The 115,343-nt window shown below is 37.4% G+C and carries 100 protein-coding genes and 6 tRNA genes (1 of these 106 running past the window's edge); 31 read left to right on the forward strand and 75 right to left on the reverse strand.

The window, feature by feature from the left end; all coding sequences use genetic code 11:
• The 5 genes from PWU04_RS09745 to PWU04_RS09765 all read left to right on the forward strand — a co-directional run.
• On the forward strand, positions 1 to 4,239 hold a 4,239-nt coding region (locus PWU04_RS09745), incomplete at its 5' end, for an HYR domain-containing protein (RefSeq protein WP_274475913.1).
• Between the two features lie 12 nt (positions 4,240 to 4,251).
• Positions 4,252 to 5,010, forward strand: coding sequence for a T9SS type A sorting domain-containing protein (locus PWU04_RS09750; RefSeq protein ID WP_274475914.1), 759 nt, complete (start codon positions 4,252 to 4,254; stop codon positions 5,008 to 5,010).
• A 140-nt stretch (positions 5,011 to 5,150) separates the two neighbouring features.
• Entirely contained in the window at positions 5,151 to 10,787 is a 5,637-nt protein-coding gene (locus PWU04_RS09755) for an HYR domain-containing protein (RefSeq protein ID WP_274475915.1), read from the forward strand.
• A 10-nt stretch (positions 10,788 to 10,797) separates the two neighbouring features.
• Complete coding sequence (locus PWU04_RS09760; protein ID WP_274475916.1) at positions 10,798 to 11,553, forward strand: T9SS type A sorting domain-containing protein; 756 nt, start codon at positions 10,798 to 10,800, stop codon at positions 11,551 to 11,553.
• Between the two features lie 273 nt (positions 11,554 to 11,826).
• Positions 11,827 to 15,660, forward strand: coding sequence for a malectin domain-containing carbohydrate-binding protein (locus PWU04_RS09765; RefSeq protein ID WP_274475917.1), 3,834 nt, complete (start codon positions 11,827 to 11,829; stop codon positions 15,658 to 15,660).
• On the opposite strand, the gene PWU04_RS09770 is transcribed toward PWU04_RS09765, so the two are convergent.
• From PWU04_RS09770 to PWU04_RS09785, 4 genes are read right to left on the reverse strand one after another with little or no spacing between them, the layout of a single operon-like run.
• The gene (locus PWU04_RS09770) at positions 15,644 to 16,348 is read right to left on the reverse strand and encodes a peptidoglycan DD-metalloendopeptidase family protein (RefSeq protein ID WP_274475918.1); all 705 of its coding nucleotides are present in this window, start codon (positions 16,346 to 16,348) and stop codon (positions 15,644 to 15,646) included. The genes PWU04_RS09765 and PWU04_RS09770 overlap by 17 nt on opposite strands.
• Positions 16,349 to 16,365: 17 nt before the next feature.
• Positions 16,366 to 17,862, reverse strand: coding sequence for a YggN family protein (locus PWU04_RS09775; protein WP_274475919.1), 1,497 nt, complete (start codon positions 17,860 to 17,862; stop codon positions 16,366 to 16,368).
• 25 nt (positions 17,863 to 17,887) lie between these two features.
• Positions 17,888 to 18,460, reverse strand: a complete 573-nt coding sequence (locus PWU04_RS09780; protein ID WP_274475920.1) for a hypothetical protein — start codon at positions 18,458 to 18,460, stop codon at positions 17,888 to 17,890.
• Entirely contained in the window at positions 18,444 to 18,998 is a 555-nt protein-coding gene (locus PWU04_RS09785; protein ID WP_274475921.1) for an RNA polymerase sigma factor, read from the reverse strand. The genes PWU04_RS09780 and PWU04_RS09785 overlap by 17 nt, the downstream gene beginning before the upstream one ends.
• A 171-nt stretch (positions 18,999 to 19,169) precedes the next feature.
• Between PWU04_RS09785 and PWU04_RS09790 the strand changes: the two genes are divergently transcribed.
• The gene (locus PWU04_RS09790; protein WP_274475922.1) at positions 19,170 to 19,724 is read left to right on the forward strand and encodes a DUF2911 domain-containing protein; all 555 of its coding nucleotides are present in this window, start codon (positions 19,170 to 19,172) and stop codon (positions 19,722 to 19,724) included.
• 2 nt (positions 19,725 to 19,726) lie between these two features.
• Complete coding sequence (meaB, locus tag PWU04_RS09795) at positions 19,727 to 20,815, forward strand: methylmalonyl Co-A mutase-associated GTPase MeaB (protein ID WP_274475923.1); 1,089 nt, start codon at positions 19,727 to 19,729, stop codon at positions 20,813 to 20,815.
• On the opposite strand, the gene PWU04_RS09800 is transcribed toward meaB, so the two are convergent.
• On the reverse strand, positions 20,810 to 21,751 hold the full coding sequence (locus PWU04_RS09800) for an NAD-dependent epimerase/dehydratase family protein (RefSeq protein WP_274475924.1): 942 nt from the start codon (positions 21,749 to 21,751) through the stop codon (positions 20,810 to 20,812). The two genes, meaB and PWU04_RS09800, sit on opposite strands and share 6 nt — an antisense overlap.
• Positions 21,752 to 21,841: 90 nt before the next feature.
• On the opposite strand from PWU04_RS09800, the gene PWU04_RS09805 reads away from it, so the two are divergent.
• From PWU04_RS09805 to PWU04_RS09815, 3 genes are read left to right on the forward strand one after another with little or no spacing between them, the layout of a single operon-like run.
• Entirely contained in the window at positions 21,842 to 22,558 is a 717-nt protein-coding gene (locus PWU04_RS09805; RefSeq protein ID WP_274475925.1) for a glycosyltransferase family 2 protein, read from the forward strand.
• Positions 22,555 to 23,178: a lipid-A-disaccharide synthase N-terminal domain-containing protein gene (locus tag PWU04_RS09810; protein WP_274475926.1), complete on the forward strand. Its 624-nt coding sequence runs from the start codon at positions 22,555 to 22,557 to the stop codon at positions 23,176 to 23,178. Before PWU04_RS09805 ends, PWU04_RS09810 begins: the two co-directional genes overlap by 4 nt.
• Positions 23,171 to 24,796, forward strand: coding sequence for an ArnT family glycosyltransferase (locus PWU04_RS09815; RefSeq protein WP_274475927.1), 1,626 nt, complete (start codon positions 23,171 to 23,173; stop codon positions 24,794 to 24,796). The genes PWU04_RS09810 and PWU04_RS09815 overlap by 8 nt, the downstream gene beginning before the upstream one ends.
• On the opposite strand, the gene PWU04_RS09820 is transcribed toward PWU04_RS09815, so the two are convergent.
• The 27 genes from PWU04_RS09820 to recR form a co-directional block, all read right to left on the reverse strand.
• Positions 24,786 to 25,358 carry a phosphatase PAP2 family protein gene (locus PWU04_RS09820; protein WP_274475928.1) on the reverse strand — a complete coding sequence of 191 codons (573 nt, stop codon included), beginning with the start codon at positions 25,356 to 25,358 and terminating at the stop codon, positions 24,786 to 24,788. The two genes, PWU04_RS09815 and PWU04_RS09820, sit on opposite strands and share 11 nt — an antisense overlap.
• Before the next feature lie 12 nt (positions 25,359 to 25,370).
• The gene (locus PWU04_RS09825) at positions 25,371 to 25,598 is read right to left on the reverse strand and encodes a hypothetical protein (RefSeq protein WP_274475929.1); all 228 of its coding nucleotides are present in this window, start codon (positions 25,596 to 25,598) and stop codon (positions 25,371 to 25,373) included.
• A gap of 2 nt (positions 25,599 to 25,600) precedes the next feature.
• On the reverse strand, positions 25,601 to 26,980 hold the full coding sequence (locus PWU04_RS09830; protein WP_274475930.1) for an MATE family efflux transporter: 1,380 nt from the start codon (positions 26,978 to 26,980) through the stop codon (positions 25,601 to 25,603).
• A 91-nt stretch (positions 26,981 to 27,071) separates the two neighbouring features.
• On the reverse strand, positions 27,072 to 28,016 hold the full coding sequence (locus PWU04_RS09835; protein WP_274475931.1) for an NAD(P)H-dependent flavin oxidoreductase: 945 nt from the start codon (positions 28,014 to 28,016) through the stop codon (positions 27,072 to 27,074).
• Position 28,017: 1 nt separating this feature from the next.
• Entirely contained in the window at positions 28,018 to 29,631 is a 1,614-nt protein-coding gene (locus PWU04_RS09840) for a S8 family serine peptidase (protein ID WP_274475932.1), read from the reverse strand.
• Positions 29,632 to 29,656: 25 nt separating this feature from the next.
• Positions 29,657 to 30,844, reverse strand: coding sequence for a tRNA 2-thiouridine(34) synthase MnmA (gene mnmA, locus PWU04_RS09845; protein ID WP_274475933.1), 1,188 nt, complete (start codon positions 30,842 to 30,844; stop codon positions 29,657 to 29,659).
• A gap of 72 nt (positions 30,845 to 30,916) precedes the next feature.
• Positions 30,917 to 31,618: a toxin-antitoxin system YwqK family antitoxin gene (locus PWU04_RS09850; protein ID WP_274475934.1), complete on the reverse strand. Its 702-nt coding sequence runs from the start codon at positions 31,616 to 31,618 to the stop codon at positions 30,917 to 30,919.
• An 89-nt stretch (positions 31,619 to 31,707) separates the two neighbouring features.
• Entirely contained in the window at positions 31,708 to 33,612 is a 1,905-nt protein-coding gene (gene yidC, locus PWU04_RS09855; protein ID WP_274475935.1) for a membrane protein insertase YidC, read from the reverse strand.
• Between the two features lie 95 nt (positions 33,613 to 33,707).
• Entirely contained in the window at positions 33,708 to 35,345 is a 1,638-nt protein-coding gene (locus PWU04_RS09860) for a CTP synthase (protein ID WP_274475936.1), read from the reverse strand.
• A gap of 193 nt (positions 35,346 to 35,538) precedes the next feature.
• Complete coding sequence (locus PWU04_RS09865) at positions 35,539 to 37,149, reverse strand: peptide-N-glycosidase F-related protein (RefSeq protein ID WP_274475937.1); 1,611 nt, start codon at positions 37,147 to 37,149, stop codon at positions 35,539 to 35,541.
• 101 nt (positions 37,150 to 37,250) lie between these two features.
• Positions 37,251 to 37,490, reverse strand: a complete 240-nt coding sequence (locus tag PWU04_RS09870) for a DUF3820 family protein (RefSeq protein ID WP_274475938.1) — start codon at positions 37,488 to 37,490, stop codon at positions 37,251 to 37,253.
• Positions 37,491 to 37,514: 24 nt separating this feature from the next.
• On the reverse strand, positions 37,515 to 39,416 hold the full coding sequence (locus PWU04_RS09875) for a PBP1 and LysM peptidoglycan-binding domain-containing protein (RefSeq protein WP_274475939.1): 1,902 nt from the start codon (positions 39,414 to 39,416) through the stop codon (positions 37,515 to 37,517).
• Positions 39,417 to 39,429: 13 nt separating this feature from the next.
• The gene (gene guaA, locus PWU04_RS09880) at positions 39,430 to 40,965 is read right to left on the reverse strand and encodes a glutamine-hydrolyzing GMP synthase (RefSeq protein ID WP_274475940.1); all 1,536 of its coding nucleotides are present in this window, start codon (positions 40,963 to 40,965) and stop codon (positions 39,430 to 39,432) included.
• A 48-nt stretch (positions 40,966 to 41,013) separates the two neighbouring features.
• On the reverse strand, positions 41,014 to 42,387 hold the full coding sequence (locus PWU04_RS09885; RefSeq protein WP_274475941.1) for a pyridoxal phosphate-dependent decarboxylase family protein: 1,374 nt from the start codon (positions 42,385 to 42,387) through the stop codon (positions 41,014 to 41,016).
• 11 nt (positions 42,388 to 42,398) lie between these two features.
• Positions 42,399 to 44,003 carry a bacillithiol biosynthesis cysteine-adding enzyme BshC gene (bshC, locus tag PWU04_RS09890; RefSeq protein ID WP_274475942.1) on the reverse strand — a complete coding sequence of 535 codons (1,605 nt, stop codon included), beginning with the start codon at positions 44,001 to 44,003 and terminating at the stop codon, positions 42,399 to 42,401.
• Positions 44,004 to 44,053: 50 nt separating this feature from the next.
• Positions 44,054 to 45,361 carry a 30S ribosomal protein S12 methylthiotransferase RimO gene (gene rimO, locus PWU04_RS09895; RefSeq protein WP_274475943.1) on the reverse strand — a complete coding sequence of 436 codons (1,308 nt, stop codon included), beginning with the start codon at positions 45,359 to 45,361 and terminating at the stop codon, positions 44,054 to 44,056.
• Positions 45,362 to 45,407: 46 nt separating this feature from the next.
• Positions 45,408 to 46,361 (reverse strand): signal recognition particle-docking protein FtsY, encoded by a 954-nt coding sequence (ftsY, locus tag PWU04_RS09900; RefSeq protein WP_274475944.1) that lies wholly within the window; start codon positions 46,359 to 46,361, stop codon positions 45,408 to 45,410.
• Between the two features lie 150 nt (positions 46,362 to 46,511).
• Positions 46,512 to 46,664, reverse strand: a complete 153-nt coding sequence (locus tag PWU04_RS09905) for a DUF4295 domain-containing protein (RefSeq protein ID WP_274475945.1) — start codon at positions 46,662 to 46,664, stop codon at positions 46,512 to 46,514.
• Positions 46,665 to 46,671: 7 nt separating this feature from the next.
• Positions 46,672 to 46,854: a 50S ribosomal protein L33 gene (gene rpmG / locus PWU04_RS09910; RefSeq protein WP_274475946.1), complete on the reverse strand. Its 183-nt coding sequence runs from the start codon at positions 46,852 to 46,854 to the stop codon at positions 46,672 to 46,674.
• Between the two features lie 25 nt (positions 46,855 to 46,879).
• Positions 46,880 to 47,116, reverse strand: a complete 237-nt coding sequence (gene rpmB, locus PWU04_RS09915) for a 50S ribosomal protein L28 (RefSeq protein ID WP_274475947.1) — start codon at positions 47,114 to 47,116, stop codon at positions 46,880 to 46,882.
• A gap of 81 nt (positions 47,117 to 47,197) precedes the next feature.
• Positions 47,198 to 48,448, reverse strand: a complete 1,251-nt coding sequence (locus tag PWU04_RS09920) for a competence/damage-inducible protein A (protein WP_274475948.1) — start codon at positions 48,446 to 48,448, stop codon at positions 47,198 to 47,200.
• Between the two features lie 3 nt (positions 48,449 to 48,451).
• The gene (locus tag PWU04_RS09925; RefSeq protein ID WP_274475949.1) at positions 48,452 to 48,793 is read right to left on the reverse strand and encodes an Hpt domain-containing protein; all 342 of its coding nucleotides are present in this window, start codon (positions 48,791 to 48,793) and stop codon (positions 48,452 to 48,454) included.
• A gap of 2 nt (positions 48,794 to 48,795) precedes the next feature.
• A complete protein-coding gene (locus PWU04_RS09930; protein WP_274475950.1) occupies positions 48,796 to 49,407 on the reverse strand; it encodes a fumarylacetoacetate hydrolase family protein in 612 nt (203 codons plus the stop codon).
• Between the two features lie 18 nt (positions 49,408 to 49,425).
• Positions 49,426 to 50,202, reverse strand: coding sequence for a 3'-5' exonuclease (locus PWU04_RS09935; protein WP_274475951.1), 777 nt, complete (start codon positions 50,200 to 50,202; stop codon positions 49,426 to 49,428).
• A 101-nt stretch (positions 50,203 to 50,303) separates the two neighbouring features.
• Positions 50,304 to 51,620, reverse strand: a complete 1,317-nt coding sequence (locus PWU04_RS09940) for a dihydrolipoamide acetyltransferase family protein (RefSeq protein ID WP_274475952.1) — start codon at positions 51,618 to 51,620, stop codon at positions 50,304 to 50,306.
• 116 nt (positions 51,621 to 51,736) lie between these two features.
• Complete coding sequence (locus PWU04_RS09945; protein WP_274475953.1) at positions 51,737 to 52,834, reverse strand: glycosyltransferase family 2 protein; 1,098 nt, start codon at positions 52,832 to 52,834, stop codon at positions 51,737 to 51,739.
• A 7-nt stretch (positions 52,835 to 52,841) separates the two neighbouring features.
• Positions 52,842 to 53,459, reverse strand: coding sequence for a recombination mediator RecR (recR, locus tag PWU04_RS09950; protein WP_274476121.1), 618 nt, complete (start codon positions 53,457 to 53,459; stop codon positions 52,842 to 52,844).
• An 82-nt stretch (positions 53,460 to 53,541) separates the two neighbouring features.
• Here recR and PWU04_RS09955 point away from each other — a divergent pair, with 82 nt between their 5' ends.
• On the forward strand, positions 53,542 to 54,984 hold the full coding sequence (locus PWU04_RS09955; protein ID WP_274475954.1) for a sodium:solute symporter: 1,443 nt from the start codon (positions 53,542 to 53,544) through the stop codon (positions 54,982 to 54,984).
• On the opposite strand, the gene PWU04_RS09960 is transcribed toward PWU04_RS09955, so the two are convergent.
• Positions 54,955 to 55,317, reverse strand: coding sequence for a CoA-binding protein (locus PWU04_RS09960; RefSeq protein WP_274475955.1), 363 nt, complete (start codon positions 55,315 to 55,317; stop codon positions 54,955 to 54,957). The genes PWU04_RS09955 and PWU04_RS09960 overlap by 30 nt on opposite strands.
• Positions 55,318 to 55,422: 105 nt before the next feature.
• Here PWU04_RS09960 and PWU04_RS09965 point away from each other — a divergent pair, with 105 nt between their 5' ends.
• On the forward strand, positions 55,423 to 57,921 hold the full coding sequence (locus PWU04_RS09965) for a TonB-dependent receptor domain-containing protein (protein ID WP_274475956.1): 2,499 nt from the start codon (positions 55,423 to 55,425) through the stop codon (positions 57,919 to 57,921).
• A gap of 481 nt (positions 57,922 to 58,402) precedes the next feature.
• Here the strand turns inward: PWU04_RS09965 and PWU04_RS09970 are convergent, their stop codons facing one another.
• On the reverse strand, positions 58,403 to 59,413 hold the full coding sequence (locus tag PWU04_RS09970; RefSeq protein WP_274475957.1) for a 3-oxoacyl-ACP synthase III family protein: 1,011 nt from the start codon (positions 59,411 to 59,413) through the stop codon (positions 58,403 to 58,405).
• 249 nt (positions 59,414 to 59,662) lie between these two features.
• On the opposite strand from PWU04_RS09970, the gene htpG reads away from it, so the two are divergent.
• Complete coding sequence (gene htpG / locus PWU04_RS09975; protein ID WP_274475958.1) at positions 59,663 to 61,549, forward strand: molecular chaperone HtpG; 1,887 nt, start codon at positions 59,663 to 59,665, stop codon at positions 61,547 to 61,549.
• Between the two features lie 78 nt (positions 61,550 to 61,627).
• Here htpG and PWU04_RS09980 read toward each other — a convergent pair whose 3' ends face one another.
• Positions 61,628 to 62,218 carry a hypothetical protein gene (locus PWU04_RS09980; protein ID WP_274475959.1) on the reverse strand — a complete coding sequence of 197 codons (591 nt, stop codon included), beginning with the start codon at positions 62,216 to 62,218 and terminating at the stop codon, positions 61,628 to 61,630.
• A gap of 186 nt (positions 62,219 to 62,404) precedes the next feature.
• On the opposite strand from PWU04_RS09980, the gene PWU04_RS09985 reads away from it, so the two are divergent.
• Positions 62,405 to 63,742, forward strand: a complete 1,338-nt coding sequence (locus PWU04_RS09985; protein ID WP_274475960.1) for a hypothetical protein — start codon at positions 62,405 to 62,407, stop codon at positions 63,740 to 63,742.
• A 15-nt stretch (positions 63,743 to 63,757) separates the two neighbouring features.
• Here the strand turns inward: PWU04_RS09985 and PWU04_RS09990 are convergent, their stop codons facing one another.
• Positions 63,758 to 64,153: a hypothetical protein gene (locus tag PWU04_RS09990; RefSeq protein WP_274475961.1), complete on the reverse strand. Its 396-nt coding sequence runs from the start codon at positions 64,151 to 64,153 to the stop codon at positions 63,758 to 63,760.
• Positions 64,143 to 64,718: an RNA polymerase sigma factor gene (locus PWU04_RS09995; protein ID WP_274475962.1), complete on the reverse strand. Its 576-nt coding sequence runs from the start codon at positions 64,716 to 64,718 to the stop codon at positions 64,143 to 64,145. The genes PWU04_RS09990 and PWU04_RS09995 overlap by 11 nt, the downstream gene beginning before the upstream one ends.
• Before the next feature lie 131 nt (positions 64,719 to 64,849).
• Here PWU04_RS09995 and PWU04_RS10000 point away from each other — a divergent pair, with 131 nt between their 5' ends.
• The 3 genes from PWU04_RS10000 to PWU04_RS10010 all read left to right on the forward strand — a co-directional run bounded on the left by PWU04_RS10000 (position 64,850) and on the right by PWU04_RS10010 (position 66,868).
• Positions 64,850 to 65,200, forward strand: coding sequence for a DUF6249 domain-containing protein (locus tag PWU04_RS10000; protein ID WP_274475963.1), 351 nt, complete (start codon positions 64,850 to 64,852; stop codon positions 65,198 to 65,200).
• 341 nt (positions 65,201 to 65,541) lie between these two features.
• Positions 65,542 to 66,522, forward strand: a complete 981-nt coding sequence (locus PWU04_RS10005; protein WP_274475964.1) for a peptidase associated/transthyretin-like domain-containing protein — start codon at positions 65,542 to 65,544, stop codon at positions 66,520 to 66,522.
• Complete coding sequence (locus tag PWU04_RS10010) at positions 66,515 to 66,868, forward strand: DoxX family protein (protein ID WP_274475965.1); 354 nt, start codon at positions 66,515 to 66,517, stop codon at positions 66,866 to 66,868. Before PWU04_RS10005 ends, PWU04_RS10010 begins: the two co-directional genes overlap by 8 nt.
• A 1-nt stretch (position 66,869) precedes the next feature.
• On the opposite strand, the gene PWU04_RS10015 is transcribed toward PWU04_RS10010, so the two are convergent.
• Complete coding sequence (locus tag PWU04_RS10015; RefSeq protein ID WP_274475966.1) at positions 66,870 to 67,535, reverse strand: M15 family metallopeptidase; 666 nt, start codon at positions 67,533 to 67,535, stop codon at positions 66,870 to 66,872.
• A gap of 222 nt (positions 67,536 to 67,757) precedes the next feature.
• Here PWU04_RS10015 and PWU04_RS10020 point away from each other — a divergent pair, with 222 nt between their 5' ends.
• From PWU04_RS10020 to PWU04_RS10070, 11 genes are all read left to right on the forward strand, one after another.
• Positions 67,758 to 68,819 carry a hypothetical protein gene (locus PWU04_RS10020; protein ID WP_274475967.1) on the forward strand — a complete coding sequence of 354 codons (1,062 nt, stop codon included), beginning with the start codon at positions 67,758 to 67,760 and terminating at the stop codon, positions 68,817 to 68,819.
• A gap of 9 nt (positions 68,820 to 68,828) precedes the next feature.
• Positions 68,829 to 72,278 carry a pyruvate carboxylase gene (locus PWU04_RS10025; RefSeq protein WP_274475968.1) on the forward strand — a complete coding sequence of 1,150 codons (3,450 nt, stop codon included), beginning with the start codon at positions 68,829 to 68,831 and terminating at the stop codon, positions 72,276 to 72,278.
• A 59-nt stretch (positions 72,279 to 72,337) separates the two neighbouring features.
• The gene (locus PWU04_RS10030) at positions 72,338 to 72,931 is read left to right on the forward strand and encodes an alpha-ketoglutarate-dependent dioxygenase AlkB family protein (RefSeq protein WP_274475969.1); all 594 of its coding nucleotides are present in this window, start codon (positions 72,338 to 72,340) and stop codon (positions 72,929 to 72,931) included.
• Between the two features lie 366 nt (positions 72,932 to 73,297).
• The gene (locus tag PWU04_RS10035) at positions 73,298 to 74,224 is read left to right on the forward strand and encodes an alpha/beta hydrolase (RefSeq protein WP_274475970.1); all 927 of its coding nucleotides are present in this window, start codon (positions 73,298 to 73,300) and stop codon (positions 74,222 to 74,224) included.
• 142 nt (positions 74,225 to 74,366) lie between these two features.
• Complete coding sequence (locus tag PWU04_RS10040) at positions 74,367 to 75,095, forward strand: porin family protein (RefSeq protein WP_274475971.1); 729 nt, start codon at positions 74,367 to 74,369, stop codon at positions 75,093 to 75,095.
• A gap of 210 nt (positions 75,096 to 75,305) precedes the next feature.
• Positions 75,306 to 76,166 carry an SPFH domain-containing protein gene (locus PWU04_RS10045; protein WP_274475972.1) on the forward strand — a complete coding sequence of 287 codons (861 nt, stop codon included), beginning with the start codon at positions 75,306 to 75,308 and terminating at the stop codon, positions 76,164 to 76,166.
• An 11-nt stretch (positions 76,167 to 76,177) separates the two neighbouring features.
• Entirely contained in the window at positions 76,178 to 76,351 is a 174-nt protein-coding gene (locus PWU04_RS10050) for a DUF4177 domain-containing protein (RefSeq protein ID WP_274475973.1), read from the forward strand.
• A 2-nt stretch (positions 76,352 to 76,353) separates the two neighbouring features.
• Positions 76,354 to 76,860, forward strand: a complete 507-nt coding sequence (locus PWU04_RS10055; RefSeq protein WP_274475974.1) for a DUF1648 domain-containing protein — start codon at positions 76,354 to 76,356, stop codon at positions 76,858 to 76,860.
• A 67-nt stretch (positions 76,861 to 76,927) separates the two neighbouring features.
• Positions 76,928 to 77,104: an Arc family DNA binding domain-containing protein gene (locus PWU04_RS10060; RefSeq protein ID WP_274475975.1), complete on the forward strand. Its 177-nt coding sequence runs from the start codon at positions 76,928 to 76,930 to the stop codon at positions 77,102 to 77,104.
• Between the two features lie 60 nt (positions 77,105 to 77,164).
• Positions 77,165 to 78,430: a DUF819 family protein gene (locus tag PWU04_RS10065; protein ID WP_274475976.1), complete on the forward strand. Its 1,266-nt coding sequence runs from the start codon at positions 77,165 to 77,167 to the stop codon at positions 78,428 to 78,430.
• Positions 78,431 to 78,481: 51 nt separating this feature from the next.
• A complete protein-coding gene (locus PWU04_RS10070) occupies positions 78,482 to 79,183 on the forward strand; it encodes a DUF4369 domain-containing protein (RefSeq protein ID WP_274475977.1) in 702 nt (233 codons plus the stop codon).
• 311 nt (positions 79,184 to 79,494) lie between these two features.
• Here PWU04_RS10070 and PWU04_RS10075 read toward each other — a convergent pair.
• A tRNA-Thr gene (locus PWU04_RS10075) sits at positions 79,495 to 79,568 on the reverse strand.
• A 57-nt stretch (positions 79,569 to 79,625) separates the two neighbouring features.
• A complete protein-coding gene (locus PWU04_RS10080; protein ID WP_274475978.1) occupies positions 79,626 to 79,895 on the reverse strand; it encodes a hypothetical protein in 270 nt (89 codons plus the stop codon).
• A gap of 464 nt (positions 79,896 to 80,359) precedes the next feature.
• On the opposite strand from PWU04_RS10080, the gene PWU04_RS10085 reads away from it, so the two are divergent.
• Complete coding sequence (locus tag PWU04_RS10085; RefSeq protein WP_274475979.1) at positions 80,360 to 80,743, forward strand: hypothetical protein; 384 nt, start codon at positions 80,360 to 80,362, stop codon at positions 80,741 to 80,743.
• 33 nt (positions 80,744 to 80,776) lie between these two features.
• On the opposite strand, the gene PWU04_RS10090 is transcribed toward PWU04_RS10085, so the two are convergent.
• Genes PWU04_RS10090 through idi form a run of 3 tightly spaced genes read right to left on the reverse strand, consistent with a single transcriptional unit; the run spans position 80,777 to position 82,690 of the window.
• Positions 80,777 to 81,754, reverse strand: coding sequence for a type I phosphomannose isomerase catalytic subunit (locus PWU04_RS10090; RefSeq protein WP_274475980.1), 978 nt, complete (start codon positions 81,752 to 81,754; stop codon positions 80,777 to 80,779).
• A 1-nt stretch (position 81,755) separates the two neighbouring features.
• Positions 81,756 to 82,166, reverse strand: coding sequence for a 6-pyruvoyl trahydropterin synthase family protein (locus tag PWU04_RS10095; RefSeq protein ID WP_274475981.1), 411 nt, complete (start codon positions 82,164 to 82,166; stop codon positions 81,756 to 81,758).
• Positions 82,163 to 82,690: an isopentenyl-diphosphate Delta-isomerase gene (gene idi / locus PWU04_RS10100; RefSeq protein WP_274475982.1), complete on the reverse strand. Its 528-nt coding sequence runs from the start codon at positions 82,688 to 82,690 to the stop codon at positions 82,163 to 82,165. The genes PWU04_RS10095 and idi overlap by 4 nt, the downstream gene beginning before the upstream one ends.
• A gap of 366 nt (positions 82,691 to 83,056) precedes the next feature.
• Here idi and PWU04_RS10105 point away from each other — a divergent pair, with 366 nt between their 5' ends.
• A complete protein-coding gene (locus PWU04_RS10105) occupies positions 83,057 to 84,643 on the forward strand; it encodes a peptide chain release factor 3 (RefSeq protein ID WP_274475983.1) in 1,587 nt (528 codons plus the stop codon).
• A 140-nt stretch (positions 84,644 to 84,783) separates the two neighbouring features.
• Here the strand turns inward: PWU04_RS10105 and PWU04_RS10110 are convergent, their stop codons facing one another.
• The 28 genes from PWU04_RS10110 to PWU04_RS10245 form a co-directional block, all read right to left on the reverse strand.
• Positions 84,784 to 85,101 carry a DUF3467 domain-containing protein gene (locus PWU04_RS10110; protein WP_274475984.1) on the reverse strand — a complete coding sequence of 106 codons (318 nt, stop codon included), beginning with the start codon at positions 85,099 to 85,101 and terminating at the stop codon, positions 84,784 to 84,786.
• Between the two features lie 2 nt (positions 85,102 to 85,103).
• Positions 85,104 to 89,405: a DNA-directed RNA polymerase subunit beta' gene (rpoC, locus tag PWU04_RS10115; RefSeq protein WP_274475985.1), complete on the reverse strand. Its 4,302-nt coding sequence runs from the start codon at positions 89,403 to 89,405 to the stop codon at positions 85,104 to 85,106.
• A gap of 74 nt (positions 89,406 to 89,479) precedes the next feature.
• Positions 89,480 to 93,292, reverse strand: a complete 3,813-nt coding sequence (gene rpoB / locus PWU04_RS10120; RefSeq protein ID WP_274475986.1) for a DNA-directed RNA polymerase subunit beta — start codon at positions 93,290 to 93,292, stop codon at positions 89,480 to 89,482.
• 126 nt (positions 93,293 to 93,418) lie between these two features.
• A complete protein-coding gene (gene rplL / locus PWU04_RS10125; protein ID WP_274475987.1) occupies positions 93,419 to 93,793 on the reverse strand; it encodes a 50S ribosomal protein L7/L12 in 375 nt (124 codons plus the stop codon).
• A gap of 63 nt (positions 93,794 to 93,856) precedes the next feature.
• Complete coding sequence (gene rplJ, locus PWU04_RS10130; RefSeq protein ID WP_274475988.1) at positions 93,857 to 94,378, reverse strand: 50S ribosomal protein L10; 522 nt, start codon at positions 94,376 to 94,378, stop codon at positions 93,857 to 93,859.
• Between the two features lie 19 nt (positions 94,379 to 94,397).
• On the reverse strand, positions 94,398 to 95,087 hold the full coding sequence (gene rplA, locus PWU04_RS10135) for a 50S ribosomal protein L1 (protein WP_274475989.1): 690 nt from the start codon (positions 95,085 to 95,087) through the stop codon (positions 94,398 to 94,400).
• Positions 95,088 to 95,107: 20 nt separating this feature from the next.
• On the reverse strand, positions 95,108 to 95,545 hold the full coding sequence (gene rplK, locus PWU04_RS10140) for a 50S ribosomal protein L11 (RefSeq protein ID WP_274475990.1): 438 nt from the start codon (positions 95,543 to 95,545) through the stop codon (positions 95,108 to 95,110).
• A 71-nt stretch (positions 95,546 to 95,616) separates the two neighbouring features.
• Entirely contained in the window at positions 95,617 to 96,171 is a 555-nt protein-coding gene (gene nusG, locus PWU04_RS10145) for a transcription termination/antitermination protein NusG (protein WP_274475991.1), read from the reverse strand.
• Between the two features lie 20 nt (positions 96,172 to 96,191).
• A complete protein-coding gene (gene secE, locus PWU04_RS10150; RefSeq protein ID WP_274475992.1) occupies positions 96,192 to 96,386 on the reverse strand; it encodes a preprotein translocase subunit SecE in 195 nt (64 codons plus the stop codon).
• 54 nt (positions 96,387 to 96,440) lie between these two features.
• Positions 96,441 to 96,513: transfer RNA gene (locus tag PWU04_RS10155), tRNA-Trp, on the reverse strand.
• A gap of 54 nt (positions 96,514 to 96,567) precedes the next feature.
• A complete protein-coding gene (gene tuf, locus PWU04_RS10160) occupies positions 96,568 to 97,755 on the reverse strand; it encodes an elongation factor Tu (protein ID WP_274475993.1) in 1,188 nt (395 codons plus the stop codon).
• A gap of 71 nt (positions 97,756 to 97,826) precedes the next feature.
• Positions 97,827 to 97,898: transfer RNA gene (locus PWU04_RS10165), tRNA-Thr, on the reverse strand.
• A 9-nt stretch (positions 97,899 to 97,907) separates the two neighbouring features.
• Positions 97,908 to 97,980, reverse strand: a tRNA-Gly gene (locus PWU04_RS10170).
• A 32-nt stretch (positions 97,981 to 98,012) separates the two neighbouring features.
• A tRNA-Tyr gene (locus tag PWU04_RS10175) sits at positions 98,013 to 98,094 on the reverse strand.
• Positions 98,095 to 98,138: 44 nt separating this feature from the next.
• A tRNA-Thr gene (locus tag PWU04_RS10180) sits at positions 98,139 to 98,212 on the reverse strand.
• Positions 98,213 to 98,315: 103 nt separating this feature from the next.
• Complete coding sequence (hpf, locus tag PWU04_RS10185) at positions 98,316 to 98,618, reverse strand: ribosome hibernation-promoting factor, HPF/YfiA family (RefSeq protein WP_274475994.1); 303 nt, start codon at positions 98,616 to 98,618, stop codon at positions 98,316 to 98,318.
• A 26-nt stretch (positions 98,619 to 98,644) separates the two neighbouring features.
• Positions 98,645 to 99,547 (reverse strand): tyrosine-type recombinase/integrase, encoded by a 903-nt coding sequence (locus tag PWU04_RS10190; protein WP_274475995.1) that lies wholly within the window; start codon positions 99,545 to 99,547, stop codon positions 98,645 to 98,647.
• A gap of 127 nt (positions 99,548 to 99,674) precedes the next feature.
• Positions 99,675 to 99,869 (reverse strand): 30S ribosomal protein S21, encoded by a 195-nt coding sequence (gene rpsU, locus PWU04_RS10195; RefSeq protein ID WP_274475996.1) that lies wholly within the window; start codon positions 99,867 to 99,869, stop codon positions 99,675 to 99,677.
• A gap of 121 nt (positions 99,870 to 99,990) precedes the next feature.
• The gene (locus tag PWU04_RS10200) at positions 99,991 to 101,160 is read right to left on the reverse strand and encodes an acyl-CoA dehydrogenase family protein (protein WP_274475997.1); all 1,170 of its coding nucleotides are present in this window, start codon (positions 101,158 to 101,160) and stop codon (positions 99,991 to 99,993) included.
• A 13-nt stretch (positions 101,161 to 101,173) separates the two neighbouring features.
• Positions 101,174 to 102,040: a helix-hairpin-helix domain-containing protein gene (locus PWU04_RS10205; protein ID WP_274475998.1), complete on the reverse strand. Its 867-nt coding sequence runs from the start codon at positions 102,038 to 102,040 to the stop codon at positions 101,174 to 101,176.
• A gap of 18 nt (positions 102,041 to 102,058) precedes the next feature.
• Positions 102,059 to 103,681 (reverse strand): alanine/glycine:cation symporter family protein, encoded by a 1,623-nt coding sequence (locus tag PWU04_RS10210; protein ID WP_274475999.1) that lies wholly within the window; start codon positions 103,679 to 103,681, stop codon positions 102,059 to 102,061.
• Between the two features lie 115 nt (positions 103,682 to 103,796).
• The gene (locus PWU04_RS10215; protein ID WP_274476000.1) at positions 103,797 to 104,813 is read right to left on the reverse strand and encodes a potassium channel family protein; all 1,017 of its coding nucleotides are present in this window, start codon (positions 104,811 to 104,813) and stop codon (positions 103,797 to 103,799) included.
• A 3-nt stretch (positions 104,814 to 104,816) separates the two neighbouring features.
• Positions 104,817 to 105,044 (reverse strand): PspC domain-containing protein, encoded by a 228-nt coding sequence (locus PWU04_RS10220; RefSeq protein WP_274476001.1) that lies wholly within the window; start codon positions 105,042 to 105,044, stop codon positions 104,817 to 104,819.
• A gap of 8 nt (positions 105,045 to 105,052) precedes the next feature.
• Complete coding sequence (locus PWU04_RS10225; RefSeq protein WP_274476002.1) at positions 105,053 to 106,330, reverse strand: DUF2851 family protein; 1,278 nt, start codon at positions 106,328 to 106,330, stop codon at positions 105,053 to 105,055.
• Complete coding sequence (locus tag PWU04_RS10230) at positions 106,330 to 107,712, reverse strand: FAD-binding oxidoreductase (RefSeq protein ID WP_274476003.1); 1,383 nt, start codon at positions 107,710 to 107,712, stop codon at positions 106,330 to 106,332. Before PWU04_RS10230 ends, PWU04_RS10225 begins: the two co-directional genes overlap by 1 nt.
• Before the next feature lie 246 nt (positions 107,713 to 107,958).
• Entirely contained in the window at positions 107,959 to 108,273 is a 315-nt protein-coding gene (locus tag PWU04_RS10235) for a panthothenate synthetase (RefSeq protein WP_274476004.1), read from the reverse strand.
• A 165-nt stretch (positions 108,274 to 108,438) separates the two neighbouring features.
• Positions 108,439 to 109,419 (reverse strand): PLP-dependent cysteine synthase family protein, encoded by a 981-nt coding sequence (locus PWU04_RS10240; RefSeq protein ID WP_274476005.1) that lies wholly within the window; start codon positions 109,417 to 109,419, stop codon positions 108,439 to 108,441.
• Positions 109,420 to 109,560: 141 nt separating this feature from the next.
• Positions 109,561 to 110,796, reverse strand: coding sequence for an ABC transporter permease (locus PWU04_RS10245; RefSeq protein WP_274476006.1), 1,236 nt, complete (start codon positions 110,794 to 110,796; stop codon positions 109,561 to 109,563).
• A gap of 9 nt (positions 110,797 to 110,805) precedes the next feature.
• On the opposite strand from PWU04_RS10245, the gene PWU04_RS10250 reads away from it, so the two are divergent.
• Positions 110,806 to 112,044, forward strand: coding sequence for an exo-beta-N-acetylmuramidase NamZ family protein (locus PWU04_RS10250; protein WP_274476007.1), 1,239 nt, complete (start codon positions 110,806 to 110,808; stop codon positions 112,042 to 112,044).
• Positions 112,045 to 112,135: 91 nt separating this feature from the next.
• On the opposite strand, the gene PWU04_RS10255 is transcribed toward PWU04_RS10250, so the two are convergent.
• The 4 genes from PWU04_RS10255 to PWU04_RS10270 all read right to left on the reverse strand — a co-directional run.
• Positions 112,136 to 113,080 carry an L-histidine N(alpha)-methyltransferase gene (locus PWU04_RS10255; RefSeq protein WP_274476008.1) on the reverse strand — a complete coding sequence of 315 codons (945 nt, stop codon included), beginning with the start codon at positions 113,078 to 113,080 and terminating at the stop codon, positions 112,136 to 112,138.
• A gap of 1 nt (position 113,081) precedes the next feature.
• Positions 113,082 to 114,239, reverse strand: coding sequence for an ergothioneine biosynthesis protein EgtB (egtB, locus tag PWU04_RS10260; RefSeq protein ID WP_274476009.1), 1,158 nt, complete (start codon positions 114,237 to 114,239; stop codon positions 113,082 to 113,084).
• Between the two features lie 159 nt (positions 114,240 to 114,398).
• Positions 114,399 to 115,232 carry a glycerophosphodiester phosphodiesterase family protein gene (locus PWU04_RS10265; protein ID WP_274476010.1) on the reverse strand — a complete coding sequence of 278 codons (834 nt, stop codon included), beginning with the start codon at positions 115,230 to 115,232 and terminating at the stop codon, positions 114,399 to 114,401.
• A gap of 53 nt (positions 115,233 to 115,285) precedes the next feature.
• Positions 115,286 to 115,343 carry the 3' end of a sterol desaturase family protein gene (locus PWU04_RS10270; protein WP_274476011.1) on the reverse strand. Its footprint extends 773 nt past the window's final position, so 58 of the gene's 831 nt are visible here — the last part of the coding sequence; its start codon lies off the right edge, out of view — the gene reads right to left on this strand; the stop codon is at positions 115,286 to 115,288.

Consider the following 115,343-nt stretch of genomic DNA (forward strand, 5'->3'; position numbering starts at 1 on the left):
ATCTTTAGTGTTGATGTTGAAGGGCAGACCATACTCAGCGACTTCGACATAGCGGCAACCTTCGGGCACCGTATAGCCGGACTGGTTCAATACAACGCCACTGTAAGCGACGGTATACTGGACATTGCCTTCACAAGTAATGTAGAGAACCCATTGATCAACGCCATTGAAATAATGACGAACCAATCGACAAATTCTTCTGAAACACTAGCCGTTACCCCCGATCCTCTTGACTTTGGCTTGGTTTCTACCAATAGCCCTGCCACAACGAGTTTGATAACCCTCAGCAACGAGGGAGCACCAACGGATCCCCCTATCACCATAAACGATATCACCTTCTCTGGCAATGACCCTTCATTTTTCTCGCATTCCGCAGTTTTACCGATTATCGTTAACCCTGGGGAATCTGTAGAAATGCCTATAAACTTTACACCTACAAGTGATGTAGGACCTAAATCTGCTGACCTGACCGTGGTACATTCTGGAATCAACTCCCCATCCCCCATCCAGGTCTCCGCTGAAATATATGAAGAAGGGATATTATCCGTGTCCCCCGACCCTCTTGACTTTGGCTTTGTTTCCAACAACAGCCCGACCATTACTAATTTTGTAAACCTTAGTAACGAGGGAGTATCTTCAGACCCTCCCATTACCATAAATGCCATTTCCTTCTCCGGCAATGATCCTTCATTTTTCTCACATTCTGCAGTTTTACCGATTATCATTAACCCTGGAGAATCCATAGAAATCCCAATTAACTTTATACCTACCAGCGATATAGGACCTAAATCTGCTGACCTGACCGTGGCACACTCTGGAGCCAATTCTCCAACCTCCATTCAGGTCTCTGGGGAAATAACAAGCCTTATAAATCCTATCATCAGGATTAATGCCGGTGGACCTGAAGTGACAGCTACGGACGGTGGTCCAAACTGGGAGGGCAACACCGCCTCTGGAGCAGTTTCCGGTACTGACTACAGTGTCACTTCGGGGGGCTCCTTTACCATTAACGGAACAGATTTGGTCTATGCCGAACGCGACCCTTCAATCCCGGACTATATTGACGAAACGACATATACCACAGTAATGAACTCGGAAAGAAGTGTCGGGATATCCTCACCGCCAATGGTTTTCTCCATTCCAATACCCAATGGTGACTATCTGGTAAACCTCTACTTCAACAACCTTTACCATGGTACTTCGGAACCTGGACAGCGCATCTTCAGTGTTGATGTTGAAGGGCAGACCATACTCAGCGACTTCGACATAGCGGCAACCTTCGGGCACCGTATAGCCGGACTGGTTCAATACAACGCCACTGTAAGCGACGGTATACTGGACATTGCCTTCACAAGTAATGTAGAGAATCCTATGATCAATGCTATTGAAATATTGACGAGTCAATCAACACCTATCAATGTTGACCCGATAGCTGACCAAACAAATTGTATCGGAGGAGTGGCTGATTTTACTGTTAGCGCAACTGGCGGTAATTCTGGTGAATTGTTTTCATATATGATTAGTGGACAGCCTGATGGAATAAACATAGAACCGAATAATGGTTTAATTTACGGTATTATTTCAGAAAATGCATCAACTGGAGGCATTAACAATGACGGTATCCATCTTGTGGAGGTCACTGTATCAAAACCGAGTAGTACTCCACAAACAGTTCAATTCAATTGGACCGTTCAAGAAGATAACGAAGCACCTACAATAACAGAATGTGCTACAGATATAACTCAAGAGACCGATACTGGTTTGTGTACTGCATTAATCTCCATTACTCCACCAATAGCAACAGATAATTGTAGTACGACATTAACATATTCAGGAACAAGATCAGACGCCTTACTATTAACAGATCCTTTCAGTGTAGGAGTCACAACAATCACTTGGATTGTTACAGATGGAGCTGAAAACTCATCTAATCCATGTATACAGACCATATTTGTGACTGGTGGTAGCGAAACTTTCCAAATTATATGTCCAGAAATCATCAACCAAACTTCAGATACTGGTACTTGTGAAGCTTCTGTAATCATAACTGAACCAGCTTCTTCTGGAGGATGTGGCTTCTCATACACTTTTGAGGGAATTCGCTCTGATGGAATGGAACTAACTGATCCATATCCTATAGGGTCAACGACCATTTCATGGACTGCTTTTGACGAAAGTAATAATCCCATAGACAGCTGTGAACAAACTATAGATGTTACCGATGAAGAAAACCCTGTGATTATATGTCCAGCAGACATTAACCAACCTGCAGAACAAGGACTATGTGAAGCTACTATTACGATAGTTGAACCAACAGCTAACGACAACTGTAGTACATCATTTATTTATGAAGGCATCCGATCTGATGGTTTATTGTTAACAGCACCATACTCTGTAGGTACAACAACAATTTCGTGGACCGCCACAGACGAAGCTAATAACATATCTGAACCTTGTGTACAAACCATAACTGTTAGTGATAGTGACATCCCTGTGATTAGCTGTCCTTCAGATATAAATCAAACAACAGACCCAGGTCTTTGTGAAGCTACTATTTCCATAGTAGAACCAACCGCTACCGATGGTTGTAGCAATATCTTCACATTTGAAGGGGTACGATCTGATGGACTACTGCTAACCGATCCTTTTCCTCTTGGGGAAACAACGATTTCATGGACAGCTAATGATGAAGCCGAGAACACTTCTAATCCTTGCTTACAAACCGTTACGGTAACTGGTGGTGATGGTGACGCCATGATTAGCTGTCCTATTGACATTAACGAATCAGCGAATATTGGACTCTGCGAAGTCAATATCACCATTACACCCCCTACCGTTAATGGTGGCTGTAGTAACACTTATACTTTTGAGAGTTTACGTTCCGATGGATTGGAACTAACCTCGCCTTTCCCAATTGGCGATACGACCATTTCATGGACAGCTTTAGATGAAAGCAATAATCCAATAGATTCATGTGAACAGACAGTAACAGTTACAGACGGTGAAATTCCTGTGATTAGCTGCCCTGCTGACATTAATCAACCTGCAACTTCTGGACTTTGTCAAGCTACTATTTCCATAGTAGAACCAACCGCCAATGACAATTGCAGCACGCTATTTTCAATTGTAGGTACACGATCTGATGGCTTGTTAATTACAGCTCCTTTCCCTGTAGGAGTGACAACAATTTCATGGACAGCCACAGACGAGGCTGAAAACACATCTGAGCCATGTATTCAAACTATTACAGTGACTGATGGCAGCAACCCTGTGATTAGCTGCCCTTCAAACATTAATCAATCTACAGACCCTGGACTTTGTGAGGCTACCATTACAATTGATAATCCTACGGCTTCCGATGACTGCAGTAATACCTTCTCTTTTGATGGTACCCGCTCTGATGGGCTACTGCTTACAGATCCATTCCCTATTGGAGAGACAACCATTTCGTGGACCGCTAACGATGAAGCCGGTAATACCTCAGATGCTTGCCTACAGACCATTACGGTAATTGATAACGAAGTACCTGAAATCAACTGTCCCGATGACATAGTTGAATTTGTTGATCCTGGAATAACCGAAATTGCTATTAGCATAATTAACCCAACAGGATCTGACAATTGCTCTCAAAATCTAATTTTTTCTCCAAGCAGATCAGATAATCAAGCCATTACTTCACCTTTTCCATTAGGAAATACAATTATTACATGGGTCGCGATCGATGAAGCAGGTAATTCGTCATCAACCTGTACTCAAACTATTACTGTTACTCAATTATCGGCCTATAATATAACTCTAAATGTATCCCTGCAGGGTCGTAGTGATTATAGTGGCAACTATTTTATTTCAATTTATTCAACGGATAACTTAACAACACCGGCTTATACTTTTGAAGAAACCGCCAATTCTTCAGGACTAATAGCATTAAGTTCTTTAATAAGCCAAGGTGACTACGTCATCCTAGTTAAACATCCGCTGTATTTGCAACGAGCAGTCGATGCTAGTATTTTGTCAAATTCCAATATTATAATCCCAATATTATTAGCTGGTGATGCCGATGACAATAACACCGTAAGCGGGTACGATAAACACCTTCTAAGAAAAGCTATGAATACATCGCCTGGTGACAATAGTTACAACCCAAACACTGATTTTAACGGCGACGAATATATAGATATGGCCGATTTTAGTTTGCTATCTGGCAACTTTGGACTATCCGGTGAAACACAATACGATTAAAACAATAATGTTATGAAAGCCTTTAAATATTTCACACTAAGCATTTTTACCCTCTTTTTTATTAATACTAATAGAGCTCAATCTGTGGACTTAGTATCTTACATTAATGAGTCAGCCCCCTTTATTAAAGGAGAGTATATTAATTATACTATTGAGGCTGTTGCTAATGATACTCTATACAACAGTTTACAAATCAAACTCCATTACAATCCTAACGCTCTAGAATTAGTAGAATTAAATACTGAATATAATTTTGATGCAATAATTATTAACGACACTTCTACATCAGGAGAAGTAAAATTTGCTGCTGGGGATTTAGGCTCAGAAATTTATGGAAGAAATCGTGTCTTCACCATTACATTCAGAATCATTAATCCTTATGAGCCTATTTTAATAAAACATGATTTAATCAATCAAGATAGATCAATTGTTTGCAATAAAAACGGAAAATACATCTTAGGGAAAACCAACGATATTATAATAGAGCGTTCTGCAGAGGGTAACGACAGTTCCTTTTTAAGTCAGCTTCAACTTTATCCCAATCCTGCATCTAAGAAATTTTTTATAAAGAGTAATCATTTTATTGAATCTATTAATACAATTGAACTTTTTGACCTTAACGGAAAGTTCATTAAAACCCTAAACAACTTTGAGTCAAACGACAACACTATTATTATAAATACTGAAACCCTAGATGATGCTTTATATTTTTTAACCGTAAACACATATTACGGAACAAAAAGAACTTTTAGGGTGATTGTTAAAAATTAAGCTTATCAACAAAAAAACATGTGCTTATGCATATAAAACTAAAAATGGTGCTTATGCCCTCTTTTTCAGGTTCTATTAAGTTCTCCAATCATGTTGTTTTTGTTGACAGCCAACACCAATAACCTAAAAACATTATTGTTATGTCGATTAATTTCCCGCAAAAAGTAGTCTTAGCATTATCCTCACTTGTGCTAATCTATTTATCTCCATGTTGCAAAATTTATGGACAATCCATAAGCTTTGGGTCGTCCGGTTTGGTTGGGGAATCTGTATTGTACCCCACCTCATTGGACTTTGGTCCCGACGACAGACTCTATGTATCCCAACAGAATGGAATGATATGGGCTTTTACCATAGAACGTGATGGGGCACCAATGGGCGACGGCACCTATACCGTAAACACAACCTCCAATCCTCCTGAGGAAATAACAGTTATACAAACCGATGTTCCCAACCACAATGACCAAGGGATTCTAAACCCCGCACAACAGCGTCTGATCACAGGAATCATGACAGCCGGAACGGCTGAAAACCCCATAATTTATGTCACATCGTCCGATTACCTTTTTGGCGGTGGCGGTGCCGGTGACGACACCAATCTGGACACCAACTCGGGCGTGCTGTCGAAGCTCGAGTGGAACGGAGCTTCTTGGAACAAAGTGGACCTGATAAGGGGATTGCCTCGCTGTGAGGAACAGCATGCCACCAATGGTATGGACATATTTGTAAGCCCCAACGATGGCAACACTTACCTTCTGATATCCCAGGGAGGGAACAGCAACAAGGGAGCTCCAAGCAATAATTTTGCTGGAACACCAGAGTATTTCTTATCGGGGGCCATTCTCATCGTAAACCTCACTCAACTTGAGGGCATGACCGTTTATACGGACCCCAGAACCAATACAGACTATGTGTACGACCTTCCTACATTGAACGATCCCACCCGTGCCGATATTGCTTTTGGGGACCCCGACTTCCCATACCCTGCCGGCCACCCCTATGCCAACAACACCATAGACGTTGGCGATCCCTTTGGGGGAAACAACAGCCTAAACCAGGCCTTTCCAGAAGCAGGAGGGCCCATACAGATATTCTCATCAGGCTACAGAAACCCCTACGACGTGGTCATCACTCAAAACGGAAGGATCTATACCTCCGATAATGGTCCCAACAGCGGCTGGGGCGGTCTACCGAAGATTTACAGCAAAGCCGACGACACCTTTCTGGGGGACGAGAGCACGATAGCCTATGATCCTATCAACCATTACATCACCAACGAGCTCAATGAAAATGGAAGCTACATTATTGGTGATCCCCTGCACTTTGTGGGAACTATTTCCGATGCCAATTTCTCATATTACGGGGGCCATCCCAATCCCATATTGGCATTTCCCGACCGGGCCATGGTAATTAGCTATGAGCACGACGAAGTAACAGACGATTGGGTCGCTACCAACACCCATGACCTACAGGATTTATTGCCCGGAACCTCGGGATACTTCAACGATTCCTTTACTATAGGAGATTTCCCCGAAAGGTCTGACTTAGGGGAGTACCTTCTGGATGAGCCCGTTGGCAGTACACAGGTTAACATCCTTGACGTGATCAACTTTTCAACCAACGGTATCGCCGAATATACGGCCTCTAATTTTGGGGGCGCCATGCAGGGCGATATCCTGACCGCCTCCTTTAACGGCGATATAAACCGCTACAAGCTCAATGCGGCTGGAAATGTGGTAGAAGAGTACGAGGCCATCTTCAGTGGCTTTGGGAACATCCCCCTTGACGTTATCGCCATGGGCGATGACCATGTTTTCCCCGGGACCGTTTGGGCCGCCACCTATGGCTCCAATAGCATAACCATTTTCGAGCCCACAGCAGTGGACTGCAGCCAGCCGGGGGACCTCGATTACGTTTCAACGGAGGACAATGATGGGGACGGCTATTCCAACCAGGACGAAATAGACAATGGTACAAACCACTGCTCGCAGGGCAGTAAGCCCAGGGACAATGACGGGGACTTTATTTCCGACCTCAACGACAACGACGACGACAACGACGGTATAGACGACATCAATGATGCCTTTGCACTGGACCCTGACAACGGGCTCACCAACAGCCTGCCCATAGTATACCCCTTTTGGAACAACGATCCCGGCACCGGGTTTTACGGTCTGGGGTTCACCGGGCTCATGATCAACAATGCAACCGACTACCTCGACCAGTTCAACGAAGAGGACCTCTCCTTTGGCGGGGCAGCGGGAAAGGCCACTGTGGACCTTGTATCGGGGGGTGATGCCCATTTGGCAAACAACAATCAGGAAAACGCCTTCCAGTTTGGCATCAATGTCGACACTAGTTCCAACCCCTTTACCATTCACAGCCAGATTGAGTCGCCCTATTTCAGCATCAACGGCTCACAGACCGACCCTATTGACTTTCAGTCCTACGGTATTTTTATCGGGACCGGGGACCAGGACAACTATCTCAAGTTCGTCCTGACCAACGGCACCCTGAACAGTGACAATGTCAACGGCCTTCAGGTAGCCCTGGAAGACCAAGGGGGACTGACCACCAATAATTACGACGTCCCGAATATCCTCAGCTCCAGTGCCGTGGATTTTTACCTGAGCGTAGACCCTGCGGCCAATACGGTACAGCCCTACTATTCCCTGGACGGAGGACAGACACTAAACGTGCTTGGCTCTCCCATTGGACTGCCATCCAGCTTTTTGGACCCTTCGGACAGCAAGGGGCTTGCCGTTGGGATTATATCCACTTCAAGGGGAAATTCAGGTCCAACACCATTTACCGCAACCTGGGACCTGATAGAGGTTTACGAAAACCAAAATGGAGTACTATCCATTGCTCCTGACCCGCTAGAGTTTGGCCTGACCCCTACCAGCAACTCCCTTAGAACAAAATATATCGACCTAAACAATGAGGGAGGTCCTACGGACTCCCCCATTACAGTTACCGAAATCGCCTTCTCAGGGGGTGACGCTTCCTATTTCTCTCATTCGGCCGAGCTGCCGATAGTGGTCAACCCCGGGACATCGGTCAAGGTGCCCATCAACTTTATCTCCACAGAGGATATCGGACTTAAATCAGCATCTCTAAGCGTCACCCACAACGGAAGCAACTCCCCAAATTTGATTACGGTTGCGGGAGAATTGACCAGTCTTTTCAGTCCAATTGTGCGGATCAATGCCGGAGGGCCGGAAGTCATTGCCTCCGATGGCGGCCCTATCTGGGAAGACAATGCCGCTTTGGGAGGGACAGTGGGGCCTAGCTACAACGTAAGCTCGGGAGGTTCCTATAGTGTCAATGCCTCGGATATGGTCTTCGCCAACCGTGATGCCTCGATTCCTGACTATATAGATGAGACCACCTATACCTCTGTGATGAACTACGATCGCGGGGTAGACATTACCTCTATACCTATGATATTTTCAATAATGCTTCCCAATGGAGAATATATCGTCAACATGTATTTTGCCAATCTCTACCATGGCACACAGGATCCCGGACAGCGCATCTTCAGTGTCAACATAGAAAATGAGTTAGCCGTGGACCATTTGGATCCCTCTGCCATCTATGGTCATAGGATTGCTGGAATGGTACAGCACAACGCAACTGTGACCGACGGCGTACTCGAAATTCAGTTTATAAGTCATATAGATGAGCCTTTAATCAATGCCATAGAAATTATGGCTGTACAGTCCATACCAATAGATGTTGACCCTATTTCAGATCAAATCAATTGCGTAGGTACCCAAGCCGATTTCACTGTAACTGCTTTTGGCGGAGACCCTGAAGAACCTTTTTCATTTAGCATTAACGGACAACCAGGAGGTATTGACATTGAACCCAATAACGGTTTAATTTATGGTACTGTAGCAGTGGATGCTGCATCTGGAGGGCCAAATGGTGATGGATTTTACAATGTGGAGGTCACAGTCTCTAAATCTGGTAGCTCACCAGTAATTACTATTTTTAACTGGACAGTAAATGAAGATACAGAAGCTCCAATCATTACAAACTGCCCAACAGATTTAATATTTTCCTCAGGAGGAAATCTGTGCAACGCTGTGGCCCCTATTGTCCCCCCTTCGGCAACAGACAATTGCAGTACTAACTTGAATATTCTTGGCATACGATCCGATACTTTACCTTTAACAGACCCCTTCCCTCTAGGTGTAACGATAATTACTTGGACAGCTACAGATGATTCCGGAAATACTTCTTTAGAGTGTGTTCAAAACATTGAAGTTATTGATAACGAGTCACCTGAAATAAATTGTCCTCCTGAAATTATCCAATCCTCAGATATCGGTCTATGCGAGGCTAATTTGACCATTATCAACCCAACAGCTTTAGACAACTGCAGCACAGTCTTTACCTTTGAAGGCAGCCGATCTGATGAACTGAACCTTAATGATCCCTATCCTGTGGGAACGACTACAATAACTTGGACTGTAATGGACGAAGCCGGAAACATTTCTGATGCATGCGTGCAAACAGTGACTATAACTGATGGAAATGCCCCCATTATTAGCTGTTCGGGTGATATTAACCAAGCTGCCGATTTGGGACTTTGTGAAGCTAGCGTAACAATTGACGATCCTACAGCAACGGATGACTGCAGCACAGCCTTTACATTTGAAGCTACCCGATCTGATGGATTGGACCTGAGCGCCCCTTACCCAGTGGGGACGACAACAATTAATTGGACTTCAATTGATGAAGCCGGTAATACCTCAGATACTTGCGAACAAACAGTAACCATAACTGATGGAGATGCCCCCATTATTAGCTGTTCAGGTGATATCAACCAAGCTGCCGATTTTGGTCTTTGCGAAGCTAGCATAACAATTGACGATCCTACAGCAATCGATGATTGTAGTTCTACTTTTATATTTGAAGCTACTCGATCTGATGGACTAGACTTAAACGCCCCTTACCCCGAAGGGACGACAACGATCAGTTGGATTGCTATTGACGAAACTGGAAACACCTCTGATCCCTGCATTCAAACGATAACAATATTTGATGACGAATCTCCTGAAATAGTTTGCTCAACAGATATAACCGTAACAGTAGATTTAGGAGAAGTAGAGGCTTCTGTAATTATTTCAGACCCTATAGGCACTGACAATTGCTCTGAAGAACTTATATTTACTCCTGTTCGATCTGACGCATTATCACTTAATGATCCTTACCCTTTGGGGGATACCACTATTTCATGGACTGCTATGGATCAATCTGGACAAACGTCATTATCGTGTGATCAAATAGTTAGCGTTGTTGAAACTGCCGAATTTAATATCACTTTGAATGTTTCGCTTCAGGGTCGGTTAGACTATAGTGGGCCCTACGAAATAACCTTCTACTCTACCAATGACCTAATTACGCCTGCCTATGTATTTAATGAGGTTGCAGATTCTGCAGGCAACTTATCTTTAAGTTCCGCAATTAGCTTGGATAATTACATCATTGTATTAAAATATTTTTTGTATTTACAAAGAGCTGAAAGTATATCTATTTCTTCTAATGGAACATTTAATATAGAAATGCTTTTAGCAGGAGATGCAAATAATAATAACACAATAAATATTTCAGACTATGGAATCTTAGAAGGTTCTTTTGGTCTTAGTGAAGGAAATACAGGCTACAGCCCTAATGCTGACTTTAATGGAGACCAAACTGTAAACATTATTGACTTTAGCTTACTCTCAGGGAACTATGGAGGGATAGGGGAAACTCAAAACGATTAAACTTAGCATCATGAAAGCATTTACTATTTTAAAAATATCATTATTAACACTATTCTACGGTAGCATTTCAGCCCAATCTGTTGATTTAGTAGCTAATTTAGACGCGGAACCACCATTCGTAAACGATCAGTACATAACCTATACCTTAGAGGCAATAGCTGGAACCACAGAATATAATGGTATACAGGTAAAATTGAATTACAACTCAGCAGCGCTTCAGTTAGAAGGACTATCAAACGAATTCGATTTTGATGTAATAATTTTAAACGATACTGCAATTCCTGGATTGGTAAGATTTGCCGCAGGCAATCTAGGCACATCGATTACTGGAACAAACACTGTAATTAACATAACTTTCAAGGTAATAAACAGTAACAATCCCATTTCTATAAGCCATGACCTAACATATCCAAATGGGAGTATTATTTCCAATGAGGACGGAATTAATGTTCTTAACTCTTCTAATGATATTTTATTTGAGCCCTTAAACAGTAACTCGGATGATTTATCACTAGGGGAATTAATTCTGTTCCCTATTCCCGCATCCAAAGAATTATATCTACAAGGCAGCAGTTCTATTAATTTTATTAACCAAATAAAAATTCATGATATAAATGGGAAATTGATAAATGCTATATACAACCCAGAAATTATTGAAAACAAAATAATAGTAGATATATCAATGCTACAGGAATCACTTTATTTCCTCACAGCAACTACAAAATTTGGCACAAAAAAAACCTTCAGAATAGTTGTTAATCATTAAAGACCCCGGAATTTTTTTTGCACTTTCAGAAATAAACTTTTACCCGAAATACCTAATTCAAAATTCAGTTATCGCCTAAAAGTTCAAATCATACATCTAATATTTAGAAGTATTTTCAACATTGAAACACTAAGGAGCTAATATTTAACCATTTTAACGAAAATTAAAACCAAGGGAAATCTTTTTCAATAATATTTATTAAATTGAAATGCTACAAAAGGTATTTTTTCGATTAATAGCAGCCTTTTTAACTGTCGGAAAAATATTTTGTAAATGATTTCAATATCCCTAGAAAGAATAACCTTAGGTTTAGGCATTTGTATTCTTGCCACTTTTTCACTTAGCGCACAAACTGTGAGCTTTGGCTCTTCTGGCTTGGTTGGAGAAACTGTTTTAAATCCTACTTCTTTAGATTTTGGCCCTGATGACCGATTATACGTATCGCAACAAAATGGTAAAATCCTTGCCTATACAATAACCCGTGATGAAGCACCTGCTGGTAGCGGAACTTACACTGTAAACAGTATTGAAGAAATAACAATCGTTCAAGAGGAATGCGTTAACCATAACGACCAAGGTGTTGCAACCCTTAACCAACAGCGATTGGTTACCGGTTTACTTACTACTGGTACTGCTCAAAATCCCATAGTTTATGTAACCTCCTCTGATTTTACTTCTGGAGCTGGTGGTCTAGACTCTAATCTAGACACAAATTCTGGAGTACTTTCAAAGCTTGAATGGAACGGAACTACATGGATTAAAATAGATTTAGTTCGTGGATTACCTCACAGTGAAGAAGTACACGCCACTAATGGTATGGACATATTTGAAAACAATGGTAACACCTACCTTCTTATAGCCCAAGGAGGCAATACTAATAAGGGAGCTCCAAGCAATAATTTTGCGGGGCTTACAGAGTACTATTTGTCAGGTTCTATCTTAATTGTCAATTTAACTCAATTAGATGGTATGACTATTTATACCGATGCGAAAAACGGCTATGATTTTATATATGACCTACCTACTTTAAACGATCCAACACGAGCAGATATTGATAATTCACATCCTGATTTCCCTTACCCTTCCGGTCATCCACTATACAACACAACAATTGATTGGGGAGACCCCTTTGGTGGCAACAATGCATTAAACCAAGCTTTTCCCGAGAATGGAGGACCTGTTCAAATATTAGCCCCTGGCTTCAGAAACATCTATGATGTTCTCGTTACCGAAAGCGGAAGAATTTACACCTCTGATAATGGGCCTAACGCTTTATGGGGAGGATTTCCTAAAATTTACGACAATGATAGTGAAGCATATTTAGGTGATGAAAGCAGTATAATTTACGATACAGACAACAATTATATTACCAATGAAATGAATGAAAATGGGAGTTCTTCGCATGGCGATCCCCTTCATTTTGTTGGAAACATTAGTGATAGTAATGGCACTTATTATGGGGGCCACCCTATTCCCATACAAGCATTCCCTAGCAAATCCAGGGTTATAGACTATCAAAAAAACACCACTAATGGCATATGGGAAATTGCTAATGATTATTCCTTTTCAGAATTACTGTTGGGTACTTCAGGCTATTTTAATACTAGCTTTAATATAGGAGATTTTTCTGAACAACCACAATTAGGTGAATATCTAGCCGATGAACCTGTTGGAAATAGTATGGTAAATATTCTAGATATCGTTGAGGCCTCAACTAATGGTATAACCGAGTATACTGCCAGCACATTTAATGGTGCCATGCAAGGAAATCTACTAACTGCTTCCTATAACGGTCAAATAAACCGCTATATACTCAATTCCTCAGGTAATGAAGTAATACAGCACGAAGCTATTTTCAATGGATTTGGAAACATTCCATTAGATGTCATAGCTCAAGGCGATAATGACATCTTTCCAGGTACTGTATGGGCTACCACTTATGGATCTAATGGTATTACAATTTTTGAACCTTCAGATATTAATTGTTTGCAACCTGGTGATTCAGATTATAACCCCCTTGCCGACTATGATAATGATGGCTATTCAAATGGAGATGAAATAGACAACCAGACCAATATCTGCTCTCAAGGTAGTAAGCCAAATGATTTTGATGGTGATTTTATTTCCGATTTAAATGATACCGACGATGATAATGATGGGGTTTTAGACAGTTTAGATGTTTTCCCTATTGACCCCAATAATGGCCTAAGCACAAATTTACCTGTAAACTATCCGTTTTGGAACAACGATCCAAATACAGGGTTGTTTGGTCTGGGCTTCACGGGTTTGATGCTGGACACCTCCGGAAATTCTGATTATCTGAATTTATTCAATGCTGCTAATTTATCATTTGGAGGAGCTGCCGGAAAAGCTACAATAGACTCTGTACCTGAAGGAGATTCATTTCAAGCAAACAACAATCAGGAAAATGGATTTCAATTTGGTGTTAACGTTGACACCAATTCAGCTCCTTTTACTGTACATTCTCGACTTAACTCCCCTTTTTTTGGAATTAATGGAAATCAAACCGAGCCAGTTAACTTTCAGTCATATGGAATTAGCATTGGTACGGGAGACCAACAAAACTACCTTAAATTCGTACTGATGACTGGTACTCAAGATGGTGATAATAGTCATGGTCTACAGGTATACATGGAAAGTAATGATGCAACGGTAATTAACAATGTATATGACATTCCTAATATTTTGAACAGTAATTCTATCGATCTATACTTTTCGATTGACCCATCACAAAATACTGCTCAGCCCTATTATTCTCTAGACGAAGGGCAGACCTTAATTTTACTGGGTTCGTCTATTATTTTACCTAACAGTTATTTAAGCACTACAGATTCCAAAGGACTTGCTATTGGCTTAATTTCTACTTCTCGAGGCAGTTCTGCGCCACCTTTTACGGCCACTTGGGACTTTATTGAGGTATACGAAAACCAAAATGGCGTCCTATCTAGTATCCCAAGTCCTTTGGATTTTGGCTTAACCCCTGTAAACAACAGCCAACGATTTAAACATTTAACTTTAAAAAACTTGGGGGGACCTACAGACGACCCAATAACAATTAACTCTATAAGTTTTTCCGGGGTTAACTCTAGTTTATTTTATAGCACTGCTAATTTCCCAATTATTTTACAGCCCAGTACTAGTGTGAAGATTCCAATCTATTTTGTATCAAATAATTCAATAGGAACAAAACAGGCCACAATTTCCATTTTCAATGATGGTAGTAACTCACCAATCAACTTTAACATAACAGGAACATTAACAAACACTTATACACCTTTATTGAGAATAAATGCTGGCGGGCCAACTATCATTACTTCAGATGATATTCCAGACTGGGAAAGTAACGACGAGGCAGGAATAGATATAGGTGATTCTTACACTGTATCTTCAGGTGGTCCTTATGCCATTGATAGTTCTAATCTAAATTTTGAAGATCGTGACGTAACCATACCGAACAGTATGGATGCAACAACCTATACATCGCTTCTTAGTTCTGAAAGAAGTGTTGGTATCACCTCTCCTCCTATGGTATATAGCATAAACCTTCCAAATGACGACTATATTGTAAACCTATTTTTCGCCAACATATATGACGGTACATCACAAGCTGGACAACGTATCTATAGTATTAACATTGAAGGCTCTCCTGCAATTGAGGATTTTGACCCTTCAGGTCTTTTTGGCCATAGAATTGGTGGAATGATACAACACAATGTATCTGTAAATGATGGGATGCTTGAAATCGAATTTATTAGAAACATTGAAAACCCTTTAATAAATGCAATAGAAATTCTAGCAAACCAGAATTCACTAAGTGATTCATTCAATGAGTTTGCAGATAATATCATTATGTTTCCAAATCCAGTAAGCAACCAACTATTTATAAATGCAAAAAACCCCAAACAAATTGAATCGATGCGTGTAACAAGTATTGAAGGAAAATCTGTAATGAATATAGCAGATATTGAATCATCAAACGGGATGATTACAATTGATACATCCCAACTAAGTGAAGCTTTGTATTTTTTAACACTACAATCAGTTGATGGTAGTAAAGCCCAATTTAAGTTTATTGTAAAAAGGTAGTTGGCATTTTAAGTAAAAGGTCTGGGTTTGGACAGTTTTCTCTATAAAAGTCAATATTGGTTAAACTTGAAACACCAGGATAATCCCCCTTATTACCTTGTAAGTCATTAATAATCTGAAAATGTAAATGTGGAGGATATTCACCATTAATATTAGGCTTGCCCAATTCTGCTATTTTATCACCCACATCATATTTTTTCCCCACCGCAACCTTTTCAAGTGACTCTAAGCTTAAATGTCCATAAAGTGTATAAAAGGGAATATTTCCTAAGGTATGTTTTAAGATAATTGTAGGACCATAATCACCAAAATTATTGTTGTTTTTAAAACTATGCACTACACTATTCAATGGAGCCAACACGGCAGTTCCTTCTGCAGCCCAAAAATCAACCCCTAAATGAATGTTCCTTTGTTCCGTTTTATTTTGCCCAAAATATGAACTTCTTTCATAAATCCTTCGCTCTTCCATATAACCACCATAAGCCACCTTTGCATTTCGGTCACTCAAATAGCCTTCTATATAATCAGAAAATAGCTCAACTGATTCAAAGTGGGATTTTGTAAGCGTTATATTGTCCTTTGACAAGTTAATTGGGGCATATAAATTAAAGGGAATAGAGGAATCTAAAATATGTATAGGGGATTTGCTATGATTTACTAAAAGTGAAGACAAGGCATATTTTTCCATGCTCTAAAAATACAAAACTATTGCATTTCAATATCGCTAAACTTAGCATTAACTACAATAACTTGATTACTGCTTAAATCGCCATTACTGTATGAAGACACCATAGATTTAGCTTTGTTTTTTGGGTGTTTTAATAAGGTTTTGCTGCCTTTAAATTGAAGATTATAAGTTGTTTTGGGCAACATAATAATGGCTTCACTGTTTTCTAGAACTACATTGATATTAGAAAATCCTTTATTGATTTCCTTTATTTCCAAAACGTCAAAACTACCGTCAATCAAAGCCTGGTTGACTAGCTCCCCTATTTGGATGTTTGATGAGTTGGAATTGAGTAAAATTCGGTTTACCTGATTCAGTCGGGCATCTTTAACATAATTTAGTCGCAATTCTCCCAATCCCCAATTTTCTACTATTACGGGGGAATAGGAAGCATTAATGGACGTGTTTTGTCCATTAATGCTATTAGCAACCAATTTTGCATAATTAAGATTAGCGTTTAGATTGTTTATTACAGAAGCCAATTTTAATTCACCATGTCTTACATTTAGTTTCACCTTGGCATTCTTGGGTATTTTAATTTTAATGGTCTTTTTCACTTTTGAGTCAGACCTTTGATGCATTAATTTTTCAATTTTAACCCGACGTTCGTCCGCCAATTTGGCTCGCTCTCTTTCTCGTTCTTCTCGTTCCTTCTCATGCATCTCTCTTCGTGCTTCCATTTGAGCCTGACGTCCCTCTAACCGTTTTGCATGATCTTCCATTTGTCTTTCATAGCGTTGCTCAATGATTTCCATACGCTTCTCATATTCCTTACCATATTTCTCTTCGAACTTTTTGCTCCATTCTTCCATCTGCTTGCCATACTTTTCATCCCACTCTTTACCAAATTTTTCACCCCAAGCCTCCATTTCCTTTTGGTACTCCTCACCAAATTGATCTTCAAAAGCTTTACTCCATTCCTTTAAATAAACCTCGCCATCTCTTTTATAAGCCTCATAATCAAATTGAATTCGATTAATTCCTTCTGGCAAAGGTGGTAGTGGTGGCATTTCGGGTAATATAGGCATCGCTGGCAACTCTGGAAGTTCAGGCACTTCTACTTGAATTTCTGGAATTTCGGAGAGTTCAAACTTAAGCTCCTGTATTGCGGCAATAACAGCTTCTTGATCATCACCAGCTATACGATACGCCCATGCATTTTTACCTGAACCCATAGTATTTATGGTCACTAAAGTTTGGGAAGCATCAATATCCAAATTCCAGTCCTTAGCGACTTTATTTAGTTCTTCCTGACTCAATGTCTCACTTTCAACAAAGGCTTCAATTTCAACAATATCTTTATTCCAGGTATCAAACTCAATATTACAATAATTAGTATTCAAATCAATAGTAACTTCATCTTCAACATGTATGGACTGTGATACTTTGGTTGCCTTGGTCTGCGCCAAAATAGGCATAGTTAAAAAGCAGGCCAAAAGACACAATACATTGGGTATTTTTATAATTGTTTTCATGTTTAAACTTTTTAAAATTCGGTGATTAAGTGATGTTTTTTGTTTCCTCTTGTTGTGATGAATCTTTTAAGTTCTGTAATTGATCACGTAAACGATAGAGCAAATTCAAACGAAACTTTAAATTATCAATCAGAGCGTTTACCGTTAGCTCATTAGGACCATTTTTGGTAAGCTCTTCCGAGAGTTTTTTATACTCATTGTTAAGCTCTTCCAAGCGTTCCAAATAACCATCAAGAAGTTCTTTGTTCTCAGGAGAAAACTTAACCTTGGACAATTCAAGATTTATACTTGCCAAATAATAATCTTCAACCATTTTAAGCTCTGGAGAAACATCACCCAAAGTTTTAGTTTGTGTTGCAATAGTTCCATTGGTTGATTCTACAACGTTACTACTTGATTGATAACGGAAAACCCAAGCTCCCAAACCAATAAAAATTACTATGGTCGCAGCAATGGCCCACCATGAATTTCTACGTTTACTCTCTAGTGGCAATGAAGCTTCCAGTTTATTTAAAAATCGTTCCTCATGACCTTGAGGCATTCCTCCTTTTTGGAGTTTTGCGTCTTCCTTTAGCATTTGTCTAAGATCTCGTGCCATGTTTTTTCTGTATTAAAAGTTCCTTTAATTTTCGTCTTCCTCGAGAAAGCTGTGTTCGTGATGCTACTTGAGAAATGTTCAGGATTTCCGAAATTTCTTCATGATCGTACCCTTCTACCAAGTAAAGCATTACCACAAACCTGTACTTATCAGGGAGACGCTCTATAGCTGCCTTAACTTCGTCCAAGTTAATAGCATCGTCTACCAACCAATCGTCATCTCTATCTTCAACTACCTTTAGGTGCACCTCATCCAAAGACAATAAATATTGCTTTTTGGACTTTAAAAGATCGATGCTTTTATTGACCACGATTCGTTTTAACCAAGCACCAAAAGTGACTTCTGCTTTATATTGATGCAGTTTTGTGAACGCTTTGATAAATGCTTCCTGAACAACGTCCTCGGCTTCCGCCGAATCCTTAACAAATCGTTGGGCGACAATGTACATGCCATCACAATACTGATTATACAGTTTTAATTGTGCCTTCCGATCGTTTTGTTTACACTGTTCTATAATGTCAATAGCAAGTGAATTCACTTATGGTTTTGGTTGTGTTTTACTTAAAGACGACGCAAAATTGTTGGTGTTGCAAAAAGTTAGTTAAAATTTTCCTGCTTGCCTTTACTTCTAAAAAATAATTGTAGGTTAGTGCTTGAGTACTACCTACTTTTTGAAGTATCTTTACACACTGAAAACCGCTGAAGGATTATGAACAGATTTTTAAAATGGACCATGGCCATCTTGTTCTTGGTCGCTATGGGTGTTTTTTCTTATTCTTATTTTGAGGACCATTTAGTTGCACCTAGGCTGAGTCCGAAAGACACCGTAAAATTTGAATTTAACGATTTGGAAATTGAAGTGTTTTACAACAGGCCATCTAAGCGTGATCGTGACATTTTTGGAGCTTTGGTTCCTTATGGCGACGTATGGCGTACAGGTGCTAATGAAGCGACTACTTTTGAAACCAACCAAGGCTTAAAAATTGGACAGGATTCCCTTTCTGCTGGAAAATATACTTTATGGTCTATTCCTAATGAGGAATCATGGAAAGTAATCTTCAACTCAAAAATGTACCCTTGGGGGGTTGATGAGACCATGCAACCAATGCGTGACCCACAATTTGATGTAATCAATATTGATATTCCTGTTGAACATCTAAACAATCCCGTAGAGCAATTCACTATTGGTTTTGATAATTCTACAAGCTTGATACATTTAACGATGGCTTGGGATAAGACAAAGATAGCTGTACCTCTTGAATAGTTGTGGACGATAAAAAAAGGAAACATAGTGCCCTATCGGAACATGAAGGGATTTCACCACCTGAAATCACTAGCAATGTTTCTATTTCTAACCTGAAAAAGAAACGTCGCCGACAACCAACTACTGAAGATTTAGTAGATGGAATTTTAAGGGGTGATATCACATCTTTAAGTCGTGCCATCACTCTTATTGAAAGTACAAGTGCTAAGCATTTAGAGAAAGCCAATGCTATTATAAAATCCTGTCTGGATCATCCCCATAAATCAGTTAGAATAGGAATTACAGGCGTTCCCGGGGTTGGTAAAAGTACCTTTATTGAAGCTTTTGGGAAGCACCTAACCTCACTTGGAAAGAAAGTTGCTGTACTAGCCGTTGACCCTAGTAGCTCTTTAACTAAGGGCAGCATTTTAGGTGACAAAACCAGGATGGAAGATTTGGTAAAAGATCCTAATGCTTTTATCCGTCCTTCTCCTTCAGGTGACTCTTTAGGGGGAGTAGCTAGAAAAACACGTGAAACGATTATTCTCTGCGAAGCTGCTGGCTACGATACAATCATAATTGAAACTGTTGGTGTAGGCCAAAGTGAAACAGCTGTTCACAGTATGGTTGATTTTTTCCTTTTACTGAAATTGGCTGGTGCAGGTGACGAACTTCAGGGAATAAAGCGAGGCATTATTGAAATGGCTGATGCTATTGCCATTAACAAAGCTGATGGTGATAATATTAAAAGAGCTAAACTTGCAAAAGTGGAATTTAATAGAGCGTTACACCTTTATCCCGAAAAACCATCAGAATGGCATCCTAAGGTAATGCTTTGTAGCGGCTTACAAAATGAAGGGATTAAAGACCTGTGGCAAATTGTCTTGGATTATGTAGACCATACTTCAAAAAACGGATACTTTACACATAACCGTAAGTCCCAAAACAAATTTTGGTTAACACAGACTATAGAAGATCACCTAAAACATGATTTCTTCAATCATCCTAAAATTAGAATAGAATTGGAAAAGCAACTGCAGTTATTGGACGCGAATAAAACATCTCCTTTTGCAGCTGCCGATTATCTTCTTAGCTTAAAAAAGGATTTATAAAAAGCTCTTTTTGTACCACTCCACCTGCTTTTCAACACCTTCAAAAAGCGTTGTCTGCGGATTGTAGTCAAGCAACTTTTTGGCTTTATCAATATTGGCTTTTGTTCTAAACTGATCCCCAGGGCGTTTTGGTACTACATTTATTTTTATCTGTTGCCCCATAACCTTTGCAACAGCATCTATACCTTCTTGAGTGGTATGCTCCTCTTCTGTACCTAGATTTATTACTTCTCCGTTAACTGCATTTTCTTTACCAATAACACTTACAACACCATCAACAATATCGCCTACATAAGTAAAACTTCTCCAGTGCTTATCGCTACCATCAAATAATGGAAAAGCTTCATCGTTAAAACCACAAGCTATAAGTTTAGTGTACATTTTTTCAGGTCTTTCCCTTGGGCCGAACACCGAATACAAACGAAGAGAGCAAGCCTTAAGCTGCTTTTCCCTGCTTTTTTGAAGCACAAGCTGTTCAGCTGCTAATTTGGTCACTCCGTAATGTGATGCTGGTTGAGGCGCCACAGATTCTGGCCAAGTAGCTTCAAGCCCATAAATTGAAGATGTTCCGATATTTACAAACAACTTTAGATTTTTCAGCTTAAGAGCATAGTCTAACAATAACTTTGTAGCTATAATGTTGTTGCTAAAATAATCTTCAAAAGAGCATGTGGCAGAAATACCAGGTTGAGCCGCAAAATGGAAAATATAGTCAAAATCAGTTGGCAGGCTCTCATAAGTTTTAAGCTCTCTTAAATCGGCTTTAATCACAGGAATTCCTTTGCTCTCCAAAGCTGAAGCATTGAGATTCTTTAACTCCTGATTATAGTAGGGAGAGAAATTATCAATTCCTATCACGTCATAACCTATTTCCTTAAGACGCTCTGCAGTATGTGACCCTATAAAACCAGCAGCTCCGGTGACTAATATTTTCATGTTAAAAATGTTTAATACAAAGAAACATTATTTTAATAAACTATTCAATTCTATAAAAAAGAATACTTTTGTATCGCCAATTTTTTACTTATGAATTACAACTTCACCATTATAGTTCCTGTTTATAATGAAGAAGATAATCTTTTGAGGGTAGAACAAGAATTATTGCACTACACGACAATTGCAAAAAGAAACACTAAGATTCTATTTGTCAATGACGGATCGAAAGACAATAGTCAACAAATTATCGAAGATATCTGCAATCGTCATCCACAATTCACTTTTATCAGTTTCAAGGAAAACAGAGGGTTGAGCGCTGCCATAAAAGCAGGTTTTGATTATGCAGATACAGAACTTGTAGGTTACATTGACTCCGACCTTCAAACAGCTCCAGAAGATTTCAATATTCTGTTGGATCATATCGGAGAATTTGATTTAGTTACAGGTGTTAGAGCAGATAGAAAGGATTCGTTTGTAAAAAACATGTCTTCTAAAATAGCTAATGGTATTCGACGTAGTTTTACCCATGATGGCATGGACGATACTGGCTGTCCTTTAAAGATTATAAAAGCAGACTATGCTAAACGTATTCCAATGTTTAAGGGTTTGCACCGATTCCTACCTGCTATGATTTTACTACAGGAAGGAAAAATTAAACAAGTTCCCGTACGGCACTTTCCTAGAATGGCAGGCGAAGCCAAATTTGGACTGTGGAATCGCTTACTTGGTCCTTTAATGGATTGTTTTGCTTACCTATGGATGAAGAAAAAATACATTAACTATTCCGTTGCAAAACAAAGTGAATGAGTAGTTGGGTGATTTACAGCATAGGCTTTATTGCCCAAATTTTATTCTCTTCGCGCTTAATTGTGCAATGGATTACCAGTGAAAAACAAAAAAAGGTTGTTACACCTACCCTATTTTGGTCTTTGAGTCTTTTTGCCTCATTTCTTTTGTTTTTTTACGGTTATTTGAGAGACGATTTTGCTATTATGTTGGGACAATCGTTGACTTATTTTATCTACATCAGGAATTTACAACTTCAAAATCAATGGCATAGATTCCCTAAAGCTGTACGTTGGGGGCTTTTAGTTTTCCCTATCATCCTTGTGATTTATTATTACAATAATAATAGGATAGATATGGAAGCCTTGTTAAAAAATGACGCAATCCCATTTTGGTTATTGGCTTTAGGAATCGTTTCCCAAATTATTTTCACATTGAGGTTTATTTATCAATGGGTTTACTCCGAAAGAAAAAAGGACTCTTCATTACCATTCGGATTTTGGCTTTTAAGTCTAATAGGGTCTGTATTGATTTTGACCTATGCAATATTCAGAAAAGACCCCGTATTATTTGCCGGCCATATTTTAGGCTCAATAGTTTACATAAGAAACTTAATACTTCTAAGAAAACAGCATGCTTAAACGTCTTGAATCATATCCAATTTTAACTATTTGTATTGTTACAGCTCTGATGATGCTTCCTGGATTAAATTCTATCCCGGTGAGTATTATGGAAGCCCGAAACTTTGTAACGGCCAGAGAAATGATTAACGATGGGCATTGGATTTTGACAACCATGAACGGTCTTGCGCGTTATGAAAAACCACCATTACCTACATGGCTAACGGCTTTTTCTTCCATGATTTTTGGAGTAAAAAGTGTTTTTGCCATGCGTTTACCCACTGTGCTTTTTATGATGATAACAGGGGTTTTCATTTTCAAAATCTCTGACTTACTAACTGAAAATCGTTTGCAAAGCCTATTAAACGGGTTTGTTGCCATTACTTCTTTTTATGTTCTGGGAATTACAGTAGAAGCTCCTTGGGATATTTTCACCCATGGTTTTATGTTAGTAGCCATTTATTATACTTTCAATTGGTTACAGACGCATAATAACAACTTAAAAAATGTTTTACTGGCAATTCTGTTTATAGGGTTCTCTTTTTTAAGCAAAGGTCCCGTTTCTCTTTTTGCTTTACTTCTCCCATTTATATTATCGTATGGCATTGTTTATAAATACACTAAACGTTCAATACTTTCCGTAATCGGGATACTTTTATTAGGGATTGCCCTTGGCGCTAGTTGGTTTATTTATGTTAGACTTAAAGACCCTGCTACTTTTACAGCCATAGCACAAAAGGAAACAGGTAACTGGTCAAGCTACAATGTAAGGCCGTTTTATTACTATTGGAGTTTCTTTACCCAAAGCGGCATTTGGACCATTCCGGCTTTTATGAGTTTACTTTACCCCTACTTAAAAAATAGGGTTACCAATAAAAAAGGGTATTTGTTTTCATTTTTATGGACCATCATAGCCGTGATTCTTCTATCCCTTATTCCGGAAAAAAAGTCAAGATATTTAATGCCTGTTTTGTTGCCACTGTCAATCAACATTGGGTTCTATTTAAATTATTTGATTCGTGAATTTAAAGCGTTAAAGGATAAAAGGGAAACTTTGCCTGTATACTTTAATTTTGGCTTAATTGGTACAATAGCTATCGTCGCTCCTTTTCTTATTTATTTTATGCTTAGTGACAAATTGAGTAACCATTGGTTACAATTTGCTTTACTTACAATTGTGAGTTTAATTTGTGGAGTACTATTTTTTTTAAAACTAAAAAAAAAGGAGCTTCTACATGTAATAGTTTTGACCGTTTCTTTTTTTGTTGGATTGGTAGCTACAGGACTACCTCTAGCTGGAATTTTTAAAACGGAAAATTACCGCAGTTTTGATGAAATAAAAACAGATTACAAAAGTCTTGAAATATATGGTTTAGAAGAACCTTCTCCTGAAATCATTTGGTCTTTTGGCGAAAAAATTCAGGCTATCAAAAATGAGGATTCAACAATTAGTCACCCTCATCTTGAAACATTCGGATTACTTAGCTCTGAATACGATTTAAAGAAAAATATAGATTTACTTCAATCAAAGTATCAAATAAAAGAAGTAGGCAGTTTTGATCTTAACACAGCTGCAAGTAACAGCAGAAGCTATAAAACCAGGTTACATAAAAATCTCTATATCTTGACTAGGCGCTAGTAAATTTCACAAAAAGGTATTGAGATAATTTATAAAACATAAGTCCTGATAAACCTCCAAAAATCATCCCACAAAAGATGTCCAATGGGTAATGAACTCCAATATACACCCTGCTGTAAGCCATTAATCCAGCCCAGAACAACATAATAAAAATAAGATAACGGTATTTATCCTGAAGCATTAGCCCTGTGAACACAGCAACTGCCATGGAATTGGATGCATGCCCTGAAAAGAAACCATATCGCCCACCACAGCGAGATTTTACCAAACGCATAATACCGTCGAACTCCTGATTATGGCAAGGACGAAAACGTTTAATTCCGTACTTGAAAGCATTAGTTATTTGATCTGTAAACAAAATCATTAAAGCGACTAAAGCCACAGTTATGAGAAAAGATTTTCTATCCAGCTTTTTATACATCAATAACAACAGAAAAGCGTAAAAAGGAATCCAATTAAACTTTGTTGTATAAAACATCCAAAACCCATCCCAAGTCTCTGTTCCTAGGCCGTTTAAAAATAAAAATAATTCCTTATCGTATTCTACAAAGGTTTCGAGCATTCCTATAATTTATTATTCTTCGTATCGTTCTACCTCCCTATCGTAAAAATCGGTAGCTTGCTGAATTAAATTACCAACTTCAAACTCCAGCTCTTTTTCATCCTGTGCGTCAAAATCTTCAAACCATTCAATCTCATCATCTTCTAGATTGATAATAAACCTTGGGAATTCTGTATGAATAACAAAAATGGCGTTGGGGTGATCTGTATTATCACCTAATATAAATTTAGGTAGCTCCATGCTTATTCTGATTTTTGTAAAATTAATCGTTTTGTTAAATAATTAAACCTGATGAAGAGTAAAATTGCGGCAAAAGTCAATCCTGCCAATAACCCTAACCAAATACCAAAGCTTTTCAACATCTTTTCTTTCCCAAGGAAAAAACTAATTGGAAATCCTACAATCCAATAAGAAATAAAGGTAATGACCGTTGGCATTTTAACATCTTGGAGGCCTCGTAACGCTCCCAATGCGATTACCTGTAAACTATCGCTTATCTGGAAAATTGCAGCTGCAAATAATAAGACTGCAGCGGTTTTTACCACTTCTAAATTATCTGATAGGTTGGCTTTATCACTTAAGTCTACATACAGTTTAGGCAATTGATCGTTTAACAACAAAAACATCAATGCAAATCCTACAGCCAAAATGATTCCTAGTAGGAAAATAGAAACTGCTATTCGCCTCAACTCAGTGTAATTTTGCAGTCCTTTTTGATTCCCTACTCTAATCATGGCTGCTACGCTCAATCCTGTTGCAACCATAAATGTCATGGACGATAGATTCAAGGCTATCTGATTAGCTGCCTGTGGATTTTTCCCTAGTAAACCACTTAACCATACTGCTGCAGTAAAAATACCAACCTCAAAGAACATTTGCATGGCACTGGGTGTACCTAAATTGACCATTTTTCTCAGCATTAGTTTATCAAGCACAAATAACTTAATAGCCATTACATACTTTTTAGTTTTATGGTGACGTTTTAGCAAATACCATAAAAAGATTACCATAACAATTCTGGAAGCCAATGTTCCATAGGCTGCACCAACTATACCTAACTTTGGGAATCCGAGTTTCCCGAAAATAAGTATATAGTTTAAGCCAACATTTATAATATTTCCTAACAATGTAGCATACATAGGATATTTTGTAATGGACATACCATCGCTAAACTGCTTAAATGCCTGGAAAATCACTAAAGGAATAAGTGAAAATGCCACTAAATCCAAATATGGAATTGCCAATTCTACAACCTCCCCAGGCTGCTTCATTAAATACATTAAAGGTTTGGCAAAATAAACAACTAAAAATAGAGCAGCACCTAACACGGTACACAAGAAAAGTCCGTGCTTAAATGCCGACTTACCAGCAATAAAATCTTCTGCAGAATCAGCTTCGGCAACTATTGGAGTAATCGCTGTAGAAAACCCTATCCCTAAAGACATAGCTATAAACATAAAACTATTCCCCAAGGAAACTGCAGCAAGCTCGGCAGTCCCCAATTGTCCTACCATGATATTATCTACAAAGCTAACAAAGGTATGCCCCAACATCCCCAACATAACTGGTGCTGCCAATTGCCAATTGTATTTAAACTCCTTAGTATAGTCTCGAACTTTCATGCAGCAAAAATACTTCTTTGTTTTTGGATTCAGCTTACATAAAAGATACTTTTCCCCCCTTATTAACTATTGCTTTTTCTAAGAAATTACCCTAGAGGGAAGTCACTGTTTCTTTAGCTTCGTTGAATTCTATTATTAAATCCTCAACGATTTGGGCTACAGGTTTTATATCGTGAATAAGTCCGGCTATCTGACCAATTTCTAGCTCACCTTCTTCCATATCACCTTCAAACATACCTCGCTTGGCGCGAGCACGACCTAAAAGCTCTTTCAGTTCATCGACCGTTGGTCCTTTTTTATACAGCTCCTGCACTTCTTGGAAAAACTTGTTTTTCATCATTCGTACAGGCGCTAACTCTTTTAAGGTTAGCTGTGTATCGCCTTCCTTGGCATCGACCACCGCCTTTTTAAACATTTGATGAGCTGAAGACTCCTCACTGGCCACAAAACGACTACCTACCTGAACACCATCTGCTCCCAAAATCATTGCCGCTAACATAGCTTTTCCTGTCGCTATACCTCCTGCAGCAATTAACGGAATCTGTAATTGCTCTCTAACCATTGGAATAAGAGTAAGCGTGGTAGTTTCCTCTCTTCCATTATGCCCGCCTGCTTCAAACCCTTCGGCAACTACTGCATCTACTCCTGCTTCTTGGGCTTTTAATGCAAACTTCACACTACTAACAACATGCACCACGGTAATTCCTTTTTCCTTTAACCACGCTGTCCAAGTTTTAGGATTACCGGCAGATGTAAACACGATCTTTACCTCCTCCTCAACAATAATATCCATGATTTTCTCAATATCGGGATACAACATTGGTACATTCACACCAAATGGTTTATCTGTTGCCTTTTTGCATTTTTGGATATGTTCACGCAACACTTCTGGATACATCGAGCCAGCTCCAATAAGCCCCAATACACCTGAGTTGCTGGCTGCAGATGCCAAACGCCACCCACTATTCCAGATCATTCCGGCTTGAACTATTGGGTATTTTATATTGAAAAGTTGGGTAATTCTATTATTTGTCATTTTACTCTTTTATGAGTTTAAAGGTTTGTGATTGATTAGCTGTTTTAATTTTCGCCAAATATAACCCTTTGGTAAGAAACGACACATCCACTTGCGAATATTGACCGTTCTGAATTGTTTTGTGGACACGCTTTCCCATTACATCAAAAACTTCCAACGAGTATTCCTCCTCACTTTTTGGAAACTGTATATGCACGATATTTTTTAAAGGATTAGGATATAATTTAATATTTCCTTGTTGATTAAAATTGTCTACACCCAATGCAGAATTGAGAGCTATTTGCAAATTTGGAATTCCATAACCCAACATATTATCAGGCATACTATACTGTGTTGCCGATTCCCTAACCAATTGCATAATTTCAACATTATCGAGGTTTGGCAACGCCTGCCACAAACAAACCACTCCCCCCGCTAAAATTGGAGAACTGAAAGAGGTTCCGTTTAAGGTCGTAATATTATCATCGGGACCTATTACATAACTTGATTGTCCTTGAGCAACTACATCTGGTTTTTGGGTTGGCTGATCACTACTTCCCAAAGAACTGAACGATGCGTAATTACCACTGGCATCTACAGCACCAACTGACAATACTCCTTCAGCATCAGCTGGAGCTCCCACTATACTCCAAGTGTTATTCCCTGAATTACCTGCAGAATTAACCAATAACATGCCCTTTTCAAATGCAATGTTTGCGCCTTTGGTTATAAAGGCTGTATTGCCATTCATATCAGCAGGGGTGTAACTGTAATCAGAATTATCATAAACAGTATAACCCAAAGACGTATTAATTACATCCACACCTAAACTATCGGCACGTTCGGCTGCTTCTACCCAATAACTTTCCTCAACAGGATTTTCGGAAGTAGCATCTTCAGTTCTAAATAAGTAATAGGTTGCATCTGGCGCAGTGCCAACATATTGATTCTCCACATAACCAGACATCGTACTTAATACCCAAGTGCCGTGATTACTTGTGGTGTTGGCATAAATATTAGAAGTAGCATCAACAAAATCATAACCTCCCATTAGATTCCCATCATTTCTTAGCCGCTCAAAACCATCCATAGTGTCTACATTAGGGAAACCTGCATCCATTACAGCAACAATCATACCTGAGCCTGTATAGTCTAAAAGATGTAATTGATCTCCGTTGAACATTTGAATTTGATTAAGGGCATTCCCATAATTGAAATCGGTTAAGGTGTTTTCTAAATCCCATTTATTCTGAATCTGCTCAGTCCGTGAAGTTGTATTCAAACTGTGATTGGCATAAACTATGCTGTCTACAAAAACTAGAGATTCCAAAGCTAAAATATCAGCCTGATTTCCCCTAACGTGAACAGCATTAAACCACTTGGATTTAGCCATTACTAAAATTCCCGTTTGGGCTTTTAATTGGGAAATATAGGATTCGTTAACCGGAACATCGCGAACATCGATAAGTACCCCATGAGCATTTTTTCTATCGATTGCCTGTTGGGTCAATATGATTATCGGATTTGCTAATGCCTGAGATACATTTTCTTTATCCGTTAAATATACCCAAGCATCTTCCTGTGAGAATCCAGCACTGGAAGACATTAAAATAAAAAGTAAAAACAGTTTTTTCATAGCCTTGGTATAATTCCGTGAAAAGTTACGAAATTACACCTGAACCTACTAATTCATCATTAAGGTACCAAGCTACAAACTGCCCTTCTGTAATTGCCGATTGAGGATTATCAAATTCAACAAAAAGTCCATTCTCCACTTTATGAAGCATTGCACTTTCTAGAGTTTGTCTATAGCGAATTCGCGCTTTTACAGGCATCGACTCTCCTTCGTTAAGCGCCAAGTCTTCACGAACCCAATGTAATTCATCATTTGTTACAAATAGTGCTCGTCTTAACAATCCTGGATGGGTTTTACCTTGGCCCGTATAAATTACATTCTCCTGAACATCTGTATCAATTACAAATAATGGTTCTGGAGTCCCTCCTACAGCTAGTCCTTTACGCTGACCTTTAGTAAAATAATGAGCTCCTTGATGTTTCCCTACTATTTTTCCTTGCTCTTTTTGGTAAGAATATTTTTTGGCAAGATAATTAAGTTCGTCTACTTTATTTTCGAATTGCGGTACCTCTCCATTGTATACAGAATCGGTCTGGTCTATTTCTACGATTACACCTTCCTTTGGTTTTAATTGCTGTTGAAGAAACTCTGGTAATCTCACCTTTCCAATGAAACACAAGCCTTGGGAATCTTTTTTATCAGCAGTAACCAAATCAAGTTTCGATGCAATTTCACGTACTTCTGGTTTTGTCAACTCCCCTATTGGAAACAACGCTTTAGATAATTGATCCTGCGACAACTGACAAAGAAAATACGATTGATCTTTATTATTATCCACTCCAGCCAAAAGCTGATGGATTTCTTTACCATCTTTTTCGATGGTTGCTTTACGACAATAGTGACCCGTAGCAACGAAATCCGCACCAAGCCCCATTGCTATTTTCATAAACACGTCGAACTTAATCTCACGATTACAAAGCACATCTGGGTTTGGTGTTCTTCCTTTCTCATATTCATTGAACATATAATCTACAATACGTTCTTTGTACTGCTCGCTCAAATCCACGGTTTGAAATGGAATACCCAACTTTTCAGCTACCAGCATCGCATCGTTACTATCGTCCAACCAAGGGCATTCGTTGGAAATGGTTACAGAGTCATCGTGCCAGTTCTTCATAAACAGACCAATGACCTCGTATCCTTGCTCTTTAAGCAAATAAGCTGCTACACTGGAGTCTACACCTCCAGAAAGTCCTACTATTACGCGTTTCATGCTGCAAAATTAAAAAATAAAAAGGCAACTCTTTCAAGTTGCCATAGTAAATCCTTATATATCAATAAGCTGTTATTTCTTTTTCTTAGATGACTTTGGCTTGTATGAAAAATCTTTTTCCTCCTTCAGTTTTCCGTCTTCGTAATACTTCCAGATGCCGTGCTTCTTATTGTTCTTGTACTGCCCTTCTATCATTAGCTTTCCTGCTTTGTCATAATATTTTGCAGATCCATGCAATCCTCCATCAACATAATTGTACTCTTTAAAAAGAGTTCCATCTTCAGCATGCCAAGTACATATACCGTTTAGGACACCTTCTTTGTAATGTTCAACTTGAGCCAATTGTCCGTTTTCATAAAAAACTTCTCTTTTACCCTCCAATTGTCCCGCATAGTTATAGTGTTCCTTTATCATTAATACATCTGAATTTTTATGGAAAAACACCCATTCACCGATATATGCCTTACCGCTCATTTCCCCTTTACTGATAACCTTTCCATTAGAAGCTAAAAAGGTCACCTTTGATGTATTATTTTTATCATTGAACACTTTAGTGGCCGTTAAAACAGCCTTGCCATCTATGTTCTTATAAAATTTAAATGTTCCCACTTCCTTACCGTGGACAAACTGACCTTCATAACGTAGAACCTTAGTTTTATCGAAATTTTTACGCCAAACCCCGTGACGATTACCATTAGAATCAAATTGATTAATGTCTTGCCCAATGGCAAAAATTGAATAGAAAGAAAGAAAAAAAGCTACTAAATATTTCATAAATAATTTTTTAAAACCTCTTCTTAATAACGTAAAAGGCTATGGGCAATTGTTCTAACAAAAAAGCCGCCTTTTCAGGCAGCTTTAGTTTATTGTTTTTTACGTTGTTGTGCTTTTTGCTGAGCCTCTGCCTGCTCCATCATCTCCTGCATTTTCTTCTGGAAACGACTTTGCTTTTTAGGCTGGGCTTTTTTCACTTGAATTTGAGCGTGAATCTTATCTTCATCAAGAATATAATTCTTGATTACCAACATAATACCAATACTAATCAAGTTAGAAATGAAGTAATACAAACTCAAACCAGAAGCATAGTTGTTAAAGAAGAACAACATCATTAATGGTGAGAAATAGATCATATACTTCATCATCTTGGTCATATCAGGCACCCCTTCCTGAGTAGGTTGTGTTGCCATTTGCTGTCCTGTTGTCATTCTCATATAAAAGAAAATTGCAATAGAAGCTAATATTGGGAACAAGCTAACGTGGTCACCATAAAATGGGATATGGAATGGAAGTTTTGCTACAATATCATAGGACGATAAATCATCTGCCCAAAGGAAACTTTTTTGTCTTAAGTCAAAAGCAGATGGAAAGAACTGGAAAAGTGCATAAAACACAGGCAATTGAATCAAAGCCGGCAAACAACCACTCAATGGGCTAGCGCCTGCTCTAGATTGCAAGGCCATTGTTTCCTGTTGAGCCTTCATTTTGTTGTCCTTATACTTCTCTCTAATTTCATCAAGCTCAGGCTTTAAAACCTTAAGTTTTGCCTGCGACAAGAATTGCTTGTACTGTACGAACGACAATAATAATTTGATTAAAACCGTCATCACAATAATGGCAAAACCATAAGGCAACATAGAGCTTAAGAAAGCAAATAAAGGCACGAAAACATAACGGTTAATCCAACCGAAAATACCCCAACCAAATGGAATACTGTCCTCAAGACCAATATCATATTTTTTAAGTACAGTGTGATCTGTTGGCCCAAAATAAAGACCTAAATCCTGGTTAAGCTCTCCTCCACTAGTTTGCAATGCAAATTTTGTATTGTATTGTTTTGTGAAGACAGTATCTACTTCTTCGTTTTCAACTAGATTTTTAGATGTAAAATCTACTGATTTAATAGGATTTTTTGATGTAAGGATACTGCTAAAGAAGTGCTGTCTGTAAGAAATCCAATTTACATCTTCCTCTAACTCATCATCATCACCTGTAGGGCTCAATTTATCAATCTTATCACCTTCATGTTGATAAGTTAATCGTGTGTAACGGTTTTCGTAGGTTACACTCTTGTCATAACTATACGTTTTCTTGTTCCAATCTAAGTTTATCGCTTGAGAACTATTAATCACATTGGCCAAACCTTGCGATTTAATAGTAAAGTCTATCATATAATCATTAGACTTGAACTCATAACGATACTCCAAGAACTTGTTTTCAGACACTTTAAGTTTCATGGAAACCACAGTATTCTCACCATTTTTGGTTACTGTTGGCTCGAAGAATAAATCTTGAGTGTTTAAAACACGATTATCTGAAGTTGAGAAGTTGATGTTAAAACTAGTATTACCATCTTTAACCAAATAAATGGAATTATCTCTAAAATCCGTAAACTCCTTAAGTTTAACTTCAGAAAGATACCCTCCCTTATTACTAAACTTTAAGATGAACTTTTCAGTCTCTATTTCTGTTTCATTATTTGTCGCAGAAGGTAGTGTTGAAGCATAAGCAAAAGCTCCTAGTTTGTTCTGTAATTCAACAAGTTTTAGTGAATCTGTTCCTGAAGCATTTGAAAAGTCCTTAGCAGAAGTTGTGATTGTCTGTTCCTGGGCTTTAGCTTTAGCTTTTTCTTGCTCAATCTGTTCTTGCTTTGCTTTTTCAGCTTCCAACTCTTCTGGAGTAGGCTGTTGTTGCCAAAGCATAAACAATAGAATTCCAAAAATAAGGACAAACCCTATTATTGATCTTAAATCTAATTTTTTTTCTTCCATTTAAAAATGTGTCCGTTACAATCTACACTAAAACCAAACAACAAAAGCCGTTTGGTTATTAAGTGCTATTTTTTATTTCAAAAAGGTGTCCAATCTTAGTTTTGTGACATACTGGCACCTTGAGTTTTATTTTTATGCTGAAGTGCTGCATTTACAAAGGCAACAAACAAAGGATGTGGATTGGCTACAGTACTCTTATATTCTGGGTGGTACTGAACCCCAACAAACCAAGGATGATTTTTTACTTCTACGATTTCAACCAAACCAGTTTCTGGGTTAAAACCTGTAGCAGCCATACCCGCAGCTTCCATTTGTTCTTTAAACTCACTGTTAAACTCGTAACGGTGTCTGTGACGCTCCATGATATGGTTAGTTTTGTAGACACCTTCTACAATACTTCCTTCTTTCAGATCGCAGGCCCAAGCACCAAGTCTCATTGTTCCTCCTTTATCCTCAATGTGTTTTTGATCTTCCATAAGACTAATCACCGGATATTGAGATTCTGGATCCATTTCTGTAGAATTAGCATTTTCAAGTTTAAGTACGTTACGAGCAAACTCGATCACTGCCATTTGCATACCCAAACAAATTCCCAAAAACGGAATATTATTTTCACGTACATATTGAACTGCTTTGATTTTTCCTTCAATACCTCTCTCACCAAAACCTGGAGCTACAAGCACCCCATCTAAATGATCGAATTTTTCTGAAATATTATTGTTATCAAGGAACTCCGAATGAATAGACTCTATATTTACCTTAACTTCATTCTCTGCACCTGCATGTATGAATGCTTCAAGAATAGACTTGTAAGAGTCTTGAAGTTCAACATATTTTCCAATAAGACCAATAGTTACAGTAGTCTTTGGATTTTTATGACGTTGTAAAAACTGATTCCAACGCGTAAGATCTGGCGTTGAACTGTCCAACCCAAGACGCTTTAATACAACCTTATCCAAACCTTGCTCCAACATTAAGTTTGGAACATCGTAGATTGTAGACGCATCAATAGACTGGATTACTGCCTCTTCACGAACATTACAGAAAAGCGCTAATTTTCTGCGAATATCAGCAGGTAAATCATGCTCTGTTCTACAAACCAAAACATCTGCCTGTACTCCACTTTCCATTAAAGTTTTTACTGAGTGTTGCGTTGGTTTTGTTTTTAATTCACCCGCAGCAGATAAGAATGGAATCAAAGTTAAATGAATAACCAAACCGTTATCCTCTCCTAAATCCCACTTAAGCTGTCTTACTGCCTCTATATATGGTAGTGATTCAATATCACCAACTGTACCACCAATCTCAGTAATTACAATATCGTAATCACCTGACTTTCCTAAAATCTGAATACGTTCTTTAATTTCATCAGTAATATGAGGAATTACCTGAACGGTTTTCCCTAAAAATTCACCACGGCGCTCTTTGTTGATCACGCTTTGGTAAATTCTACCTGTAGTAACATTGTTTGCTTGACTTGTAGGTGTATTTAAAAATCGCTCGTAATGACCAAGATCCAAATCAGTTTCTGCTCCATCTTCAGTAACATAACACTCTCCATGTTCATATGGATTTAATGTTCCTGGATCAACATTAATATATGGATCCAGTTTTTGAATAGTTGTTCTATAACCTTGTGCTTGAAGTAGTTTTGCCAAAGATGCGGCAATAATTCCTTTACCTAAAGAAGAGGTTACACCTCCTGTAACAAAAATGTATTTCGTATTTGTCATGTTGCGCTTTTAAACGCAGGCAAATTTACAAAGAACTATTAATATATATTGAAAGAATGGCTGTTAATTTTCCCCTAATCTAAACCATAATAAACGGCTTACACATAGCAAAGAAAACCTTCACAAATTGGTATAAAAACAAAAAAGACCCTAATAATATTAGGGTCTTTTTTATGTATTTGTTAAATAAGTACTATTGGATATCTCCTTGAATATAGACAGAAACAGGAATATGCCCTTCTCCTCCTACAAACTCAGCATCTGGCACTTCAATTTTAAAGTTATGGGTTCCAGCCGTCATAGTTCCTAGGTTATACACACGAATAGGGATTTTATCTCCAGGACACCAGTTATTCCAAGCAGCCCACCAAGAGGCTGATTTAGGACTACTTCCATATATTCCATTACCTTGTGTATTGTATTGTCTGTAAGGTTCGCAAGACTCACCTCCTGGCATATACATATCAACCTGTGTTCCATCCATATAGACATAGTGCTCTCTTCTTACATATTCTTCACCTCCAGAATTTGCACCGTGATTGGATGTAATTAAATAGATTTTAGCATTATCTATAGTTTCGTCCAATGTAAACTGGAAAGTCTTCACAGTTTCCCCCAATACATCAGTATTATTGGAATTATAGTTTTTTAATTGGAAGAAAAAGGATATCGGTTCAATATATTGTGGTACATGTGTATAAGTTTCAACAGTAGAAATGAACCTTAAAGAACCTTTAAAAGTTTCAAGACTACCTGCACAACCTGCTACTTGTTGTTGACCTGCACCTGTAGTGCCAAAAACGTTAAATTCAATCCAAAAATCGTAAGCCGCTCTAATACTGGTATCGTTAAAAAGTACGGCTAAATTATCTACATTAAAGATGTACGGTACTTCATCTGGCGAATAGTTCTTATTCATAAATGGTGTAATAAAACGCCCTATTTCCATTTTCTTAACAACACTAGATGAATTGTAAGCAACATCCTTAGGCATAAAATGTAGATTTACTTTTCCAATTCTATCGTAGTTATCGCAAGCCGCTTTAATAACTACTTCCATATCCATATGGTTACTGAAGTTATCAATTTGACTATCTGTTAACTTAGCTACATAAGATGTATTTGATAACCTAATAACTCCATCAGGAACGGGATCTGAAACAGTAGCCGAATACCCTCCAAAGAAAGTAATCTCATCGTAAACAGTAGCAACTGTTGATTGAGGTAAAACTTCTACTTGAACCTCATTACTTTGCAAATCTGTTCCCTCGTAATTGTAAACTGCTTTTACGATATATGTACCTAGTTGGTCTGTTGTAAATACATTACCGGTAATAGTCTCGTCGTTTACGTAATAAGTAGCTTCTGATGTAACATCAGAACCATTGTCTCCCATAACATTAAATGTAAAAGTACCCTCAACCTCAGCACTCATAATATCTGATGTAAGAGTAATAGCTGTTACAGGAATTTCACTTACTGTTAAACTTAATTCGTTACTTTCAACCTCTTTCCCATTAACCTGAAGCTTGGCATAGACATTTAACATACCTGGTTGTTCTGGGGTATAAACATTTCCTTGAATGGCGTTTCCATCGATGTAAAAAACAGAGTTGTCAGTTACATTTTCTTCTGTATCGGCCATAACGGTAAATGTAAAGCTTCCACCTACTTGAATAATTTCCGCATCAGATGAGATAGTAATTGCCTGAATACCCTTTTGAGCGTCATCATCACTACAACCAGTATACAACAATGTTGAGCATACCGCAAATAGTGTTAATAGAAAAAATTTCTTAATCATGTTGATTTTTATGTTAGTTTACGTTATTGGCCGCCTAAAGTATAAAAACAACATTGATTAAAAAAAAAAAAAAAAAACTTAACAGTTCTTAACCTCAGTCTTTACCGATTATTTATTGGTTTTTTTTGTCGAAGTGAACGTAATAGAGACTCTAGCCCATTGGTTTTCACTTCGTAAACAATTGCCATTTGCTCACCTAACTTACCTTTAGGAAAGCCTTTTTGTTTATACCAAACCAAATAATATTCTGGAATATCAACTAAATAATAACCCTTATACTTACCAAAAGGCATCTTGGCATTAGCCAATTCTATTAATTGATTTTGATTTGAGGATAACAATGAAAATTGATTATGGTTATGAAACTATTTTACTTCAACTATGTTCAAGTTATCATATTTCACCAAATAAACGGCTTCGTTAAAGTACCCTCCAAAGAATTTCTTTTTGAATGCAAACTTATTCTCAACGTATTCTGTCATTGGGGCATCTTTGACGGATTGGTATAGGTTATCTGAGGAGACCAATCTAAGGACTACATCCATTGTAACATCAAAACCACGCACGGCCTTTTTATTTGGGGTAACCCCATATTTATCCAAATACTGCTTCACGAAAACATTATCATCTAAATAGGCTTTAGATATGGTAGCAAAATGAAATTGTAATTTTGATAAATGGTAATTTGAAATTTCATCACCCTCAAATGCGTCATTCATGTTTGTAGTTACAAGAATTATTTCTGTTTCTTTATTTATCAAAGAGTTCAATATACTGGTCACATTTGAAGCAAATCCTTGATTTTCGGTTTCTAAGAACACAATATTTCTTCCTGGCGTCAATACCTTTGCTATATCTTCTACCAAGATATAGTTGGCTTCTCTACCTTCCTTATCCTTTCTTGATTTCACAGTAGTAGCCGCAGGGAAAATTTGCTTGAGGTTATTGCTAGAATCAGTATGATTTGAGTCAGAAATTACAACTATATGTTTGTTCAAAGTATCAGATTTAACAAAGTTTATCACTTTGTTACGCATTAACTCACTATCAGGGATGGTTTGGAACACATTATTTCCTAATTCCACATTTTTGGACAGCGGTGACACGACTGGCACATTAAACGATTGCAACTCAGTCGAAATTTTATCTACATTCTTCGACATTAAAGGCCCCACAACAGCATCAACATTCTCAAAGTCAATAGTCGAAAGTATTCTATTTAGGTGGCTCATTTGGTTATTAGTATCAACCACATCAACCTTTAATGAAACGCCTAGCTTTTGTAAAGAATCCAAAGCAATATCTACACCTGAATAAAAGTCTAGTGAAGTACTTAAGTATGGGTCTTTCTTTATGTGGATTTTGGTATCTGCAATAGAATCGAACGGTACTTTATCTAGCTTAAAGGGTAACATGACCACTATGTGCTTAGTATCAAAATCCTTTATGCTTTTAGTAAGATCTACAACTTGGAAACCATTTTCGTCTTGACTTCCTTGAATTGTATTTGGAACTTTAAGAATCATTCCTTGCTTTAAACCTGATTCTTTTAGCTGAGGGTTTAATGCTTCTAATTGTTCTTGATCGAGACCTAATTTTACTTTTAATCGGTAATAACCTTCTTTAGGTAAAACCTCGTAATAGCCATAGCGTTCATCTATCTCTTTAGGCTTTCTATCACTTCCGTTGGGCACTTGAACAACTTGTCCCTCTTGAAGAACCTCTCCCATACCAGGGTTAAGCGCCTCTAGTTCCGGTATAGTTATTCCAAACTTATAGGCTACACGCCACTTCCCTTCCTTTGGTTGGACGGTATATGGTTGGGTAGCACTTAAAGATTCCACTACTTCGGTAGTTTCGTATAATGGAATCTTTATTTTTTGTCCTTTTTTAAGATTTTCAGAATATAAAAACGGATTGTGCTTTTTTAAATCTTCTTGATCAACATTGTATTCTTTAGACAAGCTGTATAATGTCTCCTTACGCTTAACCTTATGCTCTTTAAACCCTTTAAGTTCTTTTACAACCTTTGTCTGTTGCTTACTTGCAATTTTTGACTTAGGTATTATAAGTACCATATTGGCTGAAAGCCCTTTTTTGGCATCTGGGTTTAAGGCATAGATTTCGTAAGGGGTAACCAAATACTTCTTGGCTATCCCTTCTATAGTTTCTCCCTGTCTCACTTTATGCGTACTGTAATTCTGCGCATGAAGTTGAGATGATAACATGACAAAAACTATAGAAAGGATAAATACAAGTTGTTTCATAGTAGATTTTTAATTATTCCCACTCAATAGTGGCTGGTGGCTTGGAGCTAATATCGTATACTACTCTATTAACGCCTTTTACTTTATTTATTATCTCGTTAGAGGTTTTTTGTAAAAATTCATAAGGTAAATTCACCCAATCTGCCGTCATACCATCAGTACTTTCTACGGCTCTTAAAGCAACACATTGCTCGTAAGTTCTTTCATCTCCCATTACGCCTACGCTATTTACAGGTAGTAAAATAGCACCTGCTTGCCAAACATCGTCATAAAGTCCCCAGGATTTTAAACCATTAATAAAAACTGCATCAACTTCTTGTAAAATACGAACTTTTTCAGCAGTGATATCACCTAAAATTCTAATTCCTAATCCTGGTCCAGGGAAAGGATGGCGTCCCAATAAGGCTTTTTCCATTCCCATAGAAGCACCTACGCGTCGTACTTCATCTTTAAACAAAGCTTTCAATGGCTCTACTACTTTCAACTTCATGAAATCTGGCAAACCTCCAACGTTATGGTGACTTTTAATTGTTGCACTAGGTCCTCCAGTTGCCGATACGCTCTCAATAACATCTGGATAAATGGTTCCTTGAGCCAACCACTTCACATCTTGAAGCTGATGCGCTTCATCATCAAATACTTCTATAAACACACGACCAATGGTCTTACGTTTTTCTTCTGGATCGCTCTTCCCTGCCAATGCTTCCAAAAAGCGTGCCGAGGCATCTACTCCTTTTACGTTAAGCCCCATATGCTTGTATTGGTCTAGTACATCCTCAAACTCGTTCTTGCGAAGTAAGCCATTATTTACGAATATACAATATAAATTGTCTCCAATTGCTTTGTTCAACAACATCGCAGCCACCGAAGAATCTACCCCTCCAGACAGTCCAAGAACAACTTTATCGTTACCTAACTGCTCTTTAAGTGCATCAACTGTTTCTTCTACAAACGATTGCGGTGTCCAATCCTGGTTTACTCCAGCTATATCTACTAAAAAGTTCTCCAACAATTTTTTTCCATCTGTAGAGTGGTATACCTCTGGGTGGAATTGAATAGCGAAAGTGGTTTCACCTTCAATTTTATAAGCTGCATTTTCTACATCATGAGTACTAGCCAATAGCACTCCATTTGTTGGTAAGTGTTTTATGGTGTCACTGTGGCTCATCCAAACTTGGCTACCAGTAGAAATTCCTTTAAAGAAAGCTTCTCCATCCTTTACAAACGATAAGTTGGCACGACCATACTCACGAGTATTTGATGGTGCAACCTCTCCTCCTGAGAAATGAGCCAAATACTGCGCACCGTAGCAAACTGCCAATAATGGTTTTTTACCACGAATTTCAGAAAGGTCTGGATGCGGTGCATCTTCTGCACGAACAGAGTAAGGACTTCCCGAAAGAATTACGGCCTGAAAGCGCTCTAAATCGTATGGTAATTTGTTAAATGGATGAATCTCGCAGTAAATATTGAGTTCTCTTACTCTACGCGCAATAAGTTGCGTGTACTGCGAACCGAAGTCTAAAATGAGTACGTTATTATGTTGCATGTGCAAAAGTAATATTTATAAAAAAAATACCGCCCTTTTCTTGAAAAATTAGGCCATGGTATCTAAAATCATCTGAATGTCTTTTTCTGTTGTATCTGGATTAATAAAGCAAAATCGTGAAACGGTCTCGAATGTATCTCCATTTTTCCATTTGGTAGGCGTTACTAAAGCAAAACCTTTTTCATGATTATCGTACGTCCAATTGGTATAATCTTCAGGCTTCCACCCCTTACGTCTAAACAACACACACGATAAACTAGGGTCCCTAACCAACTCTACATTTTGATTTTCTTCAATTAACCTTCCTGCAATCTGAGCCAATTCAATACCTCGTTCTACAGCTTCTTTATATTTATCTGTTCCGTGCATTGCTAACGAGAACCAAAGCGGTAATCCCCTAACACGACGTGTTAACTGAATTTGATATTCAGCCGGATTAAATCCGTGGGCACCTTCATCCTTGAAAATGTCCAAATATGACCCCTGTTGTGAGTGTGCTTCTTTAGCCAATTCAGGATTTTTGTAGATTACTGCCCCACAATCGTAAGGAGAGAACATCCACTTATGGGGATCGATGGTTATACTATCTGCTTTTTCAATACCAACAAACTGATCTCGAACAGAATCCGCTATAAGAGCACCTCCTCCATAAGCAGCATCTACATGGAACCACAAGTTTTCTTCCATACATACATTAGCTACTCCTGCTAAGTCGTCAATAATACCAGCATTGGTAGTACCTCCCGTTGCTACAATTGCAAATAACCTGTTGCGCTCCTGCTCTGAAAGTTCTGCTATGGCTTCCTTTAAATCTTCTCCAGTTAAACGCTCTTCTGAGTCTACCAAATGAATATCTACATCTGCAACTTTAGCCATAGCCTTAATAGATGAGTGGGCACCAATAGAAGTAAGAATTAATCCTCTTTGTCCCTTGTGCGATTCATCTTTTTTACGCCAATTTTCACGAGCTGTGACAATGGCCGAAAGGTTAGCAGCTGTTCCTCCACTAGTGAATACTCCAAAGGCTCCTTCTGGTAATCCTGTTAGAGAAACAATCCAGCGCATAGCTTCATTTTCGCAGTAAATCCCTCCTGCACCTTCCATCCAATAAGCGCCGTGAATACTTGATGCTGAAGTTACTAAATCGAACATAACAGCTGCCCGTGTAGGTGAAGCTGGTACAAATGCCAAGTTACGTGGATGGTCTACTGGTACGTTGGCGTGCATTAAGTGCTGTTTCCACAAGTTGAATGCATATTCCCCTCCAACGCCTTTAGGGGTAATAGTTTCACCTATCAATGCTTTTAAATCTTCTTCCTTCCTAGGCTTACCAATCTTACGCTCCACCGCTGAAATTCTATCAATGGCGTATTTCATGACATCCAATGTCATCTCAATCAGGTCTATATCAATCTTGTGCATGTTTTAACTAATTACAGTTTCAGTATAATAAACTCCCCTTTTAATGGTTGCAAATTTAACATTAACTGTTGAATTAATCGATCTCCATATTCAATATAAAGTTCCGAAAAATTAAGTTTACGCTCTTGAAGTGTCTGTCCCGGGAACAGCTCTTCTTGAAGATCTGTCATTCGCGTTATCTCGTCTTTTAAAACACGCTTTTGAGCCTTTAGTAAGCGCTTTTCCAAATGTTCCAAACCTTTGATTTGTTTTTGCTCTTGAGCTTTTACCGCTCCGAGAAAAGATTTGTCTGTTTGTTCTGCAAGTTCATAAAGTCCTTCAAACTGCTGTTTTAGATGTTCTTTTTGTGGACTGAAATCAATATCGATATTGGAAATCTCCCTTACTTTTTTATTGATAAGCTCGTTTCTCTTGAGGAAAATATCTTTATTTGAAACTCCTAAATTTTGAAGCTTTTCGGCCTGCTTCTCACTTTCAACCAACACAGAATTTCTTAACAATAGCATAGGAAATGGCACTGATACTTGTTTAAAATACGCTTTTAACTGTAACCAATAGGCTAATTCACCTCCCCCACCGATGTAACAAAGATTAGGAAGTATAACCTCTTGATACAAAGGACGCATGATTACATTTGGGGAAAATCTCTCAGGATGATTTTTCAGTTCATCTTCAAGCTCATTCTCTGAAAAGGAAATCTCTGTTTCCAAAACTTTGAATTGTTCACCTTCCTGAACAATTCGTTCACGCAACCCATTCTTTAAATAAAAAAGATTAATTTCTCTGGGGTTAACCTGAATATTATAGTTACTATCAGGAATTGCATTTAAACGATTATTAGTTTCACTAACCGCCTTATAAGACGTTTGATCACCAAATTCCATTTCCTTATATGGAACAAACAGACGTTTCAAATCTGTATTGTTTGCATCGATTATTACCAATCCGTATTCTCCAAACAATTCATTAGCAAGAAAACGAGTGGCGTTAGCTAGATTATTATGTTTTAAATATGCTTTTTTAAACAGGTTTCTAATCTCATCTGCATTTTTTCCTACTCCAAGTTCTCCTGAAAACCTTTCGAATACCGTTTCTAAACTTGCAGTAGGCAATTCTCCAACAGCTCCAGTGGCATCTCTATTCCATAGAATTTTCTTCCCTTTAAAATTGAAGAAATTTATTTCATCAAAATCATGATCTTCAGTAGCCATCCAGTATACTGGAACAAAATTATATTTTGGATACTCTTTTTTTAGTTCTTTGGTGAGATTTATTGTTGAAACTATCTTATAAAGAAAGTACAACGGCCCTGTAAATAAGTTTAACTGATGACCAGTTGTAATAGTAAAACTATTATCATTCGCTAAGGCCTCTATATTTTGAAAGGTTAACTGAGACGCAGTGACACCTAAATACTGTTCCTTTAAAACCTTCACTAAAACCTCACGATTCTTCTTAGGGAACCATGTTTTTTTCTCCTCAATTTGGGCTTGAAAGTTTTCATGTTTAGGAAACCTATTATAGAATGGTTTTAAGGTTTCCTTTTCATCGAGGTAATCGCAAATAAGTTCAGAAAAATAGTTAGTTTCTCTAAAGGGGATACAGTCTGTTGGCATAGTTTACCTTTACAATTTGAGTTGTAAAGATACAATATACAGTCTTAAAATTAACTTAAAACCACTTCAGCATAAAGGTCGAAGTCTGCAGCATCTGTAATTTTAACGGTTGCATATTCTCCCGTTTTCAGATATGTTGTAGATGCATCAATAAGCACTTCATTATCCACATCTGGAGAATCAAATTCTGTACGACCAATAAAATAGTTTCCTTCTTTTCTATCGATAACAACTTTAAACTCTTGTCCTATCTTTTCTTGGTTCAGTTCCCAAGAGATTTGAGACTGGATTTCCATAATCTCATTGGCACGTTCCTGTTTAACTTCTTCTAGAACATCATCCTCAAGATTATAAGCATGTGTATTTTCTTCGTGAGAATAGGTAAAACATCCTAAACGTTCAAAACGCATATCTTTCACCCATTGCTTAAGGGTTTGGAAATCTTCTTCTGTCTCACCAGGATAACCAACAATCAAAGTTGTTCTAATGGTCATTCCTGGAACAGCTTCTCTAAATTCCTTCAAGAGTTTAGTAGTTTTCTCTTGGGTTGTTCCCCTACGCATACTCTTAAGAATACGGTCGGAAATATGCTGTAACGGAATATCGATATAGTTACAAATCTTAGGCTCGTTTTTCATCACCTCCAAAACATCCATTGGAAATCCTGTTGGGAAGGCATAATGCAAACGAATCCACTCTATCCCATCTACTTTTACCAAAGCTTGTAACAGTTCGGCAAGATTTCGTTTTTTATAAAGATCAAGACCGTAGTAAGTAAGGTCTTGTGCAATTAAGATTAGCTCCTTAACACCATTAGCAGCAAGCTTTTCAGCTTCAATCACCAAATCTTCTATTGGAGTAGAACGATGCTTACCACGCATTAACGGGATAGCACAGAAACTACAAGGACGATCACATCCTTCAGCAATTTTTAAATAAGCGTAATTTTTAGGTGTAGTCGTTAAACGCTCTCCTATTAATTCATGCTTATAGTCGGCACCTAATGCCTTAAGAAGATGTGGCAGTTCAGTTGTTCCAAAATATTGGTCAACGTTAGGTATTTCAGCTTCAAGATCTGGCTTATAGCGCTCACTCAAACAACCTGTAACAAACACCTTATCTACAACGCCCTCTTCCTTCTTCTGAACATACTCAAGGATAGTATTTACACTTTCCTCCTTAGCATTATTGATAAAACCACAAGTGTTTATCACAACAACATTTCCTTCTTCCTCATAGGCTACTTCCTTACCATTGGCTTTAAGTTGCCCCATCAAGACTTCGCTATCGTAAACGTTTTTACTACAGCCTAGTGTTACTACATTTATCTTGTTCTTTTTAAGTGATTTTGTGCGCATATCGTTTTCTTTCTATCCAAAATGGCGATTAAGCCTCTCCTAAATCTTATTTAAAAAATGAATCAACAAACTCAAACTTGTTGAATACCTGAAGGTCTTCTATTCCTTCACCTACTCCAATATACTTAACGGGAATTTTAAATTGGTCACTAATACCTATAACTACACCTCCTTTGGCAGTACCATCAAGCTTTGTAACAGCCAGCGAAGTTACTTCGGTTGCAGCTGTAAACTGTTTCGCCTGCTCAAAGGCGTTTTGACCTGTAGATCCATCAAGAACCAACAAAACGTCATGAGGTGCATCACCAATTACTTTCTGCATAACACGCTTAACTTTGGTCAGCTCGTTCATTAAGTTAACCTTATTATGTAAACGCCCAGCAGTATCTATAATTACAACATCCGCATTTTGTGAGACAGCACTCTGAAGGGTATCGTATGCTACAGAAGCGGGATCGCTTCCCATTGCTTGCTTAACGATTGGCACGTCAACTCTATCGGCCCATACCTGTAGTTGGTCTATGGCTGCTGCTCTAAACGTATCGGCTGCACCTAAAACTACATTTAGGCCTTTCTTTTTAAACTGATAAGCTAACTTACCAATTGTAGTGGTTTTTCCAACACCATTAACACCAACAACCATCAATACATAAGGTTTTTTATCCTTAGGAATGGAAAAGTCGGTTGCCTCTCCAACATTAGTTTCGGACAAAAGGCTGGCAATTTCTTCACGAAGAATGTCATTAAGCTCTGAGGTACCTAAATACTTATCCTTGGCTACGCGCTCTTCAATGCGCTCAATAACTTTAAGCGTTGTATTTACACCTACGTCACTGCTTACAAGTACCTCCTCTAAATTATCTAGAACATCATCATCTACCTTACTTTTTCCAGCAACTGCCTTACTTAACTTATTAAAAAAGCTTGTTTTGGTTTTCTCCAGTCCTTTATCTAAGGTTTCCTTTTTTTCTGAAGAAAATATTTTCTTAAAAAAACTCATGAGTTAGAATAATTAGATGAATTGAGGTTAACAAAATTCCTGCCTAAAACCGATGCATGAAAAAATGTCACTAAACCGTTTTTAAAATATAAAATAAAAAGCAGCTCTCACGAAAATGAAAGCTGCTTTTTTATATCTGTACGAGTTTGATTATTGCTTATTTAACCAATCGTTAACTTCTTCTGGTGACATAATTGACTCAACGAACATGTAAGCTCCAGATTTTGGAGACTTTACCATCTTTATAGCTTTTGTCAATCTTTTAGATCCTGTCTGTAATGTTGCTACTGATTTCTTTGCCATGACTCAATTATTTAATTTCTTTATGAATAGTCATTCTCTTCAAGATTGGATTAAATTTCTTTATTTCCATTCTATCAGGAGTATTCTTTTTGTTTTTGGTTGTAATGTATCTCGAAGTTCCTGGCATACCAGACTCTTTGTGCTCAGTACACTCTAAGATTACCTGTACTCTGTTACCTTTTTTTGCCATTGTCCTTAATTTTTAAATGTGGCTATTATTTTAAAAACCCTTTAGCTTTAGCTTCTTTAATAGCTGCAGAGATCCCTATTTTGTTGATGGTTTTCAAAGCAGATGTAGAAACTTTTAAGGTTATCCATTTATCTTCTTCAGGAATATAGAAACGTTTCTTCACTAAATTAGCGTTGAATTTACGTTTAGTTTTATTCATAGCGTGAGACACGTTGTTTCCAACCATTGCCTTCTTCCCAGTAAGTTCACAAACTCTTGACATTGTTTCTAAGCTTTAAATGATGTTATTTCAAAACGAGGTGCAAATATACAAATTCTTTATTTCCTAACAACTTAAACCTTATCATTTTTTTAAAATTTCCACTTTAAGTAATTCAAAAGCTTTGTTAACCGATTTATTAATCACTTTTGTACGGTGATTTCCAAAATGAAACTCTTTAGCAAACACTCCATTTTTACTGGCCAAAGCGATGAAAACCGTTCCTACATCAGCATCGGATTCTCCTTTTTCGGGGCCAGCATTTCCTGTTGTAGCTAAGGCATAATCAACATTATATAAATTCAAAACACCTTGAGCCATTGCTCTTGCCACTTCGGAACTCACAACGGTATGTTTTTTTATCAATTCCGGTGGCACTCCCAATACCTTTGTTTTTATGTCAGTTGCATAACTCACAACACTCCCTTTAAAGTACTCTGATGCACCAGGATGAGAAGTAATCTTTTGGGCTATTGTACCTCCAGTACAACTTTCGGCAGTAGCCAAAGTTTTACCAGAACTAACCAGTAACCGACCTATCAATTCTTCGATACTTTCAACGTCATCCTCAAAGCCTATAAAAATATCTTCGATTAGAGACATGACTCGTTCTATTTGAGCATCAACATCTTTTTTAAGACCTTCTGCATATTGCCCTTTAGCTGTTAATCGTAATCTCACTTTCCCTAAATTAGGCAAGTAAGCTAACTTTATATGGTTTGGCAAACTATCTTCCCATTGCTCCAATCGTTCAGCCAAGGCACTTTCTCCCAAACCATAAGTTATAAGTGTTTTGTGAAGTATGCTCGGAAAGTTATAGGTAGCCTTCAACCTTGGCATCACCTCCTTTTTCATTAAAGCTTTCATCTCATACGGTACTCCTGGTAGCGAGACAAATACCTTTTCACCTTTATTAAACCACATGCCAGGAGCTGTCCCATGGTCATTTGGTAAAACAGTAGCTTTTGAAGGCACCAAAGCCTGATCACGATTCAAGTTAGAAATTGGAGTAGACAGGTATTTTGCAAATAACTCCTCCACATGTTTCAACACACTTTCGTCAAGCACCAAGTTGTCCTCAAAATATTCAGCAAAAGTATGTTTAGTGATATCGTCTTTGGTAGGCCCCAAACCTCCTGTAACAACAACAATATCAGCATTATCTTCTGCTTCTTTTAGAGCCTTTAAGATATGCTCTCTATCGTCTTGAACTGAAGTGATTTGGTACACAGACACTCCAATTTTATTAAGCTCCTTGGAGATATAGGCTGAATTGGTATCAACAATTTGACCGATGAGAATTTCATCGCCAATTGTAATGATTTCGGCTTGCATTATTTATAAATTAAAATCAGATCTGATTTCATTTGAAGCATTTTCTATTGCGGTGAGCACAACATCTAGCTGTTCAGATACATCTTCACCGGTCTTTTCGAACTTTCCCCAATCTTGAACTATAATAAGCTCGTCCATGACACCAAGCTCGAACATATCGATAGTTGGCTTCATTTTATGGGCCGTTTTATAGGAGGTATTATAATCCTTTTTAGCAACAGCCTCCTTTAAAATTTGAGCATCTTCGGGTATTTCCTCCAAAAAGGTTTGAGCCAAGGCCATGATAAAATCCTCATCGCCATCTGCCAAATCACGTACCCTATATAGCTTATAATGTTCTTCCATGGTTATTTCACATTTATTGAAAAGATCTGAGTATTATTAATATAACCCATTAGGCGATCATTGGCTGAAACCTTGCCCACTCCTGCCGGGGTTCCCGTAAAGATAATATCTCCAATCTTTAAAGTGAAATATTTTGAAACATATTCTATAATTTCATCAATTTTCCAGAGCATATGGGAAGTGTTTCCTTGCTGTACAATTTCCTCATTTTTTTTGAGGGAAAACGATAAGTCATTAAGATCTCCTAACTCTTCCTTAGGCAGCCATTTACCCACAACTGCAGCACCATCAAACGATTTGGCGCGTTCCCAAGGCAATCCTTTAGACTTTAGTTCCTGCTGCAAATCCCTAGCGGTAAAGTCTATTCCTAATCCTATTTCACTATAGTATTTATGAGCAAATTTTCTATCAATATACTTACCTACGCGATTGATTTTAACCAAAACCTCAACTTCATGATGAACATCATCTGAAAAATCGGGAATAAAAAACGGTTGTTTTTTAAGCAAAATGGCTGTGTCCGGTTTTATAAAAATTACAGGCTCAGTTGGCTTTTCATTTCCCAACTCATCAATATGCTCTGTGTAATTTCTTCCTATACAGATTAGTTTCATTATTGTATAATATTAGAACTATCCCAACTTATTATTAAAATCCCTTAGCTTAATGGCAGTGAGCACCTTTTTTGTATACAACGGAAAATCGGCATTAAGCAACCACCCGAAATAACCTGGTTCACTTTCCAAAACATCAACTACTCGTTTGTTTTTATGCTTTCCAAAAGAAAAACACTCTTCTCCCTTTTTATTGAATATGATGAAGCCAGCAAAATCGGCAAACTTTTTATGGGCACTGAATTCAGCCAAAAACTTGGCATCGTTTTCAAGTTCATCGTATTTTTCAACCTGAGCTTTAAGAACCTCATAAGTAGCATCTGTATCTGCTCCGGCACTATGGGCATTATCCAAATTCTTATCACAGTAAAACTTATAAGCCGCGCTTAAAGTTCGTTGTTCCATTTTATGAAAAATAGTCTGCACATCTATAGCTAACCTGTTTTTCATATCGAAATCAACCTCAGCACGGAGCATTTCTTCAGCCAAAAGAGGGATATCGAACCGGTTTGAGTTAAACCCAGCTAAGTCTGAATCCTTTATTAAATTTTGAACTTCCTTAGCCAACTCTGAAAATGTTGGAGCATTCGCTACCTTTTCATCTGTAATCCCATGAATATCCGATGACTCTTTAGGTATTGGCATTTCTGGGTTTACTAACCATGTATGGCGCTCTTCCTTTCCGTTTGGGTGTACTTTTAACACAGCGATTTCAACAATACGGTCTTTGGTAATGTTTACTCCGGTGGTTTCTAGATCAAAAAAACAGATTGGTTTGCTAAGATTCAGTGTCATTTTTATTTTTTTAATGAATGCGTAAAGGTAATAATTATGTTATGGCAGGAAAATAAAAAAACCCAACCGAAAGGCTGGGTTTTCTTAATTTATATAGGGTATTAAATTTCTCTATTCATATCCCAAGCTTCTAAGTAATCTTTTACAGCTTTCACAAACTGACCTCCCAAAGCACCATTTACAACACGGTGATCGTAAGAGTGCGACAAGAACATTTTGTAACGAATACCAATAAAATCTCCCTCTGGTGTTTCCACGACAGCAGGTGTTTTACGGATAGCTCCTAAAGCCAAGATTCCTACTTGAGGCTGATTGATAATAGGTGTACCCATAATACTTCCAAACGTCCCTACGTTTGTCACTGTATATGTTCCGCCTTGAATATCGTCCGGTTTTAACTGGTTAGCTCTAGCACGACCAGCCAAATCGTTCACCTGCTTTGTCATACCAACCAAGTTCAATTGGTCTGCATTCTTAATTACAGGAACTATTAGGTTACCATCTGGTAAGGCAGCCGCCATTCCTAAGTTGATATTTTTCTTTTTGATGATTTTATCACCTTGAACTGAAATGTTCATCATTGGGAAATCACGAAGCGCTTTAGCAATAGCTTCCATAAAAATTGGAGTAAAGGTCAAGTTCTCGCCTTCACGCTTGAAGAAAGCATCTTTTACTTTCTTTCTCCAGTTCCAAATATTGGTTACATCGGCTTCAATGAAGCTTTGTACGTGAGCAGAAGTCTGTACCGACTCTACCATATGATGAGCTATTAGCTTGCCCATTCTTGTCATCTCGATGATTTCGTCTTCCCCACTAGCAACAACAGGAGCTGTTTGAGTGGCTTTAGGAGCTGGTGCTGCAGCTGGCTTTGGCTGTGCTGGAGCAGCGGCTGGTTTTGCGCCACGGTTTTCAAGATAACCCAAAATATCGTTTTTGGTAACACGTCCATCTTTACCTGTACCAGCAATAGCATCAAGTTCTCCTTGAGTTATCCCTTCTTCCTTAGCGATACTCTTTACCAACGGAGAGTAAAAACGATCATCGGTAGAAGTCACTGTAGCCGTAGTTGCCTGCGCTGTTTCTACAGTTTTAGACACCTCTGCTACTGCTTCAGCAGGAGCTTCTTCTTTAGCTTGAGGAGCAGCTGATACTCCACTATCTGTTGATGCTACATCGGAATCGGTTTCTATAATTGCAATGGTTTGCCCTACTTGAACTACATCGTCTTCACCAAACAGTTTTTCTACCAGTACACCATCAACTTCACTAGGAACCTCGCTATCTACTTTATCTGTAGCGATTTCCAAAACTGCTTCATCTGATTCTATAGTATCTCCAACTTCTTTTAACCAAGAGGTAATTGTTGCCTCAGCAACACTCTCTCCCATTTTCGGTAATTTAAGTTCAAATCTTGCCATATTTATAACGTAAGGTCTATTTTTCTTTTAATGCTTGCAAAATTAACTAAAAAAGCCATAATCGACTTAACATTCTGCAACAAATTAATATTACTAAATTATTTCTCTTTCAGATTTTACTTCCCCAAATGTACAATTTCACCCCGACCAACAGAACTATTACTGCCAATAATAAATTGTGAATTTTTGGGATGGATTTTAAATGTAATATCCCTTTTCACCAAATCTTCAATAATTTGAATAATTTTAGAAAAGGACATTTTTTCACTATCAAAAATAAGCTGTTCGCCATCCTCAATATCATCAACACTTGATACTACTCTAATTGGAGACAATACCTTTTTTAAGCTTTCGATGTTCGCGTCCGAAAACAATACATATCCATTCACATTAATTGTTGAACGCTTTGGCTTGGGATTAATCAATGTAATTGTTTTCACACCTAGAGTTATACACCAATCAAACAACTGATGCTTTTTAAAGTGTTTTTTAAAAAACGTATGCATGGAGCCATTAAAGCGCTTGGCATAAGTTCTATCCTTTAACGTGCTTTCCCCTTTGTAGTGAATTACCGTAGTACCCCCAAAATAATAGTTATTGTAACCGGCCTTAATCACCTTATAGGAGAGATCGATATCTTCCCCATACATAAAATAATCTTCGTCGAAGCCTTTAACCTGATTGTACACTTCACGTTTTATCATCATAAAAGCCCCCACAAGAATATCTACTTTGCCTGTTTCATTAGGCTGAAGTCTATTAACATAATACGGCTCTGTATTGCCCATTATTTTCTGGAGGGCTACTTTGGGAGTAGGAACATTGCGCTTGCTCTCAGGTAAAAATTTTCCAGTTCCATCAATAAGTTTACAACCTACAATCCCAATATTTTCTATAGAATTAATAAACTGAAAAAGTTTTTCGAAAGTATCTTCAGCCAATACCGTATCTGGATTTAAAATGCAAACATACTTTCCCTTGGCTTGTGCCACACCTATATTATTTCCTTTTGAAAACCCTTCGTTGTTGTCGTTTTCAATCAATTTCACTTTAGGAAACAAATCTTTCACCATTTGACAACTATCATCACTAGACTGATTATCTACTACAATAATCTCGGCATCAATGTTAGCTATAGCTGTTTCAACACTTTTTATGCACAACTCAAGAAAGTAGCGCACATTATAATTAAGTATTACAACGGATAGCTTCAAATTGCAATTATGACTTTAAAGAAGATTCAAAAGGGATACGGTTTACAATGCTACGCCCCAAGGTTACCTCATCGGCATACTCCAGTTCATCTCCAACGGAGATACCTCTGGCAATAGTGGTCATTGTAACATCGCAACCTTGAATTTGTTTGTAGATGTAGAAATTGGTTGTATCCCCTTCCATGGTAGAACTCAAGGCAAATATTAACTCTTTTACGCCTCCGGATTTAACTTTATCAACAAGCGGGTCTATTGTAAGATCCTGAGGGCCAACACCATCCATAGGTGATATCTTACCACCCAACACATGGTAAAGTCCTTTAAACGAACTAGTATTTTCAATTGCCATAACATCGCGAACATCCTCCACCACACAAATTACCTCAGCATTACGGTTTGGATTGGAACATATTTCACACAACGCCACATCGCTAATGTTATGACAGGACTTGCAAAACTTTATTTCATTGCGCATATTCGAGAGCGCCAACGACAGTTTAGAAGTCTGTTCTTCAGGCTGCTTTAACAAATGCAATACCAAACGCAATGCCGTACGCTTACCAATTCCAGGTAGCTGCGACATTTCGTTTACTGCGTTTTCAAGTAATTTAGAGGAGAATTCCATAGCTGCGAAATTACTCATTTTCGGTCAAAGAATAATTCCCGAAACCATTGTAATTTGTATTTTGGCTTCAGAAATACACTTTATGAACGCTACTCAAATTCTACTATTAATCGCTTCCTACTTTGGAGTTCTTATATTAATCTCATATTTCACTGGAAAAAAAGCCGACAACGACGCCTTTTTTAAAGCTAACAAACAATCTCCTTGGTATGTTGTAGCCTTCGGTATGATAGGTGCTTCATTATCTGGGGTTACGTTTATATCTGTACCCGGGTGGATTGAAGCATCTCAATTTGGATATATGCAAGTTGTTTTGGGTTATATCATCGGCTATTTAGTTATAGGCACTGTGTTATTACCCTTATACTATAAACTCAACTTAACTTCAATCTATACTTATCTTGAAAGCCGTTTTGGCAATTACGCCTATAAAACAGGCGCATCATTCTTTTTATTGTCGCGTGTTGTAGGTGCCAGTTTTAGACTGTATTTAGTAGCCAATGTACTTCAAATTATCATGTTTGATGAGCTAGGTATTGAGTTTTGGCAAACTGTTACCATAACCGTCCTACTTATTTGGCTATACACTTTTAAGTCTGGAATAAAAACCATTGTTTGGACCGATACTTTACAAACCTTGTTTATGCTAATAGCTGTTGGGGTTGCCGTTTATTATGTAAGCGATGATCTTGGTATTAACGGCAATAACTTACTTGGCTATATTTTGGACAACAACCTGTCTAAAACCTTCTTTTTCGACGATTTTAAATCGGCTAATTACTTTTGGAAACAATTTATATCAGGTGCGTTCATTGCTATAGTTATGACGGGGCTAGACCAGGATATGATGCAAAAGAATTTAACCTGTAAGACTCTAAGGGATGCTCAAAAAAACATGTTTTGGTTTACCATTGTATTGACCATAGTTAACTTCTTCTTTTTGTGTTTAGGATTACTATTAACGGTTTACGCCCGGCAAAATGGCATTGACGCCCATAAAGACGACCTTTTCCCTATTCTTGCAAAAGACCACCTCAACATTACCGTTTTTGTGTTTTTCACCTTAGGACTGATTGCAGCAGCATACAGTAGTGCCGACAGTGCCTTAACATCGTTAACAACGTCTTTTAGTATTGATATACTTGACATTGAAAAGAAATACAATAAAAAACAACAGGTTAGCATTAGAAAGCGAATTCATGTACTTATCTCCCTTCTTCTCATTCTTGTAATTATTGCCTTTAAATACATTATTAAAGATGAAAGTGTCATTGCAAAACTGTTTGTTTTTGCAGGATATACCTACGGGCCTTTGCTAGGATTGTACAGTTTTGGGCTCTTCACAAAATGGAACGTAAAAGACAAGCTTATTCCTATTGTTGCGATTGCTTCTCCAATACTGTCTTACATCATCAGTAAAAACAGCTTGGATTGGTTTGGGTTTGAGTTTGGATTTTTCATCTTGATTTTAAACGGACTTCTTACTTTCCTCGGCTTAATACTGATTCGTAGAAAGCAGCACTAGGGTACATGCTTGTTGGACCTGAATTCCGTTATCTTTAAGTAACAAATAAAACTCTGGATTCTCTGTCCCAGGGTTAAAAATGACGCGTCTTGGTTTCAATCCAATGATATAACCATAAAACTGTTTTTGATTGCTAGAGTTTAAATAAAGAGTAACAGTATCTACCCCTTTGTATGGAACTAGTTTCTCATCAATAGAAATACCCGCCACAACCCCCTTCTTTTTACCGATTGCTACAACATCAATATTCGACCTTACCAGCTGATGAATTGCCATGTGTGAATATCTTCCGGAATTCAATGATGCTCCAAGCACTAAAGTTTTTTCTGCCATCTGTTAAAGTGCTGTTAAGTTATGTTAAACCCAGTAACTATACTGTAAAAGTAACGTCTTTGAATATAACAACAATACATCATCATTCAAAATAACCAGCCAAAAATGAAACACATTTTAACCGTCAGTATCTTTTTAATCTCATTGGTTTTGCAAGCCCAAACTTCTGTCGTCGATGACAATCTTAGAACAGGCTCTGTAAAAGGAAGAGTTATTGACGCTTCCCTAAATGCTCCATTACCCTATGTAACTGTTGTAGTTAAGAACATGCAGGGAAAAACTCTAACTGGAGGCATAACCGATGACAGTGGAAAATTTAAAATTATTGGCATTCCAATTGGAAAGGCCATGGTTTCCATACAATACGTTGGTTTTAAAACCGAATCTAGAGAAATAAATATCACTTCATCAAACAACAACATAGATCTTGGCGACATTAAACTGGTAGAAGACTTAGCAGAACTCAATGAAGTAACAATTGTTGCCGAAGTATCCACCATTGAACAGAAAGTAGACCGAAAGGTTGTTAACGTTGGAAAAGACCTAACAACATCTGGAGCTACAGCCACAGATATCATGAACAACATTCCTTCTGTAAGTGTAGACCAACAAACTGGAAACATTAGCCTTCGAGGGAACGAAAACGTAAGGGTTATGGTTGATGGCAAACTCTCAAATATCCCAGTAGCACAGCTGTTACGACAAATCCCTTCAACCTCAATCAAGCAAATTGAATTGATTACCAATCCTTCAGCAAAATATAATCCTGAAGGGATGAGTGGAATCATTAATATCATTCTTTATAAAAACACAAATATCGGTTTTAACGGTAATGTTAATATTGGACTAACTAAGGAGATTGAAGCTAAATTCAATAGTTCAGTTGATATGAACTACCGACATGGAAAATTTAATGTCTATGGTAACTACGGTGCCAATACTGGAAAATATGTAAATTCTGGTTACGTAACCAGGTTCACTAATGGCTCCCAGCAATTTTTCAACTTCGACAACAATAACAAATCTCACCTTTTTAAGGTGGGGCTGGACTTTTATCTAAACGACAACAACACGCTTTCGGTATTTACAAATCAAAACCTATTTAATGGTAAAGGCTCTGGAGTAACGGATATCAATTACATTAATCAACCACTCCAAAGCCAGATTTTCTACAACACTACTGATAATGTATCCTCGGAATACAACTTTGTGTTCAACCATAAATTTGCCAAAGAAGGTGAAAAACTTGAACTGGAAGTAGATTACAATGACTTTGATCAGGATGAAAATGCAGACTTCGATTTTATAAATATTGTATTTCCACCAAATTACGAAGATGCCGTTGACACAAAGCGTGAGCTAACAACAGTTAATTTAGATTACACGAATCCTATAAACGACAAAACCAAGCTTGAAGTTGGATTGCAGGCGCGTTTGTTCGACTCGAAAATAGGCTATTTAACAAACAGGATGAACCCTAATCTCGAGGAAGATGGCGTACCTAATAACGGAGATGAATTAGTTCCGGCCCCCGATACCGATTTTGATTATAGCCGTGATATATATTCAGCCTATGCCACATTTGGACAAACGTTTGAAAAATGGAGCTATCAAGCAGGATTAAGGGCAGAACAGGTAGATGTTAACGCTCCTTTTACCACCATCCAAAAAGATGGATTAACCGAATTAACGCCCTTTGAAAATAATTATTTTCAATTATACCCTTCTGCTTTTTTAACCTACACCCCTAACGATAAAAACTCTTATCAATTAAGTTATAGCCGCCGTGTTGATCGTCCCGGAATTGAACAAATTAACCCAATTCGTCAATGGAGCACACCTTTGGTATCTTCATTTGGAAACCCTGAATTATTGCCACAATTTACCAATTCAGTTGAAACTAATTTCACGAGAAAAGTAAAGAACGGATCGATTACAGCTGGTGTTTTTTACAGAATTATTGAAGACCAAATTAGTAGAGTAATCTATGTAGACCGTACAGACGAGACTCTACAACGATCTATATTAACCTTTGACAATTTCGATAATACCTCTGCCTATGGTATTGAATTGTCCAGCAACTACAAGCCTACCAAATGGTGGAGTTTCAACGCTAGTTTCGACCTTTACTCTCAAGTTCAAAAAGGAATCACCGAATTTGTACCCAACACTGGAGATGAACAACCATTACCAGAAGATATAGAAACTGAAGTAGTAGAAGTTACGAATGCCATTTGGAATTTTAGAATGAACAACAACTTCAAAGCCACCAAGCAACTTACCTTTTCTTTGTTTGCCATGTATCGCGGTGAACAAGAAGGTGTACAGTTTACCAGAAAGCCCATGTATTTTGTAAACACAGGTCTACGCTACAGTTGTCTTGAAGATCGTGCTACCATAAGCTTTAACTATAATGACATTTTCAACACCATGAAGTTCCAATTTGAAAGCAAAACACCATTCCCTTCAGAAGGGGAATTTAATTGGGAGAGTAATACATGGTACATCGGACTGTCTTACCGATTTGGAGGCAATAAATATCGAGCCCTTCAACGTAAGCGTCGAGATAGCGATGTACAATCGGGAAGTGGAGGCTTTATGTAAAAGCGTTTTAATAATATCTGCAAAATATATTGATGGTTAGTGTTAATGCAGTATTATTAAAACAAGAAAACCCAATGCTTTCCTGCATTGGGTTTTTGACTTTTCTTACTACAGTGTTAAAGTTCGTTAAATACTGGTTATCAACACAATAAAACCACCATTTTTGCGTCATAATAGTACACAACTATTTCGCGAACTATTTTAGTTTGAATTAGTCTTCATATAAAATATTCGTATTCAAAAGTGTTAGTGCTCCCTGAGGAGCAAACGGTTAGTGGTTAAGGACCCGGAACTTTATGTTTCGGGTTCTTTTTTTGGTTGGTATTTTCTTTTGAATTAAGAACATTTCACAAAAAATAAGAACACTAAGGTTCTTATTCTGTTTGGAAGATAAAAAACTTTTTTTAATAATTTACTTGTTTTAGCACACTTATGGTTGTAACACACTATTTATTAGCTGTAACAATGCATTTTTTAACAATTACCACTTTATAACGGCACTTCCCCAAGTAAATCCGCTGCCAAAAGCAGCCAATACCACAACATCTCCTTTTTTCACCTTACCTTGTTCCCAGGCCTCTGTTAATGCAATTGGAATTGAAGCGGCAGTTGTATTCCCATAACTCATAATATTATTGAACACCTGATCGTCTCTTAATTTAAACTTATTTTGAATAAATTGTGAAATTCTCAAATTAGCCTGATGTGGCACCAATAGATTAATGTCTTGAGGTGTAAGATTGTTTGTATTTAAGCCTTCCATGATAACTTCACTAAATCGTACCACTGCATTTTTAAACACATATTGCCCGTTCATATATGGCAAATAGCTTTCATCATCTGGGTTATTCTCTTCAATAATATCTGTCACCCAGCGTTTCCCCATTCCTGGCGCAATAAGTGCCAATTCTTCGGCATGCTCACCTTCTGAATGTAAATGGGTCGACAAAATACCTTTTGTATTATCTTCCTCTCGAGCCACCACAGCGGCTCCTGCACCATCACCAAAAATAACAGATACACCCCTTCCCCTTGTGGTTTTATCTAATCCATGCGAATGTACTTCGGAACCAATTACCAAAACATTCTTGTACATTCCTGTTTTTATAAACTGATCGGCTACAGATAATCCATAAACAAAACCGGAACACTGATTTCTCACATCGAGTGCTCCAACTGTTTTAATACCTAGGTCTCGTTGTACCTGAACCCCTGGGCCAGGAAAATAATAATCGGGACTTAATGTGGCAAAAATGATAAAGTCAATATCATCTTTATCTATCCCGGCTCGTTCTATTGCTATTTTGGCAGCTTTCACTCCCATTGTAGAAGTAGTATCTTGTCCTCCTGGTTTCACCCAGCGACGTTCCTTAATTCCTGTTCGTTCCTGGATCCATTCGTCACTGGTATCCATTAGTTTAGTTAAATCTTCATTTGTTACCACGTTGTCCGGCACATATGCGCCTAGACCAATTATTCTTGAATTATACATAGTACTCTAAATTCTGGGTTTCTATATTAAATGTAGTAATATTCTAATAAAGGTAATGCAATATACATACAATTAACAATTCTTCTTCTTGCCTTATTCTTTTCCTAAAAAATATCGCCACTTAAAGACTTTAATGAGGTTTCAAACGACATACACTTATGTCATCTTGTCACAATTTATTCCTTGGTATTTTTTTTGCCTTTAGGCTGATGAATTTTTGTTAAACATCAAAACCTAAAACGATATATCATGACAAAAGGAAGTATTAATGTTTCGGTTGAAAATATCTTTCCATTAATTAAAAAATTCCTGTATAGCGACCACGAAATATTTTTACGTGAGTTGATCAGTAACGCTACAGATGCCACTTTAAAACTAAAACACCTAACTAGTATTGGTGAAGCAAAAGTGGAATATGGAAATCCTCAGATTGAAATTAAAATAGACAAAGACAACAATACACTTCATATTATAGACCAAGGTATTGGTATGACTGCCGAAGAGGTTCAAAAATATATTAATGAAGTGGCTTTTTCTGGTGCTGAAGAGTTCTTGGATAAATACAAGGATTCTGCTAAAGATTCTGGAATTATTGGTCATTTTGGCCTTGGTTTCTACTCTGCCTTTATGGTAGCAAATAAAGTAGAGATTATCACCAAATCTTATAAAGATGAACCTGCTGCTCGCTGGACTTGTGATGGCTCTCCTGAGTTTACATTAGAACCACATGACAAAACTGAAAGAGGAACTGAAATCATCTTACACATTACTGAAGACGACAAGCAGTTCTTGGAAGATTCTCGCATTAGTGAACTTTTGGTGAAGTACAACAAGTTTATGCCAATCCCTATCAAATTTGGAACACGCGAAGAAACGCTACCATTACCAGAAGATGCTGATAAGGACGCTAAACCAGAAACTAAAACTGTAGATAACATCATTAACAACCCTAATCCTGCTTGGACCAAACAGCCAACGGATTTAGAGGATGAAGATTATAAAAATTTCTACCGCGAATTGTACCCAATGCAGTTTGAGGAGCCATTATTCCACATTCACTTGAATGTAGACTATCCGTTCAACTTAACGGGAATTCTTTACTTCCCTAAAATGTCGAACGACCTTAACATGCAAAAGGACAGAATTCAACTCTACCAAAACCAGGTATTCGTAACCGACAATGTTGAAGGTATTGTTCCTGAATTCTTAACTATGCTTCGCGGAGTTATCGATTCTCCAGACATTCCATTGAACGTTTCCCGTTCTTACCTTCAGGCTGATGGTGCTGTAAAAAAGATTTCGTCTTACATAACCCGTAAAGTAGCCGATAAGTTGAAGTCATTATTCAACGATAACCGTGAGGATTTCGAGCAAAAATGGGACGACATTAAAATCGTTATCGAATACGGTATGTTGAGCGAAGAAAAGTTCTTTGAAAAAGCAGATAAGTTTGCCCTTTACCCTACGGTAGATGGTAAATACTTCACTTACGAAGAGCTTTACAACAAAATTAAAGCTAACCAAACTGATAAGGATGACAAACTGGTAATTCTTTACGCTTCGGACAAAGACTCTCAGCACAGCTATATAGAAGCTGCTAAAGCAAAAGGATATGAAGTATTGTTATTAGATTCTCCAATTGTAAGTCACTTAATTCAGAAATTGGAAACTACTAAGGAAAATATTTCGTTTGCCCGTGTTGATGCCGACCATGTTGATAACCTTATCAAAAAGGACGACAACAAAATCTCTAAATTAACAGAAGACCAAAAGAAAGAATTGGACGAATTGCTTAAAGAAGTTATCCCTGCTGAGAAGTTCACCGTTCAATTGGAGACTATGGACAGTGATGCTACTCCGTTTATGATTACCCAACCAGAGTTCATGCGTCGTATGAAGGAGATGCAACAAACTGGCGGTGGCGGAATGTTCGGATTTGGCAATATGCCAGAGATGTACAACCTGGTTGTAAACACCAATTCTAATTTGGTTGGAGACATCTTAAGTGCCGATGGCAAAGACACTCAAGAGCGCTTAATCAATCAAAGTTTAGACCTTGCCAGACTTTCACAAGGCCTACTAAAGGGTGAAGAATTAACAAACTTCATCAAGCGTAGTTACGAGATGATTAAATAAGCTTTTAGTTTACGTAAATAAAAAAACCACCTTGTTAAAGGTGGTTTTTTGTTTTTACTGACTCGTACTCTAAAATAATCATTTTTCAATTCTACCATCAAAACTGGCCTTACGCCAATTAAACAATAAATTCCGTTTTCTGTTTTCTATGTCATTAATGCGAAGTGCGGTAATATCTTCCAACAAATACACCACTTGCCCCTCATCTTCGCCCATTTTACCAACACTATGAATTAACACATCAACTTCCGACACCCGTTTAACAAACCCACAGCTGTACTCCTTTTCGTTTATTTCCAATCTTACAATATGGTTACTCAAACCCTCCAACTGTTTTAACACCTCAACTTGCCAATCTTCCTCAAGTGTAAGTTCAATATCAACATTATCTTCCTTATCCAGCTCAGCACCATAATCTATAAGGCACTGCATGGCCTCGGCATAATCAACATCAAAAGAAACGCGCATAATATTTTCTGTCCGCTCTATAACAACTCCATCGGGCTTACCGTATTCTGTAAAGTGCTTTATGGTCACCAATTCATCATTATAATCCTTTACATAACCCGACCAAAACTCGTTGTCTTCATCCTTATACAACCACAGGCAAATAATCTCTTTATTTTTCTTTGATCGTTCTAGTATCTCAAAAATAAGTCCTTCACTCATATAGCTTCAAATTGTGGGCTTTGAATCTCAAGTTAGAATTTTTCCGTTAAAGTAGCAACATCTAATATACTTATGGCTGTATTTAAATTTAAAAATAACGAACGTAAAGAGTAAATTCATTTTATATTCTGCAATATTTTCTTCTAAAAGTGAGTATATTTCTACTTATAAATCAGCGTTTAACAAATGAGCGAACACTACAACAGCCCTTCATTTAAATCTTGGCTAGACCGTTTGCAACAGGAAAGTTGGCAATTGGAATTGATAATTTCTGGGTTCGCTATTTATGGATTGGCTGTTGCTTACCCTTCTATGGAGGCTGCTGTTCAATCGGCTGGTAATGCACAGCATCTCTACAATTACTTTCTGTCGTTTATTGCATTGCTTGCCTGCTCCATATTATTGTTCAACTTAATTTTGCATGTTATTCTCCGTGGTATATGGATTGGAGCATTGGGATTGCGCTATGTATTTGGCGACATCAAGTTTGAAAAACTAAATTACAGTGAACAATTCACAAGTTTCCTAAAAAAAAGAATCGTATCCTTTGATCGATATATTGCTAAACTTGAAGACTATTGCAGTATTCTTTTTGCCATTTCCTTTTTGCTTATTTTTTATGTCCTGTCGTGTATGCTCCTGGCGGCAGTACTTATTTTTATTTTAACCGAGCTCATAAAAAATGAACGTATTCCAGAATGGATAAGCAACTATATTGGCACCCCTCTTTTCTTGCTTATACTTATTGGAAGCCTTTTAACTTTTATAGACTTTATCACCTTAGGACTTTTAAAAAAGAATAAGTATACCTCTAAAATATACTTTCCTATTTATAGAGTTTTAGGCTTGTTTACCCTGTCATTTCTCTATCGCCCTTTAGTCTACAACCTTCAGGACAATCCCTTCGGAAAGCGTATTAGCTTTTTACTGATGCCGGTATATGGTATTATTCTTTTCGTGACTTCGGTTGAATACCAAGACTCCAATTATTTGCTTACAAGCAAAAACCAACCTTCAACAACCACTTATGCCAACAGCCGAAATTACGATGATCTGCTTCACGAAAATGACGAATTTGTTCGTGTTGCATCCATTCCATCAAAAGTCATTAGAACGCCCTATTTAAAATTGTTTATAATTCACACAGAAACTATAGAAAATCAAATTTTCGATTTCAATAAAACATTAAAACCTAAAAAAGATCTACGCGGACTAAAGAGCTCATTTATTATTGACACTAACAACAACAACCCCAAACTGTACGACATTAGAGATAGCCTGGCCACAAAATATCTTAGGACATTTAATAAAATGCGACAGGTGTATATCGATTCTGTGTCGTATTCAAGTGATTTTATTATTTCAGCAAACGCTAAATCTCAAATTGGATTTGAATCCTATATAAAATTAAATGGCTTAAAAGAAGGCAAACATACTATAACGGTTAAAAGAAACGTCATAAAAAACAAAGATACCATCACCAAAACCGATGTGATGATCCCTTTTTGGTATTTTAGAGAATAATTGCCTTTTAAAATGCTATTGTTCCAATTGCTTATTGTAATGTTCTTTAATAAAATACAACTGTACCAACAACAATATTGATGCTAAGCCAACAGCATAAACTGTAGTTTTGGAAAAAGACACATTACTGAACAACCAACTAAAATCTGGTAAACTAAAATTCAATTCATCAAATATTCCCGTTTCGGGTTCTGCAAAAAAGCCCAAGTAAACAAACACCGAAAAACATGCTACAAGAATAACACCCCAAATTTTTCTGGAAATCAATGGTGCATAGACAACATACCCCTTAACAGCTTCCTGCTCCAACCTAGCCATAACATTCATGGTAAACTGTTCTGGAGCTGCCTCCAATCCACTTTCCTTTACAAGCTTCTTTATTGTAACATTATGTGATTCATTATTTTTCATAGCCTTCAATCATTATAGGTTCCAAATTGTTCTTCATTATCTCTGCCAGTTTCTTTCTGCTTCTGTGGAGCTTTACCTTTACATGATTTTCTTTCATCCCTGTAATTTTTGAAATTTCCTTGAGCGACTGTTCTTCATAATAAAACAAGGTAATCAAAACAGCATCTTCTCCCGGCAATTGGTTAATGCAACTCTTAACGGCTTCTGCTCTTTCGGTCGTTTCAAGCAATGAATTATCTGTTGTCTTGAGGGTATTGTAATGATTAGCATCAATAGACACATCTGCATAGTGTTTTTTTAGTTTTTTTATCCTATCCAAACTACTGTTATAAGCCACCCTGTACACAAAGGTAGAAAACTTAGACTCCCCTTTAAATTTCCCCAAAGACCTGTACAACTTTATAAAAGTATCTTGTGCTACCTCTTCGGCTTCTTCCCTGTTTTTCAACATGCGCAAAGCCAGAGTAAACACCAGGTCTTTGTATCGATTTACAATCGTAGCAAAGGCCTGCATATTCCCTGCCAGTACCTCATTAATATAATGTTGGTCGTCTTTGATGGTCATTGTTTCTTTTGACGACCTTACTTCTACTTTGGTTACAACCTATTGTAAAAAAACATTTTTTTGTAACCTAATTAAAACCTTGGACGTCTTAACTGATAAACACATTAAATTTAACTAATAATAAAAATGTTATGAATGCTTCAGAAGTAATTATTCCTGTTAGTTTTTTACTTGCTACTTTCGGTGTGGTTTATCTTTATTTATCCACCAGAAACAAGGAACGCTTGGCTCTTATTGAAAAAGGAGCCGACGCCAGTATTTTTATGAAGGGTAAAAAACATGCTGCCCCCATTTGGAAAGTCATTATTTTAAATCTGGCTTTATTGTTAATGTCTGTTGGAATTGGCATTTTTATAGCCTCTATGCTACATTACAATTTAGGAATACATGAAGATGTAGCTTATCCGGGAACTATTTTCCTTATGGCCGGTATTGGACTTTATGTTGGTTTTACCCAGACTAAGAAATTAGATAAGGAGTAAGCCCATTTAATTAAACCTAAACTACACCCCTTCCCTTTTTGGGGAAGGCTGCTGTAGGTTGGTAAGAGCACATCTGTGGCACGATTATCCCTTCTTCACTTGTAAACGGATATGATGTCATGCCTAACAGCTTTAAACCACATCAACTTGTTACATCAAAACAATATAACCGCTCTCTATCACCTCATTTGCCATAGCTACGGCTCCATTATTGCGGATAAAACCTCCAAATTTCCACAATCAACTTAAAGTCACTTTCAAGGTAACTCGAAATTAATTGTCTCTACACATTACCCATTATTTCCTTATCTTTAAGCCATATCCCCTGTAAAAACCTATTGATGAAACCATTTGTATATATACTTACCTTTTTTTTTAGTGCCGCTAGCTTTGCACAAACCACCATATTAAACACTAGTAACCAAGAACCAGTATCGTACGCTACCATTGCTTTTGGTAATGGGCAAGGCATTTTCGCAGATGATGAAGGTATTTTCATATTCACAAAAGAAATGTACAGTGATGTTGACACCCTTTTAATTACTGCCCTAGGCTTTAAAGACCAAAAGATACCCACTGCCAATCTTCCCAAAACAATTTATATGGAAGAAGAGTTGAGCAAATTGGAGGAAGTGATAGTAGAAGCCCCTAGCAACAAAAAATACAAAACGGAAAAAATAAAAAACGAGACTCACGACGACTATTTTAAATGCTGGTTACCAACAATTGAATCGGAGATTGCCGTGTATTTTCCTAATGAAAATGATAAAGTCAAGAAGCTGGCTGTAGTAAACTTTCCAATTAAAACTGAAGCCTCCGATTGGAAAAAACGCAACAGATCACGAGCTGAAAAACGTCCCTTTTCTACTCTGTTTCGAGTACAGTTTTACGAAAACAACAATGGATTCCCTGGTGATGCACTCAGCTATCAAGAAATTACCTTTAGAGTAACAGAGGAGAATGAAAAAGTTTTTGACTTGGATGTAAACAAATACAATATTTATATGCCTGATAACGGCTTGTTCATTTCAATTCAAGTGCTTGGATACACTGACGATAACGGAAAACTTTTACCCAACAAAAAGTACAAGGAAATTAAGGGCAGAGATGGAGAAATTGTTAGAATACCCACCAACTTCCGTCCGCTTTTGCCATTTACTGATAAACTCTCTGGAACAAGAACTTTTGTAAAGCGTATTTTTATTGATAATAACCAATGGAATCGCTTTGAAAAGAAAAGCATCTACAAATCCAGTTTGTTGGACAATGGAGTTAACAACTACGGAATGGGCATTGAAATGAAAATATTCAAAAATGAGTAATCCATGGCATCTATATGTCATGGGTGGTCTTTACGTTATAGCTGGAATTATGCATTTTGTAAAACCCACAATATACTTACGAATTATGCCCCGTTATTTACCATATCATAAAGAGTTGGTTTTCATTAGCGGAGGAATTGAAATCGTTTTAGGAATCTCTATTTGTATTCCATTCCTTAAAACCTTTGCTGTATATGGTTTAATAACAATGCTATTGATTTTTTTACTAGTACATTTTTATATGATTTCTAATGAAAAAGCCGGAGCAGGCATTCCCAAATGGATATTAGTTCTCAGAATACCTCTTCAGTTTATACTAGTTTATTGGGCTTGGTCTTATATATGAGTTATGGGACAATAAAATCAAAGTAGGTATCTGTAAAGGGTTCATTCTTTAGCGTAAAATGCCACCACTCTCTTGGATAATTTTTAAAACCGTGTTTCAACATTACACTTTGAAGCAACTGTCTGTTTTTCTGCTGCCCCTCTGTGATTCCTTTATAATTTACCCACGAAACAGGATCGAACATATCGTAAGTACTTCCCATATCTAATGGTTCTTCTGTTTTTAAATCAATAAGAGTAACGTCTAATGTACTACCTCGGCTATGCCCAGATCGTTCTGCGATGTATTCTTCTGCAAATAAATCCTTTTTATCAACATTAGGGTAATATACTTGCTTGTTTATGGTGTCGTTTAGCTGCTTGGCCCATTTCACAAAATCATCGACAGCACGTTGTGGCCTGTAAGCATCGTAAATTAAAAGCCCTAAACCTTGCGCTTTAAGTTCTTCCTGCACCTTATTCAATGCTTCTGCCGTCGCTTTTGTTACAACAGCTTTTCTTGCTAACTCATACCCCTTAACTAGCCGACCAGTAAAGTTCTCAGCTGTAGAATATTTTAACTCTGTTTTCACTCCAGAAACATGATCATCAACATAAACAAACCCATCTGGTAATTGAGCGGAGACTTTTAAAGCAAAACACAGCAAGAATAACTGTAGTAATTTCATAAACCAAGTTTGTCTACTAAGGTAAAATAATTACCCGCTAAAATCGAGTCTCCTGCTAATTTGTAAGATAATTTGAGTGGTCAACACACTTATTTTACGTTCATCTTAATTCCAATACGTTAAGACATTTTATTTGTAAAATTCTGAAAATCAACCTATTTTTAGTAAGAACTCATAATCTCCTTTTTGGCTAAAACGATACGAGTTTTAAACACCTTCTGTATGAACCCTAAACTTATTTCTAAAAAGAAACCGGCTTTTCCTGTTGGCCCCAAGTTATCGGCCTACCTTACCCGTTATGGACGAAACATTAAGATTCCTATTTTTTATGAGGACTTGTTACGGTTCCAGGGAGCAGTAGAAATTCATGACAATAATGGAAAAGATACGTTATGGGTACAAACCTATTACACACAAACTGAGCAGGAAGAAATTGAAATGAGCCTAAAACGCATGTACACCATTTTACATGCTGATGGAAGTGACTCCATTTTACCATACCTAACCATAGACAGCATAGATTATTGCACTTTTGGAAACACAAAACCCTTTCGAGTAAAAGTTAGGAACATACTAAATGACAACTATATATTTCTTTACATAAAAAAGGCAGATGCTTCCAGGATTTATGGTCTGGAACTCGAACATCTACTCTCACCCAACCACATTAACTTTTTAGTCCACAAAGACTCTTTAATCGAAGAACACATTTCTGGAATTCCAGGAGACGTTTTTATTGAAGAGCACTTACAGTATTGTACAGATCAGGATAAACGCGCATTGGCCAAAGAGTTTGTTAAATTCAATGAACGTTGTTTTATACGTCTTTTGGCCGATATGCGCTCTTATAATTATGTTGTTGTACTCACCCACGATTTTGATAGGATCCAGTACCGTATTCGAGCTGTAGATTTTGATCAACAAAGCTATGAAGGCAATCCCAAGGTTTACAAACCACAGTTCCTAAAAGAGAATAACGCCCTTGTAGAGATGACTACAAAACTATTAGCTCCAGAATCCATAGAACAGTATAAAAACGAAGAACGCTCCCTATTGGCAAAAAGAGCAACTAGTGAATCCCGACGATTGAACAATTTGATTAACTGTATGTGCTCTGATGAATTATCTACACCTGAAAAAACAGATCAACTTCGACAAGAACTCTACAGGCTTACCAAAGACATCAACTTTAAGAAATCGTCGAATATGGGCTACCTTTTAAAAAGCGCATTAGATTTTGTTATTAGAAACTATAAAAACGTAAATCCTTATATCATTAAATAACCAACCTCCATGAAAATTAAAAAAGTACTTGTAGCAAACCGAGGAGAAATCGCTATTCGGGTGTTTAGAGCCTGTACCGAGATAAACCTTAAAACCGTTGCTATTTACACCTACGAAGACCGATATTCCCAACACCGGTACAAAGCCGATGAATCTTATTTAATAGGAGATGAAACCGAGCCATTAAAACCTTACCTCGACATTGAAGGGATTATTCATCTAGCTAAATCTAAAAATGTCGATGCCATTCATCCAGGTTATGGTTTTTTAGCTGAAAACTCTGAATTTGCCAGAAGATGTGCCGAAAACAATATCATATTTATTGGTCCCGATCCAGATATTATGGATGCACTAGGGGATAAAATTGCAGCAAAAAAAATAGCTCAAAAGAACAATGTTCCTATTATTGAAAGCAGCACCAAAAAGTTATCATCCATCAAAATAGCACTATCCGAAGCCGAAAAAATAGGCTTCCCTGTTATGCTTAAAGCTGCTGCCGGAGGTGGTGGTCGTGGCATGCGTCTTATCCTGTCTCAAGAAGATATGGAATCTAACTTTAACAGTGCCAGAAATGAAGCTTTAAATGCTTTTGGTGATGATACCGTTTTTCTTGAAAAATATATTGATGACCCAAAACATCTGGAGGTTCAAATTGTGGCCGACAAACACGGAAACATTATGCATTTGTATGAACGTGATTGTTCTGTACAGCGCCGCCACCAAAAAGTTGTGGAAGTAGCCCCTTCGTTTAATGTCTCTGAAGAGGTTAAACAACATTTATATCGCTATGCTCTAGCTATTGCCAAAGCAGTTAAATACAATAACATTGGTACGGTTGAATTTTTAGTGGACAAAAGTGACAATGTGTTTTTTATTGAGGTAAACCCTAGAATACAAGTAGAACATACTGTAACCGAAATGGTAACAGGAATAGACTTGGTTAAAACCCAAATATTTGTTGCCGCAGGATACAAACTCAGCGACAGACAGATAAAAATGTATGATCAGGAATCCTTAAAACCTCATGGATTTGCTCTGCAATGCCGTATTACTACCGAAGACCCAGAAAACGACTTTACTCCTGATTATGGCACCATTACCACTTACCGCAGTGCTTCCGGGATGGGAATTCGTTTGGATGCAGGGAGTATCTATCAAGCTTATAGTGTAAGTCCTTTTTTCGATTCCATGTTGGTTAAGGTTTCTGCTCAAGCCAGAACCCTTGATGGTGCCGTTAGGAAAATGGTTAGAGCCCTTAAGGAATTTCGAATTAGAGGAGTTAAAACCAACATCCATTTTCTGCAAAACGTTATTCAGCACAAAACATTCAAGGAAGGGCAAGCCACAGTTAATTTTATAAAAGATACTCCTTCTCTTTTCAAAATAAAACTACCGCAAGATCGTGCTTCAAAAGTCACAAAATATCTAGCAGAGATAATCGTTAACGGGAACCCCGATGTAAAACGTTTCGATCCAAATAAAACCTTTAGAACCCCTAAAATTCCTTCATTTAATCCAAGTGAACCATTTCCTGAGGGAACCAAGGATATGCTCAATAAATTGGGGGCTGAGAAATTCTGCGAATGGCTAAAGAATGAAAAAAAGATTCATTATTGCGATACTACCATGCGCGATGCTCATCAATCACTTTTGGCAACACGTATGCGTACTTTCGATATGCTAAAAGTAGCCGAGAGCTTTGCAAAAAACCACCCCAACACATTTAGTTTGGAAGTATGGGGAGGTGCTACTTTTGATGTTTGCCTTCGCTTTCTTCACGAAAGTCCTTGGACCCGCTTGAGGGAACTGCGTAAGGCAATCCCAAATATTTTATTCCAGATGCTTTTACGTGGATCGAATGGTGTTGGCTACAAAGCCTATCCGGATAATCTCATAGAGAAATTCGTCGAAAAGTCTTGGGAAAATGGCATCGACCTTTTTAGAATATTCGATTCCCTTAATTGGGTAAAGGCTATGGAACCGAGTATAAAATATGTTAGAAACACTGGTGGGATTGCCGAAGCAGCCATTAGCTATACAGGCGATTTTACAGACCCAAAACAAAAAAAATACAATCTTAAATACTACAAACAACTAGCTAAAGACCTTGAAAATGCCGGTGCGCATATGATTGCCATAAAAGATATGGCTGGTTTGTTAAAACCCTATGCTGCTACAGAATTGGTTACCGAGTTAAAGAGCACGGTTTCATTACCTATTCATTTGCATACACACGACACCTCTTCAATCCAGGCAGCTACCTATCTCAAAGCTATAGAAGCTGGTGTTGATGTCATTGATGTTGCTTTGGGAGGGTTATCTGGACTAACATCACAGCCTAATTTTAACAGTGTTGTGGAAATGATGAAACGACATGAACGTGCCCATGATTTTGACATCGATACTCTCAACAAATTTTCCAATTATTGGGAAGACACTCGTGAAATGTATTATCCCTTTGAATCTGGATTAAAAGCAGGTACAGCAGAAGTTTTTCAGCACGAAATACCCGGTGGGCAATATTCAAATTTGCGACCTCAAGCTGAAGCTTTAGGATTGGGTAACCGTTTTGACGAAGTTAAATCAATGTACACTAAAGTCAATCAAATGTTGGGCGACTTAGTAAAAGTTACACCAAGCTCAAAAGTAGTAGGAGACATGGCCATTTTTATGGTAACCAATAATCTTACCCCTGAAAAGGTAATGGAAACAGGCAATGAAATTTCATTCCCAGACTCGCTTATCAACTTTTTTAAAGGCGACTTAGGGCAGCCTGTTGGAGGCTTTCCAAAAGATCTTCAAAAATTGGTACTGAAAAACATTAAACCCTATACCGAACGACCAAACGCTCATTTGGAACCCATAGACTTCCCCAATGAATATGAAGCCTTTAAAAAGAAATTTCAAAAAGGGTTTACACGAGCTATAGAAATAGAGGATTTTTTATCGTATTGCCTGTATCCCAAAGTTTTTGAAGATGCTCACCAGAATTACAAACTATATGGCAATCTAGCGCTCATACCTACTAAAAATTTCTTTTACGGTATGAAATTACGGGAAGAAGCCCTCATAGAACTTGAACCAGGAAAAACAATAATCGTTAAGCTCCTTTCCGTTTCTACACCAAATGAAGAAGGGATTCGTATCGTATTTTTTAAAGTGAATGGAGAAAACCGATATGTGGAGGTTGTAGATAAATCCATGGAAATCAAAAACGAAAAAAACAAACAAGCAGAAGAGGAAAACCCAAATGAAATTGGAGCTCCTTTACAGGGCTTGTTGTACAAGGTTTTAGTAAAACGAGGTCAAAAAGTAAAAAAGAACGAGCCTTTGTTCATTATCGAAGCCATGAAAATGGAAACTACAGTAACCGCTTTTAAAGACTGTAAAATAAAATCTATACACCTGCCGTCTGGAATTATGGCAATGAAGAACGATCTGGTAATGACATTGGAGTAAGCACTAACATTCTCTTTTGTGTAACTTGCAGGAGTATTTCAATATACTCCTGTTATTTTATGCTTTTCAACGAACCTATACGACTCCCTTTACAACAAGCAGACGTTATTTACTATCAAAATTTCTTTGCCCCTTCTGTGGCCGACAAGTATTTTGAGATATTGTATAAAGAAATCCCCTGGCAACAGGATAATATTACAGTATTTGGAAAAACTTATCCGCAGCCTAGGTTAACAGCCTTCTTTGCCAACAATAATCTTCCTTACTCCTATTCCGGAATAACGATGACCCCTCATTTATTCTCTCCTACCTTAATTGAGATAAAAACAGCTATCGAAAACATTGCAGATATTGAATTTACGAGCTGTCTGGCCAACCTATACAGAAATGGGCAGGATAGTAACGGTTGGCATTCCGACAATGAAAGTTCATTGGGAAAACATCCCTTAATAGCTTCAATAAGCTTGGGTGCTACAAGACGTTTTGCACTAAAACACAAATCCAATAAAAATTGGAAACACAGTATCGATTTAAAACACGGAAGTTTACTAATTATGAAAGGAGAAACCCAAGAACACTGGCTGCATCAAATTCCTAAAACAAAAAAAGTCGTTGGATCTCGTTTAAATCTTACCCTTAGGATTATAAAATAAGAAACCGAGTTCCCTCAAACTCGGTTCCTATTCTTTGCATTTATACTGTAAGGAAGATTTAGGGTCTCTAAAGATCTTCAACACAATGCAAATATTAATTAATTAATCCATTGAACTAAAAAGTATTTCTTTTAGTACAATTCAAATGTAGGACAATAAATTTAACACTTACGGTAAAAACCGTAAATATTCGATTAAAAACACTTTTTTTTAACACTTACCGACTAAAAACATAATTCAACGACTAAAAACACCGTAATTTCATATTAAAATCAATAACAATTACGGTTTTCCATTAATCATTTTTACGCTAATTTTACGTTTAGAATTGCAACTAAAACGAATTCATTTTATCCAATCTAAATTATGAAACTACTATTCTCTATAATTTTCTTTTGTTTTTCTTCTATTATAATTGCTCAGGAAAACAAGTTTTTCAGTGAAGATTTAAGTATTAATAAGCTTATTGACGGTACGCTGCTCACTCCCAATAAAGCGACAAAACAAACTCCTCTAGCGATTATTATACCAGGGTCTGGTCCAACCAATAGAAACGGTAATCAAAACTTTTTAAAAAATAATTCCTTAAAGAAATTAGCTGAAGCCTTAAGTAATGAAGGTATTGCAACATTTAGATATGACAAACGTATTGTTAAACAAATAAGACAAAACAATGTTGACAAGGAAATAACATTTGATGACTTTATAACCGATGCTAACTCTGTTCTTGAATATTTTATAAACGAGGATAAATTTGGAAAAATCTATGTTATTGGCCACAGTCAAGGGAGTTTAGTAGGAATGATTGCCGCCAAAGGAAAGGCCAATGGATTTGTATCCCTTGCTGGACCTGGTAAGCCAATAGATGAAGTGCTGTATGAACAAATCTCAAAAACCGCTCCCGGCTTTTCTGAAGAAGTAAAAAAAACGCTGGAAATTATGAAAAGTGGAAACACAACTGACGAGTATCCTCCAGCATTAGTAACCATTTTCAATAAAGACTTACAACCGTTTCTAATCAATTGGATGCAGTACAATCCCAGTGAAGAAATAAAGAATCTAACTATCCCAGTACTGATTATTAATGGCACTAAAGATCTTCAGGTTACAGAAGAAGAAGCTAAACTGCTTAAGGAAGCTTCTCCAGATGCCCAATTGGTAATCATTAAAGACATGAACCATGTATTGGTTCCTATTGAAGGAGACGATCTCGAAAACTCTAAATCATACAACGAATCGTTCAGAAAACTATCTCCAGAACTAATCAATAGTATTGTATCATTCATAAAATAAAAAAGGGTAACAATATTTAATTGGGAAACTTTATCCCCTCCACTTACAATCAACGATAAAACACTGATAATCAACGATAAATTATTGAGAATTCATATAAGCCTTGTAGATTTAACAATCTAATTCCCAATAATATAAATTGATGTCTAGATTTATTCTTGGTGCATTTCTATACTTTTGCTTCATCCCTCTATCCCTTGCACAGGATTTTTCAGTTGGGGTACGTGGCGGCATAAACCAATACAGTATTGGCGACATTAATTCCAGAGGAGGCTCTTTTGAATCAGGTCATCCCGATGAAGTTTTTTCTCCAAAAAAGAAAATTGGATATCAATTTGGTGCTTATGTCAACATTCAATTCAACAAGTTTTTTATCAGGCCTGAGATAAACTACAGCAAATCGAAAAACAGTTATGATTTTCCAGACAAAGAATCGTACTGGAAAAGCTCCAAAATAGAAATTCCCGTTTTATTTGGATATGAAATATTTAAACCTGTTTCTATTTATGCAGGTCCTATCTTTAATTTTTATGGCGATACCACTCTCGATGGCGTCCAAGTAACATCGTATAGCGATGGGGGTCCTGATTTAGATGACACTACAATGAATTTAGTCTTTGGAGTGATGGCTAAATATGGGCGTTTTGGTCTAGATCTTCGTTATGAATATGGACTTAAGGAAACCGAAGAAGAGCTACTCGACATCATTCATAGCAGCTATGGCGTAAACCTAGCCGACTTAAGGAGTTATAGACCAGGAGTTTTAAGCTTGAGTTTATCTATTGACATTTTTCGAACAAACCCTGACGATATTGGTGGCTTGTTTTCTGGGCTCTTCAGAAGTGATCACTGTTACTGTCCGTATAATTAAATTACCTCCTTTCTAAATAAAAAAAAGCATCCAATAACTGGATGCTTTTTTTAATAACTAACCAACCAAAAATATAAAATACTACTTTAAAGTCAAGCAGTAATTTACATTATAAGTAAGGCAATCACTGTGCCAAAAAAATGATTTGCAGAGTTAAATATTTTAACATATCTTAGTGATATCATTTTAATATCACTTTAAATCACAATCATGAAGCAAGAAAAATCAATCACACCTGCAAACGGTTACTTTATGTTATTTGCCAGTTTAGCATTCCTTGCCGGCGGGATAGTAGGAATTTCTACCACTAACAACCCTTGGTTTGTAGCCTTTATTGTCTTGGCTATTTTTTTGGCACCCGGCTTTGTAATGGTACAACCTAATAATTCCAGAGTATTACTGCTATTTGGGAAATACGTAGGCTCTATTAAAAAGAACGGTTTTTACTGGGTGAACCCTTTCTTTACCAAAAAGAAAATTTCCCTTAGAGCACGAAACTTTGACAGTGAAAGACTAAAGGTTAACGATAAAATTGGTAATCCGGTAATGATTAGCACCATATTGGTTTGGCGTGTTTTAGACACCTACAAAGCGGCTTTTGACGTTGACAATTATGAAAACTTCGTTAAAGTTCAAACCGATGCGGCTGTACGAAAATTAGCGAGCATGTATCCCTATGATAACTTTGCAGACGAAGGTCATGATGAAGACATCACACTACGTTCTAGTGTAAATGAAGTAAGTGAAGCTTTAGAAAAGGAAATTGAAGAACGCCTGTCTATTGCAGGAATAGAGGTTTTGGAAGCTAGAATTGGGTATCTGGCTTATGCCCAAGAAATCGCCAATGCCATGCTAAAACGTCAGCAAGCTACTGCCATTGTTGCTGCTCGTCACAAAATTGTAGAAGGTGCTGTTAGTATGGTAGAAATGGCTTTGGAAGAACTGAGTAAAAAAGGTGTTGTAGAACTTGACGAAGAACGTAAAGCTGCAATGGTAAGCAACCTTATGGTGGTATTGTGTGGAGATAAGGACACTGCCCCCGTAATCAATACAGGAACACTAAACCACTAATTAATACCATAATGAAAGAATATAAAGTTGTAGAATCTAAGCTTGGATTTAGAGATAGAACCCATAAACTGGAAAATTTACTTAATGAATATGCTAGAACCGGATGGGCACTTACCAAAACCATTGTACCACATGGTGCAACATACCCAACATTAATAATATTTGAGCGCAATAAAAACAGATAACATTGAAAACAAACAGACCCAAAATAGAGGTACCTCTGCAGCCAATAGACATAGCTGTAGATATAATTTCGGCTTTGATTATTGTTGCTTTAATAACATACACCTATTTAAGTTACACGAATCTACCTGAAACAATACCTACACACTACAATGCAAGTGGTGAAGTAGATGGGTTTGGAGGAAAAAATACTATTTGGTTACTACCCGGTATATGTACACTAATGTTTACTGGACTATTTATACTCAACAAGTTTCCCCACCTACATAATTATATGGTGAACATTACCGAAGAAAATGCATTAAAAAATTATAGGTTGAGTACGAGATTGGTACGCTTCCTTAATTTGTTTACAATTCTAATGATGGGGTACATTCAGTATACAACTCTGGAATCGGCTAAAGGAGAACATCATCATTTAGGAGCATGGTTTACGCCTAGTATTATAATTGGTAGCCTTCTCCCAATAATATTTGTATTTTATTTAAGTAATAAGATAAATAACGAATAGGATAAAGAAAATCTATTTTAGATCAAACCTATTGCTTTAAGAAGATTGATATTATAAAAAATAACACATGGCAAAAAAGAAAGCCTTTGCATTACGGATAAATGAAGATATGCTCAAGGCCATTGAAAAATGGGCCTCAGACGAGTTCCGTAGTACCAATGGCCAAATAGAATGGATGCTGATGAAAGCCTTAAAGGAAGCCAAACGGGAACCCAAACAAAAAAAGGATAACAGCGACCAATAGGTCGCTTTTTTTATACTCTTTATTTTTGGTATTTTGCGCCCAATTAAAAACAAAATTGTCATGGACAACCAACCAATATTTACAAACGATGCTATTGTATTTGGCTTATTAATGCTGGCCCTTGGTTTCGTTTTCTACACCGAATCGAAAAAAACAGGGTTTTGGGCCAAGTTTTACAAAATAGTTCCTGGACTATTAATGTGCTACATGATTCCAGCCATATTTAATTCCCTAGGGCTTATTTCTGCAGATGTTTCCAAGACCTACTTCATTGCTAGCCGCTATCTTTTACCGGCATCACTGGTTTTGCTTACTATTAGTATTGATTTAAAAGCCGTTTTTAATTTAGGGTGGAAAGCATTAATTATGTTTTTTACAGGAACTATAGGAATTGTTATTGGTGGCCCACTTGCCATTCTCTTAATCTCCATTTTTTCTCCAGAAACAGTTGGTGGAGCAGGGTTCGATGCTACCTGGAGAGGATTAGCCACATTAGCAGGAAGTTGGATTGGTGGCGGTGCGAATCAAGCTGCGATGCTGGAAATCTATCAATACAATCAAGAACTTTATGGCGGAATGGTTTTAGTAGATATTGTTGTTGCCAATATCTGGATGGCTGTCATCCTTATAGGTATCGGTAAGCGCAAGAAAATAGACAATTGGCTTAAAGCCGATAATACTGCTATCAATCAGCTGCAAGAGAAAGTTCAAAACTTTAGTGAAAAAGTGACAAGAAACCCTACTCTAACCGATTTAATGATGATATTAACATTTGCATTTGTTGCTGTAGGTATCTCGCATTTCGGTTCGGAAAAAATATCAGCTTTCCTAAGTGAAAATTTCGAAGCGGTAAGTGACCCTAAAAGTGCTTTATCATCTTTTGGAAGCAGTTTCTTCTGGTTAATCTCCATTGCTACCCTAATAGGTATTCTACTTTCGTTTACAAAAGCCAAAAACTACGAAGGTGCTGGAGCAAGTAAAGTAGGTAGCGTATTTATCTACATACTTGTGGCAACCATCGGAATGAAAATGGATTTGGTGAAAATTTTTGAAAACCCATGGCTTATACTTGTTGGTCTAGTATGGATGGCCATTCATGCTGGGTTATTGATTTTAGTTGCCAAACTTATTAAAGCTCCATATTTCTTTTTGGCAGTAGGAAGTCAAGCTAACGTAGGAGGCGCTGCATCTGCTCCGGTAGTTGCCGCAGCATTCCACCCTTCTTTAGCCACCGTAGGAGCGCTTTTAGCCGTGTTTGGTTATGTAGTGGGAACTTATGGTGCCATTCTCTGTGCCGAGCTCATGAAAATTGCTTCGGGAGGATAATCGTATCAAAATTATAATGATATTTACCAACATTTATATTAAACGCCAATAATGAAAAAACTTGTATACTTATTACTTCTTAGCTTATCATTTTCTTGTGGTAAAGAACAAAATGAACTTACTGTAAAAGGAACCGTAAAGGGATTACAAAAAGGGACCCTTTATCTTCAAAAAGCACAGGACACACTTTTTGTTTCTGTGGACTCAGTACAAATCAATGGAGACCCTTCATTTGAGTTACACGCTAATATTGAGAGTCCGGAAGTATTCTACTTGGTATTGGATAAAAATGATAGTAAGGAAGAGAGCATTCCATTTTTTGCCAACAATGGTGTCACTGAAATTAACACAAGCCTTAAAAATTTTGTTTATGATGCCAAAATAAAGGGTTCTGAACAGCAAAAAACTTGGGAAGACTATCAACTCATGATGTCGAAATTCAATAATAGGAACTTGGAAATGCTAAAAGAAAACCTGGAGGCACAACGCGATGGAGACTCTAGTAAAATGATAAATTCCCAAAAGCAATACGACAATCTTTTAAAACGCAAATATCTTTACACGGTAAACTTTGCCGTTAACCATAAAAACAGCGAGGTAGCACCTTATTTAGCCCTAACTGAGGTATACAATGCCAACATTAAATTATTGGATACCATAAACAATGTTTTGACCCCAGAGATTAAGTCTTCTAAATACGGAAAGGCTCTTGATAGCTTTATCGCTGAAATCAAGTCTAAGGAACAGAAATAAGACAACCATATATCAATCAAAAAAAGCCCATGTTACTTCTGGGCTTTTTTATACGTGTTAGTTCCCCTTCACAAATTTCATATAAATCATCACAACGACTTTAGAGCGTTATATAAACAGAGCACCCTCATTTAAAACTCCCTCTTTAAAAACGAGATTTCCTCTCTTATACAAAATCACAATCCACGCCTCAACAACGGAATAGAATTGCCCTTGAATTTATCTCTAAGCGAAACACTACTGACTGGATTAAAATACCCCAATAAAAAAAACACCTTGTACAATCTGTACAAGGTGTTTTAAAATTTAAGAGCCGATAGAGGGACTCGAACCCACGACCTGCTGATTACAAATCAGCTGCTCTAGCCAGCTGAGCTATATCGGCGAAAGCGGTGCAAATATAAGTCTGAATTTTATATTTGCAAACCTTTCAAGAAAAAAATTAACCTAATTTGTTTATTTTTTCAATCAATGCTTTTCCGCGTGTTTCAAGCTCAGCGTTAACTGCTTTAAAATGAGCTTTTTTATTCTCGACACTGTTTTGGTTTACCTTAGCAATTAATTCATCAAAAGTTGCGATTGCCTCGTCAATAATAGCTTCACTTTCTTTGGTGTCCTTATCTGTATTAGCGTATTCCCATAGGTATACTGCTTCAATGATATCACCTAAAACGTAATTGATGTCTTTCTTAAGGTTTTTGATATTTGCCATATTTGTATAATTTATTCGTGGACAAAATTACACTAAAATGTATATTAAGTGTTATTAATAACATAAATATTAAGGAGTTCCGGAAAAAAGCTCTACATTTATCCCATGAATGCTTTGACGCAGAGACATATTACCAATTCCAATCGCAGCACTAAACAGTGGTATAGTGCCATGTGTTTGCATTTGGTATATACCTTCAGCTCAGATCAAAGCATCTTAAACCATTGTTAGTTAACGTAAATATTTATTTATCATAAACTTAAAAGGTGCTTTTTACAAAGCACCTTTTTTATTTTAACACATTAGAAACTTTTAAAATTAATATCATGAAACAGAATCATTTTTCAACAACTGTAAATCGAATTTCAAATAATTTTTCAATGAGCCATTATTGGTGTTATCCAGCATCTACTAAATTATTGCAGCCCCAACCTTTATTATTATACCCATAAAAATTAAAACACATGAAAACAATCGCAAGACCAAACATACAAAGCAACGTAAAGTTTACAGTTACAAAAAAAGTAGCAAACCCTAACGGTTTTTTACTGCCGCATATTTTATTCGACAGAATACAAACCGTGGCAACACAGCCAATAAAAGAATTTTATTTAAACGAAGCGCCACAACTTACCGACTATAAGTTTAAAATGCATAAAAATGCATATTTAAAGGATGAACTCACTATTCAGGCCCAATTGGTAAACAGTACTGAGGAAAAGTTACTTGTTAATGTCATTGTAAGTAAATCAAAAAAGCATTCTAAAAATCAAGAACGCATTTGCAGTGCCCAATTTACTTACCAATCCGAAGAAGATGTCAGGTTAACACACAATCAAGCTTCTTAAATAAAATTCCCGAGTTACAACAACTTGGGATTTTTATTTTATATAAACCTCTAAAAGCTCAGAATCTTTATGTGGTATAATTGTATAATTTTTAATAGCAGCTGGTATTAATACTGTTTCCCCGTAACTTAATGAAGTTATGAAGCCATTTGCTTTAATCTCTACATTCCCCTTGACGCACATATAAATAATAAATGAATCTAATGTGTTTTCCTTTTCAAGGACTAAATTAACCGGTAAAAAGTTAGTGGTAAAATATGGACAGTTTACCATGGTGTTAACCCTATTTGGTTCTCTAGTATAGTCTATTTTATGAGAGCCATCATTTTCGAAATCTATTGCCTCCAAGGCTAGATCGGTATGCAGTTCACGAGGTTGTCCATTAATGTCTAACCTATCCCAGTCGTAAATTCGATAGGTAATGTCACTGGTTTGCTGGATTTCTGCAAGCAACACCCCTGCCCCAATAGCATGCACCAACCCAGTCTCTATGAAATACGTATCACCTTCCTGCACAATATCAAAATTTAAAATGCTGGGAAGGTTTTTAGCTTTTAAGTGTTGAAGGTATTCCTGTTTATCTAACCCCTGATTAAAACCTACAATTAGATTGGCCTCTTCATCTGCCTGCATAACATACCACATTTCTGTTTTCCCATAAGAATTGTGTCTCTGCAACGCCAAATCATCATCAGGATGTAACTGAATGGACAAATCCTGCTTAGCATCAATAAATTTGGTCAATAATGGAAATGTATCTCCAAACTCCCTATAATTATGCTCTCCTACAAGCTCTTGTTTATATAATCTAAGTAGTTCTTTTAAGCTTTTTCCTTTAAATGGTCCTTGTGCAACTATTGAAGAGGCTCCCTCTACATCGCTAACTTCCCAACTTTCTCCTATTAGGTTGCCATTACCTTCTTTATTCAGAATAGTTTTAAGCTTTTGTCCACCCCAAACCTTCTCTACTAATATAGGCTCAAATTTTAATGGATACCATTTTTCCCTCATATTACTCCCCTCTGTAGGTTACAAAATTTCTAGGCGTTTCGTACAATGTTATCTCCAATTCCAAACTCTTTGGAAGATAAGGACGCAATTTATTGTAGATAACAACCGAAATATTTTCTGCTGTTGGATTTAACTCTTTAAATTCAGGAACATCTAGATTAAGGTTTTTATGATCAAAAGGCTCTTCTACTTCTCGTTGAATTAACTCCTTTAAATCTTTTATGTCTATAACATAACCTGTTTCATGATCAATAGTACCTGTAACGCTTACTATCAACTCATAATTATGCCCATGATAACTTGGGTTATTACATTTGCCAAAAACCTTCTCATTCCTTTCATCACTCCAATCCTTTCTATAAAGTCTATGAGCAGCATTAAAATGAGCCTTTCTGCTTACTGTTACTTTCATTTTGAGGATAGATTTATATGCTCGTAAAACTTTTCAAAAATAATCTTAAACCAAGCCGTATATAAATCTGGATTAACTTGTATATCCTGTTTTACATCGTCTAATGCAACCCACTTCCAGTTGGCTGCTTCTTCAGGGTTAATCTTGGGGCTTTCATTATAATACCCTATTAAGATATGGTCATACTCGTGTTCTGTTAAACCATTATCAAAAGGAGCCTTATAAATAAAAGAAGTTGTTTCTTCCAAATCTGTAGTAAACCCCATTTCTTCTTGTAAGCGACGTTTACCAGCATTAACATTACTTTCCCCTTCACGCTGATGGCTACAACATGTATTCGTCCATAAACCAGGAGAATGATACTTATCTAAAGCACGTTGCTGAAGCATAAGTTCATTTTTATCGTTGAACACAAAAACCGAAAAAGCACGGTGAAGCAATGCCTTTTCATGTGCTTCCATTTTGGGCATTAACCCTATCGGCTCATCCTTTTCGTTTACAAGAATAACTTTTTCCTCTTCCATAACACACAAAACTACAAAATAGCAATTTCTTTTCAGGAATTGTCTTCCTCTTTTTCAATCTCATTTTCATTACCAGCTTTATCTTTTAATCCATCTATTACTTCTTAAACATATGATTTACACTCTAAATATCACTAAAAACATGACGATTAAGCTATAACTTTGATTATTCCTATAAAAAGAGCAGAAACCTTCTAGTGATGACCTTGGCTTAAATATTAAGAATTTGATTTTCATATAAACCTTATAAAACCCCTCTAGTCTATTGGTTATCTATGTGTTTTCAAAAATATTGTCCACAAAAATAAAAAGCCACAATTGGGCATTGCCTTTTGTTAATGTATATTTGCCATCCAATTTGAATTCATGAGTTTTACAAGCGAGATTAATAGAAGAAGAACCTTTGGTATTATTTCCCATCCAGATGCCGGGAAGACAACTTTAACTGAAAAACTATTGCTTTTTGGAGGTGCTATTCAAGAAGCTGGAGCAGTAAAGAGTAATAAAATTAAAAAAGGTGCCACAAGTGACTTTATGGAAATAGAGCGTCAGCGTGGTATATCTGTAGCGACCTCTGTACTAGCCTTTGAATACAATGGTACCAAAATAAACATACTTGATACTCCTGGACACAAAGATTTTGCTGAAGACACCTTTAGGACACTAACAGCTGTAGACAGTGTTATTGTTGTTATAGATGTTGCCAAAGGAGTTGAGGAACAAACCGAAAAATTGGTTGAGGTTTGTAGAATGCGAAACATCCCTATGATAGTTTTCATCAACAAATTAGACCGTGAAGGTAAAGATGCATTCGATTTGTTGGATGAAGTAGAGCAAAAACTTGGCTTAACTGTAACTCCATTAAGCTTTCCTATTGGAATGGGATACGATTTTAAGGGGATTTACAATATTTGGGAAAAGAATGTTAACCTGTTTAGTGGGGATAGCAGAAAAAATATTGAGGATACCATCGAAATCTCAGATTTAAATTCAGACGAACTCAACAAGCTTGTTGGAGATAAATCTGCAGATCAATTACGTGAAGAACTTGAATTGGTACAAGGTATCTATCCTGAGTTTGATGCTGTCCAATATAGAGAGGGTAAACAACAACCTGTGTTCTTTGGTTCTGCATTAAACAATTTCGGAGTACGTGAATTGTTGGACTGCTTCGTTGAGATCGCTCCACCTCCGCGTCCAAAACAAAGTGAAGAACGTTTAGTAAAGCCTGAGGAAAATAAATTTACCGGATTTGTTTTTAAAATCCATGCAAACATGGATCCAAAACACCGTGATCGATTAGCTTTCATAAAAATTGTTTCAGGTCAGTTTAAACGAAATACACCTTACTTACACGTGCGTCATGGTAAAAACCTTAAGTTTTCCAGCCCTAATGCTTTCTTTGCTGAAAAGAAAGAAATTGTAGAAGTATCATACCCTGGAGATATTGTAGGATTGCACGATACTGGTAACTTTAAAATTGGGGATACACTTACCGAAGGTGAAGTTATCAACTATAAAGGAATACCTAGTTTCTCTCCAGAGCATTTCAGATACATTAACAATGCCGATCCGTTAAAAGCTAAACAGCTTTTCAAAGGAATTGACCAGTTAATGGATGAAGGTGTTGCTCAGTTATTTACTCTAGAACTAAACGGAAGAAAAGTTATCGGTACAGTGGGTGCCCTACAATATGAAGTTATTCAATATCGTTTGGAGCATGAATATGGAGCTAAGTGTAGCTATGAAAACTTAAATGTTTACAAAGCATGTTGGGTTGAGCCGGAAGATCCTAAAAACGAAGAGTATAAAGAATTTTTGAGAGTTAAACACCGTTATTTGGCAAAAGACAAACAAGGGCAACTTGTATTTTTAGCAGATTCTCCTTTTTCACTGCAAATGACTCAACAGAAATACCCTAGTATAAAATTCCACTTTACTTCGGAGTTTTAAAAAATTAATTTATATAGATTAAACTAAAAAGCCTTTACATTCTATCTATGTAAAGGCTTTTTTTGTTATGAAAACAAACATGAGAATTTAAATTTTGACAATAAAAAACCCTTTGTAATGTTACAAAGGGTTTTTTAGTTTTATGCTTCTCCCGTCGGGCCAAAATTTAGAGGAATCGGTGGGTGCTCATAATCTTTAATTTCACCATGAGCTTGCTCAAACTTATTAACATTGTCACTAAGAGCTTTAAGCAAACGCTTAGCGTGCTGTGGCGTAAGAATGATTCTCGATTTCACTTTACTTTTTGGTATACCGGGCATTATACTAACAAAGTCTACGACAAACTCTGATACTGAATGGTTGATTATTGCCAAGTTGGAATAGGTTCCTTCAGCTACTTTTTCGTCCAATTCAATATTTATCTGTCCTTGTTTAGGTTGCTTTTTGTCGTCGCTCATTATTAGTTATAATTTACTTCTTGTTTAGCTTGCATCATTTCGTCGAATTCCTCCTTAGATCCTACGATAATGTTCTCGTATTTACGCATACCTGTACCTGCTGGAATTCTATGACCAACAATAACATTTTCCTTAAGACCTTCAAGCATATCCACTTTACCGTTTACAGCTGCTTCGTTAAGAACTTTAGTAGTTTCCTGGAACGATGCTGCCGAAATAAACGACTTAGTTTGAAGCGATGCTCTCGTAATACCTTGTAGTATTGGCGTAGCTGTTGCTGGTTGAGCTTCTCTGGCCACTACAAGTTCTTTATCTTCTCTACGTAAGATTGAGTTTTCATCTCTTAACTGGCGAGGAGTAATAATTTGTCCTTCTTTAAGATTTTTAGAATCCCCTGCGCTCTCTACTACCTTCATTCCGAAGATCTCATCGTTTTGCTCAATAAAGTCTGACTTGTGAACAAGTTGGTCTTCTAGGAACAATGTATCTCCTGAATCTTCAATTCTTACCTTACGCATCATCTGTCTTACAACAACTTCGAAGTGCTTATCGTTAATCTTCACCCCTTGTAAACGGTAAACCTCTTGGATTTCGTTAACAAGATATTGTTGCACTGCAGATGGTCCTTTAATACTTAGAATATCTAATGGAGTAATAGCACCATCAGACAATGGCATACCTGCTTTTATATAATCGTTCTCTTGAACAAGAATCTGATTAGATAGCTTCACCAAATATTTCTTAACATCACCTAACTTAGACTCAACTATAATCTCGCGGTTACCTCGCTTGATTTTTCCGAAAGAAACAACACCATCGATCTCACTTACTACTGCAGGGTTAGATGGGTTACGTGCTTCGAAAAGCTCAGTTACACGAGGAAGACCTCCTGTAATATCCCCTGACTTAGCAGATTTACGTGGAATCTTAACCAAGATTTTACCAACCTTGATATCATCCCCATTGTCAATCATCAAGTGAGCTCCTACTGGTAAGTTGTAGGAACGCATTGTGTTTCCTTTAGCATCTTCAATGTGAAGCGTTGGAATAAGTTTTTTATTTCTAGATTCTGAAATTACTTTTTCTTGGAATCCTGTTTGTTCATCAATCTCTACTTGGTAAGTTATACCTTGTTCGATGTTTTCGTAACGAACTTTACCAGCAAATTCAGAGATAATCACACCATTATATGGATCCCACTGACATACTACATCTCCTTTTGAAAGTTCCTGTCCGTTTTTAACGAAAATGGTAGATCCGTAAGGAATGTTGTTTGTACTTAATACAATTCCAGTTTTCTTATCTATTAATTTAAGTTCAGAAGTACGTGAAATCACGATATCTATTGGATTACCTTCAGAATCCTCACCTTTTACAGTTTTAAGATCTTCAATTTCAGCAATACCGTTCAACTTAACGATTAATTTATTCTCTTCTGAGATGTTACCTGCAATACCTCCCACGTGGAAAGTACGAAGTGTAAGCTGTGTACCAGGCTCACCAATAGACTGAGCAGCTACTACCCCTACAGCCTCACCTTGCTGAACCATTTTACCTGTAGCTAGGTTACGTCCGTAACACTTAGCACAGATACCTTGCTTAGCCTCACAAGATAATGGAGAACGTACTTCGATAGTCTCTACTGGAGAATTATCAATTCTGCTGGCAATCTTATCGTCGATCAAATCTCCTGAAGAAACTAAAAGCTCTTCAGTTAATGGATCGTAAACATCGTGTAATGATACACGACCAACAATACGTTCTTCTAAGCTTTCTACAACCTCGTCATTTTTCTTCAATGCAGAAACTTCTACTCCTCTTAAAGTACCACAGTCTACACTGTTAACAATAACATCTTGAGAAACGTCTACAAGACGACGTGTTAAGTAACCAGCATCTGCCGTTTTAAGAGCCGTATCCGCAAGACCTTTACGAGCACCGTGGGTAGAGATAAAGTATTCTAAAATTGAGAGACCTTCCTTAAAGTTAGAAAGAATTGGGTTTTCAATAATTTCTCCACCACCAGCTGTAGATTTCTTAGGCTTAGCCATCAGACCACGCATACCGGTTAACTGACGAATCTGCTCCTTCGATCCACGAGCTCCAGAATCAAGCATCATGTATACCGAGTTAAACCCTTGCTGATCTTCGCGAATACGCTTCATAGATAGCTCTGTCAACTCTGCGTTAGTAGATGTCCAGATATCAATAACCTGGTTATAACGTTCGTTGTTAGTAATAAGACCCATGTTATAGTTTGCCATAATACCATCTACTTGAGTATTGGCTTTTGCAATCATTTCATGTTTCTCTTGAGGGATAATGATATCTCCCAAACTGAACGACAGACCTCCTTGGAATGCGAAATTATAACCTAAAGATTTAATATCGTCAAGGAAGGCAGCTGTTTGAGGTACAGAAGTAACCTTAAGTACATTACCAATAATATCACGTAATGATTTCTTGGTCAATACCTGGTTAATGTATCCTGCTGCAGCTGGTACTTTTTGGTTGAAAAGTACACGTCCTACAGTTGTTTCTATAATTTGAGGAACTAACTGACCTTCTTCGTTGAAGTCGTTAGCTCTTACTTTTATACATGCATTAAGGTCGGCACGCTTCTCGTTGTAAGCGATCACAACTTCCTCAGCAGAGTAGAATGTTAATCCTTCACCTTTGATTGGCACTTCTGGAGTAGATCGCCTTGGCTTTGTCATATAGTAAAGACCAAGTACCATGTCCTGAGAAGGTACAGTTACAGGCGAACCATTCGCTGGGTTAAGAATGTTGTGCGATGCTAACATTAATAATTGAGCCTCCAAAATAGCTTCCGGCCCTAATGGTAAATGTACGGCCATCTGGTCACCATCGAAGTCGGCATTAAAAGCCGTACATACTAATGGGTGTAACTGGATTGCTTTACCTTCAATCAACTTAGGTTGGAATGCTTGGATACCCAAACGGTGTAATGTAGGAGCACGGTTTAGTAATACTGGATGTCCTTTAAGAACGTTTTCCAAGATATCCCATACTACTGGCTCTCTTCTATCAATAATCTTTTTGGCCGACTTAACAGTCTTAACAATACCTCTCTCAATAAGTTTTCTAATTACAAAGGGCTTGTAAAGTTCAGCAGCCATATTCTTTGGTAAACCACACTCATAAAGTTTAAGTTCTGGTCCAACCACAATTACCGAACGTGCAGAGTAATCAACACGCTTACCTAGTAAGTTTTGACGGAAACGACCTTGTTTACCTTTTAATGAATCTGATAAAGACTTTAATGGTCTGTTAGAATCTGTTTTAACCGCAGAAGACTTACGAGTGTTATCGAATAACGAATCTACAGATTCCTGTAGCATACGCTTTTCGTTACGTAAAATCACCTCAGGTGCTTTTATCTCAACCAAACGCTTTAAACGGTTGTTTCTGATGATAACACGACGGTAAAGATCATTCAAATCTGAAGTTGCAAAACGACCACCATCTAATGGCACCAACGGACGTAATTCTGGCGGGATAACAGGAATAACTTTCATGATCATCCATTCTGGACGGTTTTCCCTGTTATTGTTAGATTCACGTAGAGCCTCAACAACCTGTAAACGCTTCAACGCTTCAGTTTTACGTTGTTTAGAGGTTTCTGTATTAGCTTTATGACGCAATTCGTAAGACAATGTCTCAAGATCGATTCTTGCTAATAATTCGATTAGACACTCAGCCCCCATCTTAGCGATGAATTTGTTAGGGTCTGTATCTTCTAGATATTGGTTATCTTGAGGTAATGTCTCTAAAATGCTTAAATATTCTTCCTCAGTTAAGAAATCCATTTTTTGTAATGGCTCCCCTTCAAGGTTATTAGCGATACCTGGCTGGATTACTACGTAGCGTTCGTAGTAGATAATCATATCTAATTTCTTAGATGGCAACCCTAAAAGGTATCCTATTTTATTTGGTAAAGAACGGAAGTACCAAATGTGAGCTACAGGCACTACAAGGTTGATATGCCCAACACGATCACGACGTACTTTTTTTTCTGTTACTTCTACACCACAACGATCACAAACAATTCCCTTATAACGGATACGTTTGTATTTACCACAAGCACATTCGTAGTCTTTTACAGGACCAAAAATACGCTCACAGAACAAACCGTCACGCTCCGGTTTGTGAGTTCGATAATTGATAGTTTCTGGCTTTAACACTTCGCCATTGGATTCTGCTAAAATAGACTCCGGTGAGGCTAAACCAATTGAGATTTTGTTAAATCTCTTTACTGTATGCTTATCTTGTTTTCTTGCCATAATATATGGTGCTATCGCAATTAATTGTAAACTTGTGTTAGGAGTTAGACCATGGTCTAACTCCTAACGGTATATTATTCCTCTAATCTAATGTCTAGTCCAAGACCTTTCAATTCGTGCATTAATACGTTGAAAGATTCTGGTAAACCAGGTTCTGGCATTGGTTCACCTTTAACTATACTTTCGTAAGTTTTAGCTCTACCAATAACGTCATCAGACTTCACTGTTAAGATTTCTCTTAACGTGCTAGATGCACCGTACGCTTCAAGAGCCCAAACCTCCATCTCTCCAAAACGCTGACCTCCAAACTGTGCTTTACCACCTAAAGGCTGTTGCGTGATCAATGAGTAAGGACCAATAGAACGAGCGTGCATTTTGTCGTCTACCATGTGACCTAGTTTTAACATATAGATTACACCTACTGTTGCAGGTTGGTCGAAACGAGCTCCAGTACCACCGTCATACAGATAGGTATGTCCAAATCTTGGAATTCCGGCTTCGTCTGTTAGTTCGTTTATCTGATCTAAGGTAGCACCGTCGAAAATAGGCGTAGCAAACTTGCGACCTAACTTTTGACCTGCCCAACCTAGAACAGTTTCATAAATCTGTCCGATATTCATACGAGACGGTACCCCAAGTGGGTTCAATACGATGTCTACTGGTGTTCCGTCTTCTAAGAATGGCATATCTTCTTCTCTTACGATACGAGCAACAATACCTTTGTTACCGTGACGTCCTGCCATCTTATCACCTACCTTAAGCTTACGTTTTTTAGCGATGTAAACCTTGGCAAGTTTTATAATTCCTGAAGGAAGTTCGTCTCCAACAGAGATAGTAAACTTCTCACGTCTTAACGCTCCTTGCAGGTCATTTTCTTTAATCTTATAATTGTGGATAAGGTCTGCAACCAATTTATTGGTATGCTCATCTGTAGTCCAAGTTCCAGTTGTTAAGTGTGTATAGTCATCTACAGCATTTAACATCTTTAAGGTATACTTCTTACCTTTTGGCAATACTTCTTCTCCCAAATCGTTGTAAACACCTTGAGCAGTCTTTCCTGAAACTAAAGTGAATAGTTTTTCAACTAAAATCTCCTTAAGATCATCAAACTTACCTTGGTAAATACCTTCTAATTGAGCGATATCTTCCTTATCCTTAGCTCTCTTGCGCTTATCTTTAATAGCACGGGCGAACAATTTTTTATCGATAACCACACCGTTCAGTGATGGAGAAGCCTTTAATGATGCATCTTTTACATCACCAGCCTTATCACCGAATATTGCACGTAACAATTTTTCTTCTGGTGTAGGATCGCTTTCTCCTTTTGGTGTAATCTTACCGATTAGTATATCTCCAGGCTTAACCTCTGCTCCGATACGGATCATTCCGTTTTCGTCAAGGTCTCTTGTAGCCTCTTCACTTACGTTAGGGATATCATTAGTCAACTCTTCGTTTCCTAATTTGGTATCACGTACTTCAAGTGAATATTCATCAATATGGATAGATGTAAAGATATCTTCACGTACTACCTTTTCTGAAATTACAATCGCATCCTCGAAGTTATAACCTTTCCATGGCATGAAAGCAACTTTCATGTTTCTACCAAGAGCCAATTCTCCTTTTTCGGTAGCATAACCTTGACAAAGTACTTGACCTTTCTTAACCTTATCTCCTTTTCTTACAATTGGTTTAAGGTTAATACTTGTTCCTTGGTTGGTCTTTCTAAACTTCACTAAAGGATAAGTCTTGGTATCGCCATCAAAGCTTACCATAGCCTCGTCCTCAGTGCGATCGTATTTAATTTTAATTTCATTAGCGTCGACATACTCAACAACTCCATCTCCTTCTGCATTGATCAATACTCTAGAATCTGTTGCTACTTGACGCTCTAATCCAGTACCTACGATAGGTGAATCTGGACGTAATAAAGGTACCGCCTGACGCATCATGTTCGACCCCATCAACGCACGGTTTGCATCATCGTGCTCCAAGAACGGAATCAACGATGCAGAAATAGATGAAATCTGGTTTGGTGCTACATCAGTATAGTGTACATTCTCAGGTTCAATTACTGGGAAGTCACCCTCCATACGGGCAATAACTTTATCATGGGTAATCTTACCGTTATCGTCTACTTTTACTGTAGCCTGTGCAATAAGTTTCTCTTCTTCTTCTTCTGCACTTAGGTAGATTGGATCTCCTTTAATATCTACAACACCTTTTTCAACCTTACGATATGGAGTTTCAATGAATCCCATAGTGTTCACCTTAGCATAAACAGATAAAGATGAAATCAATCCAATGTTTGGACCTTCAGGTGTTTCAATCGGACATAAACGGCCATAATGTGTATAGTGAACGTCACGTACCTCAAATCCTGCACGTTCTCTTGAAAGACCTCCAGGCCCTAATGCTGATAAACGACGCTTATGCGTGATTTCTGCAAGTGGGTTGGTCTGGTCCATGAACTGAGACAACTGGTTGGTACCAAAGAACGAATTGATAACGGAAGACAAAGTCTTTGCATTAATCAAATCGATTGGGGTAAACACCTCATTGTCCCGAACATTCATACGCTCACGGATAGTACGTGCCATACGAGCTAAACCTACACCAAACTGTTGAGACAATTGCTCACCTACTGTACGTACACGACGGTTAGATAAGTGATCAATATCATCGATTTCAGCTTTAGAGTTAATAAGCTCGATTAAGTATTTTATAATAGTAATGATGTCTTGCTTGGTAAGAACTTGCTTATCCATTCCAATATCAAGACCTAATTTTTTGTTCATTCTATAACGACCAACTTCACCTAAGCTGTAACGCTGATCACTAAAGAATAATTTGTCAATAATACCTCTAGCCGTTTCCTCATCTGGCGGCTCAGCATTACGTAATTGACGATAGATATGTTCCACCGCTTCTTTTTCCGAGTTAGTCGGATCTTTTTGAAGGGTGTTATGTATAATAGCATAGTCGCCTTGTTCAGATCCTTCTTTGTGTAAAAGAATAGTCTTAACGTTAGCTTCTAAAATTTCTTCTACGTTGTCTTTGTCGAGCTCAGTGTCACGGTCTAACACAATTTCGTTACGCTCTATAGATACTACTTCTCCAGTATCTTCATCCACAAAATCCTCGTGCCATGTATTAAGTACACGTGCCGCTAGTTTACGTCCTAGAACTTTTTTAAGTCCTGCTTTAGAAACCTTCACTTCTTCTGCAAGGTCGAAGATCTCTAAAATATCTTTGTCACGCTCAAAGCCGATAGCTCTGAAAAGCGTAGTTACAGGTAATTTTTTCTTACGGTCGATATACGCATACATCACACTGTTAATGTCTGTAGCGAATTCGATCCAAGATCCTTTAAAAGGAATTACCCTAGCTGAGTATAATTTGGTTCCATTGGCATGGAAAGACTGCCCAAAGAACACACCTGGAGAACGGTGCAATTGCGATACTACAACGCGTTCTGCTCCATTAATTACAAACGTACCACTTGGGGTCATATAAGGAATGGTTCCTAAGTACACATCCTGGACAATGGTCTCGAAATCCTCATGTTCAGGGTCTGTACAGTACAACTTAAGCCTCGCCTTTAGCGGAACACTGTAAGTAAGTCCTCTTTCAATACATTCTTCAATAGTGTATCTCGGTGGGTCAATAAAGTAATCTAAAAATTCTAATACGAATTGATTACGGGTGTCTGTTATCGGGAAATTTTCCATGAAGGTATTGTACAACCCTTCATTCCCTCTTTCTTCAGATTTGGTTTCTAATTGGAAAAAATCCTGAAAGGATTTAATCTGAATATCCAAGAAATCTGGATACTCTGTTCTATTGATAATAGAAGAGAAATTCAATCTTTCAGCTTGTGTTGCTAACATCAATGGACGGAATTTTGATTAAAAAAATAGTGACCGCGTATCTAAAACTAATATATACGCAAAATGGTTTAGGTCTGGGAGTTCTATGCTCCAGACCTAAACCTTTGTATTGTTAAAGTGTTAAGCTTACTTAAGCTCAACCTCAGCTCCTGCTTCTTCTAATGAAGATTTTAAGCCTTCAGCTTCATCCTTAGACACGCCTTCTTTAATAGCGCTTGGTGTTTCATCTACTAATGCCTTAGCTTCTTTCAATCCAAGTCCAGTTAATTCTTTAACTAGTTTTACTACAGCTAACTTAGAACCACCAGCTGCTTTAAGGATTACGTCAAACTCAGTTTTTTCTTCTACAGCTTCACCACCAGCGGCAGCTCCACCAGCTACAGCTACAGCAGCAGCAGCAGGCTCAATACCATATTCTTCTTTTAAAATATCAGCTAACTCGTTTACTTCTTTAACTGTTAAGTTAACTAATTGTTCTGCGAAATCTTTTAAATCTGCCATTTTTCTATCGTTTTAAATAGTTTTTTTAATAAATATAATTGTAAAAAGTGCGTACTTAGTTAATTATCCTTCTTTTTCAGATAATGTTTTTAAGATACCTGCCAACTTACCACCTCCAGACTTAAGTCCAGAAATAACGTTCTTAGCTGGCGATTGAAGCAATGCAATAACATCTCCAATAAGCTCTTCTCTTGACTTGATGTTCACCAAGGCATCTAATTGGTCGTCGCCAATATAAATAGCCTCTTCGATGAATGCACCTTTTAAGATAGGCTTTTCAGATTTCTTACGAAAATCCTTAATAACCTTAGCGGGAGCGTTACCTGTTTCAGAATACATCACAGAGGTGTTTCCTTTTAAAGTAGAAGGAAGGTCACCAAATTCCTTATCTGAAGCCTCCATTGCCTTTGCAAGCAAGGTATTCTTAACCACTGCAAGCGATACGTTTGCTTTAAAACAAGCACGACGTAAGTTTGAAGTGCTTACTGCATCCAACCCTGAAATATCTGCTAAATATATGTTAGCATTTTCGGCCAATTGTGCAGTTAAGTCTTCAATTACTTGTGATTTTTCTTCTCTAGTCATAATAAAAGTGTTTAACTACTTAACCTACTTTTGGGTCTACAGCAACGCTAGGACTCATTGTGCTAGACAAGAAAATGCTCTTCACATAAGTACCTTTTGCTGCAGTTGGTTTAAGTTTTAATAAAGTTTGAATTAATTCGTTTGCGTTACCAGCAATCTTATCGGCACTAAAGGATGCCTTTCCGATTGCAGCGTGCACGATACCAGTTTTATCAACTTTAAAGTCGATTTTACCAGCTTTCACATCGCTAACAGCTTTAGCAACATCCATTGTTACTGTACCAGTCTTAGGGTTAGGCATTAATCCACGAGGTCCTAAAATACGTCCTAATGGTCCTAACTTACCCATAACACTAGGCATAGTTACAATTACGTCTACATCTGTCCACCCTCCTTTAATCTTATCGATAAATTCGTCTAGACCTACGAAGTCTGCTCCTGCTTCCTTAGCTTCTGCTTCTTTATCAGGGGTAACTAATGCTAAAACTTTTACGTCTTTACCAGTTCCGTGAGGAAGTGTTACTACTCCTCTTACCATTTGGTTTGCTTTTCTAGGATCTACTCCCAAACGAACAGCAATATCCACAGAGGCGTCGAAATTGGTATTTGTTATTTCTTTTACTAATGCTGATGCTTCAGCGATAGAATAAAGTCTTCCTTTCTCTACTTTTGCTAAAGCTTCTTTCTGCTTTCTTGTTAATCTTGCCATTTCTTAATGTCTTTAATAGATTAATTAGGCGCGTTTCCGGTTACGGTGATTCCCATAGACCTTGCGGTACCAGCAATCATTTTCATCGCAGATTCGATAGTAAATGCATTCAAGTCAGGCATTTTATCTTCTGCAATTGTTCTAATCTGATCCCAAGAAACTTTAGCTACTTTTTTTCGGTTTGGTTCTCCAGAACCACTTTTTATTTTGGCCGCTTCCATTAGTTGAACTGCAGCAGGAGGAGTCTTAACAACAAAGTCGAAAGACTTATCCTTGTAAACAGAGATAACAACTGGTAATACTTTACCTTGTTTATCCTGAGTTCTAGCATTAAACTGCTTACAGAACTCCATAATGTTTACCCCAGCAGCCCCTAAAGCGGGTCCAACCGGTGGCGACGGATTCGCAGCACCTCCCCGAACTTGTAACTTAACTACTTTACTTAATTCTTTTGCCATTTTTAATAATTTAGTTTGATAATTCCTAGAATTGGAAGCTTAAGAAATTATCTATACCGATGTAACAATTATTATACTTTTTCAACCTGCATATAGCTCAACTCTAATGGTGTTTTTCTTCCAAAAATCTTCACCATTACCTCAAGCTTACGCTTTTCTTCATTTATTTTTTCAATGGTTCCATCAAATCCATTAAATGGTCCATCTATAACTTTTACGGTTTCACCAATAGTGTAAGGAATAGCTACATTAACATCTGCTTCTACTTCTAGCTCATCTACCTTACCTAGCATACGGTTAACTTCCGACTGTCTTAACGGTACAGGATCACCTCCTTTTGTTTCACCTAAAAATCCTATTACGTTAGTAATGGATTTTATGATATGGGGAATCTCACCACTTAAGTTGGCTTGAACCATAATATAGCCAGGAAAGTAAACTCTCTCCTTGCTTATTTTCTTACCGTTTCTTATTTGTATAACCTTTTCTGTAGGAACCAATACCTGGTCAACATAATCCTGAAGGCCTAAGCGAGCTATTTCATTCTCTATATAAGCCTTAGTTTTATTCTCTTGACCACTTACTGCTCTAACTACGTACCATTTTTTATCACTCACTCCAGACATAATTTTACTCTTAACGTTTTCTATCCGATTAGATCAAAGTAAAATCCTACCACCTTGCTACATAGATTATCTACACCCCAAGTTGCTAGAGCGAAAAGTACAGAAAACACAGCAACCAGAATGGTTAAGCTTTGTGCTTCCGACCAGCTTGGCCAGCTTACATTGGTTTTTAATTCCTCAAATGATTCTTTGATATAATTTACAATTCCAGCCATGGCTATAATTTTATGAAACACTGAAGCTAATTAAAGCCCAGTGTTCGCTATTCGCACGGGTTGAGAGACTCGAACTCCCGACACCTGGTTTTGGAGACCAGTGCTCTACCAACTGAGCTAAACCCGTAGATAAGTTAAGGCATTCCTTAAGGAACACCTTAACTCTATATTCTTAAACTAATTAGTCTAAAATTTCAGTTACCTGACCAGCACCTACTGTTCTACCACCTTCACGGATAGCGAAACGTAAACCAACGCTCATTGCGATTGGGCTAATCAAATCTACAGTAATTGTCAAGTTATCACCTGGCATTACCATCTCAACACCATCAGGTAAGTTAATGTTACCTGTCACATCCGTTGTACGTACGTAGAACTGTGGACGGTAGTTGTTGTGGAAAGGAGTGTGACGTCCACCTTCTTCTTTCTTAAGGATATAAACCTCAGCTTTGAATTTAGCGTGTGGAGTTACAGAACCTGGCTTAACGATAACCATACCTCTCTTGATGTCAGATTTTTCAATACCTCTCAACAATAGACCTACGTTATCTCCAGCTTCACCTCTATCTAATATCTTACGGAACATCTCTACTCCAGTAATAGTAGAAGTTAATTTCTCAGCTCCCATACCGATAATCTCTACAGGATCTCCAGTGTTAGCAACACCTGTTTCGATACGACCAGTTGCTACAGTACCACGACCAGTAATAGAGAATACATCTTCTACAGGCATTAAGAAATCTTTATCAACCTCACGTAATGGCTCTTCGATCCAGCTATCAACTGCTTCCATCAACTCCATTACTGTGTCAACCCATTTTTGTTCACCATTAAGAGCACCTAGAGCAGAACCAGCGATTACAGGTCCGTTATCTCCATCGTACTCATAGAAGCTCAACAAGTCTCTTACTTCCATCTCTACAAGCTCTAAAAGCTCTTCATCATCTACCATGTCAACTTTGTTCAAGAAAACAACGATACGAGGAATACCTACCTGGCGTCCTAAAAGGATATGCTCACGAGTTTGTGGCATTGGACCATCAGTAGCAGCTACTACCAAGATAGCTCCGTCCATTTGCGCAGCACCAGTTACCATGTTCTTAACGTAATCCGCGTGACCTGGACAGTCAACGTGTGCGTAGTGACGATTAGCTGTTTGGTATTCTACGTGAGATGTATTAATAGTAATACCTCTTTCTTTTTCTTCAGGAGCGTTATCGATAGAATCGAAACTTCTCAATTCTGATAAACCTGCGTTAGCCAATACAGTAGTAATAGCAGCAGTTAAAGTTGTTTTACCGTGATCTACGTGTCCAATTGTACCAATATTTAAGTGGGGTTTGGAACGATCAAAAGTTTCCTTTGCCATGTTAAAATAATTTAATCTTAGTTATATAATAATATTAGTGTTTGCTTACTAGCTAAGCTATGCCTTAATTGAGCCAATGACGGGATTTGAACCCGTGACCTCTTCCTTACCAAGGAAACGCTCTACCCCTGAGCTACACCGGCTTTTAAAAGAGCGGGAGACCGGGTTCGAACCGGCGACATTCAGCTTGGAAGGCTGACGCTCTACCAACTGAGCTACTCCCGCTTTTTAAAAAATCAAAAACTCGTAAAAAAAAGTGGGGAGAGCAGGATTCGAACCTGCGAAGACATAGTCAGCAGATTTACAGTCTGCCCTCGTTGGCCGCTTGAGTATCTCCCCTATAATTTCTTTACAATATTTCAGTCACTTTTTATAAGAACTTGAGCCGATAGAGGGACTCGAACCCACGACCTGCTGATTACAAATCAGCTGCTCTAGCCAGCTGAGCTATATCGGCTTTTTAAGCAGTTACCTGCCTACAAAAAAAGTCCGCTATTTCTAACGGACTGCAAATGTATATATTTATTTTTTTATTCAAAACAAATTTCAAATTATTTTTATCAAATATGAGCCCTAAGCTTTTCTTTTCGCTTTTTCAACTGACGCTCTAATGAGGCGGCAGCCATATCTGCTCCTTCTTCAAAACTCTTACACTGCTTTTTCACTACTAAACTATCACCTGGTACACTAACCCTTGCCTCAAAAATTTTATTCTCCTTAGCACTGGTGTTTTCCACTTTTAAAAACACATCTGATGTTATGATCTTGTCATAAAACAAATCTAACTTATCCATACGTTTCTGAATAAAGTTTATCAACTTTTGATCTGCAGTAAAGTTGACTGATTGTGTGTTTACCTTCATACTTTCTCATTTAAATGGTTAGACAATTAGGATTTGCTGTTAGGGGCACTTCTTGGATGAGCATTCATATAAACCCTTTTGAGCTCCGCAATACTATTATGTGTATATACTTGAGTCGCAGCAAGGCTAGAATGTCCTAAAAGTTCCTTCACAGCATTTAGATCAGCACCTTGGTTCAGTAAATGTGTTGCAAAAGAATGCCTAAGTATATGAGGACTCTTTTTTACTTTTGAAGATGCTAAACTAAAATACTCATTTATTATTCTGTAGACAAGTGTTTCGTAAATTTTAACTCCCTTTTTTGTTAAAAAAAGAAACACTTTATCCTCAATGACAGACAAGGTTTCGCGCAGTTTTGCATAATGTTTTATAGAGTCTATCACTAAAGGTAATAACGGCACAAATCGCTCTTTATTACGTTTACCTCTTACTTTTAATATATTATTGGAAAAATCGATATCAGAAAGCTTCAATTCTATCAACTCTGCCCTACGTAATCCTGTCGTGTAAAACAGTTCTACCATCAATCGATTACGCACTCCTTCAAAATCATCTTCAAAAGCGAACTCATCAAGAACAAGAGCAACTTCTTTTTCAGAAAAAGGCACCTGCATCTTCTTACTCGTTTTTAAAGCCTTATGCTTATTCAACGGGCTTACCTCCAAATCTCCAATTTTCTGAAGAAATTTATAATACGTACTTAAAGAAGATATTTTCCTGTTTATGGTCCTATTACTCAATCCCTGCTCGGCCATTTCAACAATCCAACTCCTTATTTGCGAATAGTTCACTTCTTTGACGCTATCTACATCATACTGTTTTGAAAGAAAATCTAAAAAAAACTCTAAATCCCTCAAATATGCTTTTACAGTTTGGGCGGAATAATTCTTTTCCAACGAGAGGTAATCGACAAAAGAAGAAAAGGGCATAAAAAAAATAAATTTTAACGTTATATAGGCTGTAACATTATAAAGGTAGGATAAAGTTTAAAATATAGAAAGAAAAAAAAATCCCGCTTTAAACAAAGCGGGATTTTTTAGATGTTGCAAACAACATTTAGATTTCTTCTTGATCTCTTAAACGCTGGATGTATTGCGCTTTTTGGATTTGAGCTCGACGAGCAACCGATGGCTTAACAAACTGCTTTCTAGATTGTAATGCACGCTTAGTACCAGTCTTGTCAAATTTACGCTTATAACGCTTTAGCGCTCTATCTATATTTTCTCCTTCTTTAATTGGTATTATTAACATAGTAGCTTAACCTCCTCTCTTTTAGCATTCAGGCTGCAAATATATAAACTAATTACACACCTACAACAAAAAATAAAAATATTAAAACTTATTTACTCTAAACAATTACAAACCAAGTATTTTAATTAGTTGCTGGCTTATAATCTTTTTTATCGATGATCATCTTGGAGATAATTTCCCTTAATATTTCAGAGGTCCCCCCACCAATAGGCCCTAAACGGCTATCACGTAGCATTCTTGCCAACGGGTAATCTTCCATATAGCCATAACCTCCTAAAAACTGAAGACATCCGTAAATCACTTCGTCTGCCATTTTAGTCGATTTCAATTTGGATATAGTTGCTTCCTTCACAACATAATCTCCCTGATTTAATCTGCTGGCAACCGAATAATTAAACTCTTTACACACCATGACATCCGCATAGAAATCTGCAGCTTTATGTCTTAAAGCTTGAAACTGGTCAATAGTCTTACCAAAAGCCTGGCGCTCTCCCATATATTCAATAGCATACTCCAACGCAAACTCTGCTCGTGCATGGGCATTAATTCCCATAATTAAGCGCTCTAAAGCAAAGTGTTGCATAATATAAGGGAATCCTTTACCTTCTTCACCCATTAAATTATCAGCTGGGATCTTAACATTATCGAAAGCAATTTCCCCTGTATCTGATGCTCTCCAACCTAGCTTATCTAGTTTAGTAGCCGAAACACCTGGAGTGTCTCGGTCCATTATAAACATACTGATACCTTTGTTACCTAACTCAGGATTAGTTTTAGCCGCAACTACTAAGTAATCGCTATAAATCCCGTTTGTAATAAAGGTTTTCGACCCATTAATAATATAATGATCACCTTCCTTTACTGCTGTTGTACGCATACCTGCAACATCACTACCTCCAAAAGGCTCTGTAATACACAGACAACCAATTTTATCTCCAGAAATACTTGGTGTTAAATATTCTTGCTTAATACGCTCGTCTCCTTCTTTATTAACGTGAGTCATTGCCAAATAAGCGTGTGCCCACATTGCGGCAGCAAAACCTCCAGAATTGATTTTTTGAAGTTCTTCTAAAAAAATCACGGTATAGAAAAGATCCAAATCCAATCCTCCGTATTGTTCAGGATAGGCTAGGCCAAAATAGCCCATTTCACCAAACTTCTTCCAAATAAAGCGTTCTATTGTTCCTGTTTTTTCCCATTTATCAAGATGAGGCACAACTTCTTTCTTTAAAAAATCCTGTAGACTTTCCCTGAAAAGTTGATGCTCTTCCGTGAAGTACATATTGTTCATTGTTTTTGGTTGTTTAATCGAGGCTCAAATATAGCTTAATTATCTCAATCTTTTTGACGGGAAAATCTTTAACTTTTGTTAATTCCTCTAGACTTTTAAAGCCTTCTCTAAGTTTTCGTTCCTCAACTATATTATAAGCCAAATCATAATCGATATGCTGAACCAAAACCAAACTATCAGCAGATGCTGTATTAATATTCACCTTTTTAATTTGCCTAGGAGTCTTAACTGTGAATTGCTGTGTAACACGACTTATCACATCAGGAGAAAGTCCATACACGTCTTGCAATTGCACATCGGCAATAAAACCACCAGGAAATTTATCCCGAAACCTCACAATCCGTTCTGAAAGCACCTCTCCAACTCCATTCACACGCTGTAACTGTAAAGCTGTAACTTTATTTAAATCAAATTTCTCTTTAAAAGTTTTCTCTAGCGAAGGCTTGTTTTTATATTTAGCTATCGATTTCGATTCTTTAACAAAATCCGGAAACTTAATATAGGGAGAAATGATTTTCAGTAATGAATCGGATACTTGAGTAACTCTCTGAAATTCCTCAACAGAATTAACCCATTTGCCTTGATCTCTATAAGCATGCAATCGATCAATTTCCTCAATCGACATTCCTAAAGTATATCCTTTGTAGTCGGTAACGAAGTTTGGATTGAAAGGATAAATTTTAATGGCTTTTTCTTTAAGAGCTTCAGCCTTTAAAGAGTCCAGCTCTGCTTCAACTCTTTTCAGTTCAGTGACGTTAACTTCATCTGTAGCTGGAGTAAAGCCTACAAAGAAGTAAACCAATTGAAAAACTACAATAAGTAATAGTAATAAAAAAATCCCATTTCGTTGTTGCTTAGTAAACGTGAAATGGGATTTCATATGGGATTAATTTTAGTTTTACATGTGCTTAGTAAGATCTTCAGCGCCTTCTTCTATAGCTTCATCTTTGACCTTGACAGCTTTCATATATTTCTTTAGTTCCTGACTAATAATTGGTGACAATACAACAACACCTATAATATTAGGCACAACCATTGCAAATATCATTGCGTCAGAAAAATCAATAACAGCACCAAGACTAATAGACGATCCTACAATTACGAAAAGTAAGAATAATATTTTATATGCCAAATCACTTATCTTTCCTTTACCAAATAGAAACACCCACCCTTGCATACCATAGTATGACCAAGAGACCATTGTTGAAAATGCGAATAAAATAACTGCAATGGTCAATATAACAGAGAAATGAGGAATAACCGTATCAAAAGCAGTAGCCGTCAACTCAACACCCTCTTTAATTGGCACTCCGTATTCCATAAAACCACCATCGAAGTTGGTAATAACAATTACTAAAGCTGTCATAGTACAAATTACAACTGTATCAACAAATGGCTCTAAAAGCGCTACAATACCTTCACTTGCCGGGTACTTAGTTCTTACCGCCGAGTGAGCAATAGCAGCACTACCTACCCCTGCCTCATTAGAGAAGGCTCCACGACGAATACCCTGAATCATCACCCCTATAAGTCCACCAGCAATACCTAAACCAGAAAATGCCCCTTCATATATTAACATGAATGCATCGTCAATCAAACTCCAGTTGGCACCAAGAATAACTAATGCCGCCAACACATAAATACCTGCCATAAAAGGAACCACTTTTTCAGTTACAGAAGCAATCCTTTTAATACCTCCAATAATAACAACAGCTACTAGAGCCGCCATTACAAAACCGAAATACATTCCAGCATTATCACTTTGAAGATTAAATAATTTTGTAAACTGTGCTGCTGCTTGGTTAGCTTGGAACATGTTTCCTCCACCAAAAGAACCTCCTACTACAAAAACTGCAAAAACAACTGCTAGAACTTTCCCTAGAGGCTTCATACCTTTTTCGCCAAAACCTTTAGTTAGGTAATACATTGGCCCTCCGTAAACGGTTCCATCTTCTCCTACATCACGATACTTAACCCCTAATGTACATTCGGCAAACTTAGATGCCATTCCCAGCAACCCAGCTAAAATCATCCAAAAAGTAGCACCAGGCCCTCCAATAGACAAAGCCACTGCAACACCAGCAATATTACCAAGACCTACGGTTGCTGATAAAGCCGCTGTTAAAGCCTGAAAGTGCGACACTTCTCCATGCGCACTGTCATCTCTTAGAGTTTCAATAATATTATGCTCTTCATTTGGTGTAGCATCTCCGTATAAAGTGTCTGCACCGTGCTTTTCAATATCTTCATATTTACCTTGCACTACACGAATAGCAGTTCCAAAACCGGTAATATTGATAAATCTAAAATAAAAAGTGAAGAATAATGCACCTCCTATTAAAACAATTAACACCCATGGAATTCGATAATCTTCTGAAAATGGAATTTCGTAAAATATACCTTCAACAAACCAGCCAGTATACTCTTTGAAAATTCTATCGAATTTTTCTGAGGCCGACTCTTGGCCAAAGCTCAAAATTGGTAAAATAAGTGTGAAAATTGATAGAAGATATTTCTTCATAATAAGTCTCTAAAGTTTAGTTAATTTTCTGACAAAAATCTGAATAATAGGCGGCAAGATGCTAAAAAAAAACGAGTTATTAAAGCAAAGCTTGTTAAAATGGAAGTTCTTAGCCCTAAAGGTTATATACAGAGTTAAGCTTATGAATTTGTTCTGGACGTCCTAAAACAATAATTTTAGACCCTGGCACTAATTTTGTTTCTGCCTCAGGATTAACAACATAATCACCATTTTCATCCTTAAAACCAATAACGTTACACCCTGTTTTTTTGCGTAAGTCCAAATCCCTAATGGTTTTGCTTTCTTTAGCATTATATAGTTTATCCACGACAATCTCTTCAATATTAATATTCGACCTACCTACTATGGATAAATTATCAATAAACTCTATAAGGTCTGGGACTACCACTAAAGATGCCATATGGTCGCCGCCAATCTTATCGGGCAAAATCACATTGTTTGCTCCTGCCAGTTTTAGTTTTTTATATGAGGTTTCTTGAGAGGCTCGGCTAATGATACTCATTCCTTTATTTATTTGTCTAGCTGAAAGCACTACAAATAAATTATCTGCATCGTTGGGAAGCGCAGAAATCAAACATTGGGCTCGGTCAATACCTGCCTGCAAAAGAGTTTCATCTTCATTTGCATTCCCCAAGACGAATGGGACATCTTCCGATTCAAATTTATCTAAAACCTCCTTATTTTTTTCAATGACCACAAAGGCCTTTTTGTAGGCAATCAATTTTCTTGCGGCTTGCTTACCATTTCTTCCATAACCACAAATAATAATGTGATCGCTTAAACCATCGATTATCTTTTGCATCTTTTTCTGTTTTAATTCGTCTGGATTGCTTCTACTTAAAATATACTCGGTAATAACTGTCAAGGCATATCCTAATATGATAACACTGGACAATATTAAAAATACTGTAAACATCTTCGACACATCGTCCAGAGGCTTTACTTCTCCAAAACCAACTGTAGTGATGGTAATAACAGTCATATACAGCGCATCCAACCAGGAATAGTGCGACATAACCTTAAACCCTACCACACCCGTAATAAGCAACAATACAAGTAAGGCTATTGCCGTATATATTTTGGATCCAAAAATTTTCCGGATGTACATCATAGATTAAAGATCGAAAACAGAAGTTCGTTTAGTATAAAGAAGGTCTTTTATGCGCATCCAAAATGCTATAAACAAATATAATGCAAACCCGAATCCAAGTGTGACGAAGGTTAAGTAAATAAATGAAGTGCGTACGACTTTAGCACGCATCCCTAAACGATCGGCTATGCGCTGACATACGTAAAAACCATGCTTCTGCAAATAAAACAATACAGAGTAAAACCATTTCATACCGCAATTTAATCAAAACCTTGTAATAATGCATTTCCAACAGCACATTGCAAACATTTATTCTTATCACAGTACTCAGTTTTCAGTTCTAATAAGGCTTGTGACTCTAAAGCAGTTGCTTTAAAGGGGCGTAATTTCTGAAATATTTCTACGATAGTGTTCTTTTCTGAAGCCAACTGCCTTACCATTTCCAGCAAAGTAGCACTTCCCCCCTTCCCCATAGCCTTCATGTATGCAAATTGCAATGGAATGACTGTATTAATTAACAATAAATCTATAAACGATTTGGTAGTAGTTTTTTTAGATGGTTTAGAAACTTTTCCAAAGTTGAAGTGATTATCCCAATATTCTGAAGCTTGCACAGTAAATAGTTCATAAAAAGATTCGATTGACTTGCAATCCATAATCTGTGAGAACAAATTTGGATAACTTCCATAAAGTACTGCCAATTGGGATAATCTGATAGTTGGAAAATTGTGTGGTCGTAAACGAAAAAATTGTATTGGAATCACTCTTGTATTATCAAGTTGAAACTTCCGTTTCAAAAAAACATATTCCTTTTTTACCTTAACAAAATTCACATCTTGATTGTCTTTTTCCAAAATACCCGCTTGCCCCAAAAACAAAGCTTCCAATTGAAAAATATTGTTTTGAACTTTTCTTATAACACTAAAATCTAAAGATTGAGCTAAGCTTAAAAAAGCCTCTCGATTCACCCGAAGTCCAAATGCTTTTGCCAACATACAAAACGAAACTGCTTCCCAATTGTTTTTGGATGATTTCAACAAACCTTCAATAACAATCGATTTTCTTTGCAATCTCTCAACATATAAGCGTTCCAACCAGTTCTGCATTGTAAATCCATCAACTGAATTAATATCTCTTTCACAGTTAATCCATTGATTCACATTCAAGAACAGATTATGATAATTGTCCAGAATTTCTTTGTCAACTTGATCTTTAAGCTCCAAAGTTGGAATAGTGTCGTTATTTTTTCTGTATACTTCTGTATCATGATTCCAAACCACGTGTAAAATCACATTATTGTAAGCTACATCTTGTTCGTGATTGTGGACATACCAATCACCCGAATTAATATGAATTTCTACATTACCGGCCCATAGCTGATTACCAACTCGGAGTTTGGCGTTAAAAAAATCAGGACCAGAATCATGATTATGCTGCCCTGTAGAGACTATTTCCAGCAATTCTCCAGCAGCAGTCTTCAATTGAGGGGAATGAAACGCTTTATGTTTCCATAGATAATGTAGAAATTCTTCCTGCATTAAGGTTTTATGTTTTGATTTACTCTAAACATATTGTTAGGATCGTATTTTCGTTTTATTTCCAATAAACGTTCATAATTACCCTTGTAACTAGCCTTTACCCTATCTTGTCCTTCATCCATCATAAAATTGGAATAAGCTCCTCCAGAAGAATATGGATGTAAAGCTTCCCAATAATCCTTACACCAATTGGTTATTTTTTCTGCATTGGCCGGATCTGGATCTACTCCCACAATAACACCTGCATATTTTGCCCCTCTATAAGCCCATGGAGTTTCTTCTTTCTTTGGCTTAGAAGCTGCTCCGCTTATTGGATACAAATGCATTTGTGATAAAGGTGTAGGTATTTGCGATCCAAATTTGAGGTGATTTGCACTGATCTCAGGAGATAGGTCATCAAAAAAGTCGGCACGCCAATACCATTGTAGCCCAGGAGGCATCAAGCCATCAAACAAGGTTTGAATCATTGGATATGGCATTTCACCAACATGTTCAAACAAAGGAGATTTATCTCTAACAGGTTTAAACAATGTATCGAAATTAGCTGGGTCACCAACATAACACCATACAATACCACAGAACATTTTGTTATGTAAATGCTCAGGGAAAGGAGGACCTGGAATAATCATAGTTGCAATAAACCCGTTTAATTCCTCAGGAGCATTATGAATAAAGTCGTGATACCAAGCCATTATTTCTTCGGTCTGTTCTATAGGCCATAACGTTGGTCCTCCAATCACTGTTTTTACAGGATGCGCCTGAAATTTAAATGAAGTTACTATGCCGAAATTTCCACCTCCTCCGCGGATGGCCCAAAATAAATCAGGATGGTATTGAGCATTTACTGTAACAAAGGATCCATCTGCCAAAACCATATCTGCTTCCAACAAATTATCAATTGTTAATCCGTATTTTCTCGACAAATGTCCTACACCTCCTCCTAAAGTAAGTCCTCCAACACCTGTTGTAGAGATAATCCCCGCTGGTACAGCCAAGCCAAAAGGATGAGTAGCATGATCAACTTCTCCCCAAACATTTCCACCTCCAACTCGCACTGTTGAATCAGAAGTATCTACTCTAACATATTTTATTCCAGATAGGTCAATAACCAAACCTTCATCACATAACCCAAGGCCTCCACCATTATGTCCTCCTCCTCTAACCGCAACTAATAAATCATTTTCTCTCCCAAAATTTACAGCAGCAATTACATCTGCAACATCTACACACATAACAAACATTCCGGGCCTCTTATCAATCATCCCGTTATAGACCTTTCTTGTCTCATCATATTCGGTATCTTCAGGAAGAACAATTTTTCCTCTTAATTGACCTTTTAATGTTTCTACTTTTTGGGGATCCAATTGACTTACTGTGTTCATTTTAATGTCGGTTTTTGTTAGTTCACATTTTGAATAAATAAAGTTAACAAATTGACAAACACCACCTTACACGTTAATGAAATTTACACATCAATACAACCTGATTTCCATTCCCTTTATCTAAAAAGTTTATTCCATTAGCATACCCTTATAAAACACAGAGCTGAATTAACCTAAATCAACTTCACTATAAACCAAAAAAAATCCCAGGTCACACCTAGGATTATTCTTTTAATCCACAAAAAATTAATAGTCAATACTCCACTGCTCACCCATTTTATCCAAACCTGATTTCCCAAGATCCTCTGGAGTCATAGCTATACGGAATTCACAATGAGCCTCAAAAATTAAAAACCAAGGTTCCGATATAGCTGGTACAGCCGATGCATCTGGAATATCGATAACCATAGCAGCCCCTCTATGACCTTCCTGCTCAGTGAAGTATATACTCTCAGGCTTTAAATCTTCAAGAATTCGCTGGATATGGTCTCCAGCCGTCCCATTTCGCACCAACGAATTAAAAGGTTCAATGGGGAAAACAAGGTTAACTAACATTCTCATAATTATTGATTTTAAGATTAATAGCACCTTGAAGGTACAACTTATTAAACCTTAAATCAATCTCTTGCATGAAATAGAGTTTCAAACTTACTAAACAAAGAATCCCGAGGCATATACCTCGGGATTCTCTTTATTCAAAAAAAAAAAACGATTAATGAAAACTCATTAATCTATGTATCCCATTTTTCGCATCCAATCATCGTTGAACATTTTACCGACATAGCGGCTACCGTGATCGTGAAACAATACAACCACCACATCATTTTCATTAAAATGCTCTTTTAATTGCAACACGCCTTTAATTGCTGCACCTGCAGAGTTCCCTAAAAACATTCCTTCCTCTTTAGCCAAACGTTGTGTATAAACTGCAGCATCTTTATCTGTTACCTTAGTAAACCCATCGATAATATCGAAATTTACATTGGCAGGTAAAATATCTTCTCCTATACCTTCGGTTACATACGGGTAGATTTCATTTTCATCAAACACCCCTGTTTCATGGTATTTTTTAAATACCGATCCGTAAGTATCAACACCCCACACCTTTACGTTAGGATTTTGCTCCTTCAAGTATTTTCCAACACCAGAGATTGTTCCCCCTGTTCCTACACCTACCACAAAGTGGGTTACTTTACCTTCGGTCTGTTTCCAGATTTCCGGACCAGTACTTTCATAATGAGCTTGAGCATTGCTTGGATTATCGTATTGATTTACGTACCATCCATTTGGGGTTTCTTCAGCTAGACGCTTGGAAACTGAGTAATAAGAACGTGGATCGTCCGGTTCAACATCTGTAGGACAAACGACCACTTCGCATCCAACAGCCTTAAGAATGTCTATTTTCTCTTTAGACTGTTTATCGGCAATCACGCAAATCATTTTGTATCCCTTCACGATAGCTGCCAAAGCTAATCCCATTCCAGTATTCCCTGAAGTTCCTTCAATAATAGTACCACCAGGCTTTAAACGTCCATCAGCTTCTGCATCCTCAATCATTTTTACGGCCATACGATCCTTAACAGAGTTCCCTGGGTTAAACGTTTCGTATTTAGCCAGCACCAAACAAGGCAACTCGGCAGTTAATTTATTGATTTTTACCAAAGGGGTATTCCCTATGGTTTCCAATATATTCTTTGCGTATTCCATGTATTCTGATTTTCACTGCAAAGGTACGCCAAAAGTTAAGAGTTAAAAGGGATTTTAAGTTTGATTTTTAATGTCTTCTTCGCATTTTTTTAAGGCTTAAATGAACCTGAAAAAACATAAAAAAAACACTAAAAGATGGCATTACTCAAATTTAATAGCCTTTACAGGAGAGACTCTGGTAATAATATAAGACGGCACCAAGAGCATTATCAAACAGAGTATAAAAGTACCAATATTTAAAGCGATTACAATACCCCAATTAATATAAACGGGGGCTTCGGTAACATAATATACTGATGGATCTAACGGGAACAGTTTTAAATATTTCTGTGCAAATAACAAACTTACACCTATTAGATTACCCCAAAATAATCCTAACACTATAAGGTATGCAGCATTGTAAAGAAACATTTTTCGTATACTCCAATTATTACTTCCCAAGGCTTTTAAAAGTCCAATCATTTGGGTACGCTCCAAAATAAGTACCAATAAAGCCGTAATCATATTAATACCGGCCACAAATATCATAATACCAATGATTCCGTAAACATTATTATCAAAAATCTTTATCCACTCAAAAACGGAATCAAACTTTTTGGTTACACGAACAGCATCTAAAGTTGATGGTATGCTATTATAAACGACATCCCAAATTTCATCCAAACGTCCAAAGTCGTCTACAAACACCTCGAAATTACCAACTTGATTCTTTCCCCATCTTTTCATACGCTGTATATGACGGATATCGCCAATAATGTAAGTTTTATCAAACTCCTGAAATCCTGAGTTGTAAACCCCAACGATATTATAGGTTATAATATTTGGCGGTTTGTTTTCATCATCCTTCATAAAGTAGGTCTGAAACTCATCCCCCAATTTAAAGCCCAATCGATTGGCTAAATATTCAGAAACTAATATTTCCTCATTTCGTCCTTGTGAAAAATCTGGCAAACGACCTTCTATCAAAAACTCTTCAAAATAATTCCATTTATAATCAGTACCAACTCCTTTGAGAAAAACACCCTCAAAATCAGTTTTTGTACGAATTACACCAAACATCGATGCCACCCCTTGAACATGGGATACGCCATCAACACCTTTAAACTCTGGATAGAATTCTTGGTCTATAGAAACAGGGACAATGCTCTCTTTAGAAACATTGCTATCAAAATTTGAAATGATGATATCACCATTAAAAGCCACCACTTTTTCACGAATCTTTCGCTGTAAGCCCAAACCAGTAGCAATGGCCACCAACATTACGATAATACCCAATGCTATAGCCGTAATACCAATTTTTATTATTGGTGCCGATACACTACTTTTATACGCTTTACTGCCAATAATACGTTTGGCTAAGAAAAATTCGTAATTCAAATCTGGTTTATGCCTTTAATTGTCCTCAAAAATACAGTTTTATTTATTGCTGCCATATTTATTTCCTGCGGAAGTGCTCAAAGCAACCACACAGAACAATTTGACGTCAAAGCCTCATTGGCTTATGCTGAGAAGAACAAAACACCAATTGTTGGAGCCAACCAAACGGATATTTACCTTCCTAAACTACAAGGAAAACGCATAGGGGTTGTTGCCAATCAAACGTCTGTTGTATTTAAGAAAGAGAGTTCATACACTCACTTAGTCGATTCACTTGTTGCTCTTAACGTAAATGTAACAAAAGTGTTTGCCCCTGAACACGGATTTAGAGGCAAAGCCGATGCCGGTGAAGTTGTAAAAGATGGTATTGATGTAAAAACAGGGTTACCCATAATCTCACTTTACGGCAATAACAAGAAACCTAAACCTGAGCAACTTGAAGGATTAGATTTGGTTGTATTCGATATTCAGGATGTTGGGGCTCGTTTTTACACCTACATTTCCACTTTGCATTACGTTATGGAAGCTTGTGCCGAAGCGAATATTCCCTTAATGGTTTTGGACAGGCCCAATCCAAATGGACATTATATTGATGGTCCAATTCTGGAAATGGAGAACAAAAGCTTTGTTGGCATGCATCCCATACCTGTAGTTCACGGAATGACCATTGGTGAATATGCTAGTATGATTAATGGGCAGGGGTGGTTGAACAATAGTATTCAATGTAGACTGGAAGTTATCCCTGTGAAAGACTACAACAGATCCATGGCTTACAGCCTACCAATTAAACCATCGCCAAACTTACCCAACGACCAAGCCATTAATCTGTACCCTAGTCTTTGTTTTTTTGAAGGCACCAATGTAAATGCTGGTCGCGGCACAGACAAACAGTTTCAAGTGTACGGTTCTCCCTTTTTGAGCACTTCAAACTACTCCTTTTGCTATACACCCCAACCCAATGAAGGTGCTAAACACCCAAAACATGAGGGGAAAGAGTGTTGCGGTGAAGATTTAAGCCATATTAAGCAACTTTCAGAATTAAAGTTGAGCTACCTAATCAATGCTTATAATAATACTGCTAGTAAATCTGAGTTCTTCAATAGCTTCTTTTTAAAGTTGGCAGGAACAGAAAACCTTCAACAGCAAATTGAAGAAGGAATTAGTGAAGCAGAAATTAAAGCCAGTTGGCAAGAAGGAATTGAAAAGTTTAAGCTGATAAGGAAACCGTATTTAATTTACGAGGATTAGTGTTATTAAATTGTCGACACAACATCTAGCCAATAAAAAGTCTTGACTCCGCTCGACTTGACATTAAGTGCTTTTAAACACGTATTACAATTTAAACCCTTGTTAGAAGCGCATCGGTAAAATACTTTTTACTATCAAAAAAGCATGTTTCCAACTTAAAACCTGCTTTAATGACTAAACTTTCGAGTTCCAACAAATCGTATTTTTTGGAAAGTTCAGTCCACACGACTTCATTGGCCTTAAAATGAACTGTGTGTTCCAGAGCTCCTAAATTAATGGTTTGTTCAATTAAACTGAACAAATAACTGTTCACCTCTCCTGTTTCGGGATCGTAATGACAATAAAAATCAAAAGTATCTAAGTCAAATTCTGCTTCCAATTCTCTATTGATGCGTTCTAGCAAGTTCATATTAAACCGCTTTGTTATCCCGTGTTTATCAAAATAGGCTTCATTGATTACAATTGGATTCTTTTTTAAATCAATCCCCAAGAGCAATTTATCACCTGGCTTCATAGACCTTTTGAACAATCGCAACAACGCCAACGCTTCCTTTTTACTGTAGTTCCCTAGATTACTACCCAAAAACAGCAACAATGCTGGCACTTGGGTATTTAGGTTAATTCCCTTTAAAACCTCATAATAATCCCCAACTTTTGGAACGATTGGCAGCTCGGGAATTTCAGCAACCAAAGAGCGCTTTAAGGTATCTACTGCTCCTTCAGAAATATCGATCGGCATATATTTAAAATCAACTCTTTTTTCGAGAAAGTGTTTTAGCAGACTCATGGTTTTCATACCATCTCCAGCTCCAGGTTCAACCAAATTAAAACTTCCTGAAAAATTTAAAGCGTCTAAAATATCTGCTGCTTGCTCAGTAAGGATTTCAAGTTCGCACTGCGTAACATAGTATTCAGGCATTTGCATGATTTCTTGAAAAATGCGACTCCCATTATCGTCGTAGATATATTTTGGAAGGATATATTTATGTTTAGCAGTGAGTCCTTTAAGTATGTCTCTGGCGAAGTTATTTCCCATATTATTTTGCTAATCGAATGCCATTAAATTGCCATCTTAAATGAGGATGAAAAAAATTCCTGTAAGTCACTCTTCTATGGCCTTTAGGGGTTGCTATTGAGGCGCCTCTCAACACCTGTTGGTTCACCATAAATTTACCGTTGTACTCTCCCAATGCTCCATCTGCTGTTTTAAAGTTTGGATAAGGTTGATAGGCACTACTGGTCCATTCCCATAATTGTCCCCAATTAAATTGCCCCGATGCTACCTCCCATTCAAACTCGGTTGGCAATCTCATCCCCCTAAATTGGGCGTATGCAAACGCTTCGTAGTAACTTACATGCATTACAGGGAGTTTTTTGTCAACCTGCTCCAACCCCTTATAATCATAATAAAACCATTCTCCATCTTTATTATACCAATACAATGGTGCTTTGATATTGTTGCCTTTGATAAAATCCCAACCTTCGGCATGCCAAAGATTAAAATCGTTATAGGCTCCACTTTCAATAAACTCAATAAATTCTCCGTTGGTGACTAACCTATTGGAAATACTAAACGGATGGATATATTGCTTATGCACTCCCAACTCATTATCGTAACAAAACCCTTCGCATTGGTGACCAATCTCATAAATGCCTTCTGCAATTCCAATGAAACTGGGAATAACACCCTCATGCTTCAGTTCATTATCGAACTCAAAAGAAGGGAATGTAGGCTGATTACCCAAAATGTATTTAATGTCGTAAGCCAATAATTCTTGGTGCTGTTGTTCATGATTAATGCCCAACTCGATAACTGACAAGACTTTTTCTTTCACATCTAGCTCCAACAGTTTGTTAATCTCATCGGTAACGAAGTGTCGATAATCCATAACCTCTTCAACAGTGGGTCTTGTCATCAACCCACGATTGGGTCGTAACACACGTTCTCCTGCATTATTGTAATAACTATTAAATAAATAGGCGTAATCATCATTAAAAACCTTATAGTTCTCCACAAACTCACACAAAACAAAAGCCTCAAAAAACCAAGTAGAATGTGCCAAATGCCATTTAGGAGGTGAAACATCTACTATTGGCTGAACAGAATAATCTTCAACTCTCAAAGGCTTACAAATAGCTTCTGTTCTTGAACGAACAACATTAAAAGTTTTAAGAAGTTTCTTTGGGTTGATCATAACTTTTAAAACTGAAAAGACTTTACGTCTTATTCTACTGATTTTCAAAAGTTACTAAAATTTAAAGGAATATCAGTGTTAATTTCAATGCTATTTAGATGCGCTTATGATTCATCATTTGTTATTCAATTATTCGATATTCGAAGTTCCGAACAGCCTTCAATCCCTTTTTTGTAGAAACTGAGGCAACCTATTCGGATAATCGGTGATGATAGCATCTACTCCAAACGATATCATTAAATCCAAATCCTCATACTCATTTACTGTCCAAGGAATAACTCGATAACCTAGGTCCTGGTATTTTTTTACCACCTTCTTGGTCAATAACTTGTAATAGGGACTGATAATCTCGGGCTTGTAACTTAAGGCATTAAGCTTAATTCCTATCTGCTCATCAGCATCTACCAACAAGGCCACTCGCATATTGGGCTCTTGTTTTTTTATGGCTTCCAAGACCCTAAGGTCGAATGACTGGAGATTAGTGCGTTGCATTACTCCTTGCTGCTTTACAACACCCAACACCAAACGCACAAAGATTTCCGGAACTGGTGTAAAATATCCGTCGTATTCCGGTCTGGCTTTTAACTCCACATTATATTTAACATTCGGATTGAGTTGCTCGCCCAAAGCAATAACTTCACTAAGTAGTGGCTTATAAGTATGAATGCTACGTTGTTCTGGATATTTCGGATTGGTCTTGGTACCGCAATCAAATAGCTTAATACTGTCGTATGCCATTTGGTACAGATTGTATTCCAAATCCATATCTACGGGAATCTTTTTTCCCTTTGGATCCAAACAGTACAAACGACTCATAAAAGGCTCATGCGACACGACTACCTTATGATCTTTAGATACAGCTAAATCCAATTCCAACGTATGTACACCCAAAGCAATAGCATGCGAAAATGCGGGAAGGGAATTTTCCGGAAGTAGGCCACGGCACCCACGGTGCCCTTGAACTTCAATAGTGTGAGGGGTATTGCAACTCATTACACTAAAGATAAAACAAATTACAATACATAGACTTTTAAATGTCATAGGAATTATTGCTGGGTCGTTGGCTTACGGTATTTCTGAAATGGCTGCTTTAGGAGTTCCCCT

It is taken from the genome of Mangrovimonas aestuarii (genome assembly GCF_028767185.1).
Taxonomy (GTDB): domain Bacteria; phylum Bacteroidota; class Bacteroidia; order Flavobacteriales; family Flavobacteriaceae; genus Mangrovimonas_B; species Mangrovimonas_B aestuarii.

What these genes read in the sequence shown, in the direction of transcription:
- PWU04_RS09750 (WP_274475914.1), top strand. Translation starts at nt 4,252, where the DNA reads ATGAAAGCCTTTAAATATTTCACACTAAGCATTTTTACCCTCTTTTTT.
- PWU04_RS09755 (WP_274475915.1), top strand. Translation starts at nt 5,151, where the DNA reads ATGTCGATTAATTTCCCGCAAAAAGTAGTCTTAGCATTATCCTCACTT.
- PWU04_RS09760 (WP_274475916.1), top strand. Translation starts at nt 10,798, where the DNA reads ATGAAAGCATTTACTATTTTAAAAATATCATTATTAACACTATTCTAC.
- PWU04_RS09765 (WP_274475917.1), top strand. Translation starts at nt 11,827, where the DNA reads ATGATTTCAATATCCCTAGAAAGAATAACCTTAGGTTTAGGCATTTGT.
- PWU04_RS09770 (WP_274475918.1), bottom strand. Translation starts at nt 16,348, where the DNA reads ATGGAAAAATATGCCTTGTCTTCACTTTTAGTAAATCATAGCAAATCC.
- PWU04_RS09775 (WP_274475919.1), bottom strand. Translation starts at nt 17,862, where the DNA reads ATGAAAACAATTATAAAAATACCCAATGTATTGTGTCTTTTGGCCTGC.
- PWU04_RS09780 (WP_274475920.1), bottom strand. Translation starts at nt 18,460, where the DNA reads ATGGCACGAGATCTTAGACAAATGCTAAAGGAAGACGCAAAACTCCAA.
- PWU04_RS09790 (WP_274475922.1), top strand. Translation starts at nt 19,170, where the DNA reads ATGAACAGATTTTTAAAATGGACCATGGCCATCTTGTTCTTGGTCGCT.
- PWU04_RS09800 (WP_274475924.1), bottom strand. Translation starts at nt 21,751, where the DNA reads ATGAAAATATTAGTCACCGGAGCTGCTGGTTTTATAGGGTCACATACT.
- PWU04_RS09805 (WP_274475925.1), top strand. Translation starts at nt 21,842, where the DNA reads ATGAATTACAACTTCACCATTATAGTTCCTGTTTATAATGAAGAAGAT.
- PWU04_RS09810 (WP_274475926.1), top strand. Translation starts at nt 22,555, where the DNA reads ATGAGTAGTTGGGTGATTTACAGCATAGGCTTTATTGCCCAAATTTTA.
- PWU04_RS09815 (WP_274475927.1), top strand. Translation starts at nt 23,171, where the DNA reads ATGCTTAAACGTCTTGAATCATATCCAATTTTAACTATTTGTATTGTT.
- PWU04_RS09820 (WP_274475928.1), bottom strand. Translation starts at nt 25,358, where the DNA reads ATGCTCGAAACCTTTGTAGAATACGATAAGGAATTATTTTTATTTTTA.
- PWU04_RS09825 (WP_274475929.1), bottom strand. Translation starts at nt 25,598, where the DNA reads ATGGAGCTACCTAAATTTATATTAGGTGATAATACAGATCACCCCAAC.
- PWU04_RS09830 (WP_274475930.1), bottom strand. Translation starts at nt 26,980, where the DNA reads ATGAAAGTTCGAGACTATACTAAGGAGTTTAAATACAATTGGCAATTG.
- PWU04_RS09835 (WP_274475931.1), bottom strand. Translation starts at nt 28,016, where the DNA reads ATGACAAATAATAGAATTACCCAACTTTTCAATATAAAATACCCAATA.
- PWU04_RS09840 (WP_274475932.1), bottom strand. Translation starts at nt 29,631, where the DNA reads ATGAAAAAACTGTTTTTACTTTTTATTTTAATGTCTTCCAGTGCTGGA.
- mnmA (WP_274475933.1), bottom strand. Translation starts at nt 30,844, where the DNA reads ATGAAACGCGTAATAGTAGGACTTTCTGGAGGTGTAGACTCCAGTGTA.
- PWU04_RS09850 (WP_274475934.1), bottom strand. Translation starts at nt 31,618, where the DNA reads ATGAAATATTTAGTAGCTTTTTTTCTTTCTTTCTATTCAATTTTTGCC.
- yidC (WP_274475935.1), bottom strand. Translation starts at nt 33,612, where the DNA reads ATGGAAGAAAAAAAATTAGATTTAAGATCAATAATAGGGTTTGTCCTT.
- PWU04_RS09860 (WP_274475936.1), bottom strand. Translation starts at nt 35,345, where the DNA reads ATGACAAATACGAAATACATTTTTGTTACAGGAGGTGTAACCTCTTCT.
- PWU04_RS09865 (WP_274475937.1), bottom strand. Translation starts at nt 37,149, where the DNA reads ATGATTAAGAAATTTTTTCTATTAACACTATTTGCGGTATGCTCAACA.
- PWU04_RS09875 (WP_274475939.1), bottom strand. Translation starts at nt 39,416, where the DNA reads ATGAAACAACTTGTATTTATCCTTTCTATAGTTTTTGTCATGTTATCA.
- guaA (WP_274475940.1), bottom strand. Translation starts at nt 40,965, where the DNA reads ATGCAACATAATAACGTACTCATTTTAGACTTCGGTTCGCAGTACACG.
- PWU04_RS09885 (WP_274475941.1), bottom strand. Translation starts at nt 42,387, where the DNA reads ATGCACAAGATTGATATAGACCTGATTGAGATGACATTGGATGTCATG.
- bshC (WP_274475942.1), bottom strand. Translation starts at nt 44,003, where the DNA reads ATGCCAACAGACTGTATCCCCTTTAGAGAAACTAACTATTTTTCTGAA.
- rimO (WP_274475943.1), bottom strand. Translation starts at nt 45,361, where the DNA reads ATGCGCACAAAATCACTTAAAAAGAACAAGATAAATGTAGTAACACTA.
- ftsY (WP_274475944.1), bottom strand. Translation starts at nt 46,361, where the DNA reads ATGAGTTTTTTTAAGAAAATATTTTCTTCAGAAAAAAAGGAAACCTTA.
- PWU04_RS09905 (WP_274475945.1), bottom strand. Translation starts at nt 46,664, where the DNA reads ATGGCAAAGAAATCAGTAGCAACATTACAGACAGGATCTAAAAGATTG.
- rpmG (WP_274475946.1), bottom strand. Translation starts at nt 46,854, where the DNA reads ATGGCAAAAAAAGGTAACAGAGTACAGGTAATCTTAGAGTGTACTGAG.
- rpmB (WP_274475947.1), bottom strand. Translation starts at nt 47,116, where the DNA reads ATGTCAAGAGTTTGTGAACTTACTGGGAAGAAGGCAATGGTTGGAAAC.
- PWU04_RS09920 (WP_274475948.1), bottom strand. Translation starts at nt 48,448, where the DNA reads ATGCAAGCCGAAATCATTACAATTGGCGATGAAATTCTCATCGGTCAA.
- PWU04_RS09925 (WP_274475949.1), bottom strand. Translation starts at nt 48,793, where the DNA reads ATGGAAGAACATTATAAGCTATATAGGGTACGTGATTTGGCAGATGGC.
- PWU04_RS09930 (WP_274475950.1), bottom strand. Translation starts at nt 49,407, where the DNA reads ATGAAACTAATCTGTATAGGAAGAAATTACACAGAGCATATTGATGAG.
- PWU04_RS09935 (WP_274475951.1), bottom strand. Translation starts at nt 50,202, where the DNA reads ATGACACTGAATCTTAGCAAACCAATCTGTTTTTTTGATCTAGAAACC.
- PWU04_RS09940 (WP_274475952.1), bottom strand. Translation starts at nt 51,620, where the DNA reads ATGGCAAGATTTGAACTTAAATTACCGAAAATGGGAGAGAGTGTTGCT.
- recR (WP_274476121.1), bottom strand. Translation starts at nt 53,459, where the DNA reads ATGGAATTCTCCTCTAAATTACTTGAAAACGCAGTAAACGAAATGTCG.
- PWU04_RS09955 (WP_274475954.1), top strand. Translation starts at nt 53,542, where the DNA reads ATGAACGCTACTCAAATTCTACTATTAATCGCTTCCTACTTTGGAGTT.
- PWU04_RS09960 (WP_274475955.1), bottom strand. Translation starts at nt 55,317, where the DNA reads ATGGCAGAAAAAACTTTAGTGCTTGGAGCATCATTGAATTCCGGAAGA.
- PWU04_RS09965 (WP_274475956.1), top strand. Translation starts at nt 55,423, where the DNA reads ATGAAACACATTTTAACCGTCAGTATCTTTTTAATCTCATTGGTTTTG.
- PWU04_RS09970 (WP_274475957.1), bottom strand. Translation starts at nt 59,413, where the DNA reads ATGTATAATTCAAGAATAATTGGTCTAGGCGCATATGTGCCGGACAAC.
- htpG (WP_274475958.1), top strand. Translation starts at nt 59,663, where the DNA reads ATGACAAAAGGAAGTATTAATGTTTCGGTTGAAAATATCTTTCCATTA.
- PWU04_RS09980 (WP_274475959.1), bottom strand. Translation starts at nt 62,218, where the DNA reads ATGAGTGAAGGACTTATTTTTGAGATACTAGAACGATCAAAGAAAAAT.
- PWU04_RS09985 (WP_274475960.1), top strand. Translation starts at nt 62,405, where the DNA reads ATGAGCGAACACTACAACAGCCCTTCATTTAAATCTTGGCTAGACCGT.
- PWU04_RS09990 (WP_274475961.1), bottom strand. Translation starts at nt 64,153, where the DNA reads ATGAAAAATAATGAATCACATAATGTTACAATAAAGAAGCTTGTAAAG.
- PWU04_RS09995 (WP_274475962.1), bottom strand. Translation starts at nt 64,718, where the DNA reads ATGACCATCAAAGACGACCAACATTATATTAATGAGGTACTGGCAGGG.
- PWU04_RS10000 (WP_274475963.1), top strand. Translation starts at nt 64,850, where the DNA reads ATGAATGCTTCAGAAGTAATTATTCCTGTTAGTTTTTTACTTGCTACT.
- PWU04_RS10005 (WP_274475964.1), top strand. Translation starts at nt 65,542, where the DNA reads ATGAAACCATTTGTATATATACTTACCTTTTTTTTTAGTGCCGCTAGC.
- PWU04_RS10010 (WP_274475965.1), top strand. Translation starts at nt 66,515, where the DNA reads ATGAGTAATCCATGGCATCTATATGTCATGGGTGGTCTTTACGTTATA.
- PWU04_RS10015 (WP_274475966.1), bottom strand. Translation starts at nt 67,535, where the DNA reads ATGAAATTACTACAGTTATTCTTGCTGTGTTTTGCTTTAAAAGTCTCC.
- PWU04_RS10020 (WP_274475967.1), top strand. Translation starts at nt 67,758, where the DNA reads ATGAACCCTAAACTTATTTCTAAAAAGAAACCGGCTTTTCCTGTTGGC.
- PWU04_RS10025 (WP_274475968.1), top strand. Translation starts at nt 68,829, where the DNA reads ATGAAAATTAAAAAAGTACTTGTAGCAAACCGAGGAGAAATCGCTATT.
- PWU04_RS10030 (WP_274475969.1), top strand. Translation starts at nt 72,338, where the DNA reads ATGCTTTTCAACGAACCTATACGACTCCCTTTACAACAAGCAGACGTT.
- PWU04_RS10035 (WP_274475970.1), top strand. Translation starts at nt 73,298, where the DNA reads ATGAAACTACTATTCTCTATAATTTTCTTTTGTTTTTCTTCTATTATA.
- PWU04_RS10040 (WP_274475971.1), top strand. Translation starts at nt 74,367, where the DNA reads ATGTCTAGATTTATTCTTGGTGCATTTCTATACTTTTGCTTCATCCCT.
- PWU04_RS10045 (WP_274475972.1), top strand. Translation starts at nt 75,306, where the DNA reads ATGAAGCAAGAAAAATCAATCACACCTGCAAACGGTTACTTTATGTTA.
- PWU04_RS10050 (WP_274475973.1), top strand. Translation starts at nt 76,178, where the DNA reads ATGAAAGAATATAAAGTTGTAGAATCTAAGCTTGGATTTAGAGATAGA.
- PWU04_RS10060 (WP_274475975.1), top strand. Translation starts at nt 76,928, where the DNA reads ATGGCAAAAAAGAAAGCCTTTGCATTACGGATAAATGAAGATATGCTC.
- PWU04_RS10065 (WP_274475976.1), top strand. Translation starts at nt 77,165, where the DNA reads ATGGACAACCAACCAATATTTACAAACGATGCTATTGTATTTGGCTTA.
- PWU04_RS10070 (WP_274475977.1), top strand. Translation starts at nt 78,482, where the DNA reads ATGAAAAAACTTGTATACTTATTACTTCTTAGCTTATCATTTTCTTGT.
- PWU04_RS10080 (WP_274475978.1), bottom strand. Translation starts at nt 79,895, where the DNA reads ATGGCAAATATCAAAAACCTTAAGAAAGACATCAATTACGTTTTAGGT.
- PWU04_RS10085 (WP_274475979.1), top strand. Translation starts at nt 80,360, where the DNA reads ATGAAAACAATCGCAAGACCAAACATACAAAGCAACGTAAAGTTTACA.
- PWU04_RS10090 (WP_274475980.1), bottom strand. Translation starts at nt 81,754, where the DNA reads ATGAGGGAAAAATGGTATCCATTAAAATTTGAGCCTATATTAGTAGAG.
- PWU04_RS10095 (WP_274475981.1), bottom strand. Translation starts at nt 82,166, where the DNA reads ATGAAAGTAACAGTAAGCAGAAAGGCTCATTTTAATGCTGCTCATAGA.
- idi (WP_274475982.1), bottom strand. Translation starts at nt 82,690, where the DNA reads ATGGAAGAGGAAAAAGTTATTCTTGTAAACGAAAAGGATGAGCCGATA.
- PWU04_RS10105 (WP_274475983.1), top strand. Translation starts at nt 83,057, where the DNA reads ATGAGTTTTACAAGCGAGATTAATAGAAGAAGAACCTTTGGTATTATT.
- PWU04_RS10110 (WP_274475984.1), bottom strand. Translation starts at nt 85,101, where the DNA reads ATGAGCGACGACAAAAAGCAACCTAAACAAGGACAGATAAATATTGAA.
- rpoC (WP_274475985.1), bottom strand. Translation starts at nt 89,405, where the DNA reads ATGGCAAGAAAACAAGATAAGCATACAGTAAAGAGATTTAACAAAATC.
- rpoB (WP_274475986.1), bottom strand. Translation starts at nt 93,292, where the DNA reads ATGTTAGCAACACAAGCTGAAAGATTGAATTTCTCTTCTATTATCAAT.
- rplL (WP_274475987.1), bottom strand. Translation starts at nt 93,793, where the DNA reads ATGGCAGATTTAAAAGATTTCGCAGAACAATTAGTTAACTTAACAGTT.
- rplJ (WP_274475988.1), bottom strand. Translation starts at nt 94,378, where the DNA reads ATGACTAGAGAAGAAAAATCACAAGTAATTGAAGACTTAACTGCACAA.
- rplA (WP_274475989.1), bottom strand. Translation starts at nt 95,087, where the DNA reads ATGGCAAGATTAACAAGAAAGCAGAAAGAAGCTTTAGCAAAAGTAGAG.
- rplK (WP_274475990.1), bottom strand. Translation starts at nt 95,545, where the DNA reads ATGGCAAAAGAATTAAGTAAAGTAGTTAAGTTACAAGTTCGGGGAGGT.
- nusG (WP_274475991.1), bottom strand. Translation starts at nt 96,171, where the DNA reads ATGTCTGGAGTGAGTGATAAAAAATGGTACGTAGTTAGAGCAGTAAGT.
- secE (WP_274475992.1), bottom strand. Translation starts at nt 96,386, where the DNA reads ATGGCTGGAATTGTAAATTATATCAAAGAATCATTTGAGGAATTAAAA.
- tuf (WP_274475993.1), bottom strand. Translation starts at nt 97,755, where the DNA reads ATGGCAAAGGAAACTTTTGATCGTTCCAAACCCCACTTAAATATTGGT.
- hpf (WP_274475994.1), bottom strand. Translation starts at nt 98,618, where the DNA reads ATGAAGGTAAACACACAATCAGTCAACTTTACTGCAGATCAAAAGTTG.
- PWU04_RS10190 (WP_274475995.1), bottom strand. Translation starts at nt 99,547, where the DNA reads ATGCCCTTTTCTTCTTTTGTCGATTACCTCTCGTTGGAAAAGAATTAT.
- rpsU (WP_274475996.1), bottom strand. Translation starts at nt 99,869, where the DNA reads ATGTTAATAATACCAATTAAAGAAGGAGAAAATATAGATAGAGCGCTA.
- PWU04_RS10200 (WP_274475997.1), bottom strand. Translation starts at nt 101,160, where the DNA reads ATGAACAATATGTACTTCACGGAAGAGCATCAACTTTTCAGGGAAAGT.
- PWU04_RS10205 (WP_274475998.1), bottom strand. Translation starts at nt 102,040, where the DNA reads ATGAAATCCCATTTCACGTTTACTAAGCAACAACGAAATGGGATTTTT.
- PWU04_RS10210 (WP_274475999.1), bottom strand. Translation starts at nt 103,681, where the DNA reads ATGAAGAAATATCTTCTATCAATTTTCACACTTATTTTACCAATTTTG.
- PWU04_RS10215 (WP_274476000.1), bottom strand. Translation starts at nt 104,813, where the DNA reads ATGATGTACATCCGGAAAATTTTTGGATCCAAAATATATACGGCAATA.
- PWU04_RS10220 (WP_274476001.1), bottom strand. Translation starts at nt 105,044, where the DNA reads ATGAAATGGTTTTACTCTGTATTGTTTTATTTGCAGAAGCATGGTTTT.
- PWU04_RS10225 (WP_274476002.1), bottom strand. Translation starts at nt 106,330, where the DNA reads ATGCAGGAAGAATTTCTACATTATCTATGGAAACATAAAGCGTTTCAT.
- PWU04_RS10230 (WP_274476003.1), bottom strand. Translation starts at nt 107,712, where the DNA reads ATGAACACAGTAAGTCAATTGGATCCCCAAAAAGTAGAAACATTAAAA.
- PWU04_RS10235 (WP_274476004.1), bottom strand. Translation starts at nt 108,273, where the DNA reads ATGAGAATGTTAGTTAACCTTGTTTTCCCCATTGAACCTTTTAATTCG.
- PWU04_RS10240 (WP_274476005.1), bottom strand. Translation starts at nt 109,419, where the DNA reads ATGGAATACGCAAAGAATATATTGGAAACCATAGGGAATACCCCTTTG.
- PWU04_RS10250 (WP_274476007.1), top strand. Translation starts at nt 110,806, where the DNA reads ATGCCTTTAATTGTCCTCAAAAATACAGTTTTATTTATTGCTGCCATA.
- PWU04_RS10255 (WP_274476008.1), bottom strand. Translation starts at nt 113,080, where the DNA reads ATGGGAAATAACTTCGCCAGAGACATACTTAAAGGACTCACTGCTAAA.
- egtB (WP_274476009.1), bottom strand. Translation starts at nt 114,239, where the DNA reads ATGATCAACCCAAAGAAACTTCTTAAAACTTTTAATGTTGTTCGTTCA.
- PWU04_RS10265 (WP_274476010.1), bottom strand. Translation starts at nt 115,232, where the DNA reads ATGAGTTGCAATACCCCTCACACTATTGAAGTTCAAGGGCACCGTGGG.